Here is a 115,343-nt window from a genome sequence, read left to right as displayed (position 1 = left end):
AAGGATCGATATCTGTAGCTTCCGGCAGCAATGTATTCCCCGGTGGTGTATATGCAGGGTTCCTTGTAAGGGAAAACAGCAGCAACCCGCTGGCATTGGTAAACCTGCTGAAGATTATTACCATTAATACCTATAAAAGAGATGCGCAGGGTGTATCACAACTGGTGGAATCGAAGAGCGGTTCGCAGCTGCTGGGACTCACCGTATTGCTGAACTTGTTGGGCAACGACTATGGTGTGAAAAATATCGGGTTTATTACTTCGCAGCCATTTGATGAAATGCAGATCTCGATAGGTGGCTTGGCAAACGTGGGACTTACTGCTGCATCACTGGATGTATTCTCGGCAACCATCGATACCCGCTATGTAGCGCCAGGTACCCCGGGATTAAGCTGCCCGCTCTTTAAAACAAACCCGGACATTAACTTTACAACTGTTAATAAGCCAGTAACCGGCTCCGTAGCTACCAATGATAAGGTTCCTGCCGGAACTACCTATACCAATGCCGTGGCAGTAAATGGTGCCGATGGTGTACCCAATCCTTCCGGTGGAACACTTACACTGAATGCGGATGGCAGTGGTAACTACACCTTTGTGGCTACAGCCCTGGGCTCTTATAGCTACGATATTACGGTGAGCAACGGAACCGTTACAGAAGTGCAGAATCTTACGATTACGGTAACGGATCCTGCTATTTCCACCAACCTGCCGATTGTAAACACAGATATCGCATCCACCAACGCCGGTGCTCCGGTTACGGTAAATGTGCTGGTAAACGATCATGCCGGTAATCCGGGTGGTACCCTTGGTACACCGGAAATATTCAAGCAGGGGTCAAATGGTACGGCAACCATCAATGGCAGCCAGGTGGTATATACACCAGCTGCAGGTTTTGTAGGAAAAGATACCATTGTATATAAAGTTTGTGAAACGCCGGGTACCAACCTTTGTGGTTATGCCTACGTGTTTGTTGAGGTAAAACCTGCAGCAATCAATACCACCAGTGCAACAGATGATTTTGCTGTGACCAATGCGGGCACAGCGGTAACCGGTAATGTAAAAGACAATGACATCGATCCGGAAGGCGATCCGCAAACAGTTGCTACGCAAGGCTTTACCGATGACACTTACGGCACGTTTACACTGGGCTCAGATGGCGCCTATACATTTACACCTAAAGTTGGGTTCTCGGGCACTGCGCGGTTTACGTATGTAATCAGCGACAATAAGGGTGCCAGCGCAACCGGAACATTGTATGTGTATACGAAGGGTAGTGCCGCCGACCTCACCATTAGTTCAATGGCCCTGCCGGCACAGGTGAAAGGTTCTAAAACGGTAAGTGTACGTATTAGCGTATCAACAGTAAACAGTAGTCCAACGGATGGTACGGATGTATATGTATTGATACCAAAGACAGCGAACATCATGCTTGATACTTATGCTCCCGCTTTAACAACCATGTTTGGTTTGCCGGTACAGAATGCAGATTGGTCTTATGTAGGAATGGATGCATCAAACGTGAACTATATGTTTAAACTGGGTGGAACCAATCTGAAAACCGTCATTGCCGGTTCTTCAACCTCATCCTTCGGTGTAACGTTTACATTCAATGGCGGAAGCAACGCAGGGCTGGAGAACTTGATTACATACATTTTTGAAAACTCCGGAGGTGAAAGCAATAGCACCAACAATAATGATTCCGAAGCTATTCAATACAATCCTTAAACGGGTCTGGATCCGATAAAACTGTAGCAGACATATTAATTTTTAGATATCAACATAAAACAAAGTGAAATGAAAAAAATTTGCACCTTTATCCTGGCCCTGGCAACCTATACAGGCCTTTATGCCCAAAATCCCGCCGTTTACGGAGCCGCGGTCAGTCCGAGTCCGGGACTGGTAAACGGTCAGGGTACCTTTACGTTTAACTGGCAGAATACTTCAACAATAGCTATAAATTATGATGCAGCAAACCCCTCTTCGGTTACATTTACGTGCAATAAAGTAAAACCGGTATTGAACAGCGGTGTGCCTGTTGTAAGCGGTACGCTCGCCTCATACTTTAACTGGAGCTACGACCAGGCTTCCAACTCTGTTATTGGCCTGGCGAATAAAGTGATCCCAGGCGCTCAGGGTCCGGCGACTCCTTTTGCCGGATCAATCACGATCGATATTGTGTTTACCGAGGCTGCAACAACAGCGGACCGGGATGCGCAGAATGGTAATGGCGGAATTGTAAATATACAGCCGGGCAACGGAGGAAATACAACAACGACTGATGATAAGATTGCAGCCTACACTTATACCGATGGTGCGTTGCCTGTAGCCTTTGGGTTTACCAGTGCCAGTTTTGCCGGAGGTAAACTGAAAGTAGAGTGGGAAACCTTTTCCGAAAAGGATAATAAGTCGTTTATAGTAGAAGGATCCAAGGATGGTGAAAAGTTTGTAGAACTGGATCAGGTAGCCACCCAGGCACCTGATGGAAATTCCAATGAGCAGCTTAAATATACCTATATGAAGAGCTGGCAGGAAATTGCGGCTAAGTTTGGTTTTTCACCGCTACAACTGGCGATCATGGTGCTCCTGGTGATTTCCGTAGCTGTTTCCGCAAAACGTGCTAAAAAAGGAGCTATGCTGTTCTCCCTCGCGCTCCTGATTACTGTTGGAATTGGTTGCCGCAAAGATAAAAAGGACCTCGACAAGCCTGAGGAGTATCCCACCACGTTTGTAAGGGTTGGGCAGGTTAACAAAGACGGCACCATTACAAACTATTCAAAGGTAGTTAAAGTGGTTGCCGAATAAGCGTCTTGTAGCAGTTTAAGAAAAACGGAAGCGGCAGCTTGCTGATTCCGGAAATATGGGCAGGTCCGGGGTTCCTTCCGGACCTGCTTTTTTTATAGGTGGGCTTAAGAGTGGCTGGAGACCGACTGCTGCTGCGTATACCTTGGGGTATTGATGATCAATTATTTATATACCTATCGCCAGGTTTCATCGGGGATTTCGCGCAAAATTGCGACCTTTATTCCCGGGTCTTTTTCCAATAAATTTTCAGAAATGTCACTGTCTGGCAATATTCTTGTGAGAAGTTTTCTTCTTTTCAAAGTTTTCCTTAACTTTGCCTTCCTTTTATTTTGGCCAATAAAAATTTGATTAAACAAAATAGGTTCATGTAATTGAATTTCAATGGATTTCTTTTAGCAATAAAAGTAATCCTGATTTTATTTTGTATATAGTCGATTATTAAAAAACCGGGTTTATAACATATGTCATCTACAAAAGTGAATTCAAGAGTAAATTTCGGAAAGATCAAGCATTTAGCTGAAACACCCGATCTTCTGGAAGTTCAGATTCAATCCTTTAAGGAGTTTTTCCAATTAGAAACCACACCAGACAAACGCAATATTGAGGGCCTGTTCCGGGTATTTAAGGACAACTTCCCCATTACTGACACCCGCAATATCTTTGTGCTGGAGTTTCTGGATTACTTTATCGATCCGCCCCGCTACTCGATCGATGAATGTATGGAGCGTGGACTGACCTATGCGGTGCCTTTGAAAGCAAAGCTGCGGCTGAGCTGTAATGATGAGGAGCACGTAGACTTCCAGACCATTGTACAGGACGTATTTCTCGGAAATATCCCTTACATGACGCCCCGTGGTACCTTTGTGATCAACGGCGCTGAGCGTGTGGTGGTTTCACAACTGCACCGTTCACCCGGCGTATTCTTTGGCCAATCCGTACACCCGAACGGAACCAAGATCTATTCTGCGCGTGTGATCCCTTTTAAAGGGTCCTGGATGGAATTTGCGACAGACATCAATAACGTGATGTATGCGTATATCGACCGTAAGAAAAAATTCCCGGTGACCACATTGCTGCGTTCTATTGGGTATGAAACCGATAAGGACATCCTGGAGCTGTTTGGTATGGCGGACGAAGTTCCGGGCGACCGCAAGTCGCTGGAACAGCAGCTGGGTAAACGCCTGGCAGCCCGCGTACTGCGTACCTGGGTGGAAGATTTTGTAGATGAAGATACCGGTGAAGTGGTTTCTATCGAGCGGAATGAAATTGTGATGGAACGGGATGTGGTGCTGGATGAAGAAGCGATCGACATCATTGCAGACATGGATGTTAAGAGCATCTTTGTACAGCGTGAAGATGTAGGGGGCGATTATGCCATTATTTATAATACATTAAATAAAGATACCTCCAACAGTGAGCTGGAAGCTGTTCAGTTTATCTACCGTCAGTTAAGAGGCGCAGATGCACCGGATAACGAAACCGCCCGTGGTATCATTGATAAATTATTCTTTAGCGACAAACGCTATGACCTGGGTGAAGTAGGCCGTTACAAGATCAACCGCAAATTGAATATTGATGCGCCGGTTACCCAGAAAACGCTGACTAAAGAAGACATTATCGAAATCATTAAATACCTGGTACGTTTAACCAACGGTAAAGCAGAGATCGATGATATTGATCACCTGAGCAATCGTCGTGTACGTACGGTAGGGGAGCAGTTATATGCACAGTTCGGGGTTGGTTTGGCCCGTATGGCCCGTACCATCCGCGAGCGTATGAACGTAAGGGACAACGAGGTGTTTACACCGGTTGACCTCATCAATGCGCGTACGCTTTCTTCTGTAATCAACTCATTCTTCGGAACCTCCCAGTTATCACAGTTCCTGGATCAGACAAACCCCTTATCAGAGATTACCCACAAACGTCGTATCTCTGCCCTGGGGCCAGGCGGTTTGAGCCGTGAACGCGCCGGGTTTGAGGTGCGCGACGTACACTACTCACACTATGGCCGTCTTTGTACCATCGAAACGCCTGAAGGTCCGAACATTGGTCTGATCTCTACGCTTTGCGTACATGCGAAGATCAATGAAATGGGCTTTATTGAAACACCTTACCGCAAGGTTACCGATGGTAAGGTAAATATGAAGGAGCTGGAGCTGCTGAGCGCAGAAGAAGAAGATACCGCAAAGATCGCACAGGCAAGCGCCAAGCTGGATGAGCAGGGCAACTTTGTGAACGAGCGCGTGGAAAGCCGTGAAACCGGTGACTTCCCGATCCTTGATAAGAGCGAGGTTGAATATATGGACGTGGCGCCCAACCAGATCGTGGGTCTGAGTGCCTCGCTGATCCCGTTCCTGGAGCATGATGATGCCAACCGTGCGCTGATGGGATCAAACATGCAACGCCAGGCGGTTCCGCTGCTGCGTCCCGACGAGCCGATCGTTGGTACCGGCCTGGAAGGCAAGGCTGCAAGAGATTCACGGATCCAGATCCACGCGGAAGGAAACGGGGTGGTAGAGTTTGTAGATGCCAACGAGATTCATGTACGCTATGACCGCGATGTAAATGAAAAACTGGTGAGCTTTGAAGAAGACCTGAAGGTGTATAAACTGACCAAGTTCATCAAAACCAACCACGAAACCTGTATGAACCTGAACCCGGCCGTGAAGAAGGGGCAGAAGGTAAAAGCAGGCGACTTCCTCACCAACGGCTACGCTACCCGCAACGGTGAACTGGCCCTGGGTAAAAACCTGAAAGTGGCCTTCATGCCCTGGAAAGGTTATAACTTTGAGGATGCCATCGTGATCAGCGAGCGCGTGGTAAAAGAAGATATGTTTACTTCTATCCATATTTCCGAATATGAACTGGAAGTACGCGATACAAAACTGGGTGAGGAAGAACTGACCTCCGATATCCCGAACGTTTCAGAAGAAGCAACAAAGGACCTGGACGAGAACGGTATCATCCGGATTGGTGCCCAGGTAAAAGAAGGCGATATCCTGATCGGTAAGATCACTCCGAAAGGAGAAAGCGATCCGACTCCGGAAGAAAAACTGCTCCGTGCCATCTTTGGTGATAAAGCCGGAGATGCCAAAGACGCTTCTTTAAAAGCACCGAACGGAGTTGAAGGTGTGGTGATCGGCAAGAAACTGTTCCAGCGTGCCAAGAAAGACAAGAACGCCAAAGTACGTGAAAAGGCAGCGATCGAAAAGCTGGATAAGGCACACGAGAAAAACGAACAGGACCTGCTGAACGTACTGTTGGAGAAACTGGGTACCATCCTGGAAAACCAGGTTTCTGCCGGTGTAATGAACAGCTTTGACGAGATCGTAATCGGCAAGGGATCGAAATTCCATGCGAAAAACCTGGCTTCACTGGATTATGCCAACATCAATCCGCTGGGCTGGACCAACGATGAAAAGATCAACGATCAGATCAATACCCTGCTGCACAACTATAACATCAAGTATAACGAAGAGCTGGGAAGGTACAAACGCGAGAAATTCAATATCTCCATTGGGGATGAATTGCCTGCAGGTGTATTGAAACTGGCTAAAGTATACCTGGCGGTGAAGCGGAAGCTGAAAGTAGGGGATAAGATGGCGGGCCGCCACGGTAACAAAGGTATCGTAGCCAAGATCGTTCGCCAGGAGGATATGCCGTTCCTCGAAGATGGCTCACCGGTGGATATCGTGTTGAACCCGCTGGGGGTACCTAGCCGTATGAACCTGGGACAGATCTACGAAACCGTACTGGGATGGGCGGGTAAAGAACTGGGTGTGAAATTTGCCACTCCGATCTTTGACGGTGCCGAGCCGGAAGAGATTGAGAAATATTGTGCGGATGCTACCATTCCCAAATTCGGACACACGTACTTGTACGATGGTGAAACCGGGGAGCGCTTCCACCAGAAAGCAACCGTGGGTGTGATCTATATGATCAAACTGCACCACATGGTGGATGACAAGATGCACGCACGTTCTATCGGACCATACAGCTTGATCACACAACAACCGCTGGGTGGTAAAGCCCAGTTTGGGGGTCAGCGTTTTGGTGAGATGGAGGTATGGGCACTGGAAGCCTATGGCGCGTCCAGCATCCTGCAGGAATTGTTGACCATTAAATCGGATGATATCATAGGCCGTGCAAAAACCTATGAGAGCATTGTAAAAGGCGATAATATTCCAAGAGCAGGTGTACCGGAATCCTTCAATGTATTGATACACGAGTTAAGAGGTTTGGGATTAGACCTGACCTTTGAATAAAGACAGTGGATAGTGAAAAGTCAATGGTGAATCCACCGTTGGCTTTCACTATACATCATCAGATCGGAATCAGTAACAAAGCAAAAAACAGCATTAAAATAGAGAGCAGGATTTTGAGAGCCTTGGATCTCAAATCTCAAATCTCAAATCTTCAATAAGATTATGGCTACTAAAAAAGACAATCGCCCAAAGGCAGCGTTTTCAAAAATTACCATCGGTCTTGCTTCTCCGGATACTATTCTGGAAAAAAGTCATGGCGAGGTATTAAAGCCCGAAACTATTAACTACCGTACTTACAAACCAGAGCGTGATGGTTTGTTTTGCGAAAGAATATTTGGTCCCGTAAAGGACTATGAATGTGCCTGCGGTAAGTACAAGCGCATCCGTTATAAAGGTATCGTGTGTGATCGTTGCGGTGTAGAGGTTACGGAGAAAAAAGTACGCCGTGAGCGGATGGGCCATATCAAACTGGTAGTACCTGTGGTACACATCTGGTACTTCAAGTCACTGCCCAATAAAATTGGTTACCTGCTGGGAATGAGCTCCAAAAAACTGGAGACCATTATCTACTACGAAAGATATGTAGTGATCCAGGCGGGTGTGCGTGAAGATAAGGGTCAGAACTATGGAGACCTGTTAACTGAGGAAGAATACCTCGATATCCTGGATACACTTCCAAAAGATAACCAGTACCTGCCAGACGATGATCCGCAAAAGTTCATCGCTAAGATGGGGGCTGAAGCCGTACACGATCTGTTGCAGCGCATCGATCTGGACCAGTTGTCTTTCGACCTGAGAAACTCTGCCGCTACTGAAACATCGCAGCAGCGTAAAGCAGACGCTTTAAAAAGGCTGAGTGTAGTAGAAGCCTTCCGTGATGCCAACACAAGAATCACCAACCGTCCGGAATGGATGATCATGCAATACATCCCGGTGATTCCACCAGAACTGCGTCCGCTGGTGCCCCTGGATGGCGGCCGTTTTGCATCTTCGGATCTGAACGACCTGTACCGTCGGGTAATCATCCGGAACAACCGTTTGAAGCGTCTGATGGAGATCAAAGCCCCTGAAGTGATCCTGCGGAACGAAAAGCGGATGCTGCAGGAAGCGATCGACTCACTGTTTGATAACTCAAGAAAATCCAATGCCGTTAAAGCTGAAGGCGGACGGGCATTGAAATCACTGAGTGATGTATTGAAAGGAAAACAGGGACGTTTCCGTCAGAACCTGTTGGGTAAACGTGTAGACTACTCCGGCCGTTCGGTAATTGTGGTAGGACCTGAAATGAAAATGCATGAGTGCGGTCTGCCAAAAGATATGGCGGCGGAATTGTTTAAACCGTTCATCATTCGTAAACTGATTGAAAGAGGTATCGTAAAAACCGTAAAATCGGCCCGCAAGCTGGTGGATAAAAAAGAAGCGGTGGTTTGGGATATCCTTGAAAATATTTTAAAAGGGCACCCGGTCATGTTAAATCGTGCCCCAACGCTGCACCGTTTGTCGATCCAGGCCTTCCAGCCCAAACTGATCGAAGGTAAAGCGATCCAGCTGCACCCGCTGGTTACTGCGGCCTTCAACGCCGACTTTGATGGTGACCAGATGGCGGTACACGTGCCGTTGAGCAACGCAGCAATCCTGGAAGCTCAACTGCTGATGCTGGCTTCTCATAACATCCTGAATCCGCAGAACGGTACGCCCATCACCCTGCCTTCGCAGGACATGGTACTGGGACTGTACTATATTACCAAAGGAAAAAAATCGACCGAAACCGAGAAGGTGCGCGGAGAAGGAAAGGCCTTTTATTCTGCAGAAGAGGTAATCATTGCTTATAACGAAAAGCAGATCGACCTGCATGCGTGGATTAAAGTAAAAGGTGTTGTGCGGAATGAGAAGACCGGGACGCTGGAGAAAAAACTGATCGAAACCACGGTTGGCCGTGTGATCTTTAACCAGTTTGTACCTGAAGAAGTTGGTTTTGTAAACGCCTTACTGACTAAAAAGAACCTGCGGGAGATCATCGGTGATATCATTGAGATTACCGACGTTCCAAAAACAGCGAAGTTCCTGGATGATATTAAACAATTAGGATTCCGTACCGCCTTCCAGGGTGGTCTGTCTTTCAGCATTAATGACTTGATCATTCCGGACATTAAAGAAGAACTGCTGGAAAATGCGAAGAGTGAAGTAGACGAGGTGTGGGATAACTATAACATGGGATTGATCACCAATAACGAGCGTTACAACCAGATCGTAGATATCTGGAGCCGTGTGGATACACGTCTTACAGAAACACTGATCCGCGAACTGAGCGCCGATAAACAAGGGTTCAACTCTGTATACATGATGCTGGATTCCGGAGCCCGGGGTAGCAAGCAGCAGATCAAACAGCTGGCCGGTATCCGGGGATTGATGGCCAAGCCCAGAAAATCAGGCTCTACAGGGTCTGAGATCATTGAGAACCCGATCCTTTCCAACTTTAAAGGTGGACTGAATGTATTGGATTACTTTATCTCTACCCACGGTGCGCGTAAAGGTCTTGCGGATACGGCCCTGAAAACGGCCGATGCCGGTTACCTGACCCGTCGTTTGGTGGATGTAGCACAGGATGTGGTGATCACCGAAGAAGATTGTGGTACCTTAAGAGGCATTTCCATTGCGGCTCTGAAAGACAATGAGGACATCATTGAACCACTGGCAGACCGGATCGAGGGACGTACATCCCTGCATGATATTTATGATCCGCAAACCGATGAACTGTTGCTGGAAGCGGGTACCGAAATCTCCGCAGAAAAAGCACGTAATATTGAGGCAGCCGGTATTGAGTCGATCGAGATCCGTTCCGTACTGACCTGCGAAAGTAAGCGCGGCTGTTGCGTAAAATGCTATGGTAAGAACCTGGCATCCGGTATCCTGGCCCAGAAAGGAGATGCAGTGGGAATCATTGCTGCCCAGTCCATTGGTGAGCCGGGTACACAGCTGACACTGCGTACATTCCACGTGGGTGGTGTGGCCGGTTCTGCATCGGTAGATTCTACCCTGACTGCTAAGTTTGACGGTACCATCCAGTTTGACGGAGTACGCTCTGTAATCACAACCAATGCGGAAGGAGATGATGTACGTGTGGTAATCGGCCGTACCGGTGAAGCCCGTATCATCGATACAAAAAATGACCGCCTGTTAATTACCAATAACATTCCTTACGGATCTACCTTATTGGTAAAAGATGGTCAGAAGATTTCTAAAGGGGATGCGATCTGTTCATGGGATCCGTATAACAACGTAATCATTGCGGAAGCTGACGGAGTACTGAAGTTTGAAAATGTGATTGAAGGGGTAACCTACCGCGAAGAAGCCGACGAACAAACCGGCCACCGTGAGAAAGTGGTTATTGAAACCCGTGATAAGACAAAGATTCCTTCTATTGTAGTAGAGGGCAAAGAAAATAAATCGTACAACTTACCTACTGGTAGCCACCTGATGCTGGATGATGGTGATGAGGTAAAAGCAGGGCGTGTACTGGTTAAGATACCGCGTATCCTGGGTAAACTGAAAGATATCACCGGGGGTCTGCCGCGTGTAACCGAGCTGTTTGAAGCACGGAACCCCAGCAGCCCGGCTGTTGTATCGGAAATTGACGGGGTGGTTTCGATGGGTGCCGTTAAACGGGGTAACCGGGAAATCATCATTGAAGCAAAAGATGGTGTAACCCGTAAATACCTGGTGCCGCTTACAAGGCAGATCCTGGCCCAGGATGGCGACTTTGTAAAAGCAGGTAGTCCATTAAGCGACGGCCAGATCTCTCCGCAGGATATTCTATCCATCCAGGGACCGTTCGCTGTACAGCAGTACGTGGTGAATGAGATCCAGGAAGTATACCGCTTACAGGGTGTACGTATTAACGATAAGCACATCGAGGTGATCGTTCGCCAGATGATGCGTAAGGTAAGCATCGTGGATCCGGGTGATACCCGCTTCCTGGAAGATGACCTGGTAGATAAGTTCGAATTTGTGGATGAGAACGACTTTGTATACGAGAAAAAAGTAATCACAGATCCGGGTGATTCAACCAAGCTCCGTGCAGGTCAGATCATCAGCCTTCGGGAACTGCGCGAAGAAAACTCCGTACTGCGTCGTAACGACAAGAAAACGGTGGAATACCGCGATGCACAGCCGGCCACTTCGGCGCCTACCTTGCTGGGGATTACCAAAGCGTCTCTGGGTGTGCAAAGCTGGATTTCGGCGGCTTCCTTCCAGGAAACCACTAAGGTGCTGTCTTCTGCAGCCATCCATGGTAAGGCAGATGAAATGCTGGGTCTGAAAGAAAACGTGATCACAGGCCACCATATCCCTGCTGGTACCGGTCTGCGTGAGTTTGAGAACATGATCGTAGGAAGCAAGGAAGAATACGAACTGCTGCAGACAGCACGTGAGGCCATGTCTTTTGACGAAGAAGAATAAGTTTTTTTACCTTATAGATCAAAAGAGCGGCTTAAAAAACCGCTCTTTTTTTATAAAGACAATGAGGAACCGGGCAGGCCTTTTTATGCAATTTTTGATGGTAAAAGCATCTTATAATAGACGGCTATCTTTTTTTATTAAAAGCACCACGGGCAGTGTTCGCACTGACCGGGTATAAAGAATATTTTGGATACTGGGTCCTTATTAGACAAATCGGATCTCTACGCGTACCGGATGCTTTATGCTGTTATTGACCGGAGCCTTAGTCGAATGCCAGTCGAAACCTGTTAAAAATGCATTCCTTCAATTGCCGCGTAACCGGATGGAAATGGTTGCAGACAGTGTATACAGGCACGATACACGCAATCTGCACCGGTTTGCCGTTTTCTGCCAGGATGCTCGTTACTGGAGCGCCTTTGAAGTGAATCTGGATTTTTCAACGGATACGGCCTATCAATAGATGAACAGGAGTGAGGACCCCTTTCAAATCCCTTTAAGGAGAACGGCGATCGCTCCCTTCCGGCAAAACCTTCATCCAAAGTTGACCACTATATTACTGTACGGAACTATTTTGAAGGGGAGGATCATTATTTTCAAATAATATAGGGGCGAACAATAATCGCCAGGCGTATTTAAAAAACGATACCCTGGAAATTCGAATAGGCGTCTGGTACGGATTCGGCGGAAAAGGGTTTTCTATTTACCTGTGCGGGCGTAAATGCCTCGTTATGCCTTGCTATTATGACGATATAATGATGACGAGGAGATAGAACCACTAAATGTTCCGTTATGGCAAAAACTGGTATTGGACAAGGCAGGCTATTCCATAGGGGATAGCCTGTATGGCTATATTTCCTTCGAATCTGTCTTTTATAATGAATACGGGGATCCCCTCGGTAATAAGGTCGATAGTTTTTTCAGAGCAGTAATTAAAAAAAGAGACTGGTAATTTCGCACTATGGAACAGAACAAATACGACGATCCCTCATTTTTTGAGAGTTACAGCCGCATGCCCCGTTCACAAGAGGGGTTGAGTGCGGCAGGGGAGTGGCCGGTGTTACGCGCGATGCTGCCGGATCTGAAGGGCAAACGGGTGCTGGACCTTGGGTGTGGTTATGGGTGGCATTGCCGGTATGCGGCGGAACAAGGTGCTGCCGGGGTAGCTGGTGTGGATCTGTCGGAAAAAATGCTGGAGCAGGCCCGGAGCTATAAAGAGTTTATCCAAATTCAGTACTTCCAACAATCCATTGAGACCGTTGAATTTCCGCCGGATTCCTTTGATGTGGTCATCAGCTCCCTGGCGTTGCATTATGTTGCAGATTATAGAAGCATTTGCTCAAAAGTGCTGAGTATGCTCGCTGCCGGCGGTGCTTTTGTCTTTTCTGCAGAACATCCGGTGTTTACAGCGCGGGCAGCCCAGGATTGGTTTTGTGATGCAACAGGAAACCGGCTGCACTGGCCGGTAGACCATTACCAGGAAGAAGGCCAAAGAACAACCCGTTTCCTGGATCACGAAGTGGTTAAGTACCATCGCACTATGGCCACCTGGATCAATACCTTGCTGGACACAGGGTTCAGGATCCGGCAAATAGCAGAGCCGCAGCCAGGGCCGGAACTGTTGCACCTTCCCGGGATGCAGGATGAAACACGACGGCCGCTTTTTATTTTAATTGCAGCAGAAAAGCCTTCGTAAACAGCAAAAAAGGGCACCGGTTATCCGTTTTATTTTAGCAATAAAAAATTATAAAAAAATTGTGCAACAAAATTTATTGAATGATAAAAAAGCCTTACTTTTGCCTTCCCAATTTTTGGAGCTGTTCAGTACTGTGTTTCAGCCACTAACTACCAGAAATTAGTTCTTTTTATAAGCCGAAGTAGCTCAGTTGGTAGAGCAGCTGATTTGTAATCAGCAGGTCGCGGGTTCGACTCCCTTCTTCGGCTCATAAGCATTCCTCCGGGAATGGCTTTGGTTTGGGTAGATGGCCGAGTGGTTAAAGGCGACAGACTGTAAATCTGTTCTCTTCGGAGTACGGAGGTTCGAATCCTTCTCTGCCCACTGTTCAATTTGAAAATGTGTGAATTTGAAGATTTGAAAATGACACGTTTCAAATATGAAAGTTCTTTGAATTTGACGATTTTGGGATGACTGATGTTCAAATTAGTTCATCTTCAAATTTTCAAATTGATAAGCGGGAGTAGCTCATTTGGTAGAGCGATAGCCTTCCAAGCTATAGGTGGCGAGTTCGAGCCTCGTCTCCCGCTCTGTTTCGTTTGTAGTTGAGCCTGCCCCGTTGCAGGCGAAGGATTTGTGTTAAACAGATTCTGAGCTATCAACTGAGATCGCCGTTGTAGCTCAGGGGTAGAGCACTTCCTTGGTAAGGAAGAGGTCGTGAGTTCAAGTCTCATCAACGGCTCTAAAATAGAAGCAGTCATTCTGGGTAAAACCAGTACTAATGGCTCTTCTTTTGGTATTTTAGATGAGTTGCACCTCTGTAGAAGCGATTCATCGATGTATTACAATCCAGCCCCGGCTGGATTTGTGAATAAATAAAAATTTAGTAAAAACAATTAAAAAAGATAACAATGTCAAAAGAGACCTTTAAGCGGGAGAAACCCCACGTAAACATTGGTACCATTGGCCACGTTGACCATGGTAAAACCACTTTGACTGCCGCTATTACCGAGATTCTTTCTAAGAAAGGTTTAGCTCAGGCAAAAAAATATGACGATATCGATGGTGCACCAGAAGAGAAAGAGAGAGGTATTACAATTAATACAGCTCACGTAGAATATGAAACTGCTACTCGTCACTACGCACACGTAGATTGCCCCGGTCACGCTGACTACGTTAAAAATATGATCACTGGTGCTGCCCAGATGGATGGAGCCATCCTGGTGGTAGCGGCTACTGATGGTCCGATGCCTCAAACAAAAGAGCACATCCTTTTGGCTGCACAGGTTGGTGTACCTAAAATGGTGGTTTTCTTAAATAAAGTTGACCTGGTTGACGATCCTGAACTGTTGGATCTGGTTGAAATGGAAGTACGCGATGAGTTAACAAAGCGTGGTTTCGATGGTGACAACACTCCTATCATTAAAGGTTCTGCAACCGGCGCTCTGGCTGGCGAAGAAAAATGGGTTGGTGCGATCACTGAACTGATGGATGCTGTAGACAGCTATATTCCGCTGCCTCCCCGTCCGATCGATCTTCCGTTCCTGATGAGTGTTGAGGACGTGTTCTCTATCACTGGTCGTGGTACTGTTGCAACAGGTCGTATCGAAAGAGGTAAAATCAAAACCGGTGAGCCTGTAGAAATCGTAGGTCTGATGGAAAAACCTCTGACTTCTACTGTAACAGGTGTGGAAATGTTCCGTAAGATCCTGGATGAAGGTGAAGCTGGTGATAACGCAGGTCTGTTGTTACGTGGTATTGAGAAAACCCAGATCCGTCGTGGTATGGTAATCTGCAAACCCGGATCTATCACTCCGCACACTGAATTCAAAGCTGAGGTTTATGTACTGAGCAAAGATGAAGGTGGCCGTCACACTCCGTTCTTCAACAAATACCGTCCTCAGTTCTATTTCCGTACAACGGATGTAACCGGTGAGTGTACATTAGCTGAAGGTACTGAGATGATCATGCCTGGCGATAACACTTCTCTGACTGTAAAACTGATCACTCCGATCGCGATGGAAAAAGGTTTGAAGTTCGCGATTCGTGAAGGTGGCCGTACAGTAGGTGCAGGTCAGGTAACTGAGATTATCAAATAATTTTGATAAGATTCTTTGAAATATAACCAATTAGCTAATTGGCAGCCGCTGATTAGCTAATTAGTTTACAGGCATGGTTCTTCCGGTAACATGGAAGACAGGAATAGAAAAGATTACAATCCTATTTATTCAGTTGTTTGTAAAAAGTTCTTCAAGCCGGGTTCATCCCGGCTACACACGGGCATAGTTCAATGGTAGAATAGAGGTCTCCAAAACCTTTGATCAGGGTTCGAATCCTTGTGCCCGTGCTAAACACGTTCATTGTTTTTTCGTTAATAGTTCATAGTAATGCTACATAACCATGAACCGTAAACTATGAACCATAAATTATTAAGATGAGCAAGTTCGGAGATTATGTAAAAAACAGCTATAAGGAGCTGGCAGAAAAAGTAACCTGGCCTACCTGGGGCGAACTGCAACAGTCTACAATGATTGTGTTGGGCGCTACAGTGCTGATCACCGTGATGATCTGGCTGATGGATTTTATTGCCGGAGGCGGGCTTAATTTTTTATACAAAATCCTTTATAGTTAGAGCATGGAAGGTGTAAACACAACAGATAATACGACTCCGGCAGCACCCCAGCAGGATACCAAATGGTATGTATTGCGGGTGGTGAGCGGTAAAGAGCGGAAGGTTAAGGAGTATCTGGACAAGGAAATTTCGAGAAGCGAGTTTGAAAAGGTGGTAAAGCAGGTGTTCCTTCCCGTTGAAAAGGTATATAAAGTACAGAACGGGAAAAAGGTAATGCGGGAGCGGAACTATTACCCGGGGTATGTAATGATTGAGGTGCTGGATGGAAAAATGAGCGATGACCTGAGAGACCTGGTGGTTAATACAAACAGTGTCATTCATTTTCTGGGAAAGGATAACCCCATTGCACTCCGTAAAGCTGAAGTAAACAAGATGCTGGGCAGAATGGATGAAATGGCAGAGGCCGGCGGAGTAAGCATGGTAGAGCCCTTTATTGTTGGTGAAACCATCAAGATTGTGGAGGGACCGTTTAATGACTTTAACGGCGTAATTGAAGAAGTGAATGACGAAAAGAAAAAACTGAAAGTTACCGTAAAGATCTTTGGAAGATCAACACCGGTGGAACTGAACTATATGCAGGTTGAAAAAATTGTTTAAGACCCTGTAAGAATATTAAGCAAAGCCGCCCCGATACAGTTGGGGCGGCTTTTTCGTGGTGTTAAGGCTATCATAAGATACACATCCGGATATTTTTTTTGTTTAATTCATTGGTATATTGCAAGTTGTTTTATATTTATTGTAAAAATTGAGAAATGAAGAATGCGCTCCTTGTTGTAAATGCATTACTGGTGGTTGCCGTGGGTTTTTTGTTATACAAACAGTTTAGCGGAACCTCCGGTGCCAACGGGGCTTCGCATGCCGGCCCGTTGCTTTCCAAGGGCAAAGATTCCTTATTACATAAGAATGCGGTGTTTGCCTATATCGATATGGATTCCATCCAGGAGCATTATGAACTGGCAAGGAATGTAGAGCGGGAGGTGGAAAAGAAAAAAAGCGCCATTACCGGAGAACTCGATAAGATGGAGAAATCGTTTAAAGCAAAGGTGGGCGGCTATCAGCAACAAAGTAATGCGATGACGGAAGAACAGGCATTAGCTGCGCGCCAGGATGTGGAAACCACCCAAAACCAGATGATGGAAAAGCGGCAAAGCCTGATGGATGAATTCAATAACTTTGTAGCCAGTAAAAATATGAGTGTGAAAAAGAAGATTGAAGAATACCTGAAAGTATTTAATGCCGACGGCACTTTCTCCTTTATTTTCGCTTATGAACCGGGGTTGTTTTATTATAAAGATAGCACTTATGACATTACGAGGGAGGTGATCAAGGGTTTGAATGAGCAATACAAGAGCGAAAAGAAATAATCCTTCAGCCGGATTTTAGTCATCACCTTGCTTTTTAGCAGGGTATTTTTTTGCCTTTTATTTCCAATAAAATCTTATTTTGAGCTAATAAATTAAAACAATGGCTGAGAAAGTTACGTTTAAACAATCGCTCAATTTGTTCGACGGTACCATGATCGTAGCCGGATCCATGATTGGTTCCGGTATTTTTATTGTAACCGCTGATATGACCCGGCAGGTAGGATCTGCAGGCTGGCTGGTGGCCCTATGGGTGATCACGGGATTAATGACCGTTTTTGCAGCAGTAACTTATGGCGAACTTTCTTCCATGTTTCCCAAGGCGGGTGGGCAGTATGTGTACCTGAAGGAAGCGTATAGCCCGATGCTGGGCTTTTTATACGGCTGGAGTTTTTTCTCGGTCATTCAAACCGGAACCATTGCCGCAGTGGGCGTTGCGTTCAGCAAGTTTGCCGGCTATTTTATTCCTGCACTGACCATGGATGAACGGAACCTGCTTTTTGAATTCGGCTGGATCCGCATCTTTCCTGCACAGCTGGTTTCCATCGCGCTTATTATTTTTCTAACATACGTAAACACACGTGGTGTAAAGGATGGAAAGATCATTCAGACGGTTTTTACTATTGTTAAACTTTTTTCATTGTTCGGTCTGATCATATTCGGATTGCTGATGGCTGCAAAAGCAGATATCTGGAATGCAAACTGGGCTACGGGATTTGATATGAAATTTACCGCTCCGGTTCATGACGCCGCTGGTGTGAAGCAGGGCTGGTCTGTATTCCAAACCCCGGGCAGCATGATGGTAGCCCTGGGATTGATCAGTGCGGCGATGGTGGGGTCTGTTTTTAGTAGTGTAGCCTGGGAAAATGTAACATTTATTGCAGGGGAAATTAAGAATCCCAAACGCAATGTAGGATTGAGCCTTTTTCTGGGCACCCTGGTGGTAACGGTGGTGTACCTGCTGGCCAACCTGATGTATCTGGCCGTTTTGCCCATGATACCACCCGCTACGGGCTCAATGGTCGCCTATGCTCCGGAAGTAGCTGACCCAAATATCGCATTTGCGGTCCAGGATCGTGTGGCCACAGCCGCTGCGTCTTCCATTTTCGGACATTACGGTGCTGCTATTATCGCGGTGATGATCATGATATCAACTTTCGGCTGTAACAACGGGCTCATCCTTTCGGGGGCCCGGGTGTATTATACCATGGCCAAAGATAAATTATTCCTTCCCCAGGCTGGCACGCTCAATAAAAATGCCGTACCCCAGTGGGCACTTTGGGCTCAATGTATCTGGGCGAGTGCGTTATGTCTTAGCGGACAGTATGGGGTACTGCTGGATTATGTGGTGTTCATTACGGTTGTGTTTTACATCCTGACCATTGTAGGGGTTTTTCGCCTGCGCCGGAGCCGTCCGGATGCGGAACGGCCCTACAAAGCGTTTGGTTACCCGGTAATTCCTATCATTTACCTCCTGATGGCGGGCACCCTTGGGATTGGGTTGCTATATGAAAAAACCTTTACTTCATTATTAGGCCTGGTTATTGTTATAATTGGAGTGCCTATTTATTATTATTATGCCCGGAAAGCCGGTAATACCCCGAACGGAAACACCGGTGCCTGATGGCCTTAAAGCGATAAGCGGTTGTTAGCAGTAAGGTCGGGGTTGCAATAACAGGACCGGCGGTTAACAGCAGTTCACCATGCGGGCAGGGAAACCAGGCCAGGAGTAAGGCTTTTGGGCCGCTCATTGGATACAAAATAAATACATCAATGCGATTGAGATTGAACACAGTATTATGTACGTTGGGATTCTTTCTTTTAACAGCCTGCAAGGAAAAAGTGACCATGTCTGCGAAACAGTATAGTGACGAGGTAGCAACACTGGAACAAAGTCTTGCAGAGCCGATACGTCAGACCGAAAATACGATTAAGCGATGTGCGGACAGTGCGGATTATAAATGCGTTTCGGCGGCTGCAGAAAAAATGGAAACAATCATCCAGGAAAAAATCGACAAGATTGAAAAAATAGATGTCTCAAAATTTACGGGAGGCGAAGATTTTAAAACTGTAGCCATCCGCTATTTTGAATATTTTAAGAGCTTGTATACGGCCTACAGGGCGATTGGTGATGCACCGGATGAGCCCGCCCGAATGGAAGCCAGCAACCGGATGAACCAGATCCTGGTGGCCCAGGAAGAGGTGATGCTCCGCTTGCAGGACACACAGGTTCGCTTTGCTGCCGAAAACGGATTTATGCTTGAAAAGGCGCCTGCGGCTGCACCCGGCGCTAATCCATGATCCGGAAAACCGGGTAACGCATATAGTCGGGGTCTTTATACGGCGATTGATTGAAGATGAACGTTAGCTGTGCGACAGCGCTGTTAGCAAAAGCAGTATCCGATTTACGTCGTTCTTCAAGGGCGGCCCGGAGTGAAGGCTGTTCTTTCAGATAAGCGGCTGCAATGTCTTCATAATTGTATGCCGAATACCATTCCTTGTTGTTTAAGATCCCGTCAAAAAAGTTCCAGGCAAAATAGCTGTCTTCATAATACGGTTCCAGTGTTTCAAACAGGAACCGGTTTGCCGGCTGGTTCATGGGGACCCACCAATCTCCTTTCCTGAAGGAGAGCCGCTGTACTTTGGTTTCCACTTCCACATCGGTGTTGGCGTGGTGCATTTGGTAAGGAACTGCAGAAGAACGGTATTTGCTGATATAATAAGCCTGAACAGTCAGGGCGGTATCACGGGTCAGTTGCTGCATCTTTATCTTGTTCGCCTTTAACCGGTCCACAACCTTCCACCATCCCTGGGGAATAATATAGGCGCGTGGTTTGGCTACAAAACGCTGAGGACGGTATTCATTATAAAAAGGAATCTTCCTGGTAAACGGCTTTGTCCGGTCGTAATAGAGTCGGGGCAAACCCGATACTTCACTTTTCTTCATAGTGGCCTCGTATCCTTTAAAGAGAATGGTGGAAACGGCTGCCGAATCCAGTTTGTAGGCTGCTGGAAATGATGAAGCCTGTATGACTTCTGCCCGGGCTTCCCGCCTCAGTTCCTGTATCTGACGGCCATGATCGGCTGCAAAACCAATAAAACTTTTCATCAGCGCATAAGTGGCTTTTACACGCTGCGGATAAGGCTTCAGCATATGTGTTTCGGGCACAAATGCAAACGAATGGAACAGGGTGGCGTAACCGCTGGCATACCGGGGGCTGTCCCAGAATGCCGGCCAGCCATTGGTAACAGCATCCCCAAAGTCATTTACATAGGGAATCAGGTCAAAGCCTTCTTTTTTCATGCGCAGGTAGAGCTCCGGTTCAAATTGCCGGTTCATAAATACGCCCATTTTTCCTCCCAGTTTATTATGCTGGGAAGACAGCAGCGTCATCACATGTTGATAGTCGGCACCATTGCTTACATGATTGTCAACAAATATATCCGGATCTACGAGGTGGAATATTTCGGTAAAGGCCAGGGCGTCCTTTGTATCACATTTAATAAAATCCCGGTTCAGATCCAGGTTCTGTGAATTGCCTCTCGATCCAAATGCTTCGGGACCGTCCTGGTCTACCCGGTAATAGGCGCTGCGGTTCAGGCATCCACCAATATTGTAAACCGGTATAAGGGCCAGTACTACGTTATCCGGAAGCCGGAGTTTGTTTTCCGCAATATCGCGCGCCAGCAACATTGAAGCATCAATGCCATCCGGCTCTCCCGGATGGATGCCGTTATTAATGAGGATCACTGTTTTTTGCAGCTCGTGTGCTTTTGCAAAGCTGGTAACCGGCCGGTTGCTGATGGTAACCAGGTGTAATGGGAACCCGGCATCCGTCATGCCCATGGGACGCATCGACACCTTGTCCGATAGTTTATCCAGTTGTTGCCACCATTGGATAAGGGCGGCATATTCGGGCGTTTGCTGTCCATCACTTGTTTCAAAAACAGTTGTAAGCGTTTGCGCAGAAGCTGCCGCAGCAAGCAGGCAGTTGACCAGAAAAAGAGAAAGCATCCGGATCATTGTCAATAGAAATAAAAAAGTTGAAGAAGTTACAGGCCGCTTCTCATAGCCAGCTGTCGTTTGTACAATTGAATCGTATTCTCAAAACCCAGGTAAAGCGCATCACAGATCAGCGCATGCCCGATGCTTACTTCATCGAGCCAGGGAATTTGCTGGCTGAAATAATTCAGGTTATTCAGGTCCAGGTCATGCCCGGCATTCAGCCCCAGCCCTAACTCCCGTGCCTTTTCAGCTGCGGCTACATAGGGTGCAATGGCGGCTTCCCGGTTTTCCGGAAAGTTTCTTGCATACCCTTCTGTATAAAGCTCTATCCGGTCGGTTCCTGCTGCTGCCGCACCCTCAACCATCCTGGTATCAGGATCTACAAAAATGGATACCCGGATCCCTGCATCCTTAAAAAGACGGATGGTGGTCTTAAGATATTCCTGGTGTTGAATGGTGTTCCACCCGTGGTCGGATGTTAATTGCCCCGTAGCATCCGGAACCAGGGTTACCTGGTGAGGGCGTACTTCCAAAACCAGGTCGGTGAACTTTTGTTCACGGCTGTTGCCTTCTATATTGAACTCAGTAGTAAGCAGCGGTTTCAGATCATATACATCTTTATAACGGATATGCCGTTCATCCGGCCGGGGATGAACTGTAATACCATCGGCCCCGAAATTTTCCGCATCCAGCGCCATTTTAATAAGATCGGGATTATTGCCGCCACGGGAATTGCGTAGTGTGGCAATTTTATTAATATTGACCGACAATTTTGTCATATTTGGTAGATTTTGCGGAAGAACAGGGTCTCCGGTCTGATAAATGGGTGGTTTCGGAACATTTCGTAACCTGTCTTGTTGCAATGTACACTATTTTGTGGTTTTCCTGATGGCGAATGCGGCTGTAAGGTTGCGGTCCTGTCGATTGGAATAAAAGTACTAATAACCGGTGAGGTTGGCCCTGATGGCGGAATCTTTTTGAGCAGGGGAAAGGCTGTGCCGGTTGCCGTAAAGCGCATCTTCCCATCCGCCATAGGTAAGGTTCGGAAGCAGGATAAACCGGGTACCAAAAGCTGCAGCCGTATCGGTTACCTGCTGCAATCGTTCTTTTGTTGTTTTTTTATCCCAGAGCGAACTGAAATCTGCAAGATTATCGCCCAGCAGCAACAGAATACTATAGCGGGTGGCTACCGATTGGCGGCGTTTTTCTTTTGAAGATTCGTCCTGCATCATTACCAGGTGCTCCTGATCGGCAAAAGGATAATTGTATTTTTTAAGGTTGGCCATAGTGCCGGCACGTTCCTGTTCGTTCCGGTTAGTAATATAAAACACCGTAACACCCTTTGAAGCCGCATAATTAAAGAAATCAACACTTCCCGGAAGCGGCAGGGCTGCACCTTTTACTGTCCATTGCTGCCAGGTTTTGCTGTCGTAATCCTCGCCGTGTAAAGCTTGTTGAACCGCATAAGGACTGTTATCCAGGAAGGTTTCATCAATATCGGTAATAATGGCAGGCGGTTTCCCAGGCGACGCCGCTTCCAGGGATCGGTCGAGGCTCATACGCGCCGCATTATAAGCCTGGTAACAAAGTGCTGCATATTCTGCTGCTTTTTGCTGGTACACAGAACTCCAGAGCTTACCGTTTATGGGTATTATTGAAGCCGCAGTTGATGACCGGGCCGAATGGCGGGGTGAAGTGCAGGAGAAAAGCAGCGCCAATAGTAAGACTATCAGCGGTTTCGTGATATTTGCTTTTTTATTTTTCACGAGAAGAGTAGAAACAACCCATGTGTAAATTTTTTTTGTCGGAAATGAGGTTGAAAATTTACACATGGCTGTAAAACGGAATGCCGGAGGATTAATTGTTTAGTACGCCTTCCTCCAGTTCGGCGATCAATAACTCCCGGTTATCGGTGATCCATTCCGGCATCGACATTTTGGAGGTGAGCTGCCACTCGTTATCCTCTTTCAGCAATCTGAAAAATAAACGGTTGCCGCGGTCGTCCGCTGTGTCTACGTCAAATACATAGCTGCCGGCATTGTTGTTTTTCCGGTAATTAAATTCTCGTAATCTGCCGTTGATTTTTATCAGGCGGGTAAAGTGTACAATTTTATTAAATGAAGTATGCATAAGTTATATCTATCAATTTTTGTGCTAACTTATCGTATGTACATCTCAACCACCGTTTTCATAAAGTACAATACGGATGTCAGCGCCATCAGGCCGTCTAAAATAAAATAAAAAAGGTAATCATTTTTAGATTTTATCGCGAAGGGGTAAAGCAGGTAGGTGAACACTGCTGGCAGGGCCAGGAAGATGAAATATATAAGGTCTTGAGTATAAGTATATAGTATGTAAGAGCCTGTAATGTTTATGAGGATAAATACCGTGAAAATTATTTTTATTTTTTCGAGCGGCAGTATGGTTACAAGGCTTTTTACTCCGGTTTGCTTGTCAAATTGTTTATCTCTTAAGTCAAAGAGAATACAGATGGCAAAGATCACGGCAAACCGGTCTGCCACATAGATAAAATGCCGGGTTTGCCAGGTGATGTGCTGAACAAAAAAAGTCAGCGCGGTGGTTACATAGGTCCACATGGCCGCCAGCAGAAAGGTTTTGCCGAGAATGTACCGTTGCAGTGACCGGAAAACGGGATGCGGAAATTTTGGAGCGGTATACATCAGCGTCAACCCCACGGCCGGCAGGATGTACAGCCAGTACGCTTTTAAGCGGATTAGGAAAAAAGCGGTGCCAATGGCACTGATGATAAAGAAAACAGCGTGCACCCATTTATGTTGCCGGAGCCAATCGGTGCGGCTGGCAGTAATCTCTACATCGGCATTGGTAAGATACCAGTGAATGCTGTAGCTGGAAAGGGTAGAAAAGAATACAAATGCCGCATAGTCGGCAGGCAGTTTTCCGATATCGAAAACAGCAACAGTGCAAAGACACATGGCTACCGCGCAGCACGCGATGAACAGGTTGCTGAAAATAATAAAATCAAAAAAAACTTTGCCCTTTGCCGTCATGAAGACCCGGTTTCTGCTGCAAACTTAATCCTTTATTTATCTGTGCCCTATTTGTATTTTTGCAGCTTATTCTTATGGAATTGGAAACATTAAAAGAGTCGCTATTTTCCGTGGATCCGGCTGGGTTCGAAGCCCTTGCAAAAGAGGTGTTTCTGTTTCAATATCAGCATAACGAAATTTACCGTAGTTATGTCAACGCTATCGGTTGCAGCGTACCGTCGGTGTCCCGGCTGCAGGATATCCCGTTCCTGCCGATCCGTTTTTTTAAAACACATGCGGTGACCGCTACCTCTTTTGAGCCGGAATTGTACTTTGAAAGCAGTGGCACTACCGGCACGGTCAACAGCAGGCACCTGGTAAAAGAGGCGGCCTTGTATACCAGAAGTTTTACAAGAGCCTTTGAGTTGTTTTACGGACCGGCTGCGGACTTCTGTATCCTGGGTTTACTGCCTTCTTACCTGGAACGGGGGCATTCTTCACTGGTGTTTATGGTAGACCGGTTGATACGGGATAGTAAACATCCGCAAAGTGGTTTTTACCTTCATGATTTTGAATCCCTGGCTCAAACGTTGCAGCAGCTGGAGGAGCAGGGGCAAAAGACCCTGCTCATTGGGGTAACGTATGCGCTGCTTGATTTTGCAGAACAGTTTCCCCGGGCACTGCAACATACGATCGTTATGGAAACAGGTGGCATGAAAGGACGGAGGCGTGAGCTGATCCGCGCCGAAGTGCACGACCGGTTAAACCAACATCTTGGTACGACAGCCATTCATTCCGAATACGGGATGACGGAGTTGCTGTCGCAAGCCTATTCGAAAGGAGCAGGGATCTTTGATACGCCTGCTTGGATGCGAATGGCGCTGAGAGAAGAAGAAGATCCGCTTTCGGTGATTACCGGGCCCGGCCGCGGGGTACTAAATGTGATTGACCTTGCCAATATATATTCCTGCAGCTTTATTGCTACAGACGATCTGGGCATTGTACATGCAAACGGAACCTTTGAAGTATTGGGCAGGCGGGATAACAGCGATATCCGTGGCTGTAGCCTGTTGGCACTTTAACGTTTTAAAAGAGCCTGCTTCTTTTTCAATGATGAAACTAAAAATCTTTTTTCTTTTATTACTGCAGGGCATCTGTCAATGGCTGGGCGCGCAGGTAAACGAAGCTGTACAGGACTCATTGGAAAATGAGCACCTGGCACAGATGGTAACGCTTTCGGAAGTGGTGGTCAATAATAAACTGAACGTACCCAGCTTTATCGACCGGGTTAAAAAAGATACCACCTTTTATAAAGCCTTTAAGAATTTAAGGATGCTTAGTTTTTCTTCGTTAAACAATATTGTGATGAAGGATAAGCAGGGACGGCAGATCGCTTCGCTCAACAGCAAAACACATCAGACTTATCGGGGCGGTTGCCGCACCATGACGAGGGAATATGAAAATACAACGGGAGATATGGCGGATAAGAATGGCGGGTATAACTATTATACAGCGGAGTTGTATGCAGGGCTTTTTTTTACCGTTGGTAAAGTATGCGGAGAAACAAATATTGTGGGCAGTACCGGCCTGAATCCAAAAGATAAATCGGGCATCGAAAAACGAAAGGAGCAGCTGAAAATGCTTTTTTTCAACCCCGGGAAAAAGATACCCGGTATTCCGTTAATGGGTGAAAAGAGCAATATCTTCGATCCCCGCATCGCGGATCTGTACGATTATATCATTGACTATGTTTCGTACAATGGAAGGAACGCCTATAAATTTGAAATCAAAGCAAAGGAAGGATTGAGCGGGTCTGACCGGAACCGGATTGTATATGATAAAATGACCACCTGGTTTAACGATCGTACTTTTGAAATAATGGGTCGTACCTATGATCTGAGCTATAATACCGGGGCCTATGATTTTGATGTGCACATGGAAGTGGAGTTAACAAAAGTGGGGCGACTGTTGGTGCCTTCGGTACTTCGTTATATCGGTAACTGGGATGTGATTTTTAAAAAAAGAGAACGGGGTATGTTTACTGCTACCTTGTTTAATTTCAGATAGATGCTGTTGCCGGCAACTTGCTTATTTAACTGCGTTGCTGGTAGGTACGGAATGAATACCGTTTTCCTGAGTTTTCAGGATTATCGCAGGTGTGTTGATTGCGCCTGCTCTAACCATTAACACCGGTACGCTTCCGGGGCGTTAATAAAACGACAGTGGATGTACAATCAAAAATGTCCGATGCCTGCAGCGTTCTTCTGAATAATGTTGTATTTTTCCTTTCTTAATGAGAGGATTATGCAACGTTTACTTTTTCTAGGAATACTGCTGGGATGGACCACGGTGCAGGGGCAGGTAGCTCAGAAACTTGCAACGGCAATGGACGCCTTTAACGCGGATGCGCAGTTGAAGTATGCATTAAGTTCGCTATATGTGGTTGATGCTGCAACGGGAGATATCGTTTATGATCAGAATAGTAAGGTGGGCATGGCAACGGCGTCTACGGAGAAGATTGTAACAGCGGCTACAGCGTTTGATGTACTGGGCGCCGGTTACCGGTACGAAACCCGGTTTGGAATTGTAAAAACGCCCGGCGGCAAAAGTCTGTACATTGAGCCATCCGGTGATCCCAGTTTGGCCAGCTGGCGATGGCCGGAAACAAAGGACAGTGCTTTCCTGGCAAGGCTTAAAGCCGCATTGCAGGCGGAGGGCATCCGGGAACTCAGGAATGTGGTGATTTATACCGGGAAATGGGGCGATGAAACCATTCCTGAAGGATGGATCTGGCAGGACCTGGGAAATTATTATGGTGCCGGCGCACAGGCGCTCAACTGGCGGGAGAACCAGTTTGACCTGGTGTTGAAATCGGGGGCTGCGTTGGGCAGCGCGGTTTCGGTAGTAAAAACAGTACCGTATCTCTACGATTACCGGATCACTTCACTGGCCACAGCTGCTGAAAAGAATTCAGGAGACAACAGCACGTTGTTTTACCCTTCAATGGGCCGTCAAACGGGTGTGCTCAGGGGAACGATCCCTGCCGGGCAGAACGGGTTTGTGGTATCCGGATCGATTTATGATCCTGCTAACCAATTTGTAAAAACGGTGATTAATAGTTTAAAAAGTACCGTTCGCTTTTCCGGAAATGTTGTAACGACAACAAATAAGGAGGCAAAGGAGGTGCATTGGTTTTACACAAACAGTTCGCCGGAACTCTCAAAGATCATTTACTGGTTTTTGCGCAAAAGCATTAATCTTTACGGTGAAGCGTTATTACGAACGGTAGGGCTAAACCGTAAGGGAATGGCTACTACCGATAATGGAATAGCGGCCGTGCAGGAACACTGGAAAACAAGGGGGGTGGATGTGGATGAACTGCATTTGTATGACGGATCGGGCCTGTCGCCTCAAAACAGGATCACCACAAGGGCACAGGTTGCTATTTTAAAATACGCCCGGGAACAGTCCTGGTTTGCGGACTATTACGAAGGCTTCCCACTATATAACGATATGAAGATGAAAAGCGGCACCATTAACCGGGTGAAAGGCTTTTCAGGCTATCAAAAGTCAAAAGATGGGAAGGACTACATTTTCTCGTTTCTTGTAAATAACTATAACGGAAGCCAGCTGGCCCTGGTCCGGAAAATGTACAAAGTGCTGGATGAGCTGAAGTAGTGAATAGCGAATTAGTGAATGTGCATCGTTAATAGTCAATGGTGGATCGTCAATGGCGAACCAATACCTGTCCCTAAGGTATGTTGCTGGAAAGTAGACCATAAGCCACAGCCGTTCTGTGAAAATCTGAGGAATCTGTGCGCATATATTGGACGTCCGTGTGCTAAAAAACGGCATTGAATAGTGAACGGAAAATCAAGTAATCATTTTTATATAAAATAGTTTATACCATGAAATTTAATCCATCGCGTTATACTGAAATGCAATACCGCAGATGCGGGGTGTCTGGCTTAAAACTACCGGCAATTTCGCTGGGGCTATGGCATAACTTTGGTGATGTGGATGACGAAAAAGTGTATCGTAAAACCCTGCATAGTGCGTTTGATGCTGGTATCACCCATTTCGACCTGGCAAACAATTATGGTCCGCCTCCGGGATCTGCAGAAACCAATTTTGGGAAGATCCTGCATACGGATTTCAAACACCACCGGGATGAATTGATCATTTCTACAAAGGCAGGGTATACTATGTGGGAGGGGCCTTACGGGGACTGGGGATCTAAAAAATACCTGGTATCGAGCCTGGATCAAAGCCTGAAACGCATGAAGCTGGACTATGTGGATATATTTTATCACCACCGGCCGGATCCGGAAACGCCGCTGGAAGAAACAATGGGTGCGCTGGACCTGATCGTACGGCAAGGCAAGGCCCTGTATGCCGGCATTTCCAATTACCGGAAGGAAGAAGCAGCGAAAGCGTTTAAGATACTGAAAAAACTGGGAACCCCCTGTATCATCCATCAACCCAAGTACTCCATGTTCGAGCGCTGGGTAGAAGACGGACTGCTGGACCTGCTGGAAAAAGAGGGGGTTGGCTGCATTCCTTTTTCGCCCCTCGCCCAGGGATTGCTCACCAACCGCTATCTGAAGGGCATTCCCAAAAACTCTAGAGCCGCAAAAAAACATGGCTTTCTTCAAAAGGACCAGATCACAAGCGAACGGCTGCAACAGATCCTGGAGCTGAATGCGCTGGCAATGGAAAGGGGACAAAGCCTGGCCCAAATGGCACTGGCCTGGTTGCTGAAAGACCCCAGGGTTACCTCGGTATTGGTAGGGGCCAGCAGCAGCGCGCAACTCCTGGACTCTGTAAGTTGTTTGAAAAATAGTACCTTTAACCAAGAAGAGCTGAATCAGATATCCCGTATTTTGAGCGGGGCACAGTAGCCGACGATCCTTCCAAGCCTTAAAAAGCATTGCCTATGCATTTATATTGTAAGCTCCGTCTATTGAACCTGTTTTGCCTGATCCTGTTTACCGGTTTTTCGCAGCCGGCAGTAAAAACCTCGGTTACCGGAAGCTGGAAGTATACGAAAGGTAATGAATCGTGGATATTCATGGCTGCAGACCAGTATTGCATGGTTACTCATTATGATGCCAGCGGCAAAAAATTTTTTAAAACATTTGGTGGGTTTCAGCATGTGGAGCAGGGCGTATTACGGTTGCATTACCGGTTTCATTCAGACGACAAGAGTAAGACGGGTTCCACCGGTACTTTTGTATGGAATGCAAAAAATGGTTATATAGAAAGTGATTTGTCAGGGGAGCTTGGTAAATGGATGCCGGCAGGTAAAGCGGGCAGTGCGATGGCCGGTGTTTGGCGGATCACAAAGCGGAAGGAAGGAAACGACCTCCGGGCAATTCAGCTGGCGCCAAGACGTACCCTGAAGCTTCTTACGGACGACCGGTTTCAGTGGGCGGCTATCAATACAGAAACCGGCGAGTTTTCCGGCACCGGGGGAGGAACCTATGCCTTCAGAAACGGGGTCTACACGGAGACCATTACTTTTTTTTCGAGGGACAGTTCCCGGGTTGGAATGACCCTGCAGTTTAAAGATCATCTGGAAGAAGGGCACTGGATCCATACAGGATTGAGTTCCAAGGGCGATCCGATCTACGAGGTATGGTCCAAGACCACACCAGACGAACGGTAAAAGCAGGCATTGAAAACCGACAAAAAGCACGTATATTTGTGACAAAAGTCGAAATATGAAAAAAGTCGTAAAAAAATATTCACTCATTGAGGATCCGCCCCTTTCGGTGGTGTCTGATTTCGAAGCGGTGTACCAGGTGCGTCACCGGCCGGTAAAAAAGGAGCCCGTGGAGCCGGCAATTAAGGATTTTACCTACGCACATTTTAAAAAGATTGCAGATAAGGGACCGTTCACTTTAAACGAATGGGCTGATCTTCTTTATATCAGCGAGCGATCCTTGCACCGGTATGCAAAAGAGGGTAGCGGTTTCAACGGGTTGCAAATAGAGCGGATCCTGCTATTGTCAGCACTTATTGATGCCGGCAATGACTTTTTTGGCAAAGAAGGATTCCGGCTTTGGCTGCATAGCCGGCCATTTTCTTTAAACGGGTCGGTGGTTAAAGAATATTTAACCACTCACAATGGCATACAAACCATCATCGATCTGCTTCATCGTATGGAACAAGGAATTTCTGCCTGATGTTTGTTTATCGCCTGGTGCATGCACCTTATAAAGAAGATGTTTCCGGTTATGGAGCCTTTTTATATGGAGGACGCTGGAACTCCAAGGGTTTGTATGCGCTTTATACTGCTGAACATATTTCCCTGGCGGCCTTGGAAATTGTGGTGAATTATGACCGGACGATGTATAAGATGCTGCCGGATTATTACCTGCTTACACTTGAGCTGCCGGATAGTCCGGTGGTACAGATCCATCCAAATGTATTAAAAAATAAATGGGTTGAAGATACCGAGTATACACGTTTTATGGGTGACCAGTTCCTGGTTCAAAAAGAACACCTCACTTTAAGAATGCCGTCGGCAGTGATCCCTGAGGAGTTTAATCTCCTATTAAATCCGCTGCATGCTGATTTCAAAAAAGTAAAGATCCTCGAATCCCGCTCTTACGGATTGGACAACCGGTTATTTGGATAGGAAGATCCCGGTGTTCGTTTGAGGTCTAAAAATTAGTGTCTGGCCACTAAGGACGGTTCCAGGCTTAATGTTTAAAATCCCAGGTTGGATTCCGGTTTTACACTTGACGTGGTTCCTGTTTTTAAATCTTCTTCTAAAGACTCGAAACCCAGATCTGAAGGCTGAAATCTGATCGCTGATTTTAAAAAGCAGCGGGTTTCAGATTTAAACCGGCCCGCTCATCGATGCCAAACAATAGATTCATGTTTTGTACGGCCTGTCCGCTGGCGCCTTTTAGCAGGTTATCCGCTGCTGAGTGCACCACCAGCTTGGAGCCCACTTTTTCAAGCTGGATCACAGCTTTATTGGTATTTACGATCTGTTTCAGGAAGATGGGAGCGCGGCTTACCACGGTAAAAGGATGGCCGTTGTAAAAGTTTTCAAACAACACATAGAGCTCTTCCAGGGAAAGATCGGTGGTAATGGTGGAGCTGATGAAAATGCCTCTTGTAAAATCACCCCTCCAGGGCACAAAGCTTAAATCGATCTCTGTTCCGGGTTGTAATTGGTCCAGTGATTCGCCGATTTCGCCCAGGTGTTGATGTGTGAGCGTTTTATAAGCCTGTATATTATTGGCCCTCCAACTGAAATGTGATGTGGCGGCCAGCTTCTGGCCGGCGCCGGTAGAACCGGTAATACCGGTAGTATAGATATCTTTAAGGATACCGGTATGCGCCAATGGCAATAATCCCAGCTGGATGGTGGTGGCAAAGCAGCCCGGGTTGGCAATATTTTGTGCGTTTTTGATCGCTTCCCGGTTCAGTTCGGGAAGCCCGTAAACAAAGCTGCGGTTTAGTTGCGACTGGTTACTGTCTTTCCTTAACCGGAAATCATTGGCCAGATCGATGATCCTGACAGACGCATCAATGGGCGTCTCTTTCAAAAATTTCGTGGATTCGCCATGTCCCAGGCAAAGGAACAGCACATCAATATCCTGTGAGATGGCATCTGTAAACCGCAGGTCGGTATCTCCTACCAGATCTGCATGTACATCCGTTACCGGCTTTCCTGCGTTACTTCGGCTGTGAATAAATGCAACGGTTACAAACGGGTGATGAATTAACAAACGGATCAGTTCACCACCGGTATATCCTGCCCCACCAATAATTCCAGCTTTTATATTCATGCCTTCTGTTTTGTTATTTGATTTTCAGCTTTGCAAATTTAAGCGATCTTGTTCGGTTAGCGGGTGTGAACAAACAAGAAATTCCAGCCAATCGGTTTCATTGTTGAAAATCCGATGCGGTTGCCCCGGATAAATTTCTACTCCCTGCCCTTCATGTACTGTAAAAATCAACTGGTCGATTTCAAAAGAACCAGTTCCTTTCAGTATATAAAAAAACTGGGTAGCCTTATTGTGCAAATGCAACTGTTCTCCCTTACCGGGTGGTATCCGTTCTTTTTTTATAGAGAAGTGATCATTACCGGTCAGTACAAACGCTTCGCATCCTGCTCCCCATTGGTAGGAAGCTATGGGCGTGTGGCCGCTGACTACTTTATTTTTCTGCCCGGGCACTTTCTTTTATGAGGTGATAGATGGACGTTTGGTTACCAAATATTCTTGTAAAGCCTTTTACATCTTCTCCGGTAAAGCTTCTGTTGGCTTCGCCATAGCTGCCGAATGCATTGTTCATCAGATCATACGGACTTTCGATGCCCAACACCTGATAGCGGTAGGGATGCAGCTGAAGAAATACATCGCCGGTTACATTGCGCTGGCTGCTTTGCAGGTAGGCTTCAATATCCCGCATTACGGGATCGAGGATCTGACCTTCGTGCAACCAGGTGCCGTAAAATTGGGAGATCTGGTCTTTCCACTGTAATTGCCATTTGCTTAATACATGTTTCTCCAATGCATGGTGTGCTTTAATGATCAAAATGGGCGCGGCGGCCTCAAAGCCTACACGACCTTTAATGCCAATAATGGTATCGCCCACATGAATATCGCGCCCAATGCCGTAAGGGCCTGCAATTTGCTGGAGGTGTTGTATGGCTTCTGTTGGATGCGCAAAATTCTGATCGTTTACGCTTTTCAGTTCGCCCTCTTCAAACGAGAGTTTTACAGCCTCGGTGCCGGTTTGGGTCACCTGCGTAGGCCATGCTTCATCGGGCAGATAGCCGTTTGAGGTAAGTGTTTCCTTGCCGCCAACACTGGTGCCCCAGAGCCCTTTATTGATGGAATAAACCGATTTCTCAAAATTCATTTCCACACCCTTACTTTTCAGGTATTCTACCTCTGCCGCACGACTGAGGTTCATATCCCGGATAGGAGTGATGATTTCCAGTTCCGGTGCCATAATATGAAACACCATGTCGAACCGTACCTGGTCATTTCCTGCACCGGTGCTGCCATGCGCAATGGCGTCTGCATTCAGTTCCCGTGCGTAGTTGGCAATATGCAGGGCCTGGCTCAAACGTTCTGCAGATACACTGAGCGGATAGGTGTTGTTTTTGAGTACATTTCCGTATATCAGGTATCGGATAATAGAATCATAATAATTTTTGACAGCATCTACCGTCTTATGCGATTTTACGCCCAGGTTTTTTGCGTGCTCTTCAATCTTTTTCAACTCATCTTCGCTAAAGCCCCCGGTGTTTACGATTATGCTGTGTACCTCGTATCCTTTTTCTTCGGTGAGGTATTTTACGCAAAACGATGTATCTAAACCGCCACTAAAACCCAGTACAACTTTTTTAGCCATAGTATTCTTAACTTATGATTTGATTTAAATGATGTAGCAAATGACGAATATAGTCCTGTGCAATATATTCTATTGTACAAAGTTCTTTATTCATATACGCCTTTAATGTCTTTTTTTCTTCCGGGAAATGTTTCAGAATAAAGCCAATCTGTTTATTTGATAATTGCCACAAATCAAGCAGCTCTCCCCGGTTCCAGCTATTGTAGGACTGTGTCTTTACCCATTCGTCCTGATTGTAAACGATATTGGGCTCGGATTCATATTGAACCCTGACGAACCGCTGAATATTGTTTTGAGCCGAATCCACCAGGTGTCCGAGTATTTCTTTCTTACTCCATTTGTCGTTGCCTGGTTTTACTGAAAACGAAGGGTCGTCTATATGCTGAATTTTTTCAGTATATAGATGTATGATCTGTGCTAATTGTTCCGCAATTGCCCGCATCAGCATTTCAGTTATAAATGAAACACGCTTTTGAAGAACGATTTTAATGATCCGCCTCCGCTGCCACCTCCGGCTTTATCTTTTTTACGAAAGGCCTTTAAAAATTTCCATTGTTTAAAACGCTGTAACCGCTCCAGCCCGGTTTTGTTTTCTTCAAAGAAGGCCTTGGTTTCCTCCGGCTCATAGTGGTCTTTAGGATCATACAGCATGGCGGTGCACATGCAGTTCTTCCGGTCCTTGCTCATAAGGATCTCGTAATTGACACAGCTTTTGCAGCCGGCCCAGAACTGCTCATCCTGTGTGAGCTCCGAATAGGTAACCGGTTCGTATCCCAGTTCACTATTGATCTTCATTACCGCAAGGCCGGTGGTTAATCCAAATATTTTGGCCTCCGGAAACAATTTACGGCTGAGCTTAAAAATGGTTTGTTTGATCTTTTTGGCAACACCGCTTTTACGGAAATGCGGTGCTACGATTAAGCCTGAGTTGGCCACATATTCTCCATGGCTCCAGGTTTCGATATAGCAAAAACCTACCCATTCTCCACTGTCTGTAAGGGCGATAACAGCCTTGCCTTCGTCGATCTTTTTTTCAATGTATTCCGGACTTCTTTTGGCAATGCCGGTACCACGGGCTTTTGCCGATGATTCCATTTCGTCCGTAATGATCTTTGAATATTTTTTATCAGCAGCTTCAGCTACTCTTACGATAATTTCCTGATTGAGATTGTCCACGATGTGTAGTTAAAATGAATTTGCGGGAGACCAGTCCTGATAGCTTTTTTTTCGGAGCGTTTTCACTGACAGGGCCCAGGTCAAGGGGTTGTCCTGTCAGCAATCAGGACAGCGCATTGGTCGTGGAAAACATACAGCTACGTCAAATCCCACGGCGTAAATCCCCGTGGTTATATTTGCATGAAATGCAACGTGTTTTGTATGTTTTAAAAAGTTATTCATTTAAAAACAAATTGTACTTTCGAAGTACAAAAATAATGCAATATTGAATATTGTGCCATTAATTTTTTTTAATTAAACCATTTTTTATGGAAACCTTACCAATTGAGAACCAAAAGAAAGCAAACAAACGTTCGGGTTGTCGCCGGTATTTTTTTATGGGCCTCCTGGTGTTTATAATTTTAGCTGGCGGATATATCTACTGGAACTATTACAATGTATTTGGCGATGGGGTAAAATCGGGTATCCTGAAAAATGTAGTACGGAAAGGACAGGTTTTTAAAACATTTGAAGGGGAGCTGATCCAGGCTGGTATCAAAGGCGCTGTAGGAGGCGGTGCACAGTCGAACAATTTTGTTTTTTCTATCGAGAATAAACGCATTTATGATACGCTGGCCATACACAGCGGCAAACGCTTTGATCTCCATTATAAAGAATACAGAGGCGTATTGCCCTGGAGGGGCAATACAGTGTATATTGTAGACAGCATCATTTCTATGACGGATGGTGGTGTATCACCTTTTTAATAAAAAAATAGTGGGCCGTTTGTGCAGGTCAATGGTTTCTTTTTGCCACTGCTGAATGGTTCTTGTTTTAATAAACTCTTGCCCGCCCGTGATATCTGCTGCAATACATAGCTTGGTTTGCGGCTGGCATTGTTTAAGTAATGTTTCCAGTAATTGATTATTCCGGTAAGGTGTTTCAATAAAGATCTGGGTGCTGTTTTTACGTTGCGATTCGTTTTCCAGCTCTTTAATGGCTTTGATCCGCTGCCCGTTATCGATGGGAAGATAGCCGATAAAGCTGAATTGCTGCCCGTTTAAGCCACTGGCCATCAGTGACAATAAAATGGAACTGGGGCCCACCAGCGGTACCACCTGCGCCCCGGCCTCCTGTGCTGCCGCAACCAGGAGCTGACCCGGGTCTGCCACACCCGGGCATCCGGCCTCACTGATGATACCGATCGTTTTTCCCGCTTTTAGTTGTTGCCTGAATTGCTGCAATAGATTTGCTTCATCTTTCTGGATGCCGAACCACTCAAAATGGTCGATAACGATCTCTTTCTTTAATTGCTTCAAATAGCGCCGGGCAGTGCGCTCGTTTTCTACAAAAAGCACCGTACATTTTTCAATAGCTTCCAGCAGGTAGGCGGGCAACACCGCCAGGTTGCTTTCGTGCAAGTAGGTAGGGATCAGGTAAATTGTAGCTGTCATACAGCAATGTTACGATAAATCGCAATTATACAACTCCCTGCGAAAGCATGGCTTCTGCCACTTTCACAAATCCTCCGATATTAGCGCCCTTTTCGTAGTTGATATGCCCATCCTTTTCATGCCCGTATTTCATGCAACGGTGATGGATATCACTCATGATCTCTTTTAATTTGTTGTCTACCTTGGTTCTTCCCCAGGAATAGCGCTGTGAGTTTTGCGACATTTCAAGACCGGAAACGGCCACGCCGCCGGCATTTGCTGCTTTGCCCGGGGCGTACAATACCTTTGCCTGGTGAAACGCTGCGACGGCTTCCGGCGTGCAAGGCATGTTAGCGCCTTCTGCTACACAGATACAACCGTTTTTGATCAGCATTTCTGCGTCGGATAAATCCAGTTCATTTTGGGTGGCATTGGGGAGCGCAATATCACATTTAATGCTCCAGGGTTTTTTGCCGGGGTAAAATTCGCAGGGGTAATGCTGCGCATACTCTTTGATACGTCCACGCTGATGATCTTTCAGATGCTTAATATATTCCAGTTTCTCCTGGTCGATGCCCACCGGGTCGTAGATAAAGCCTTCGGAGTCGGACATGGTTAGTACCTTGGCGCCTTTTTCGATGCATTTTTCCGCGGCAAACTGTGCCACATTGCCTGATCCGGAAATAAGTACTTTTTTTCCTAATAAGGACGCTTCCCGTACTTTCAGCATTTCGTCCACAAAATAGATCAGTCCATAACCGGTAGCCTCGGGCCGTATCAGGCTGCCGCCCCATTCAAAAGCCTTACCGGTGAGAACACCGTTAAAGGTACCGGTAATGCGTTTATACTGGCCAAACAGGTAGCCGATTTCGCGTTTGCCCACTCCAATATCCCCGGCCGGGATATCTATATCATCTCCAACGTGCCGGTATAGTTCGGTCATAAAACTCTGGCAGAATTTCATGATCTCATTATCGGATTTTCCCTTTGGGTCAAAATCGGCCCCTCCTTTTCCACCACCCATCGGAAGGCCGGTGAGGCTGTTCTTGAATACCTGCTCAAATGCAAGAAATTTTAAAACGCTCAGTGTTACCGTTGGGTGGAACCTTAGTCCGCCTTTGTAAGGTCCGATGGAACTATTCATCTGAACCCGAAAACCGCGGTTTACCTGTACCGCTCCCTTATCATCAAGCCAGGGAACCCTGAAAATAACTACCCGTTCCGGCTCCACGATCCGTTCCAGGATTTTGCCGTCCCTGTATTTGGGCTGTGTTTCAATGTAGGGAATAATCGATTCTGCTACTTCGGTAACCGCCTGTAAGAATTCCGGTTCTCCGGCATTTCTTGCGCTTACCTTTTCGATAAAAGGTTTGATGAATGCATTCATATTTAAAAAAACTAAGATGGATTAGTGCGGGAAAGTACTAAAATATTTTTTGAACAGGTATTAGTTTTTTTGAAATATTTATACAGAATTGAAGAAAAGTTTAATGGTTTTTCAGTCTTTGGGGTTTAGAGCGCGGTTTTATTATAAACGGGTAAGCTGCCAGGGCAGCCGGGTGGATGGCCAGCTCATAAGGATACGCACTTTATAGCGAGAGCCGGTTTTTGCCAGCAGTAGTAATTAAGGAAAACAGGATGATACCCGCAGCGTATGTTGTTAGTATTGCGCTTTTCCGCCGAAGGCGAGATCGCCGGCATCGCCTAAACCCGGTACGATATATCCTTTTGCAGTGATTTCATCATCGATATCGCCGCACCAGAGTTTCAGTGATGGTTCTTCGCGCAGGATATATTCGATTCCTTCCGTGCAGGCAATGGCAGCAGCTACATAAATGAGCTTTGGACGGCCTACTTCCCGCAGGTACTGGACGGTTTTTACCAGGGATGCTCCGGTGGCCAGCATCGGGTCCGAAATGATCACAATCCGGTCTTCCAGCTCCGGGCTGCTGAGGTATTCGACATTGATCGTAAAACTGCCGTCTTTATGATGCTTGCGGTAGGCCGATACAAACGCATTGTCGGCCTTGTCGAAATAATTCAGCAGTCCCTGATGCAGGGGAAGCCCGGCCCGCAGAATGGTGGCCAGCACGGGCTGCTCCTCCAGCACAAGGGAGTTGGAGATGCCAAGCGGGGTTTGTGTTTCTACTGTTTTATAAGGCAGCTCCCGGCTGATTTCATAAGCGATCACTTCCCCGATACGCTCCAGGTTTCTGCGAAAACGCATACGATCCTGTTGTACCTCAATATCTCTGAGTTCGCTTACCCAATTGCTTACCAGGCTGTGTTGCGCGCTTAAATTTATGACCATGTTGGAACTGTTTATTGCTGTTTCCGGCGGAATAAAAATAAGATAATATTTGAGAATAAAGTGATCAGCTTTCAGTCTTCGGCAACGGGCTGGAGATGTGGGGTTTTAAGGTTTTGCCCGTTGGTGTTTAGCATTTAGCCTTCAGTTTTCAGCCTACAGCATTCAGCGTTTAGCGTTTAGCATTCAGCAATCTGTTATTTTTGGCGAATCTAAAATTTTATTATGATCTACAGGGCTATAGGATTGATGAGCGGCAGCTCGCTTGACGGACTGGATATTGCGTTTGTTGAGTTTCATGAAAATGGGGGGAAATGGCAGTTTGAGATTCAGCAAGCGGATTGTTTGCCCTATTCCCCGGAGTGGAAATCAAGACTGGAAAATGCGGTTTCATTGAATGCACTGGAATATCAGTTGCTGCATGCAGATTATGGTCATTATATCGGGGAACGGGTAAATGAATTTATCGACCGGTATGATTTGCACTATAAGGTAGCGGTAATCGGCTCCCACGGGCATACGACGTTTCATATGCCGGAGCGCAGAATGACCGGCCAGATCGGAGATGGGGCCGCCATTGCAGCGGAAACCGGGCTTACGGTTGTATCCGATCTCAGGGCCCTGGATATAGCTCTTGGAGGCCAGGGCGCGCCCATTGTGCCGGCAGGAGAGCAGCTGTTGCTGGGTCAATACCGCTACTTATTAAACCTTGGGGGGATTGCGAACCTGACGATAAAGGGAGCACGTTACAAAGCCTTCGATATTTGTGCGGCCAACCGGGTGCTGAACCTGCTGGCCGGTGAATTGGGGAAGGCCTATGATGAAAACGGCGCCCTGGCTGCAAGCGGTTTGGTAGATGAAGCGCTGCTCCTTGAGCTGAATGCTTTAAACTATTACCAGTTGCCGGCGCCCAAATCGCTGGCTAATGATTTTGGAACGGACACGGTTTACCCGATCATAAAACGCAGGGGAGGCCGGTTGAAGGATCAGTTGCGTACTTATGTGGAGCACATCATACAGCAGGTGTTGCAGGCGCTTGAAACCGATGCGGATTATGGGCTGGAAGGAGCGCAATTGCTGGTAACCGGAGGCGGGGCCTTGAATGGGTTTTTGATCAGCCGGTTAAAAGCGGTACTGAAAATACCGGTCATCGTTCCGGACGAAAAGCTGGTGTTATATAAGGAAGCCCTGATCATGGCGCTGATGGCCGTGCTGCGCTGGCGGGAAGAAGTCAATGTGCTTAGCTCGGTAACCGGAGCCAGTCGCGACAGTGCCGGCGGAGCCATGTGGCTGGGAGCGGGAGCTTGAATTGTTTCATGTTCATTCAGGTTAGATCGGTTGATAGGCAGGCAAATCACTGATCCTGGGACGTAACCGACCGATTGAGAAAGTGGTTCAGGTTTAAAGTTTCGGGTCAGATGCATTTTTAAGTATATCAAACTTCGCACGCTACCAGGCATTTCCTGGGATATTGAGCCGGGGCAGATCATGGAGCAGCAACGGCATCTTCACTTAAACATTTAATATTTCTGATTTAGTATTTGATTTTTGCTATTTGTTATGTAGTATTTAAAATTTCTACGCTTTATCTTTGACAAATGGAAGTAAATGAGTCTTTAATCAATAAACTGGCGCATCTGTCCAAACTTAGCTTTTCGCAGGAAGAGCAGCTTGAATTCCGGGGTGATCTTGAAAAAATGATCGGTTTTGTAGAAAAGTTAAATGAACTGGATCTGAAAGATGTGGAACCATTGATGCATATGAGCGAGGAGATCAATGTGCTGCGGGATGACGAGGTAAAGGGATCGATTACCCGGGAGGAAGCGTTATTAAATGCTCCCGCTACAGATGGTGTTTTCTTTAAAGTACCCAAAGTGATCCGCAAATAAGGTGCAATCCTCCATCATTCATATCGCCGATCTGCGCAAAAGCTATTTTATGGGGCCGCAGGAATTGCAGGTGCTGAAAGGCGTATCGTTGAACATTAATAAGAATGAATATGTGGCGCTTATGGGCCCCTCGGGAAGTGGAAAAAGCACGCTGATGAATATCCTGGGTTGCCTGGATACACCTACTTCCGGCAGTTATGTACTCAACGGAAAAGATGTAAGCAAGATGGAGGACAATGCGCTGGCTGAAGTTCGGAATAAAGAAATCGGCTTCGTATTTCAGCAATTTAACTTGTTGCCCCGGCTTACTGCGTTGGAAAATGTAGCGTTACCCCTAATCTACGCCGGAATACGCAAGACCGAACGCAACGAAAAGGCCATGCAGATGCTGGAACTGGTAAATCTTACAGACCGGTTTAACCACAAGCCCAATGAGCTAAGCGGTGGTCAGTGCCAGCGTGTAGCCATTGCACGGGCACTGGTGAATGATCCTTCACTGATCCTTGCGGATGAGCCCACCGGGAATCTGGACACTAAAACTTCCTATGAGATCATGGATATCTTTAACCGGATCCATCACAATGGAAATACGGTGATATTGGTAACACATGAAGAGGATATTGCCAATCATGCCCACCGCATCGTAAGGCTTCGCGACGGGGTTATTGAAAGCGACCAGGCGGTGACAAAGGCCGGTTCGCATGTATAAGGTTCCTGGTTCAATATCCGGATGAAACCTGTTCATTTTCACGCTTACACTTCCGATAGTCATCGGGATTCACATTTTCAAATTAAGCAAATGACATTTCGCATTTATACAAAAACCGGGGATCAGGGAAAAACCGCGCTTATCGGTGGTACAAAGGTTTCCAAAGCACATTTGCGGATAGAAGCATATGGAAACATTGACGAGCTCAACTCCTGGATCGGGCTATGCAGGGATGTACAGGGTGATGTGGCGGCAACAGACCTGCTTCGGGAGATACAGGACCGCCTTTTTACCATTGGAGCCCTATTAGCCCGGGATCCGGCGAAAAACACCAAAATGATATTGCCCGACCTGCATGAAGCAGATATTTCCGTACTTGAAAAAGAAATCGATGCCATGACAGCCCGGTTACCGGAAATGAAATCGTTTATTTTGCCGGGAGGCAGTGTTGCGATTTCTTATCTGCATATCGCCCGCTGTACCTGCCGGAGAGCAGAGCGTTCCTGTGTACGGCTGAAGGAAGAAGCGCCTGTTGAGGCCCTTGTTATCAAATATTTAAACCGGCTGAGCGACTACCTGTTTGTTTTGGCACGCTACACCGGCCATCTTACCGGAATCGCCGATATTCCCTGGAGGCCGCGCAGCTCCTGATCCAGCAACGGGAAAACTGCAACTGCTTTAACAAAAATTTAAAAAACGTCCTGTTTCTACGGAATTGATGCTGAACACCTGTTCTTTGCGGAACGGGATTGCCTACCCGCCTTGGCACAAATCTTGGGTTACTAAATGCACGCCAACTTTTAAACCGTAAAAACAGATATATGAAAACAATCTCGAAAGTGATGCTGGGTGTTATGGTAATGAGTGTATTTTTCCTGGGTGCCTGTTCGCGTACCCGCGATGCAATCGGAACAGACACCATCGAAAACATGGTTACCGTCGGTAACTGGAAAAGTGTGATTACCGCAGCGGGCAATGACCTGGTTCCTGCCGGCGGCCGCGCCGAATTCTCAAAACAGGACCATTTGATTCATTACTACAACGTAAGCGGAGACCAGATCCGGACCGATCAGTTTGCCTTTAACAACGGAACCAAAAGGATGACCTGGAACAATGTTGAATATGAAATACAGGAGAATTTTGTGTCTTCCTCAAAAACATTAACGCTGCTGGACCCTACAACGAAAAAGATGGTGGTGGCCTTTTTCAGGGAACGTCAGTAACATAACATCGTTAAAGAAATCGGGAACGGCTCACTGAGCCGTTTTTTTATACGATCAGGCCGTCTTTCATATGCAGCGCCCGGTCGCTCAGCTGTGCCAGTTCTTCGTTGTGGGTAACGATCAAAAAGGTCTGCTGAAATCGTTCACGCAGGTCAAAAAACAGGCGATGCAGCTCACGGGCATTTGTGGTGTCCAGGTTTCCGGTGGGTTCATCTGCAAAAATGATTCCGGGCCGGTTAATAAGTGCGCGTGCCACTGCTACACGCTGCTGCTCACCCCCGCTGAGTTCATTGGGTTTATTTTCCAGGCGATGATCTACCCCAAGTATGGTTAACAATGCTCTGGCGTTTTCCTCCACTTCCTTTTTGCGGCCTCCGCCTAACCAGGCAGGGATGCAAACATTTTCGAGCGCAGAAAATTCCGGCAATAAATGATGAAACTGAAACACAAAACCGATGTTCTTGTTGCGAAAAGCCGCCAGCTGTTTTCCGTTCAGTGTGCTGATGGGCGTCTGGTTCATGGTTACAGAGCCCGTGTCTGGTTTATCGAGTGTGCCCAGTATATGCAACAGCGTACTCTTTCCGCTGCCTGAAGGGCCCACAATGGATACCACTTCTCCTTTGGCAATTTCAATGTCTACTCCTTTCAGAACCTGAACCGTACCATAGGCTTTGTGTATATTTTTCCCCGAAATCATTGTATGGATATATAACTGTAAATATAGGCATTGTGCGATAGACGCGGGTATTAAAAAAAGTAATAGCGAATGCCCAGGCTGGCCTCAATCCTGCTCAGGCTTTCTCTTTTTTCCGCTTCCAGTTTTACAGGTGTTCCGTTAATATGCATGGTAGAGATACTGCCGCCATATACACTGACAGCGGCACCGGCAAACAGGTTGCGCACAATGCGCAGATCGCTTCCCAGTTCTGCCATGGCACCCAGTGTGCCGCCTTTTAACGTGGCGCTTCCCTGATCAAATGCGGCATTATCCCGGAAGCTCATATACCCGAGTGAGACGGCTGATAAAAAATGAAACCTGCCAGATTGACTAATCAGCCGGCTTTGGTAAACCGGACCGATATAGCGGATTTTTACATTGCTGCGTACAAACTGCCCGGTAATAATGTTTCCAGAGCCAAAACTGCTGAATTCGGAATATTTGATTCCCGTTCCAGACTGATGATTGAAGAAGTAATAAAGACCTACATCAAATACAGGGCCACGGGCAATATCTTTATAATAGTCGTTCGCTAATGGTTTTTTTCCCAGGCGGTATGCGTATCCTCCGGAAGCAGCAATCCGGAACCGGGTAGCCAGGTCCTGCTCTGATTGTGCATGAAGTGTAAAAACGGCGATGGTCATTAGCAAGGCAGCAGTGATTTTTTTCAGCATTTTTGGATATTGTTTAGCGTAGATGGGGGTAAAAAGCAGCTGTTTTTTGAAGTTTTAGAAATAAAAATAAGTATTTTTTAAATTACCGAATACAGTTACTTTTGCAAAAAATTGAGAATACCCTGAACCTTGTTTCAGGTATCCTGTTAATAATAAAAAACCGAATATAGTATGTTTTGGACACTTGAGTTAGCCTCTTATTTAGAAGATGCCCCTTGGCCAGCCACAAAAGACGAACTGATTGATTTTGCTATCAGGAGTGGAGCGCCCATCGAAGTGGTTGAAAATTTACAGGAACTGGAAGATGAAGGCGATGTATATGAAACTATTGAAGACATCTGGCCCGACTACCCAACCCAGGAAGATTTCCTGTTCAACGAAGACGAATACTAATATCCCCCGGGAAGCTAAAAATGTTGTAAGCTGCTCCATAAAGGAGTGGCTTTTTTTATGGAGCGGTATTGAAGAAAAAGATTCAAAAAAAGGCGCGGCAGCCGGTGCCACGCCTCATTACATTTATATCTGGGGAGCTTAGCTGCAATGGCCATCCGGGGTACAGGAAGGTCCTTCCGTTATTTCCAAAGAAGGCAACGGGTGCTCCTGGCGCCATTCTGCAAAAGCTTTATCCAGCGTTTGTGTGAATGCTTCCGGGGGCTGGGCTCCTGAAACTGCATATTTGCGGTTAAATACAAAAAAGGGTACACCTCTTACGCCGATCTGCTGCGCTTCATAAAGATCGCGGTTCACCTTGCCGGCATATGCTTCATTGGTAAGTGCTTCGTTTATGTCTTCTTCGGTAAGGCCAATCTCTTTGCCCAGCCGGGTAAGGGTAGGCCGGTCTGCAATGTCAAGGCCTTCTGTAAAATAGGCTTTGAAAAACCGCTCTTCGGCGGCATCACCCCATCCCTTTGTTTTAGCCATCTGAATAACACGATGCGCGTTGAAGGAATTGACCGTGATCACTTTGTCAAAACGATAATCGAGCCCGGCCTGTCTGGCGGATTGTGTAACATGGTCCAGCAGGGACTTCACCTGGTCTTTAGGCAATCCCTTACGCTCGACCAGATATTGTTCATGATCGATTTCTTCCTTTTCGGGAAGCGCGGGGTCCAGCTGGAAGCTTTTCCAGATGATCTCCACTTCCCGGTTATTTGCAAACTGTTCCAGTGCTGTTTCAAAATGCCGCTTGCCGATATAGCAGAAAGGGCACATTACGTCACTCCAGATCTCCACTTGCATTTTATTTGTGTTCATAATTTCCATACTTTAAGTAACAATTTCCCAGGGATAAGGTTGCTGCAATTTTTATGCTCGGTTGCGAAAGCAGGGCTTTTACTGCCATTCCACTGCAAACTGGGTATGATGCGCCGGTGTGACAGCCGCCGATCGCCCCGGGGAAACTCTTTAACGGACCAGGAAAACATTCAGGATGAAGGCATATAAATCAGCCTGATTATTTATAACCCGTGTTTGCGTATGCCTAAAAAGCCGATTTTTGCTGAATTAAATCAGCCTGCATTGCATCTATTGAGAAGCATACTATTGTTCTTTTTTCTTCTTTGTTTGGCGGCACGTTTGAGCGCGCAGGAGGAAACCTCCTCCCGGGTGTTATCGAACCTGCGTACAAAACAGGTGCCCGTGCTGGCGGATAAAGTGCTGCTGGATAGCGTTAGCATTATTCCCGGGAGCTTCCATATGGAGGGCATCGATAGCAGCAGTTATCGTTTAGATTTTGTAAATGCAATGCTGTACTGGATGCATAAGCCGGCAGCAGCCTTCGTAACCGTGCATTATCGCGTGTTTACGGTAAAGTTGAATCCTGTGGTTCAGCGGATGAATTTCGACAGTCTTGTTATGAATTCCGCGGCGCCCATAACTCCCCCCGAAACCGGTGTACGGCCGCGCAGCCAGCTGTTTAATTTTGGTAATATGAATGCACAGGGAAGCTTTGGCCGGCAAATGGGATTTGGCAATAACCAAAGCCTGGTGCTAAATTCGAATCTGAATGTACAACTGAGCGGCATGCTGGCAGATAGCATCGAGTTGCAGGCCGCCATTACCGACAATAATATTCCCATCCAGCCGGATGGCAACACCCAGCAATTAAATGAATTTGATGAAGTGTATATCCGGTTCAAGAAAAAACAATGGCAGCTCAATATCGGGGACATGGACCTCCGGGAAAACCGCAGTTACTTTCTCAATTTTTATAAACGCCTGCAGGGACTGTCGTTTCAAACGACCAACGCACTTTCCAGAAAAACAACATCCGGCACCCTGATCAGCGGTTCAATCGCTAAAGGAAAATTTACGCGTAATGTATTTCAGGGGCTGGAGGGCAACCAGGGACCCTACAAATTACAGGGAGCCAATAACGAACTGTTCTTTATTGTACTGGCCAATACCGAGCGCGTTTTTATCGATGGCGAACTGCTGCAAAGAGGAGAAGACCAGGATTATGTGATCAATTACAACACCGCAGAAGTAAGTTTTACACCGCGCCGCATGATCACCAAGGACAGCCGGATACAGATCGAGTTTGAATATGCCGACCGGAATTTTCTGAATACGAACCTCTATGGGATGCAGGAGCTTAACTTCAATAATAAAGTAAAACTGCGGGTTGGGTTCTTTAACAACAGTGATGCAAAAAATTCTTCCATTAATCAGGTACTGGATAATCGGCAAAAACAGTTTCTGTCGCAGATTGGCGACAGTATTCAAAATGCGTTGTATCCCTCGGCGGTGCTGGATACTTTTGCTGCGGGGAAAGTGCTTTATGCCCGGAGTTATATCATGGAAGGAACCGAGGTGGTTGACTCATTTTATCGATATACCATCAACCGGGATTCGGCGCAGTATAATGTATCCTTTATGGATGTAGGATTTGGCAAGGGCGATTATGTACCGGACAATACCAATGCCAATGGAAAAGTGTTCCGGTATGTGGCGCCGGAAGATGGCCGTAAACAAGGAAATTACGCACCTGTGATGGCGCTGATCACACCCAAAAAGCAACAGGTGCTAACCCTGGGGGTGGACTATGCGCTAACACCGGGCACATTATTAAAGACGGAGGTGGCTGCCAGCAGTTATGATGTAAATACTTTTTCCAGGTTGGATAACGGGGATGACAAGGGTTTTGCGGCTAAAGTAAACCTGTCGAATACTACTACTATCCGCGAAAAGGACAAGTTGCAGCTGGTTTCTTCACTCGATTATGAAATGGTACAGGCCCGGTTTCAGCCGGTGGAGCGCTTACGCGGCGTGGAGTTTACCAGAGACTGGGGCCTGCCCCTGGTAACAGTCCGGGTAGATGAGCACATCATCCGGGCAGCCGCTGGGTTGCAAAGCGGGAGCGGCAACCGCCTGCAATACCAGTTTACCAACTATAACCGCAGCGACCGTTACAACGGCTTCCAGAATGCATTAACGCAGTTTACACAATGGCGGAACTGGACATTCAACAACGAGGTAACAATGACGCAGTACAGCGGTATGCTGGACAAGGGTAATTTCCTGCGTCCTGTGCTGGATGTCAGTAAAAAAATACCAGCCCTGGATAACTGGAGCATCGGCGCCCGCTATACGCTGGAGCATAACGAGAGCCGGAATAAAGGAACAGATACTTTAAATGCAACGGCATTTTCATTTGATACCTACACGTTTTTCATAAAATCGGATGAAGCCAGACAAAACCATTACGGGATCAGCTTTTTTACAAGAGAAGACCAGTACCCGGTATTTAAAGATTTTGTAAAAGGTGATCGCAGTTATAACCTGAATTTTAAGGCCGAGTTGTTATCGAATGCACACCGGCAGTTATACTTCAATACAACGCTTCGGAAATTAAAGATACTCAATGCCGCAGTGAGCAAGCAGCAGGAGGAGAACACATTGCTTTCCCGGATCGAATATAATATGAATGAGTTTAAGGGATTCCTTACCGGCAATATCCTGTATGAAGCAGGTTCGGGGCAGGAGCAAAAAAGGGAATATGCCTACCTTGAAGTTCCGGCCGGTACGGGTCAGTATACCTGGATCGATCTGAACCAGGACAGTATACAACAACTGAATGAATTTGAACTGGCCGCCTTTCCTGACCAGGCCCGGTTTATACGAATCAATACACCTACCAACCAGTATATAAAAGCCAACTATAACACGTTTAACTACAGCCTGGGACTGAACCCGAAGCTGTTGTGGAATCATAAAGCGGCCAGCCGGTTTCAGCAGTTTCTGGCACGGTTTAACTGGACCAGCACTTTGCAGATCTCCCGGAAGGCGCAGGCTACCGGGCTTGTGGAGCTGAATCCGTTCCGTTATGCATTAAATGATACCAGCCTGATTGCGATGAGTTCGGTACTGGTCAATACCCTTTCGTTTAACCGGTTCAGTACGGTTTGGGGGGTGGATATCAGCAATCTTCAAAATACCGGGAAAACCTTGCTGACCTATGGCTATGAAAGCCGTAAAACCAAAGAATGGTCTTTAAAATACCGGCAGTTTTTGGGCAGTAGTTTTACATTTAATTTGGAAGGCAGGAATGGGATACAGGCCCTGTATTCGGACAATGCTCAATTTGATAACCGTAATTATGAAATTACAAAAAACAGCGCGGAACCTTCGCTTTCATTTATCAGCGGAACCACCTTCCGGGTGATGGCGGGTTATAAATATGAAGTACGCAAAAATAAACCGGTCTATGGCGGAGAGAAAGCTGTATCCAATGCGCTTACCGCTGAAACAAAATACAATATTCTGCAAAGTGCTGCGTTGACAGCCCGTTTTACGCTGGATCAGCTGAAGTATACGTCGGCTGCTGCCAACACCACTACCGTAAGTTATATCATGCTGGATGGATTATTGCCCGGAAAAAATTATTTATGGAATGTTATGCTTACCAAACGGCTGATGAGCAACCTGGAACTGAATTTTCAGTACGATGGCCGCAAACCCGGAGCGACAAAAACCGTACATACCGGCAAGGCATCACTGACCGCGATCTTTTGACCGGCTTAAATAGGGCGGGATGGGACCTCTGCATCAGCAGCGGGCGCACCGGACTTGCTGCCGCTCACAGGCGTGATCTGTGCTGAGGTAAGCAGGAAAAACAGGTCTGCGATACAAAACCCCAGCCAGTATAAATAGATGCCCAGGTGAAACCGTTCTCCGAGCCATCGGTGCGAAAGTGAATTGCGGAAATCGGAATAGGTGCTGTAAAGTCCGCCCAGGAAGATCAGGAGAAAAGCGGCAAGCAGGAGCACCCGTTTATGCCCTTTGAATTTTTTATCGATGGCATACAGCAAAAGGGTTGCAAGCAGCAGCACCAAAAGGCAAACAAGCGCAGCCTGCCACCATATTTTAAAAAAACGATAGCTCTTGTAAAAGGTGTTCACTCCAACACGGCCCACCAGGGAGATACCGGATGTTAATATGCCTGACAAGAGTGCTGTGAATAAGAGGAGCACCAAAAGGACGTAATAATTTCTTTTCATGAGTGTCTGAAATTTTAGCGATAGGCTGTTTGCTGCACCAGCTTCCCGAGCAGCACGATCTGTCCCAGGTGATAGTATACATGCTCGATCATGGCGTCAATATTCCGTTGCCAGGTGCCATATTTTTCGTCTGTAAATGCTGCATCCAGTTGTGCCGGAGTCAGCTGCGCTACATATGCCGAAAACCTTTCGGCATCGGCCCATAGCTTGGTTAATAATTGTTCCCAGTCTTCCTGCGACCGGATCGGAGGCGCATCAAAACTAAACCGGTCGTGGATATCGAACGTCCCTCCTTCAAATACGTTCAGGATGCCGGCGATATAATAATTGATATGAAACGCAAGTGCTGCAATGGTATTAAGCGTTCCGATACGGGTAGTAGCCTGCTGCCAGTCAAGGCCAGACAGGGTGGCTTTGAGATTGGTGGCGGCAACCCAATCGCCATTGAGATGTACTTCCCGGAATCGTTTTGCCAGTTGTACGGACTGCTCCATAATGGGTTGATTTTATTGTAATCCTTTTGAAATTGTTTTTGGAACCGGCTGTTCCGCTGGTTCAGGATATAAAGATACTTCCGCTTATTCAAAAACGGGAGTAACGGCATACCCGTTCTGCTTTAGAAGGCGGATCATCCCGTTTTCTCCTCCCAGATGTCCTGCACCAACGGCGAACAGCGTGGGCGCTTTTTTCATTTTCCCAGGCAGCAGCTTCATCCAGTTATGATTGCGCTCTTTGAGCAATCGCGTTTGTTGTACGGTACTCATAAAGGCCGGGTCATTCATCAGACCGGTGAGGCGAGGCAGGTCTTCTGTTTTGTAAACCTGTACCAGGTCTTTGATAAAGTGAGGAGCTTCTTTCATTCCTTGCAGGGTATTCAACAACTCGTCGATCGTGTTCATCGACCGGATCATCTGTATCTGGAAGGCTACTGATTCCAGGTGATCGATCTGTAGCGAATCATCCTGGGCCAGGGTATAGAGCTCCTTTTCCATCATTTTTACCGCGGAAGGATCAGTACAATTGAAGGTTTTCAGGGTCAGCACCGAAGTGATTCCAAAGGGAGACATATAATTCAATGCTTCGGGCGTTAACTGGTATGCTTTCAGCAGGCTGTCCAGGGCCTCGCGCTGTTCCTTTGGCACTTTTTCCAAAATGCCGGGCACGGGTTTCATCAGATCCATCAATTGATCGGCTCCATCCATGGCGTCGATATCTGCCTCAAATGTTACGGTGCGTACCTTTTTGAGTACGCTTTTTAATTTCGGCGGAACCTCAAAATCTTCTCCACAAACCAGGTGCATGGTGCCTAATAGATAGGAGGGCGCCGGCAAATGATTGCCGCTGATCTTCCAGAGCAAAGAACGGGCTTCCTGGGCCTTTAACGAAAGGCCGGAAATAATACCGGTAAACAAAAGGAGCAGCGTCCTTCTCTTTAAATAGTTAAACCTGTTGGTGTGTTGCCGCCTCATATTTAAAATTAAAGATAGCTGATGCACATTAAAAAAAGCGGCCGGCTTAGGGCCACTTTTTTTCCGATATATTTTACCCATTCTTTATTTTGAGGGAACCACTTCATATACGGTCTTGCCATCAGCCGTAACCTCTTTATAGTAAGTGCCTGCAGGTGAGCGGAACCGGGTTTTACCGTCTATGGTGACCCGGGTTGAATTTTTGGGCAGCTGGTCAAACTGGTCTCCAACCTGGGGGCGGGTATCATAAACCGCATCGTTTCTTTCCGTATCGTTATTGGCGGCTGGTTCAATGCTGGTCGGCTCGTCATCAGCATCCATCCTATCGTCGTTGGAACGCTGCGTTCTTGCTTCTTCCGTATCCAGTGTTCCATTGGCTCCTGCCACCACATATATCCGCTCTCCATCTTCATTCATATCGGGGCGGTAATAAGTGCCGTTGTATTCATAATAGGTATCTCCGTCAATTTTACGCATCCGGGCGCCGTTGGGCAGGCGCATGGTAACGGATCCAAGTGGGGGTGCAACCACCTCATAACCGCCTCTATCCCGCTCCATGAAATAGGTGTTGTTGCGGTAGTAATAAGGAACGCCGCCATAATAAACCCTGCGTGCTCCCGGTGGCAATGCATAAATAGTGGCGCCGATTGGCGGAAGGACAATGCCTACTGAAACCCCAACATTCGGTCCGTAACCATACCGGTAATATGGAGCCGGCCATCCAAAAACACCGCCAATACCAATAGACATTCTTGGTGCCCGGTAATAGGAATGGCTTCTGTATACCCGGTGCGGATAACGCCGGTACTGTGCAAAACTGTCTATGGCCAGGAAAAGGCTGGCGCCCAGCAGGAACATTCCCAGTTTTATAACGTTTTTACTCATTGTTTTTTTATTATATTTATTGGACGATAAAAAACAGCAAAACGGTGGCAGTCCCGGGCTGCGATGTGTAAAAAAAATGCTAAAAATAAATTTCATATAGTATGCAATCCAAGGCAAAAACGGTGTCGGATTATTTAAAAGAAATACCGGAAGAGCGATTGTCAGCGATTGAAAAGTTGCGGAACCTGATTCGAAGGCATTTACCTGAAGGCTACGAGGAAGTTATGAACTACGGAATGATCGGTTATGTGGTGCCTCATCAAATTTACCCTGCCGGTTATCACTGCGCCCCTGATCAACCCCTCCCGTTTATAAATATGGCCTCCCAAAAGAACGGAATTGTATTGTATCACATGGGATTATACGCGGACCAGGACCTAATGAGCTGGTTCTTAAAAGAATATAAGCAAATTTCCGACAAAAAACCGGACATGGGAAAAAGCTGTATCCGGTTCAGCAAGCCGGATCAGATCCCTTTTGATTTGATAGCGAAACTCTGCGAGCAGGTTACAGTAGCCGACTGGATCGCTTTATATGAAAAGAGCTTTGTTAAAAACAAAAACCGCAGGTCTTCCGAAAAATGACCTGCGGCAGTAGATAATTTCCTGTTTTACGTTTTTTACCTCCTTGATGAACGGCTGTTGTTGCTGTTTGACCGTCCCTGGTTACCTCGGCCGGAAGACGGAGGCGCCTGTTGTATGCTCCTGGATGGGGGCGGGGGGCTGTAAGAACGTTGAGGTGTTACAGCCCTTGACCGCACATCAGAAGACCGATTGCCGGAGTTGCTTCGTTCATTGATCCGGTTATTGTTTTGCTGACGATAATATTCCGCATTGCTGCGATTTGTATTCACCCGGTACCGATCCCGGCTATTATTACTATATACCCTTCTCCGGCTATCATACCTGTTGCGGTCCTCATAACGGCGGTAATGCCGGTTGTTACGGTAATACCGGTTATTGTAATAATAGCCGCCATTACCATAGTAGCCATAGTACCCCGGAGAATAGTAATAATAGGGGTTGTAGCCATAATACCCGTCGTAGTACCCCCCCGAGGGATAGTAGGTATCCGCACAGGAACTAAGGCCTGCTACTAACGCGATCAGAGCTCCGGTAACCAGCAGACGGGTTTTATTGAATAATTGTATTTTCATTGCCTGCTATTGTTTTTGTTAAAGAAAGATTTAGTATCAATAACGGCGCTTATTATGCCCGGGGGCAAAGTCTCTTGCTGATTGTGCACCGTAGTATTTTTTTGCCTGGCCCGGAGGCATCTGCTTGTAATACCGCTGTCCGTGCCCATAATAACCATTGGACGGATAATAAACATCAGCACAGGAGCTGAATATAATCGATAAAAACAATATGATCAGCAGGCTTGCTGCTCCGGATTTAGCGACGCTTGTTGTTTTCATGTTGGGGATTTTAACGGCCTATGAATCAAAATTTGTACCAACAGTCGAGCCACCCGGTAGGGGTGGCGACTATTGGACCATTTTAAAGCTTATGAATCATACGCTTATCCTTTAATAATAATGTACCCGTTTGTGCTGCCGGTGATAACGGTAATATTTTTTTGCGTGCCCGGGCGGCATATGCCGGTGATGCCGGTAACGATAGTGATGCCGGTACACGGGGTATGATCTGCCTTCATAATACCGGCTCCGGTGCGCTACGGGATAATAAGCCACCACTACAGGGCGGCCGTGCCGGTAACTTTTTCTGTAATGTTTTGTATAATTTTTTTCATACCGGTAGTGCTGGGCTTCCGATTTCGAGATGCCCACTACCAGCAGTACAAATGCCAACAGGGCTAGTTTCACTTTCATAACATTTTTTAATTGGGTTGCTTGATTAAAAAGTCGTCACTTATATGACGTTTACAAAGCGCTAACGGCTGTTAATGAAAATTAAATATTCTGATATCGGGGTAGGTTTCAAAATCCAGCGGCAATCTCCGGAGGGATTATTCGATATGCCGCGTTACACGCAGATGGATCACCGGGGGAAGCAACAGCAGCCTGTTGTAATGCGCATGCAATGGGCTTCCATAGATGCGAAGGTGTTCTAGCTATATGATTGTGCGATCCGGGCTATATTCAGGCTGCGTGCGGACGCATTAAATATTTCGCGATAGGTTCCGTTAAGTGCCACAAGTTGTTCATGCGTGCCCCGTTCTACCACACGACCCTGTTTTAATACGTAAATAATATCAGCATCAACGATCTGTGAAATCGAATGCGAGATGATGACCACTGTCCTGTTTTGTTTGATCGCATCCAGGCTGTTTTTGATTTGTTCGGTGGCGATCGCGTCCAGGCTGGCAGTGGGTTCATCTAAAAAAATGATTGGAGGATCCTTCAGGAACAGCCGGGCAATAGCAATGCGTTGTTGCTGGCCGCCACTCAGCGCTTGTGCGTCACTTTCATATTGTAGCGGCAACTCTATGATCTGGTCGTGCAGGCTGGCTTTTTGTGCAGCGGCAATGATCGCTTCCTTTGTGGCATCCATTTTCCCATAACGGATATTGTCTTCAATAGAGCCTTTAAAAATATGGTTCTTTTGCAGCACCAGCCCGATTTCAGTCCTCAATGCCTGGTTATTGTATGCATCCAGGTTCACGCCGTCTAACATGATGGCGCCACTGTCCGGTTCATAAAATTTGTTGAGAAGGTTGAGGATGGTACTTTTTCCGGCGCCGCTCAACCCGACCAGCGCAGTGGTTTTTCCGCCGTCTATTGTTAAGGTTACATCGTGCAGGGCCCTGGTGCCATTGGGGTAAGTGAAATTTACCTGCTGCATCGCAAAGTTGCCCTTTGTCACTTCTTCTTTATAAGTACCGGATTTTTCGGTAGCGTCTTCGGCATCCAGTATCTGAAAATAGGCTTCGGCATAAATAAAGGCATCGTTTACCTCATCGTAAATACGGTGCAGCTGGCGGATGGGGGCCGATACGTTATTGAAGAGCATGATATGCAGCATGATGGCGCCGATGCTGATCTGGTGCCCCAGTACGAGGTAGGTAGTCAGGATAATGATGAGCACCACCCCGATCTGTTCAATAAAGGATTTGATCCCGTCGTAACGGAAATTGGTCTTGCGGGTGTACAGTTGATCCCGGGTGAGCTGATCCTGAATTTCGAGCTGTTTTTTTTCTTCATAAGGCTCGCGCACAAAACTTTTGATCACCGTTACGGATTCAATAAGGTTCAGCAGTCCGTTATTCTTGTTTTCCCGCCCCCTGCGCAGTTGCCGCCGTACGCCCTGCAGCTTTTGCGCCTGCCGGCTGCTTACATAAAAGTATGCGGGGAGGATGACCGTTGCTACCAGTCCTACTTTTACATTGGCCACGTACATAATCACCAGGGCGAGGATGGCGTTGGAGAACAGGGGCAGGATATCGATAAAAAAGTTTTGTACCAGCCGGGTCAAACTTTCCACACCCCGGTCGATCCTGGTTTGCAGGCGGCCGGACTGATTTTCCGGTGCTGCATAAAAGGCCATGCCATAGGTGAGTATCTTTCTGATGGCAGCTTCTGAAAGAAGATTGCTGACATTGATCCGGATCTTTTCACCATAGAATTTCTGCCCGAACTGAATAAAGATATTTATCAGTTCCTTGGTAAAGAGAATAATGGAAATATACAACAGGAGGCGTAATCCTTCCTGCATGGGATCAGGTTGCTGCAAAAGTGCGTCTACATGATCTACGGTATATTTCAGGATGAGTGGGTTTACCTGCGCTGCAAGTGATCCGATCAACGTAAGTGCCAGTGTTCCGAAGATCATGGTGCGGTAGGGTCTCACGAAGGGCCAGAGCTGTGTTACAATATGGGCGAGATTGAGCGTTTTTGTAAAGGGTTTGGACATGGACGTTTTGAATGGGGAATGGTGAATGCTATGATTTGGGCACAGCAGCTGAATGGAGCGTCGCAAGATCGCTGCCCTATGCACTGTCGGCCGGTAAAAAAAAGTCCGGTTTACCGTTATGCACAGTGAACCGGATTTTTAGACGCCGAAAAAATTAAAAACGTTCGATGATACCTGCAATACCCTGTCCGCCTCCCACACAGGCCGTTACCATACCATACTTTTTGTGCAAACGCTTCAGGTCACCAAGTACCTGGATGGTGAGTTTGCAGCCGGTGCAACCCAGGGGATGTCCCAGGGCGATGGCTCCTCCGTTGATGTTGACAATATCAGGATTCAGGCCGGCCTCCCGGATCACTGCCAGGGATTGTGCTCCAAAGGCTTCATTTAATTCGATGAGGTCGATATCGTTTAGCGCAAGGCCGGCACGGCTTAAGGCTTTAGGGATAGCCGCTACCGGTCCGATGCCCATAATACGCGGATGTACCCCGGCCACGGCGCTGGCTACCAGCCGGCCAATGGGTTGCAGCTGTAGCTCCTGCATCATTTTTTCACTCATCACCACCACGAAGGCTGCGCCATCGCTGGTTTGTGAAGAATTGCCCGCTGTAACCACCCCGTTAGCAGCAAAAACCGGCTTTAGCTTTTGCAAGGCTTCCATGGAAGTATCTGCACGGGGGCCTTCGTCTGTATCTACCACAAATTTCTTTACCTGCCGTTTCCCCTTAGGATCTACATATACCTCTTCCACTTCTACAGGAAGGATGCCTTCTTTAAAATATCCGTTCCGGATGGCGTTAATGGCTTTCTGGTGCGATTGATAGCTGAACGCATCTGCATCTTCACGGCTGATATGAAACTCCTTGGAAACGGCTTCTGCAGTTAAACCCATGTTGAGGTAATAGTCCGGTTCATCACTGGCAATAGAATAAGAGGGCACGGTTTTCCATCCGGATGCCGGTACCAGGCTCATGCTTTCGGTACCGCCGGCAATAATGCAATCGGCCTGGCCGGTGCGGATCTTGGCCGTGGCCATGGCAATGGTTTCGAGTCCTGAGGCGCAATACCGGTTGATGGTGGCCCCCGGTACTTCGATGCCCAGGGCGCGGGCGGAGATAATGCGTCCTACCTGTAACCCCTGTTCTGCTTCGGGCACGGCATTCCCTACCAGCACATCGTCAACCCGGTTGGCCTCCAGCTGCGGCAGGGAAGCCATCAGGCCTTTGATAACGGTGATGGCAAGGTCGTCCGGACGGTAAAAGCGGAACCCGCCTTTTTTAGCTTTACCAACTGCAGTGCGGTAGCCGGCAACAATATATGCTTCTTGCATGGCATGTGTTTTTAATGATAACAAAAAATAGTTGTTTATGCAACTTATTTAATCAAATATACTCATTTTTTCAAACATGCCAGTACGCATTTACATGACTGCGGTATTTTATTTTTTTCTGCAATTTTTTTTGACATTTTGCGACTTTTTGCTGTTTTCCTGTTTATCTTTAGGAATAAATTAACGGTTGTGTTAAAGAAAGAACGACAAGCATATATTCTCCACCGCCTGGATCTGCACAACAAGGTGCTGAGTGCCAAGCTTTGTGTAGACATGAATGTGTCTGAAGACACGGTTCGAAGGGATTTGCAGGAGCTGGCGGAAGCGGGCCGGCTCATAAAAGTGCATGGCGGTGCACTGTCGCTGGCCTTTAATGAAGTTCATTTTAACAGCAGTCCGGTGTACTCGCAAACGCAGAAGGCGGTGATAGCGCAGAAAGTGATCGGGTTGATCAAGGACAATATGTATGTGCTTACGAGTGGGGGAACAACCATCATCGAGATGGCCAAACGGCTTCCGCCGCAACTGCGGGCTACATTTATTACAGGGAGCATCCCGGTATTGAACGCTTATATCGCGCATCCCAATATCAATGTGGTGGTGGTGGGCGATAAGGTAAATAAAGAGTCCAAGATCACGGTAGGAGCCAGTGCCATCGCCAAGATTAAAGAAGTAAACGCCGATCTGTGCATCCTGGGTACGAATGCCATTGATTTGCGCCGGGGTATAACAGACAGCGACTGGGAGGTGGTAGAATTGAAAAGAGCAATGGTGGCCACTGCCGCCAAAACGGTTTGTTTAACCATTGCAGAAAAATTGAACTCATTTGAGGCACTGCAGGTGTGTGAACTGAAACAGATCGATTACCTGGTTACTGAACTGGATCCGGATCATGAGTTGCTGCAGCCTTACGTAAGGGCCGGGATAACGGTATTGTAAATTCATAATGTAAAAAATCCATAATGAGAAATTATTATTTTAACAGGTGCGTCCTGCTTGTTATGTTGCTTTGTTTTTCCCTGCTGGGCAGCGCTCAGACGAAAACCATAACGGGAACGGTAAGTTCTGCCGAAGGCACGCCATTGCAGGGTGTGACGGTGAACGCCGGAGGAACGGCTGTGATGACAGACGAATCGGGGGGGTATAAGATTCAGGCCCGGGAAGGATCGAGCCTTGTTTTTTCTTTTGTAGGGTATCTCAGCCAGACTGTTACAGTGGGTAAGGAAAATACCATTTCGGTTGTGCTGCAGGCCGGGCAATCCAGTCTGGATGAGGTCGTTGTAGTAGGGTATGGCACTCAAAAGAAAGGAAACCTGACAGGAGCCGTATCAACTGTAGACCTGAATAAATCGCTTTCTAGCAGACCCATCGCAGATGTAGGGAGGGCATTGCAGGGCGCTGCATCGGGTCTTAGTATAATTGTTCCCAGCGGCGAAGTGGGTTCTGATCCGCTCATTAAAATAAGGGGGCAAATCGGGTCTTTGAATGGAGGCAGTGCACCATTGATCCTTTTGGATAATGTCGAAATTCCAAGTATTCAGGTAGTGAACCCCACGGATATAGAATCCATTACGGTATTAAAAGACGCAGCTTCTGCATCCATTTATGGAGCAAAGGCTGCCTTTGGCGTAATACTTATTACTACCAAGAAAGGATCCGGCACCGGAAAGCCTATTGTTTATTATACCAATAATTTCAGCTGGCAAAATGTGTGGAAAGATCTGAAAATGGCTGATGTGGATGGCTTGCGGTATACGGTAGATGCCGCAGAACGTATCGGAACTTTTACGCCCGTAGGTGCTTTTTATTATGTAGATAGAGCTAGTTATGAAAAAGCGGTGGAATGGAAAAATAAGTACGGCGGAAGTATTGGTCCGGATGATCCTACGGTTTTTGGCCGCGACTGGTATGTACAGGGAGCGAATAATCAAAAAATGGGTGTCAGAACATATGATCCCTATGATTATATGGTAAGAGAATGGGCTCCGACATCGCAGCATAATTTATCTATTGGTGCAAGAACAGAGAAGATTTCGTACAACATAGGACTTGGTACTTTAAATCAAAGTGGTATGCTGAAACCAGCTAAGCTGGATGATTTCAAACGGGATAATGCATCCCTGCGGATATCAGGAAAAATCAATGATTATGTAACCGTTCGTGCCGGGGCAATTTACTCTGCAAGGAATAAGCAATATGCTTATGCCACCAACTCTACCACTGCAGATCCCTGGCTCTACCTGTACCGGTGGAGCTCTTTATATCCGCTTGGCAAAGATGAGAATGGAGATCCCATTCGCAGTCCCGAAAGTGAAATAGCTGCAGCCAACACAGCGAACATAATGACTAAGTACATGAATTTTAATCTGGGCGCAACGGTGCATCTTATGAAAAACTGGAGGTTTGACTTTGACTACACATATACCGACCAGAATGAAACCTGGAAAAGACCCGGTACCCGGTTTACGGCCCGTAACTCGTGGGTAGCGCCAAGGGCAAGGCTGGATGCCGGAGGCAACCCTGTATATGTGAACAGCGAAGGAAAAGTGGTGGCCGCCAGTGATCCGGGGGCCATTAAGGCCTTTGATCTTTCGCTGGAAACCTATACCGCTCCGGGTTCCAATCCGGATCATTTCGCCCGCACTGTAACCAATTTTTACAGCAGCACGATTAACGCCTATACAACCTATAACTGGAAACCACAGGCTGATCATAATTTTAAATTTATACTGGGGGTGAACCGGGTAGCAGGTACAACGGAATGGCAGTCTTCACAAATAAATAACCTGTCCAATATTCAAAATCCCCAATTTCCCTTCGGTACGGGTACAGAAACAGTTGCCGGGGATAAAACCTGGGAAGCACAGCTGGGTTATTTTGGTCGCATCAACTATGCATTCAGAAATAAATATTTACTGGAAGGAAACCTGCGCTACGACGGATCTTCAAAATTTCCTTCTGATCTGTGGTGGCGGTGGTACCCTTCATTTTCCGCAGGTTGGGTAGCCACTGAGGAATCCTTTATGGATTGGGCAAAACCTGTGCTGAGCTTCTTAAAAATCAGGGGTTCATGGGGTACTATCGGGGATCAGACCGTACCGAATAATTTATACCTTCCCATTATGCCCAGTGGAAAGTCAACCTGGGTAAATGCCGTTGGGGCCAGGGTTCCCTATGTGGGATCTCCTGTAGCAATCGACCCCAATATCTACTGGCAGAATATTGTAAGTTCAAATATTGGGTTTGATATGGGATTCCTGGAAAATAAGGTCAATGTTTCTTTTGACCTGTTTAAAAGAAATACGGAAGATATGATTGTGCCGCTGGAAGGCATCCCGTTCACTTTTGGTGCTACTCCGCCGCTAGGTAATTATGGTTCATTGAGTACAAAAGGCTGGGAACTGACAGTAGATTTCAATCACCGGTTTAAGAACGGGCTCGGTCTTAACCTGAGAGGAAATATTTCAGATGCCCGGACGGTCCTTACGGGAATCGGAACAGGACAGCAGGTAAACGGCAATTACAATGGAAAAGATATTGGAGAAATTTGGGGCTACCGTACCGACAGGCTTTACCAAAACGAAGATTTTGAACTGGATGGCAATGGTAAACCGATATTGATCACACTTACTTCGAACGAAAGCTCGCTGTATGCAGGAAAAAAAGCATATAAGCTAAAGCCTGGACCTAATGGAGAAAAGCCGGTGTATCAACCCTACTTGCAAAATTCAGATAACTTCTTTTTTGGACCTGGCGATGTGAAATTCCGGGACGTCAATGGTGATGGTGAAATAAATGATGGTAAAGGATCATTGAAAGATCACGGTGATTTGCAGGTGATCGGAAACTCCACTCCGCGTTACGAATGGGGTGCGTGGGTAGGGCTGGATTATAAAGGTGTTGACATCAGTGCTTTCTTCCAGGGTGTTGGTAAGCGCGAGATATGGGGGGTAGGCTTCCTGACCACTCCCGGATTCAACGCCAGCGACGGCGCCATGCCCCAGGCTATTGCGGGTAATTACTGGAGACCTGATAATACAGGGGCCTTTTATCCTGCTGCTTATAATAATGCCGGCAGCAATAACGCAAATAACATGCAGGTGCAGGACCGGTACCTGTTGAATATGGCGTACACCAGGCTGAAAAATCTTACCCTGGGGTATACCATACCGGAAAGAGTGACAAAACGGGTTTGGGTGACCTCACTGAGGGTATATGGAGCCCTGGAGAACTTCTTTACATGGGATCACCTGGGCGATCTGCCTATCGATCCAGAAAGTATCAGCGGTTACTCCATGTGGAACTCAAGCAACTATAACTCAGGCCGTACCGGAACCGGTGTTCCGGCATTTAAATCTGTTTCATTCGGACTTCAACTGATTTTTTAAATATTGCAATTATGAAATACTTATATAGTATCGCCATCTGTTTAGCTTTTTTGTCTTGTAATAAAGAGGTGCTGAACAGGCCGCCCCTTACCAATTATATGGATGATAAATACTGGCGCAGTGAAGATGATGTTCGCATGTATGTAAACACCTATTATCCCAACTATTTTAACGGGTATAATACTTCGTTTACAGTTGACTATACCCCTGTAAGGGGATATACATTCAACGATGACCTGACAAAAAAGAACGTACAGACCAACTTCGAAAGTACCATTCCCAATTCAAGAGGTTCGTATTCGGAAGGAGCTGAATGGCTGCAAAACTATGGTGGGCCAACATGGGATTTTGCCTGGGTACGGAAATCAAATGTGTTGCTTGACCGGCTGGATAATGTTGTGAAACCAAAGATCTCTGATGAGGCATACAAACACTGGGCCGCGGTAGGCCGGTTCTTTAGAGGATTTGAGTACAGTCGTCTGGTAAGTGTATTTGGGAAAGTGCCTTATTATGATAAGGTGATTGCGCAAAGTGACATGGATGCGCTTTATAAAGACCGGGATGACCGTGGTATGGTCATGGACAAAGTGTATGATGATTTTAAATATGCGCTGGCCAACATGCGTGAGAATGATGGTGCCCAGCTTTTAAATAAGTATGTTGCAGCGGCCTTTATTTCGAGGCTGATGCTTTTTGAAGGTACATTTGAGCATTACCATGGAATTGATGAAGCCAGGGCAAAAAAATACCTGGAATTTGCTGTGGAGGCTGCCGGAATAGTAATGGGTAACCCCGCATACAAGTTCACCAGTGATTTCAAAGCATTGTTTTCATCGGATAACCTTGCCGGAAATCCAGAAGTGATCCTCTACCGGTCTTATGATGCAGCACAGAATATTACCCATGCTATCGGCTCTTATCAAAACGGAACAGAAGTGGTGGGGGTAGATGCCAACCTTGTGCTTATAAAGTCGTTTATTCTGAATGATGGCCAGGTGTGGCAAAATTCCCTTTTGCCAAATGCCAATAGCTTTTCCATTGCTGATTTGATAAAGACCCGTGATCCGCGTTTTGAAGCCTCATTCTTTGACAAGCCATTGGGTAGTTCGGCTACACTTTTATATGGCTTTAAGTTCGCATCCCGCGAAGCGCTCACTTATTTGGGTAAACCTTATCCACCAGCCTGGGGTAGCAATACCAATACCAGCGACGCTCCTGTTATACGGTTGGCTGAAGTGGTGCTGAACTGGGTAGAAGCAAAAGCCGAGTTGGCGGAGCATTTTGGAGGCCCGGCCGTAACCCAGGATGATATTGACAAATCCATCAATGCGATCCGTGACCGTCCGCTGGACGGCGCCGCTATTGCCAAGGGTATTCAAAAAACAAAGCACCTGATGTTGTCGTCGCTGCCTGCTGACCCGGCAAGAGATGCCGATGTGTCGCCCTTGCTTTGGGAAATACGCCGTGAAAGAAGGATGGAGTTTGTGTTCGAATTTGCAAGGTTGATGGATTTGAAAAGATGGAAGAAAATTCAGTATATGGATTTCAGCAGGAACCCGGATTATTTCCTTGGACCATGGGTAAACGTAAAAGCGGAGATTCCTTCAGCGCTTAGCGCCACAACGGTTAATAAAGCAAGGGTTAAGAAGGCCGATGGAACTGTTGTTACATATAATGGAAACAATGCTGCAGATATGATCGGATATTGGATGGTTGAAAATGCATCAAACAGGAACGCTTTTACGGACAAAGTATATATGTCGCCTTTAGGTACATCGCAGATCCAGGAATATGAGTCCAGAGGGTATAAATTATCACAAACAACAGGATGGTAAGATAGAAAAGTAAACTTAAAACTTTCATACTTACCGCCGCTTCTTCGCGAGCAGAATTGCATGAATTTGCAGGTTTTTTATAGAAGCTGCTTGTTTTAATGGTTTTTTTTACATATCTTTAACAGGGTTTATAGAAAATTGACAAAATACCAGAATTATTGACATTGGGAGGACATTAGTCAGCTGCTTGATTTGTGTGCAGGGAGCCATTTTTATGTAAGTTTTCCGGAAAGTATCCGGAGAAGTAAACCTTTACAATTGTGCTGATATTCTTTTGAGCCTCCTGCAGAAGATCTGATTTACGATAAAAATTAAAATAGACGGACAATTATGAGAAAGTGCGCTTTACCGGGGATGGTATTGTTCATCCTTTTCTTTACGCTTCCTTATTGGGTTGTCGGGCAAACAAAAGCCGTTATTGGAAAAGTATCCGATGAAGAGGGAAAGCCGATGCCTGGAGTTACGATTGCGATAAAAGGAACTGCAAGAGCAACGGTTACTAAGGAGGATGGAACATTTTCAATAGACGCAGCACCTGGGCAGGATCTTGTGGTGAGTTATGTTGGATTTACATCACAAACGATCAAGGCCGGCAGCAGTGCAGTTGCAAATATTCAATTAGTAAAGGGCAAAAGTGATTTGGATGAGGTGATTGTAACTGCATACGGAAATAGGCAGAATAAAAGGGGATTGTCCTACCAGGCTCAACAGTTAAACGGGGATGAAATTGCCGGAACCCAGCGTGATAATTGGATTAATGGTTTAATTGGCCGTGTGGCAGGAGCTAATATCACCCCCTCTTCTGGTGCTCCTGGTGCTTCAACGACCATTGTGTTGAGAGGCCCCGTTTCGCTGGGAGGCAATAACCAACCGCTGTTTGTGGTTGATGGTGTGCCTTATGATAATCAGACCGTGAACCAGGATAACCTGATCGGAAATGCGAATGCCGCTAACCGTAATAATGATTACGGAAACAGGGCGGCGGATATTAACCCCAGCGATATCGAGACCATTACTGTATTAAAAGGGCCCGAAGCCTCTGCGTTATATGGCTCGGAGGGGGCATCTGGTGCAATTGTTATTACAACAAAAAAGGGAAAAGCGGGCCGTGCGGTTGTAAGTTATGACAATAGCTTCCGGATTGAAAAAATTTACAGACTTCCTGAAATTCAGCAGGTGTATACGAGAGGTTTGAATGGTATTTCCGATGATGCCGCAACAGGGAATCCTTTTAGCAGCGGAACGGTTTACGCCTATTTTGGAGATAAATTTCCTGTTGGAACAAAATTATATGATAATGTTAGGGCATTTTTCAGAACCGGACGGTCTCAACGCCACAACATCAATATGGATGGGGGAACAAACGTAGCTACTTACCGGTTGTCCTTAAGTTATAGAGATCAGGACGGAGTGATTCCAATGACCGGAGAGGATCAGATTTCGGCGAAACTTACCGGAGGTTTAACCATATCGCCCAAAATGAAACTTGTAACTTCCATTGCATATACCAAACTAACTACTGATAAGGCTACAAAAGGCGCTGGGGGATATTTGTACAACCTTATAAACTTTCCCTCTGATATTGATGTAACAGACTGGATCAATCCCGACGGTACCAGAAAATTATATAGAACCGGAAACGCCAGTCTGACTGCGGAGTTTGATAATCCGTTTTGGGATGTGAATAAAAATAAATCGCAGGATAAGCTGGACAGGACTTCGCTCACAGCAAATTATACCTATAATATTGCAAAATGGCTAACGTTGTTAAATAACTTTGGTGTGGATTATTATGGGCAGACGGGCTATAGTGCTGTGCATCCCTTGTCGCGTTTTGGATTCTCCCTGAATGGTACGTATTCTTTATATGAGCAAACAACAAGAAACGTTAGTAATAATACCACATTAAATGCAACTAAAACATTCGGAAAGATCAGTAGCGGTTTTCTCGCCGGGATGGCATTTGATGATCGCAGGACGAGAATCGAATCGCAAAAAGGAGAGCGTTTCTATGAAAGGGATTTTTATTCAATTCTGAATACTGATCCAGTCAGTAGAGATGCGAAAACGGTATACAATGTGGAACGGTTAGTGCGATGGTTTGGTAATTTTTCTATTGATTATGCTAAACTCTTTTATGTGTCCCTGGCAGGTTCCAGGGAGGGGAATTCAAAACTGGTATCCAGAGCTGTGGATAAGGATCCGTATTATAATTTTGGATCGGCTTCTTCGAGTCTTATCTTTTCTGATATTGGAAATGTTAAGGCAAAGCTCCCCTGGCTCACTTTTGGAAAATTAAGGGTCTCATACGGTACCACGGGTAAGGGGCCATACCGCCCCTATGTTATTGACAATAGCTTTGATGGACAAATCAGTACTGGTGGAGGATTTGCCTATAAACTCGACGCTGGTAACAATTATGCGTTGCGTCCGGAGTTTACCAAGAACTTTGAGTTTGGCGGGGAGATCAGGTTATTCAAGGATCGCGTGTCGCTAGATGTGACCCGGTACGATTTAAGAAGCAAAGATCAGATTATTCCGGCACGCTACTCTTATGGAAGCGGGTTTGCAATACGTTTTATAAATGGAGGTTTGGTGTCTAATAAAGGATTTGAAGCCATTCTTGATGTAAAGGCAATCCGGGCAAAAGATTTTAACTGGAATATAACTGCCAATTTTGACAGGAACCGTGGCAAGGTACTGGAAATGCCCGGAGACCTACCTACCTATTATGACTCGGATACCTGGGTGTTTGGCGATCTTCGTTCTCAAATGTTTGTGGGAGCCAGCCCATACAATTTAGCCGGCCGTACCGTGGTAAAAAATAATAATGGAGATGTGGTGGTAAGCGCATCAACGGGATTGCCAACCCGCACCGCCGATTTTCAGCAGGTAGGAGACCGGCAGGTCGATTTTAAAGTAGGACTTATCAATAACTTTAATTATAAAAACTTTAACCTGTCGTTTAATATTGAGTTTAGAAGAGGGGGAGATGTTTGGAACGGTATGGAGTACTATTTATATCTGACCGGGCTGAGCAAAAGAACGCTGAGCCGCGAGCAACCGATTATTATTAAAGGTGTACTGAATGATGGATTGCAGAACAGTACCACACCGACGCCTAATACTATTGTAATCGTGCCATTTAACAGGGATGATTATTATACATCAGCGAATGCTTCATCGGAAGCTGATTTTATCGAAAATGTAAACTGGATGCGTTTGCGTGATGCGACATTAGCCTATAATCTTCCGGGTCACGTGTTAGCGCGAACTAAGTTTATATCCTCTGCTTCCCTTTTTGTAACAGGAACGGAATTGTTTATGATTACCAATTATACGGGGATGGATCCAAGTGTCAACGCAAATAATGCTTCCAGTAGAGGTGCTGGAGGCGTAGGAATTGATTTTGGCGCACTCAGCATGCCAAGAGGCGTTAATTTCGGACTAAGAGTTAGATTTTAATGAATTAAAAAAGGAACAATGAAAAAGAGTTTTTTATACATATTCTTATTTACAGTTCTTGCAGGGGTGTTTGGATGTAAAAAGTTTCTGGATGTAAATACAAACCCGGTTGTGCCACAGTTTCCTAATGTATCGGCCGTTTTTCCTACACAGATAGCTGCCTATCCCAGAGGACTGCAATGGGACGGAAGATATGCAAGCCGGTATATACAGAACTTCGGTTCATACACAACAAACGCTACAAATGTCAATTGGGATCGTATGGGTTATGTGGGAGCAAGTGATGCGAATGGTGATATCTGGCGTCAGGCTTATATTGGTTTCGGACGGAACCTTAAATATATTATAGAAACAGGCATAAAAAATCAGCAATGGGATTATGTAGGCGCCGCTTTGGCTATGCAGGCGGCGATTTATCAATATACTACAGATTATCATGGCGATATTATATTTTCGGAAGCGTTTAGGGACAATCAAACAGCCTTTAGATTTGATGATCAGGAAACAGTTTACAAGGGAATTGATTCGATCTGCAGATTGGCGATTATATATCTTAACAACACTAATTATAGCCCTACACAGGATCGGCTGGCTAAGGGCGACTATGTATACAATGGTAATGTAAGCAAGTGGCTGAAATATACTTATGGTATTTTGGCGCGTAATTTTCATCGGATTTCCAACAAAGCATCTTATAACCCGGATTCTGTGATTTATTACTGTGATAAGTCGCTTGCAACTACGGATGATGATTTTCTTGTAGCCTTTGACGCAACCCGGAATGATGATGCCAATTTTTTTGGAACCTACCGCAATAATCTTGCAGATCACCGGCAATCCAATTTTATTGTACGGCTTTTGGATGGAACTACCCTGGCAAATACCCCGGCAAGCGCGGTAACTGCCTATAACAGAGATCCCCGGATGCGCCATATGCTGTCGGCCAGTCATGACACAACGAATGGGAATGGAGGTTACAGGGGTGTCGATCCGGGAATTGGGGATCCCTATAACGGATTATCAAATTGGTGGACTTATGCGGTGGGCTCTACAAGCTACAATAATGCGCGGAAAAAAGTGGCTTCCGTTTGGGGTGACACTACATATGCCAACCCTTCTGCTAGTGTATTTTCCACAAGCTATCAAAAATATTTATTCGGCAATAAGGCTGTAATGCCAGTGATGACTGCATCAGAGATTCAATTTATGAAATCTGAAGCAGCTTATAAGAAGGGTGATAAAGCAACCGCATACACGGCCTATTTGAATGGAATCAATCTTCACTTTGATTTTATCAACCGGCCCAGCTTTCCCCGGGGGAATACATCGTTATTTACCAATAACCCGATAACCCAGGCGGAGCGAACCGCTTATATAACGGGGAACAATGTAAGACAAAACCCCGCCACCCTCAGGCTGTCTGATATAATGCTGCAAAAGTATATTGCTCTCTGGGGCTGGGGATTTTTTGAAACCTGGGTGGATCTTAGAAGGTATCATTATACCGATATCGATCCGGAAACGGGACTTCAGGTTTATACAGGTTTTGCGTTGCCGTCCACATTGGCATCCACAAACAATGGCAAACCCGTTTACCGCGTTCGCCCCAGATACAATTCGGAATATATATGGAATATGGAAGAACTAAGAAGATTAGGTGGGTTAAATGATGACTATCATACGTATGAATGCTGGTTCAGTCAACCGTAGTTTTGAACCTATTAAATGTGTTTATAATGAAATATTTTAAATTTTTTGGGATATCTCTGGCTGTTTTTTTAGGGGCGCTGGCTTCTTGTAAAAAAAATACGTTTAGTGAAACTGAACGGTCAAGCCCCGAAGGAAAAGCACTGGTTAAATTTGGTTTCTTCAGCATGTACCCAACAAGTACTCCACTTACTGTATACCAAAATAATACAAAACTAAGTGTGTCGGCCGCCAGTCCCTACGGCTACCCCGGCGGAGGATTTAATACGGGAGGTAATAGCTATGCTGATTATCTGGCAATTGATCCCGGCAATGTTAAATTTGATGTAGCAATCGTATATCCTAATATCAACTTCGTGCAACGCTGGATTTATGATACTACGATGCTGCTCGGCGCAAATAAAAAATACACGATATTAATGGCAGATACTGCAGTATCAACTACATCGCTCTTGTTGGAAGACGACTTTCCTGCTGTGTTGGATTCGGGGTACGCGCTATTCAGAATTGGTAACTTAATTCCCAATTCCGGCAGTTTGGATTTTTATAAAAACGATAGCCTGATAGCCTCAAACGTCGCATATAAGTCTACTACACCGCTTATCAAACTGCCGGCGTCTCTTGCCGACACATTTGCCATACGCCCGGCGGGTGCTCCTAGTGGTCCGGCAATAACGGCAACTGCTTATTACAGACTTGCTACAAATACGAATAAAAGAATCTATACGATGGTGTCAAGAGGATACCTAGGCAGTACTACTCCCAGAAATCCTACAATATCACTGATCATAAACAAATAAAGATTTTATGATGAAAAATAGTATCGCAAAAATATTTTGTACTGGCATTGTAGTCATGATCCTATTGTTGTCTTCCTGCAAAAAAGAGGACACTGTTCCTGCAACTGTACATAATATGGATGAAGTGATCAATACAAATCCTGAGTTTTCCATGTTCGCGTATGCGGTCAAGAAAGCGAATCTTGATATATTTACAAAAGGCGGAGGGCCTTTTACTTTTTTCATTCCGGACAATAATGCATTTTCGGAAATTGGTCTTAAAACCACAGCTGATATAGATAAGCTAGATCCTTTATTTCTTGCCTTACTAACAACGTATCATTTTCAGGGAACAAAAAGAACATTTTATGAAATACCTGAAGGTCCTAACGCTACTATGAGTACGCAAACAGGCGTAGTACAATATGGTACTCGTAATGTGAAAAGCGATAAAGCTTATATTAATGGAATTGAGTTGTTGGATAAAGGAACGCAGACTTCAAATGGATTGTATTACAATGTTGGTGAGGTTATTCAGCCGCCATACTTCAGCTCTGCTCTTGTAATGATGGAGGCCCTGGGCAATTATAGCTTAATGTTGCAAGCTATCGCTAAAACGTCGACTACTACCAGTTTTACAACTACGCCGTCTACTGTATTCGCTATTCCAAATTCAGTGATGCTGGCAAATGGATATGATTCTACTGCTATTGCCAATATTACCGGGGCAGCGGCTACTGTCTTAACCAATACATTGAGATATCATGTGATACCACAGCGGATATTCAAAAGTGATTTTAAACCAGGAAGTGTACTGACCCGCTATTCATCTAATAGTGTCGTAATCGAGGGAGCCGTTGGTAGTTTTACTATTAAAGGGAAAAACAACGCATCCGGCGTGCCAGTTGGAAATGGCATAGCCACAGGTAGCGGCGTATTTTACGCTATCTCACAGATGTTGAAGCCTTGATCCGATTGCCGGCGATTGGTCATGCTTTTATTAGGCTGTGCTTCCTGTTAATAAGCATCTACGTTTGTCATCAATGGCTGGGGTTAGAATCTCACTTAGTGGGAGAAATGATCTGAGTGCTGTTGATAATCGTTTATATCCTATCCAAACAACCATTCCACATCTTCCTGCGCCAGGTTTTTGATAAAGCCCTCATCGGTAGAAATAAGGTCGGCAGAAAGTTGCTTTTTACGTTGTTGCAATTGCAGGATCTTTTCTTCAATGGTATCCTTGCAGATGAGCTTGTAAGCAAATACGTTTTTGGTTTGTCCGATCCGGTGGGTGCGGTCGATGGCCTGCTGTTGTACGGCTTCATTCCACCAGGGGTCGAATAGAAATACATAGTCGGCGGCAGTTAAGGTAATACCTGCATTCCCTGCCTTCAAACTGATCAGGAACAGTCCGGTGGTATTGCCTTCTTCCTGGAATGCCTTTACCATTTCCATGCGCTGGGCAGCCGGCGTTTGGCCATCAAAATGGTAGTAGCTGATGTACCGTCGTTTGCAGACGTCGGCAATCAGGTTCAATACCCCGGTGAACTGTGAAAAGATCAGTACTTTGTGCCGGGGAAGCACCAATTCCAGTTCCTCAAAAAGCCGCTCCATTTTTACCGATGCATCTTTATCACCGGCGGCTTCCGGCAGCAGCTGCGGCGCGTTGCAAACCTGGCGTAGCTTTAAAATACCCTGAAGTACATCCAACTTGGCTTTGGCCATTCCCTTTTTCTCAATATCCAGGAAAAGGCTGCTGCGGATCTGTTCCTTAATATTGTCATACAGGGCGCGTTGTGCGTCATCCATTTCGCACCACAATGTGATCTCTGTTTTTTCAGGAAGATCGGGCGCTACCTGTTCCTTGGTTCGCCGCAATACGAAAGGGGCAATAAGTTTTTGCAGCAGTTGTTTCTTTGCCTCATCCCCGTTGCGGTCGATCGGGTCTGCATATTCCCGTTTAAAGAATTCCCTGGTGCCCAGCAAGCCCGGAAGGGCCGTGTGGAGCTGTGCATAAAGATCAAAGGTGTTATTTACAACGGGTGTACCACTAAGCGTGAAACAATAAACAGACCGGATGTCTCCAACAGCCCGGGTGATTTTGGCAACGGGGTTTTTTATGTTCTGGCTTTCGTCAATGAAAACGCAGAGATAGGATTGCGTACAAAGTTGTGCTGCTTCGGTGCGGAAGGTGCCATAGCTGGTGATCAGCACCTGTTGAGCCGGGTTGCCGATCACCGAGGCATCACGCTGCGGACCATGAAACACCGTAACGGACAAACCCGGCGCAAATTTTTTTAATTCCTGCTCCCAATTATAAATCAATGATGCGGGGCATACGACCAGGTTCTGCATGCCCGGTCTGTTCTCAATAGCACGGGCTAAAAAGGAGATGGACTGTAAGGTTTTTCCCAATCCCATATCGTCTGCCAGGCAGCCACCGGCACCGGCATCCGCCATCAGGCACATCCATTCGTAACCTTTTTGCTGATAAGGACGGAGCGTGGCCTGCAAAGCGGAAGGCAGGGGGTACACCTGTGCGTCGCCCTGCCATTGCTGCCATTGCCGCCACCAGGTTTCCGCATTCTTATTCACAAATACGGAAGTATCATCACCGGGTTCCTGCATGGAAAAACAAAGCCATCGGGCAATGGTTAGTTCCTGCTTATGAATCTTTGCATGCTTTACTAGGGTGGCATATTGTTTCATCCATCCTTCATTCAATAATCCCAGCGTACCGCCTTTGAGCAGCACGGTGCTCTGGCCTGCCCATAATATTTTCTGCAGTTCCTGCAGCGGAACATTTTCCTTTCCAAAACGTACCGTAAAACGGCAGGTGAGCTGGTTGTCTTTTTCCTGTAGCCATTCAATATCAGTTTCCGGAAGGTGCGAAGCGTACCGGAAATGCCGCAGCATGTCCATACCCTTCAGGTCTACGCCCGATAATAGCAACTGGTGGTATATTTTGGGAAACCACTGCCGCTTTTGTGCTTCGGCAAAGGGTAGGTAATAATAGCCTTTATGCTGATCCGGAAAGCGCGGGTGAAGCGACTCCAGCAAGGCTTTTAGCTCCTGCTCCTGTGCCTGGTTACGGCGGATAATGATGCGCACTCCGTTTTGGCGAATCTCGGTTTCCGGCTCCCATGGGTTCTCTACGGTATAACCATCATAGGTCCACTGAGGCGTTAACATTAAAAAAGTATCGCTCAGTTCGCTCAGCAGCACGGAGGGGATGGGAGGCATCTCGATGGTCTGGCATTCCTGGAGTACATCGGATTTTACAGGATACCGTTCTTCAATTTTTAAAAGGACGGGTCGAAGCACGTCAGCAGCAGCCGGGTGAAAGGCAGCCTCCTTTTCGAGCTCATCAAGGATTTGCTGATCTGCAAGCGGCATCAGGAAGTATTCCTCGTTCCTTCTTAAAAAAAAATGCTGGCGTTCCAGGCTTTTCAGCGGATGATCGGTTCCGTCAATTTCCGCAATGGCATGGAGGCAATAGCCACCTGCAGATTCAATGACTTCAAATTTTAAATAAGGACGCCGGTCGCTGATGCGACAGGGACCGGTGATCCAGCGTTCGCCAGGTCCTTTATAGCTATGATACCATTTAAGCGTATCAAACCAGGGCTTTACCTGCCGGAAAAGATCATAGTGATGTTTGACCAGCGCTTTCTCCTGGAAATCGCGATAGGCAAGCGGACTGTTCTGAACTTCAAAGTACTGTTTGATGGCAGCTACGGTCTTCGATAAATGGCTTTCGCCAAAGGCCGATAACGCCTTGATAAGTGGGTCCGGCAAACGGCCAAAATGCCCCACAACCGACCGGGAGTCGATCGTAGCTTTTTCGTAAGCGGGTGGTTTACTGCTTTTATCTACCGAAAGGATCTGCAGCAGTCCCTGCCTTTCTCCCGCTTTATGTGCAGTGAGTAATATTGCTGTAGTGCGTTGCGCCGTCATAGTTGTTGATATAGGGCCGCGCAAGATAGGTAAAACCCTTCGTTTTTTCTTTTAAAGTTTGCGGCCTTATGTCCCGGTCTGCAACAGGCGGAAGCGGTAACCCTAGTTTATTTTTGCATCTACAACCCCTCCAGAAAACTTTCGCTGATATACCTGCCCACGTCGGTAAGATTTTTCGTTTGCTCAAACAGGGCCAGCTGGCGATCAGCCCCGGTGCCGCGCTCCAGGATCTTATGCACATGTTCAATACGGTGCCGGCTGCCCAGATGATCGATTACGGGGTCAAGGAAATCCAGCAACTCGTAGATCAGGGCACGGGTATTTACTTCCTCTTCTTTTCCAAAATCGATCAGGTATCCGTCGATACCATAGCGGCTGGCCCGCCATTTATTTTCATTAATAAGGGGGCGCGAGTATTGAATGAAATTCAGATTTTTGCTGCGCAGCATATAGATCCTGGCGCAAACTGCCTGGAACAGGGCCGCAATGGTAATGGTTTCGTCTACTGTCATGGGGATATCACAAATGCGGAATTCCACGGTGTTGAAAAAGGGATGAACCCGCAGATCCCACCATATTTTCTTTGCATTATCGATGCAATTGGTTTTGATCAGCATTTTCACATAGTTGTCGTAGGCCTCAATGCTTTCAAAGGCATCCGGGATGCCGGTACGGGGAAACTTGTCAAACACCTTGGTGCGATACGATTTATAGCCGGTGGTCCTTCCCTCCCAGAAAGGTGAGTTCGTGCTCAAGGCAAAAATGTGAGGCAGGAAGTACCTTGTGGAGTTGGCAATATGATTGGCCAGTTCCCGGCTTTCCATACCTACATGTACATGCAGTCCAAAGATGAGATTACTGCGCGCCGCTTCCTGTAATTCGGCAACGATTTCGTTGTACCGGATGTGATCGGTGATCAGCTGTTTTTCCCAGTGACTGAAAGGGTGGGTGCCCGATGCACCAAGGGTAAGATCAAGGGTGCCGGCGATATCCGATATGGTCTTACGCAGGAGCGCCACGTCGTTATAAGCTTCGTCAATGTCCTGGCATATATCCGTGCCAACCTCTACCACCGCCTGGTGCATCTCTGCTTTTACCTTATCCTTAATGATCTTTTGGCCCTCCTGTACGATCTTTTGCTCATGACTTTTTAATTCAAAGGTCTGGTTGTCTAAAACCATGTATTCCTCTTCCACGCCGAGCGTGAATGTTTTATAATTGATGCTCATTTTTATTAATGTGAAATGTGATGATCTGAAGACTTGGAAATGAATGAAGCGCTTGTAATTGTAGCATACCGCCGGCAAGTACCCCTATTGATGATCTTCAGATTTTCAAATTCATTTCCCTGCACTTCTCTTTACATATTCTCCCCAGGTCAGGTTATCGCCTCCGTTGTTACCCAACGCTTTCTCGATAGCATAGTTCGCTGCGGTTTCCACCACCCATTCAAAATTTTCAGCGCCCACGCTCTTTATGTCCGCGTCCGGGGCGGGGTTACAGAAATCGATCGCATAGGGCACGCCATTCCGCAATGCCAGTTCTACGGTGTTAAAATCGTAGCCCAGGTGCCTGTTTATTTTCAGCACAATATCTGTCATCTCCTGCAGCTTTTCTGCGGTTGGCGTAAAATCGGCTACATAACGCAGGTGGTGCGGGTTGCGGGGCTCATAGGGCATAATGCGCACGTGTTTTCCTCCGATGCAATAACAACGGTAATATTCTTCAAAAACAATTTCTTCCTGCAACAGCATTACCAACTGACCCGTTTCCCGGTGCTTTTCAAAAAACTCCTCCTTGTCATGTAGTTTGTACACATTTTTCCAGCCGCCTCCGGCAAAAGGTTTCATATAGGCGGGAAAACCTACTTCCCGGAAAATCCCTTCCCAATCGAGTGGATAGGCAAGGTTGCTGAACGATTCGTCGGAGGTATCATCCGGCCGGTCATGCGAAGGGAGGATCGCCGTTTTGGGCACGGGAATGCCGATCTGCGTCATCAGGCAATTGTTGAAATATTTATCATCAGCGCTCCACCAGAAAGGATTGTTGATCACCGCCGTACCCGTTACCGCGGCATTCTTCAGCCAGGTACGATAAAACGGTACATCCTGGCTGATGCGGTCAATAATAACTGCGTAGCCTGAGGGCTGGCCTTGCAGCGCCTTGTCAATACGCACAGGTTCTGCCACGATTCCGTCGATACCTTTGCTATTAACCCGCTGCACAAATGCTTCAGGGAAAGAGCGTTCCTTTCCAAATAGAATTCCGATTTTTTTCATTTTCTTATTGTTTATTGCTCTGCATCGCAGAACCGGTTTGATGATCAATGGCCTTGCTGTAGCCGGGCCGTATCTGTAAATGGTGATAGGGAACAGGGTGGAAGATCCACGGTATTTTATGGTTATCGCATACTTTTTTGATTTTACATGATATCAAAGCCCGGCAAAGGACAAAAGCAGTTCCCGGTGAACCTGGTTTTGTACCGCTTTTTTTCAGGCTCCATATTTGTTTTGTTTAATTTAAGACTGAATTTAAGTTATTCTCTAATTCCTCACAAAAAATTATTGGACGGCTTAATATTTCGGCACTGGATTAGGGTATTTTACTACTTTTGGGCGAATGAATATGGTAAAGGAACTGGACTATTTAACAGAGCGGGCAACCGTTTTATCTGCGTTTCTGAAGAGAGGAGTAACTGTCGATTTTTACCTCCCAACCGGGGTAGATGACCTGTCTGGCCTTAGCCTGTTGATGATCAATGATGGTCAGGACCTGCCCGTGATGGGGCTGCAGCAATTACTGAGCGGGTTATATGCTAATGGTTTGATTTCTCCGGTTCTTTGTGTGGGCATTACCGCCGGGCCAGATCGGAAACGGGAATATGGGGTAGCGGCGGAAGCAGATTATCTGGGCCGGGGCGACCTGGCTACAGCATATACCCGTTTTGTTCTTGAAGAACTGATTCCCTATATCCTGGATAAATACCATGTGCGGGACTTTAAAGAGCGGGCGTTCGCCGGCTTCTCGTTGGGCGGGCTGAGCGCGCTGGACATAGTATGGAACCACCCGGAAGTGTTTTCAAAAACGGGGATTTTTTCCGGATCACTCTGGTGGCGGAGCAAAGATCAGGAAGATGCGACCTATGACGATGACCGGGATCGCATCATGCAGCAGCAGATTCGCCACGGGATCTACAAACCGGGATTAAAGTTCTTTTTGCAATGCGGCCTGATGGATGAAGCGCATGACCGCAATAACAATGGCGTCATTGATGCAGTGGACGATACCCGTGATATTGTAAAAGAATTAATGAAAAAAGGCTACAGACCGGAAGACGTGTCCTACCTGGAGCTGGACGATGGCAGGCATGATGTGGCCACCTGGGGAAAAGCCATGCCGGTATTTCTAAAATGGGGATGGGGAAGATAAGAATGTAAAATGAGGAATATTAAATTTAAAATGTAAAAGTGAGGAATTCCGTTACTGTTCAATAATCGCACTTCCGTAAAAGATCATAAGATCCGGGAATAGAGCAACTCACGTCAGGCAGAAACGAAAATCAACCTGAAACCTGAAACTTTAAACAGCATTCAGCCTTCAATCTTAAACTTCAAACCTGAAACAGTTCCCATGTCCAATCATCTCATAAACGAAACGAGTCCCTATTTACTGCAACATGCGCATAACCCGGTAGATTGGTACCCCTGGGGCGCGGAAGCGTTGCAAAAGGCAATAGCAGAAGATAAACCGATATTAGTAAGTATTGGCTACGCCGCCTGTCATTGGTGCCATGTAATGGAGCGCGAGAGTTTTGAAGATTCGGCAACAGCCGCATTGATGAACGCACATTTTATCAATATAAAGATCGATCGGGAGGAGCGGCCAGACCTGGATCATATTTATATGGACGCTGTTCAAACGATGACGGGCAGCGGCGGCTGGCCGCTGAATGTATTTTTAACACCCGGTAAAAAACCTTTTTACGGAGGTACTTATTATCCTCCTCAGGCCTATGCAAACCGTCCTTCCTGGAAAGACGTATTGGAGGCCGTGGCAACGGCCTTTAAGCAAAAAAGACCCGAGATCGAAAAACAGGCGGAAAATCTGACCCGGTATTTGGTGGAGGCCAATGCCTTGGGGATCCAGGATGCGGGAGCCATAAGGTTTACGACTGACGATGTGGATGCCGCCTGCTCCAATATCCTGAAACAGGCGGACACCAACTGGGGCGGTTTTGGGCGGGCACCTAAATTTCCGCAAACGCAAACCATCCGCTACCTGTTGTATTACGCAACCCAGGAAGCCACACGCCCCGAAAGTTTTGCAGCAAGGGCGAGGGCGCAGGCCCTGCTGAGCCTGGATAAGATGATGGAAGGCGGGATCTACGACCAGGTAGGAGGCGGCTTTGCCCGGTATGCAACCGATACCGAATGGCTGGTACCGCATTTTGAAAAAATGCTGTATGACAATGCGCTGCTGGTAACCACGCTTTGCGAAGCTTACCAGGTAACCGGTGCAGAGCGATATAAAATCTGTGTGGAGCAAACGCTTGCCTTTGTTGAACGGGAACTGGAGCACCCGCTGGGCGGTTTTTATGCCGCCCTGGATGCCGATAGTGAAGGTGTTGAAGGAAAGTTCTATGTATGGAACAAGCGTGAAATTGAGCAAACGCTTGGAGACGAAGCGCTGCCATTTGCCGTTTACTATGATATCACCGAAGGAGGAAACTGGGAAGGAAAAAATATACCCCGGATATTGCAACCGAAGGAACAGGTAGCGGAGGCACAGGGAATAACGGTGCAGGAGCTGGATATCCTATTGGAGCATGGGCGCTCTTTGCTGTTGCAGGAACGTTCTAAAAGGGTGGGTCCGGGCCTGGATGATAAAGTAATACTGGGTTGGAACGCATTGATGAATATCGCGTATAGCAAGGCCTTTGAGATAACCGGAAATGAAGCGTACAGGGTAAAGGCTGTTGAGGGTATGCAATTTCTCCTGGACGCTTTTGAAGCGGAGGACGGACGCTTTTTACACGTATGGAAGGAGGGAGTTGCCAAATACCCGGCATTCCTGGATGATTATGCTTTTTTAATAGAAGCTTTGCTGCAACTCTATCGCATTACAACAGACCCGAACTGGCTGCTGCAAGCAAATGCGATCTGTGAAATTGTTCAGACTGATTTTGCCGAAGAAGATACCGGCTATTTTTATTATACGCCCCGTGATCAGGAAGATGTGATCCTCCGCAAGAAAGAAGTGTACGATGGGGCAACACCCTCTGGCAATGCGGTAATGGCCAGGAACCTGCTGACATTGGCCCTTTTGTTTAATAAGCCGGAATGGCAGTTGCAGGGCGAACGGATGATCGCCCAACTGAGCAATGCCATACTTAAGTATCCCACCTCCTTTGGTGCCTGGATGCTTGACTTTTATCTTGTGCACAAAGGGTTCAAAGAAATCGTGCTGCTGGGCGATTATGAAAAAGCCCACCAGGTATTGTTGAGCCGGTTGCTGCCGAACAGCATCATTATGGCAGCCACTGAAGCGGATGACCGTTTTCCGATGCTGTCCGGTAAAGAAGCCGGAAACCCGCTGCTGATCTATCTTTGCGAAAACTACGCCTGCCAAAGACCGGTTCAGACCTTAAACGAATTATCGCCACTGATCAATGTAAATGACCATGGACTCATATAAACTGTTTTACCTGCTGCTGGGTTGTACACCTCCGGGGAGGCATACAGAGCAGCATGATATTTTTTTTGGTATCGGAAAAGAACTTGCTGAACTTATTCCGGATATACAGGCATTTTGGCCGGAGGCCAGGGGGAAAATCCATATCGATGCCTGGCGCGAGGTAACCGCTGTTGATGGGTACCGGATCCGTGTAGAGGAGCGCGCGCCAAGGGGGGCACAACCCGAACAATTATTTTTTATTAATCTCGGGGGATACCTGCCGGGAAACTTTGAGGAGCATCACCATAAACTGATAACAGTAGCGGCTAACATGGGCGCTGCCGTTCAGCGGGCAAAGCAAACGGCTTTTTATAAAGATTACAATGCAGCAGCAAAGGCGGTTAGTCATATAGACAACAAGTACGGTGTCGATATTGATGATGTATTCAATGTGGAAGACATCTTATCCACGCATCAGAAAGAGCAGTTTATGCTCACGATTACAAAAGAAGAAGGATTGAGCGAAGATCCGGTAGATATAGGCTACCTGAAGCTGGATCAACTGCGCGATGAGTTGATTTAAAATGGATTGAGGCATTGATGCGCAGTTAATCGATGCCCGGCCATCGCCCTGGTTGCCTGCCGCTCTGAAAATAAGCCGGCAAGCTCCCTGCTTTGGTTGGCGCTCAAGGCAAATGGCCGCCGCTCCTTGCATTGAGCCCTTCAAATCATTTTTATCCACAACTGTGCATATTTAGCACTGGGAAAGCCCGTTTTGTAAAAGTAAATTCGTTATTCACGCTTCAGTGTTTTTAACCTTAACCAAACTTTTATAAAATGGCGCCAACGAAAAAGCAAAACCGGAAAGGCCTGAGTTTTACCCGGAAATTCACTCAGGATGGAATCAGTCCCTTCGACATGTTTCAATACGACTACCGCAGTTCGGTGATCAAAAATCCCAATGGTGAAATCGTATTTCAATTGGAGGATGTGGAAGTGCCCCGTCAATGGAGCCAGATCGCCACCGATATATTAGCCCAGAAATATTTCCGGAAAGCAGGTGTTCCCCAGCCGGATGGCAGCCTGGGGCGTGAAACAAGTGTAAAACAGGTGGCGCACCGCCTGGCCCATTGCTGGCGGATGTGGGGAGAGCGGTACAACTATTTTGCTTCAACGGAGGACGCACAGGTCTTTTATGATGAATTGGTATATTCCATTCTGAACCAGTCCTGCGCACCCAATAGTCCCCAATGGTTCAATACCGGGTTACATGAAGTATATGGAATTACGGGTAAACCCCAGGGGCATTACTACGTAGATCAGAAGGACGGACAATTAAAAAAATCTACATCAGCTTATGAGCGGCCCCAGCCGCACGCCTGCTTTATATTGAGTGTGGAGGATGACCTGGTGAATGACGGAGGATTGATGGATCTTTGGGTGCGCGAGGCCCGTATCTTTAAATATGGCAGCGGTGTGGGTACCAATTTTAGCAGCATTCGCGGGGAAGGGGAAAAGCTCAGCGGCGGCGGTACATCCAGCGGACTGATGAGTTTCTTAAAGATCGGCGACCGTGCTGCTGGTGCCATTAAAAGCGGTGGAACAACACGGCGTGCCGCAAAAATGGTTTGCCTGGACCTGGATCATCCTGAGATCGTGGAATTTGTAAACTGGAAGGTGGAAGAAGAAAATAAAGTAGCTGCGTTAATCGCCGCAGGCTATTCCAGCGACTATGAAGGCGAAGCGTACCGGACGGTAAGCGGACAGAACAGTAATAACTCGGTACGCATTCCCAATGCATTTTTTAAAGCCCTGGCCGAAGATGGCGATTGGGAATTGAAAGCAAGAAGCACCGGTAAAACCATGCGCACGGTGAAAGCAAAAGACCTCTGGGACCAGATTAATTATGCCGCCTGGCGTTGCGCGGACCCCGGAACGCAATTTGATACAACGATTAACGAATGGCATACCTGTCCGGAAGGCGGACCTATACGTGCCAGCAATCCCTGCAGCGAATACATGTTCCTGGATAATACGGCCTGCAACCTGGCCAGTGTAAACCTGCGTAAGTTTTTTAACGAGCAGCAAAATCTGTTTGATGTCTCGGGGTTTGAATATACCTGTCGTTTATGGACGGTAGTGCTGGAGATATCGGTGTTGATGGCACAATTTCCTTCGAAAGAAGTAGCACAGCTAAGCTATGATTACCGTACACTTGGACTGGGCTATGCCAATATCGGATCGATGCTGATGGTAAGCGGCATCCCGTATGACAGCGACGCTGCACGCGGAATTGCCGGCGCTATTACGGCAATCATGACGGGTGTGGCTTATGCTACGTCGGCAGAAATGGCGGCCAACCTGGGCGCGTTTCCCCGGTATGCAGAAAATAAAGAACCTATGTTGCGGGTGATGCGGAATCATCGTGCGGCGGCTTATGATGCCGAGGATGCCTATGATGGATTGCAGATCAAACCCCAGGGTATCCGTGCCGCGCATTGTCCGGAGTATCTTTTGAAGGCGGCCACCAGGGCCTGGGATACAGCCGTGCAGCTGGGAGAACAGCATGGTTACCGTAACGCACAAACAACGGTGATTGCTCCCACAGGCACCATTGGGTTGGTAATGGATTGTGATACCACCGGCGTGGAACCGGATTTTGCGCTGGTTAAATTTAAAAAGCTCAGTGGGGGCGGTTATTTCAAGATCATTAATCAAAGCGTGCCCCAGGCCTTGCGTACGCTAAAATATACAGAACATGAGATACAGGAAATTGTGAATTATGCCAAAGGCCATGCTACATTAAAAGGGGCTCCTTATATTAACAACGAAACCTTAGCGGCAAAAGGATTCACTGCTGCGGAAATACAACAGCTGGATGCTGCAATGGTTACAGCCTTCGAGATCAGGTTTGCATTCAACGTATTCTCACTGGGGGAAGCCTGCCTGCAACGCCTGGGCTTTAAGCCGGAGGAGTACAATAACTTTGACTGGAATATGCTGGAAGCACTTGGCTTTACAGAAAAGGAAATCGAAGCGGCCAATATTTATGTATGTGGTACCATGACGGTGGAAGGAGCACCTTATTTGCAGGAAGCACATCTGCCTGTTTTTGACTGTGCCAATAAATGTGGCCCTACCGGGCAACGGTATATTCATGCGCACGGACATATCCGTATGATGGCTGCGGCACAACCCTTCCTGAGTGGTGCCATCAGTAAAACCATCAACCTGCCGAATGAAGCCTCCATTGAAGAAATTGCAGATGCGTATAAATTGAGCTGGGAACTGGGGTTAAAGGCCTGTGCCCTGTATCGTGATGGTTCCAAACTGAGCCAGCCATTGAGCAATAAGGCGGATACCAAATCAAAAACAGAAACAGATAAAGACGCCATCGAAGAAACACCGCAGGAAGCAGCGATCATCGACCTGGGAAAATTAACTATCGACGAGTTGCTTGAAGAAGTGAACCGCCGGGTACAGGACAGCGCCGATACGTCGCTGAAGCGCCAGCTGGCCATGATTGTGGAACGCCGATCGCTTCCCGCAAAACGGAGAGGGTTTACTCAGAAAGCAAAGATCAACGGGCAAACCCTGTTTTTGCGTACTGGTGAATATGGTGATGGCACCCTGGGTGAAATTTTTATTGATATGGCAAAAGAAGGCGCCACAATGCGAAGTATGCTCAACTGTTTTGCTATTGCAGTTTCTATCGGGTTGCAATACGGGGTGCCCCTGGAAGAATTTGTAGAAAAATTTGTATTTACAAGGTTTGAACCATCAGGCATGGTACAGCACCCGAACATTAAATCAACCACGTCCATTATCGACTTCATGTTCCGGGCGCTTGCCTACGAATACCTGGGACGGGCTGATCTTGTACATGTGCTGGACGGAACAACCAGAGCCGTTGAAGAGGATGATTGGGCGCCGGACACGCCCACTATCGGAGACCGGAAGCCGGAGCTAAGCGAAGTACGGGTAGTTGGAAAAGCTGTCGCTAAACCCGTGACGGGTGTGGCCGGCTCTAAATACGAGGCAGGACTTGATGCGGTGAATGCCGCTGCAAAAAATATGCAGGGCGATGCGCCCGCATGTAATGTTTGCGGGCATATTACCATTCGCAGCGGTACCTGTTATAAATGCCTGAACTGTGGCAACAGCCTTGGATGCAGTTAGAAACCAGTAAGCAATAGATAAGGGATGCTCTGTAAAGGAGCATCCTTTTTTAGTACATACACCACAACGGTCTGGGGTATTTAAGATATATAAACTGCTATATATGCCTTTTGCTTTTTTGAATGAAGATTGTCACAGTGCAGGGTAAAAGTTTCAATTGGCCGGTTCCGGGACGGTTATTCTATATGTACACGATCCCTGTGCATCAAAAGTTATTGCCGGCAGTCAGCAGTTTCCGGCCCGGGCTGCCGGGCGGGCAGATTGATGTGTAAAATTGTATATTTTTGTCAGTAATGCAGATTCAAGATAAATCCCGAAGGCCGCTATGAGGAAGGCTAAAAATGATAACCATTATGTTGGGCTCCTGTTTTCTTTAATGCTGATTTGCCTGGTTGCAACAACTGCGGCATCCCAGAATCTCAGACTGGCGAAAGCGTTTACCGTAAACGAAGGATTGGCGAGCAATCTTGTGTATTCCTGTACCGAGGACGACAAGGGTTTTTTATGGGTGGCTACTGATAATGGTGTTTGCCGGTTCGATGGCAAGTACTTTAAACGGTATGCCATGGCAGAAGGAGTGCCGGATATGGATGTGCTGGAAGTGCTCAAGGAAAAGGACGGAACCATCTGGATCAACACCTTTAAACAAGGCCCCTGCTATTATGATGAAGCAAGCGACCGGTTTATTGACCCGTTGAAAAATGTAAACATTCGAAGAGATTTTGTACGGCTTGTGTTATGGACCCGGCGCCTGGAAGAAGGAGGCGTTGTTTTTTTTAATACCGGGGGTGAGCTGGTATTTAAAAATAAAAAACTGGTACCCTCAGAAAGCCGGACAGCATACCGGTTTTTTGAGAATGGCAAACCAAATTGGATGTATGCAGGCAATATAAACGGACTTAAGTATTATGCGTATCTCAAAAGCCAGAACCGCCTGGATAGTGTACTGTTATTTGAAAAGAAAGAGAAGATGCGGCTTTATGAAATCAATATCCAACTCAAAAGTAAGTTGTATGTGCTAAGGGGAATCGAAAAGATCTATATCATACAAAAATCCAGCCACGGGAATCCGATTCATGTAGTAGAGAAAGAGATTGATGAAAACCCACTCATGATCCGGGAAAATGGCAATGAAATCAATGTGTCCACCGCTAAAGGTTCCATATACGTGTTTGATTACAGAACCGATTCGCTAAAGTTTAAAATATCCGGTAACTTTTTTGCCAATTCGTCATTCAGAGACAAGAACGGTGATATCTGGGTGTCTACCATGGATAAAGGCCTCCTCCTTTTTAGAAAAAGCACGCTGAATATCATCCGGCCATTGCCGCCGCCTCCCACAAGGAATAACTTCAGGTCTGTTTGTGTAGATTCGGATGGAACCATATATGGGGGTAACAACTACGGCGAAATTATTGAAAAACCCCGGAACGGCCCGGTGCGCATTCGCAGCATCAATGCAAAAGGAAATACCACCCGTGTTGTAGGACTCCTGAAGTCTCAAAATAAAGTATTTGTTTTATCTGAATGGGGATGTTTTGTAGATTATAACCGACTGGTCCGGCTGGAAACTTCAGAGACGATCCGCCAATTAAAAAAGGGTGTGATTTACAATGACAGCATTATCATCGTTTCGGGAGTGGATCCTAAGGGAGGGCTATATAAGATCAATACCAGAACCGAACGCGCCACCCGGCTGAAAGTGCCGTTGCTTCGGGTATCAACCCTGGCGGTACAGGGTAAATACATTTATCTCGGAACTACAGAAGGCCTTTTGCGGTATGATTACATGTTAAATACATTGTCGGAGGTAGGTGCCAGCACGCCGCTGAAAAGTGCCCGCATTCTATCTACAACAGCCACTCCCGACGGGCTGATCTGGGTGGCAACCTTGAACAATGGCGTCTTTGTTTTGAAAGATACGCAGGTCGTATATCAGGTATCGGATCCCCGGTTCTTGAATTTTTCAGTAGTAAAGCTTCAGGAAACCGATAAGCCGGGGTTATTATGGACCACCACCCGGCGTGGAGCGGCGTATATCAATTACAGTATGGACCAGGGACGGTTCAATTATACCATCACCAATCTGAATCATGAAGATGGGGTTTCCAATAATGTGATTACGGATATCGCCTACCGGAATGATTCCATTTACCTGGCCGCGGAAAGCGGAATCGCCATCATTCCGGCAAATATCAGTATTCCCCGGTTTGATATAAAAACATACCTTACTGATATTAGGGTTAACCAGAAGCAATTGCCGGTTGCTACATCCTATGATCTTCCGAGCAGCGACCGGACCATTACGCTCACCTTTTCCGGGGTGAATCTTTCGGGTTATTTTGATCATTTTGTGTACTCGCTTAACCAGGATTCGTCGATGCCGGAAATTGTAGGAAATACCCTGAACCTGAGCCTGGACCCGGGCCGGCACGTGCTTAAGGTAAGGGCGGTAAATATTAACGGATTAATAAGCCATCATGTACTTACCCTGTATTTTAATATCCGGGCGCCCTATTACAGGAGTGCCTGGTTTATAGTAGTAATAGCTTCCCTGGTAACCGGAATCATTTTCTTGCTTTTAAACAGGTTGAAAACATTGGGGCAAAAAAGAAAATATGCACAAAAAAAGCGGATCGACATGGAGCGCAACCGGATCACGGAAGATCTGCATGATGATATCGGGTCTACACTCAGCAGCCTCAAAGTATACAGTGATGTAGCGGTTAACATGATGGAGCGGGACGCGCATAAAACCAAGTACCTGCTGGAACAGATCTCGATCAACTCTTCAAAGATCCTGGAAGATATCGGCGACATTATCTGGAGTATGCGTACAGACAGGCAGAATATGCTTACAGTAGATAGTCGTATCAAAAATTTTGTAAGTGAGGTATTAGGGAGCAGGGAAATTCATTACGAGATCAATATCGATCCCGAAATCAATGATATCGTACAGCATATCACAGCCCGGAAAAACGTGGTCCTTATTGTAAAAGAAGCCGTAAATAACATTGTAAAATACAGCAAGGCCAGCCTGGTATCCATCCGGCTTTATGCCAAAAACGATCTGCTCCGGATCGAAATTGTAGACAATGGGATCGGGTTCCAGGAAGACGCAAAATCAAGCGGAAATGGGTTGCGGAATATGAAAAAAAGGGCCGAAGAACTGGGAGGCGTTTTTCAGATTGCCAGTTTCCTTCAAAAAGGGACTAAAATTAGTGTCGAAATTCCTGTCACGAATATTCGTGACAAAGGCATATAACGAACTCTTCTATCTTTGCCTGAACAATGCCGATCAGGGTTTTTATATATGATGACAATATAGCCAGGAGAGACAGTCTCAAGAACCTGATTCAACTGACAGACGATCTGGAGTATGTTGGTGAGGCAGAGAATTGTAAAGATGCCGTTGCGGACATGGACAACACCCAGCCTGATGTAGTACTGATGGACATCAATATGCCAGAGGTAAATGGACTTGAGGGCTTAAAAACAATCAAAACTACACGCCCAGGGATCAAAGTACTGATGCAGACGGTCTTTGACGACAGTGAGAAGATTTTTACCAGTATCCGCAATGGCGCCAGCGGGTATGTATTGAAAAACGATTCTTCTCAAAAATTACTGCAGGCCATCCATGATGTTCATGAAGGCGGTGCAGTAATGAACCCTGGCATTGCGTTAAAGGTGCTGGATTATTTTAAACCGCCGGTGGTTGCTTCCTCACTAAGCGAACGGGAAGCAGAGGTATTGCAGCTGCTGGCAGACGGGCTGAGCTATAAGATGATTGCAGAAAAGCTGCAGATCACGTTTAACACCGTTGGAACCTATACCAGAAGAATTTACGAAAAACTGCACGTAGCTTCATTGGGAGAAGCAATATCATTTTACTATAAACATCTTAAATAAATGAGAATAACCGGACAATGGAAAATGCCTTTTTAACTTTTACTACACCCCAGGGCCATCATTTAATGGCCTTTTTTCTTGCCTTTCACTGCCCGGCACTATTTAAGCTGGATCTTGCCGAATTCACTCCTGATAGAAATCCTGCGGTTAGCCCGGGAAGACGGATTTGTATACCGGGTTTCTGTTAGCCCTCCGCCATCCCTGTCGGTCAGCTTCAAATCGCTGTTATTGGTTAAGCGGCCAAAATTTGTAACAATGTCAACCTGTGCATCAAAGGTTTTCGGCAGGATAAGGGTAAGATCTGAATATTTGGTTTCAATTTTCACATGCTGCACTGTAGGCGTAAGCCCAATGGAAGGCTTGGTACAGAACTGGAAATTACCATCAAAATTGCCCGATAACCGGTTGATATCTACCTGCGAGAACTTTACAAATACCTTTGTATTTTCCAGTTCCTTAGCCATCAGTTTTCCAAATTCAACAGACAACCGGTCTGTATTGGCCAGGCTACCCGTGGTCAGGTTCCCATAGGACTGGGAAAGTTCAGTATTGCCGGTACGGTCGGGGACATGCGTATTTCCAAACGAATTAACAACCTTCAGGTTGGTTGCTGAGGGCAGGTAAACGGTATAGTCAATCTGCATCGATGAGCTTTTTCCACGCCTGTTGTTATTTTTGGATTCGATACTGGTTTCAAAAGAAATATTGGTGCCGGCACTTTCTTTAATGGTGATCGCATCCAGGAGAGCCGTTGCGATTTCTTCGTTCGTCGCCTTTACGGTGATGGTTACATCTACCTTTACCTCGTTTTTGTTCCAGTTGGACACGTTTACATTGCCGAACGAATTTTTAATAGAAACCCTCGAACGGTCTGTTAACGGGTACGATTTTGAAAAGGATTTTCTTTTTTCCGCGTCCCATCCGGCAATAGCCGGATGGTTGCTTGCTGCCCGGGCATTGCTGTAAACCGCCAAAAGCAAGAAAAACAGGCTAAATATTTTTATAAGTGGGTTCATTTTTTTGTTGTTTAAGTTTCTTGGTGATCTCCAGTTGGCGGTTCAGCAATTCTGTTTGCAACTTCAGGTTCTCAATCATCGCACTAAGCAACTGTTCGCTGTTTAAACCTTCATCATACTTATGCTTCAATGCCGCAAAAGAATTGTCGAGTGTGGTAAGATCTTTTGAAAACTGTTCAAATAATTCAGGGTAGTTGTTTTTTAACGTGGCAATTTCTTTTTGTTTAATTTCTATCAGCCGGGCATAGTGAAAAAGCTCTTCCTTTACTTCGTTACCAGCCTTTTGATCTGCCTGGTATGGCGTATCCTTCGGCAAGTCATTACTGCCGGGATGGCGTGCCTGTCTATCTTCATATGAACCTGCGCTGTCATTGGCAGTATTTTCGCTGCCGCTTCTGGGATCATCGTTATGACGGCTTCCGGAGTCATTGTAGGCATAGGATCCGGGTGTTGGGCCGGAAGTAGCAGGCTTCCAGTAGGGTTTGCTTAGAACGCCGGCGGTAATCAAAATCATGGCTGCGGCGGCCCATTTCCACCAGTTGACTTTAACCAATTTGGAATCGGTGGATCCCCCGGCCAGCGCCGGTTGATGCTCCCGTTCATGTATTTTTTTTTCCAGACGCTTCCAGAGAGCCGCAGAGGGCTCCTGGTCGTCAAAGGCCTTTTTGTTCTTTTGAATAAAATCTTCTAACCGATTATCCATGATCATTCGCATTTAATATGTCCAGCACTTTTTTCTTTGCACGATGGTAAATCGTCCGGACATTATTATGAGAAATATTAAGAAGAGCAGCAATTTCATCCTGCTTCAGCTCATCGATAACAAACAAATTAAAAATGACCCTATAATTTTCGGGGAGCGTACGGATTGCTGCTTTTACCCTTTCTATATCAAATTCAAATTGCTCCTCATTTGTTCTCTCCGGTTCGTCGGTAGCTGCTGCTCCTGAAAGATCAATGTCGGTCCAGGTGATCTTCCGTTTCCGGAGCAGGCTGATGGATTTGTTAATAACAATTCGCCGCAACCAGGCCTCAAATGAGCTCTTGTAAGTAAAAGACTCCAGGTTGCTGAACGCATCAATAAACGCTTCCTGTACCATGTCCTCAGCATCTGCAATATTATTCAGGATCCGCATACTGCTGTTTAACATGGGTTTGGCATACCGTTCGTAGATGCTGAAATAGGCACTGTTGTCTCCCTTTTTGCAAAGTTCAACCTGCTCATCTCTCGCTATTTCTACAGTTTGGTCCAACGAAGTAATTTACCCTTTATCTAATAATAGCAAAAAGTTTTAAAATGTTACACATAGATCTGGCAATTTTTTGAAAATGTGCGTAATTTTATGATAGTCACTTGATTATATCAATTATTTTTGGACCGGTTGCTGTAGTTAGGCATCGGCCCCATTCCGGTGCGTATACAACAGCTATGCACCTGGCAAATGAGCAGATAGGTCCCATTGGTTTATCTTTGTCCTTATGGCCCTGAATGCGAAACAATTATTGCTGAAGTATGTAAACCTGGTTTGGAATCGTATCGTTAATGTTGGCATTTTGCCGGCTATGCCCTATGTAGAGTCCCGGCGAACCAAATTGTTAAATCTGCTGGCACTGCCCTGTATTCCTTTTATGTTTTGCTATGCAGTGGTCAATTTTACCCAGGAGCGTTATGTGCTGGCCGGACTTAACCTGGCAAATGCCCTGTCGGCCGTAATGGTGTTTATCATGCACCGTTGGCGTATGTACCTGGGTGCAAGGTTTGTGCTGATTGGCGTTAATCTGCTGATTTATACATTCAGTGGTCTGTATTTTCACAATGGAGCCCAGTATTTTTTACTCAATATTCTCATTGTTGCCATTTTAACAAACGATAACCGGCGGGTAATCGTAGGACTAAGCCTGCTGATTATAGCGGCGCACCTGTTGATCCAGTTTTTCCCCCAACCTCCTGTTTTTGGTCCTCCGGTTCCCAGGGAGCGCGTTTGGAGCAATGTGACTACGGCCTTATTTTTTGTAGTGCTGGCCCTGTTCTTTTTTAAATCTATACAGTCCGATTATGAACACGAAATTGACGGACAGCGGCAGGCCCTGGCCGCAATGAACCGGGATAAGGAGCGGCTGTTTTCCGTAGTGGCGCATGATATACGCAGTCCGATTGCCACCCTGGACGCATTGCTGGAGCAGTTCCGGAACGGTTTGCTTAACGGAGAGGAGATGGAAGCAGCTACCATGTTGCTGCATGAACGGGTTTCCCAGTTAAGCGGCACATTGGATAATTTGCTGCGCTGGAGTGCCCGGGGAATGCAGGGTGTACAAATCGCTCCCGGAAATTTCCCGTTGTTACCGCTGGTAGGAGAAGTAGCGCGTTTCTTTGACCCGGTTCTGCAACAAAAAAAAATCCAAGCAACAATCCGGGTTGCTGCGGAAATAACTTTATACGCCGACCGGGATCAGATCTCCGTGGTGTTGCGCAATCTGCTGAGCAATGCAGTTAAATTCAGCTTTTCCGGTGCAGCAGTAGAAATTGCAGCTGCAGCGCAGGACAACCAGGTGGTTATTACTATCGCCGATCATGGTATGGGGATAGACGGAGAGCGGCTAAAAAAAATGTTCTATAGCCCTCAGGATCCGGCCTATGGCACTGTTGGGGAACGGGGCACAGGGGTAGGGCTGCTGCTTTGCAGCGAATTTGTGCGCCAGAATAAAGGGCGGATAGAGGTGGAAAGTGCTCCCGGAGAAGGAACCTGCTTTACGGTATGGCTGCCTAAAGGAAGCATGATACAAGCGGACGGGTGACCCCACAAATTCCGCCCGTACCTACAAATAATACCAGGGATTTCTTTTCGAAGAATGAATATAATTTTTGACATTCTTGAAGAACGCCAGGATCATATAGATCAGGATCGGTGAACCCATCGTCAAAACAGAAGTATAAATAAAGTATTGCCGGATACGGCTGGGAGAAATATTCATCCGGTTCCCGATGGAAGAACAAACGCCAAATGCGTTCCATTCAACAAAACTTTTCAGACGGTTCATAGTTAGTGCGATCAAAATAGACAATGCAAAAATATTTATTCTTTTCGAATTCTGCATATTTTGAACGCGGATATTGGAATTTAACCGCATTTTTGTAAGAACAGGTTGGTAATGATTTAATTATAAGGATATTTTGAGTCAATGCCCCCGCCGTTTTTCAACTACCGGTAAACTAGCAGATCCATTCGCATCATCTCCATAATCAAATGATTTTAATCGGAAAAACCGTCAGAATTTTGTAAATTCGCCGCAATTCATTCACATCCAATTAAATGATTTTTTTATGGCATTTGATATTGACCTGATAAAGAAGGTTTACGCCGAATTTGAAGGGAAGGTAGCTGAGGCGCGTAAACTCGTGAACAAGCCTTTAACCTTTACCGAAAAAGTACTGTATGCACACCTGACCGCACCTGCTCAAAGGGCTTACCAGCGGGGAGTGGATTATGTGGATTTTGCTCCGGACAGGGTGGCCATGCAAGATGCAACCGCGCAAATGGCGCTGCTGCAGTTTATGCAGGCTGGTCGTGATAAAGTGGCGGTTCCCTCCACAGTACATTGCGATCACCTGATTATGGCACAAACAGGTGCGGCCCAGGATCTGGCAGTGGCTAAACAAGACAGTAGTGAAGTGTTTGATTTCCTGGCTTCGGTTTCCAATAAATACGGGATCGGGTTCTGGAAACCAGGTGCCGGTATCATTCACCAGGTAGTATTGGAAAATTATGCGTTCCCGGGCGGGATGATGATCGGAACAGATAGCCATACGGTAAATGCCGGAGGATTGGGAATGATTGCGATTGGTGTAGGCGGAGCTGATGCCTGTGATGTAATGTCGGGCCTTCCCTGGGAATTAAAAATGCCCAAACTGATCGGCGTAAAACTCACCGGGAAATTAAACGGGTGGGCGGCGCCAAAGGATGTGATTCTGAAAGTAGCCGGGATCCTGACCGTAAAGGGTGGTACCGGTTGTATCGTGGAATATTTTGGTGAGGGTGCACAGGCGCTGAGCTGTACAGGAAAGGGGACCATTTGTAATATGGGCGCTGAAATCGGTGCTACAACCTCTACTTTCGCATATGACGACAGCATGAGCCGTTATCTGAAAGCTACCGGGCGTGCAGATGTAGCTGCTGCTGCGGATGCCATCAAAGATCAGCTGACTGCCGATCCGGAGGTTTATGCCAATCCGGAACAGTATTTCGACCAGGTGATTGAGATTAACCTGGATGAACTGGAACCGCATCTGAACGGGCCCTTTACCCCGGACCTGGCTACCCCGATTTCAAAAATGAAGGAAGCCGCAGCCGCAAACGACTGGCCGACAAAAGTAGAAGTAGGATTGATCGGAAGCTGTACAAACTCTTCTTATGAAGATATCAGCCGTGCCGTATCGCTGGCAAAACAGGTGAATGAAAAAGGGTTAAAGACAAAAGCGGAATTCACCATTACGCCGGGTTCCGAGCAGGTACGCTATACCATCGAGCGGGATGGTTTCCTGGATACATTCGCCAGTATCGGCGCTACCGTATTTGCAAATGCCTGCGGTCCTTGCATTGGTATGTGGAACCGTTTGGGTGCTGACAAACAGGAAAAGAATACCATCGTGCATTCCTTCAACCGGAACTTTGCCAAACGGGCAGATGGTAACCCCAATACCTATGCATTTGTGGCGTCCCCTGAGCTGGTAACAGCATTGGCTATTGCCGGAGATCTTACATTTAACCCCATTACAGACACTCTTGTAAATGAAAAAGGGGAGACCGTAAAACTGGATCCCCCGAGCGGAGAAGAATTGCCGGCTAAAGGATTTGCTGTAGATGATCCGGGTTACCAGGCACCTGCTGCAGATGGTTCCGGTGTTGAGGTAAAAGTGGCACCGGATAGCAAACGCCTCCAGCTGCTGGACCCATTTCCTGAATGGGAAGGCACCGATCTGAAAGGGCTGAGACTGCTGATTAAGGCAAAAGGTAAATGTACTACCGACCATATTTCCATGGCGGGCCCCTGGTTGAAATTCCGCGGTCACCTGGATAATATTTCCAACAACCTCTTGATCGGGGCGGTGAATTACTTTAATGATAAAACCGATAACGTAAAGAATCAGTTGACCGGCGAATACGGCCCCGTACCAGCCACGCAACGGGCTTATAAAGCAAACAATATCGGCACCCTGATCGTAGGCGATGAGAACTACGGAGAAGGCAGCAGTCGCGAACATGCGGCTATGGAGCCCCGCCACCTGGGAGCTCGCGCTGTATTGGTAAAATCTTTTGCGCGGATCCATGAAACCAACCTGAAAAAACAAGGTATGCTGGCGCTCACTTTTGCCAATAAAGATGATTATGAAAAGATCCAGGAGGACGATACGATCGATATCATCGGGCTTACGGAGTTTGCTCCCAATACGCCGTTATCCCTCGTATTGCATCATAAAGATGGCACTTCTGAAGCCATTACCGTAAATCATTCTTATAATGCCCAGCAAATCGAATGGTTTAAAGCCGGCGCAGCGCTGAATATCATCCGGAGGGAATTTGCTGCAAAACAAAATAAATAATTTTAATGCATCGGAATAAAAGGAGGCTGTTCCCAAAGTGGGGGACAGCCTCTTTTGGTAAGGGGGTGGGGTGATGCATGAAATATTCCGATTATTCGCAACGCTTTATCCCTCTTTTTATGTGTCACCAAAAATAACCACAATGAAGAAAAACCGGTTACTTCCTGTACTGTCCGTTTGTTTAATGGCCTGCATCGCCTGTAAAAACATCATACGATAAAGAGGGCTGGTATCAGTTCGTTACAGCGTATAAAAATACCTTGAAGATGCCGGTCGTGCTGGCGTTTGGCCATTGCATCTCCGACAAAGACGGAACGCTAACGGTTGGCACGGTAACGATTACACTTAACGCCGGCCAAACCGATGAGTTCGGGTGCCGGGACAATTGCCCTTTTACGCCCCTGGCGGAAGAAGTATTGCCTTCTAATATTGTACGGATGATCATGGATGACAGCGTAAAAAGCGACACAAATTGCGTGGATGTTTTTAACGAAAATGATAAAGAAAGAGTGCGCTGCGAAAAGGACAGCACTAATTTCTTTAACAGCAGGCAATGGATAGATGCCAGGGATTGAAGGGAAATATCATCCGCAGGCAATATGTGATTGATGCGGCCGATCTTGCTGAAGCAAACACGATGGCAGAACGGTTCGATTGAGATTGCTGCTTATGTTTTTGTTATAAAAGCCTGTAAGATCTCAGCATTAAACGGGCTTTTTTTATGATCAAAACCATCCTGTTTTTTATCATTTTGGCTGATTGTAATTTTTATACTTGTCCAAAATGCATCTATTTTATATATTTTGGCTGAACATAATTTTTATACTTGTCCAAAATAGTCGTATTTTCTGTTATTTTGGCTGATTATAGTTCTGAATTTTGTCCATATTTTATACCTTCGGAACAACGAAAACAGATCGATCATGGAGCTCATAATAGGAAGACAAGCAGAGCAGGCGCTGTTGAACCGGCTGTTGCGCACGCCCAGGCCGGAATTGATTGCGGTTTATGGCCGCCGGAGAGTGGGAAAGACCTATCTGGTCCGAACATTGTTCAGGAAGGAGATGGTGTTTGAAATGTCGGGAATCCATGACGCCGCATTGTCTGACCAGCTGAAAAATTTCAGCACAGCCCTGGGGAAAGCCATTGCAAGCCCGGCTCCGCTGGCTTCCCCGGATGGCTGGATGCAGGCGTTTACATACCTGGATCAATACCTGCTGGATCCGCTTGGCCAGGGCGGGGCCGCAGTACTTTTTTTTGATGAGTTTCCGTGGATCCATACACCCCGGTCGAATTTTCTGCAGGCCTTCGATCACTGGTGGAACAGCAGTGCTACAAAACGACCGAACCTGAAAGTAGTCATCTGCGGATCTGCTGCTTCCTGGATGATCGATAAGATCATTAACAACAGGGGCGGACTGCATAACCGGGTCACCCAAAAGATCCGGCTGCTTCCTTTTACCCTGGGAGAAACAAGGGCTTACCTGAAGCATTTGGGAGCTGTGCTGGATGCTTACCAGCTGCTTCAGCTTTATATGGCTGTGGGAGGCATTCCGTATTATCTTCAAACGGTGCAACCAGGAGAAAGTGCTGCCCAGATCATCGACCGGCTTTGCTTTAGCAAGGATGGGGTACTGCGCAAAGAATTTGAAAACCTGTATCAATCCCTGTTTGTAAATGCGCAGCAGCATGAAAAAGTGGTGCGTGCATTGGCAAAGAAAGGGAAGGGGCTTACCCGGGATGAGATCCTTACGGCATGCGGGTTTACGAGCGGCGGTACTACGAGCAAGCTGCTGCGGGAGTTGGAGGAATCAGGTTTTATCACACCGTATGTGGCTTTTGGGAAAAGTGCCAATGAAAGCATCTATAAGCTTTCGGATGAATACACGATGTTTTACCTGAAATTTATTGAGGGTGCAAAAGCTGCCGGCACCGGCTCCTGGTTAAGAAGAGGGCAAACGCCCGCTTATAAAAGCTGGTGCGGGTTTGCCTTTGAAGCGGTTTGTCTGAAGCATATTAGGCAGGTTAAAAAAGCACTGGGAATCGAAGGGGTGTTTACAGAAGAATCCGGGTGGAGATATCAGCCGCCAAAAGGAAATGCGGAAAAAGGCACGCAGATCGACCTGGTCGTCGACCGCCAGGATCATTGTATGAACATCTGCGAGATGAAATTTTCAGAAGATGCATTTGTGATTGACAAAACCTATGCCGGGGACCTGGATCATAAATTGAATACATTCCGGCGCATCACCCGCACGAGGAAAACATTGTTCCTTACCTTGCTTACGACTTACGGTGTCCAAAGCAATATGCATGCCACCGGCCGTGTGACGGCTGAAGTAACCATGGATGCCTTGTTTTTATAGGCAATAAAAAGCCCTCCGTTAAAAGCGGAGGGCTCAATAAGGATGGGAGATGCTTTATTGTAGGTTCTCGTATACGTAAATCGGGTCTACCGGGTTGCTGCCGGGTGCAATGGTGTGCAGGGAATGCAACTGCCCGTCGGCCAGCCCATAAACCCAGCCATGCAGCATCGGCGCCTGCCGCTCCTGCCATGCTTTTTGAATGATAGAGGTTTTTGCCAGTTTCTCTACCTGTTCTTTTACGTTCAGCTCTACCAGCCGGTTGGCCCTTGCCGTTTCATCAGCGATCCCGTTGAGCTCATCTTTGTGTTTATAATATACATCTTTAATGACGCGGAGCCACATATTCAGCACCTGATGAAAGTCACCATTGCTCATAGCTGCCTTAACCCCCCCGCAGCCATAATGTCCGCATACGATAACATGCTTTACTTTCAGGTGTGCCACCGCGTATTCTAAAACACTGATCAGGTTAATATCGGTATGTACGACCAGGTTGGCAATATTGCGATGCACAAAGATCTCGCCGGACGTAGTACCGGTTACTTCATTGGCCGGAACCCGGCTGTCGCTGCAGCCGATCCAAAGAAATTCCGGTTTCTGCGTCTCCGCCAGGCTATCAAAAAAATGAGGATCAATTTTCAGTTTTGCCGCAGCCCATTCTTTGTTATTCTGTAATAGTTTCTCGTATGAATTCATAATTATTTGTCTTTTGAATATCTTTTTGTTTAAAATTATTGAGGTTGAGATGCTAAATTAGTCAATTCCGGCTTTGTTTCCGGCATGGCATCTTGTTTTGTACTGGTGATCGCTTTGGTATATGTTCTTCTTAAATGTCCATCCTTATTGTCGTTCGCCAGTATTTTATAGGAAAAACCATGATCAATAAAACCGCTGGTTTCCAGTTGTACACTAATGTTTTTTAAAGGTGCATGAATGATAAAGTCTTCGATCACTTCTACAATGTCCTTATCGATATAATCAGCGCGCATGGCGTCAATGATTACCTGCGCTCCATCGGGTACTTTTTCCAGGTTTTGTTTGATGATGGCCTTGTTCAAAAATGAAACATCTTTCCGCAGGCGGAACAGGTACCGGGTGTCATCCTTTACCACAAACACCGCCTTCCTGAAATTGGAACGAAACGCAAAGAACAGACCCACCCCGATTCCAACAATTACCCCCTTCAGCAGATCGGTGGCCAGGATGGCGATAATGGTGATTACAAAAGGCAAAAACTGATCCCAGCCTTTTTTGTAATACAACTTAAACAGCGCTGGTTTTGCCAGTTTATATCCGGTAAAGATCAGGATAGCTGCCAATGCTGTCTTGGGAATCATATTGAGCAGAAAGGGAATGAAGGCCACCGAACTCAATAGCAGCAGGCCGTGTAAAATAGTAGACATTTTTGTTTTGGCACCCGAGTTTACATTTGCTGAAGAACGTACGATAACGCTGGTAACGGGGATACCACCGAGCAGTCCTGAAACAATGTTGCCAACACCCTGGGCTTTCAATTCCCGGTTGGTAGGACTAGCGCGTTGGTACGGGTCCATATCATCGATGGCTTCCAGGCTCAGCAAGCTTTCCAGGCTGGCAACCAGTGCAATGGTAAGCGCCAGGATCCACACCTGTGAATTCCAGATCGAGTTCCAGTCGGGGCTGGTAAAAAACGATACAAACTCACTGGCTGAATTGGCCATAGGAATCTTTACCAGGTAGCTTTCTGTTAATGCCGGCAACAGTCCGGTGCTGGTAAATAAGGTATTTAACCCTACACCGATAAAAACGATAAGCAATGGTGCGGGGATCAGCTTAGCAAATCCCTTTTTGCCGGCCACCAGTTTCTCCCATATAAAATGGAAGGCCAGGCAGATGGCGCCAATCAGCAAGGCCGCCGGAGTAATATGCGCAAAAGCTTTGAAGAAGTTGGTGAAAATATTTCCTGTAGAAGCAATGGACTCCTCATCGTTGGTGGGTAATGCTGATTTGTCGCCAAGCAGCTGCGGAACCTGGTTGATGATGAGGATGAGACCAATCGCTGCCAGCATCCCTTTGATGACGCTGTTTGGAATATAATCGCCGATGATACCTGCTTTTGCAAAACCAAGGATCACCTGCATCACACCTGCCAGCACCACTACTACCAGGAATGCTTCAAATGATTGAAGCGTTATGATGGCAGATGCAACAATAGCAGTGAGTCCGGCTGCAGGCCCGCTCACACTGAGCTGTGAGCCGCTCAGGATACCTACCACAATACCGCCGCAAACGCCTGCAATAATTCCACTGAACAGGGGCGCATTCGAGGCCAGCGCAACACCCAGGCATAAGGGCAGCGCTACCAGGAATACAACCACAGACGATGGGATATCAGAAGCCAGGCTGGAAAATATATTCTTTGTTTTTGAATGAGTATTCATAAAATTGATATTAAGGAATAACCCGGCATGCTATTGCGATAGCAGGCAACAGGGATCGGAATGATAAAGTATAAAAGGACCTGCCGGAATCAGCTGGTGATTGCAGCACAAATCAGCCCCTGGTAAGGAATACCAGAGCCCGGATACTTAAAGTTGTACGTTGGGAGGGGGAGCGTGTAATTCCGCATGGAACGCAATATAAGTGCCTTCATGCGCGTGGAGGTAAGCAATGTCTTTTTGAAATTCAGCCAGGGAAAAATCGTATGCCCCGTGATGCAGGTACTCTTCCGTAATGGTTACAGTAGGGTTGCCGGGTACTTTTTCCTCTGTGGTGCCAGCCATCGGGTTTCCTTGATTTTTACTCTTGGCATCGGTTTGCTCGGTTAAGTGAAGCTTGGCTTCATATACAAATGGAAGACTTACCGTAAGCCACAATAAGGCAATGCCCAGCAGCACTGCCAGTGCTTTGGATATTGTTTTATTGTATAGTAAGCCCGATACCATGTAATGCAAAAGTAGTTGATTGCCTTTTTTCAGACAAGAAAACCGGGGAATATTACAATTCTTTAACGAAAAAAAATAACTAACATGCTGAATGTTAATAACGTAAACCGGTTTGTACAAATGGTGCCGCAGCGCCGGAGGCGGATACAGCTAATGCATACCGCTTTCCGGATACGGTTGCCTGTTTTTAGCTGTGGCGCTTAATGTCCGCCTGTGGTCTGTGTGTCCGGCTTACAGATCTGAAGCATTTCTGGAGTATTCGCCTTTAAGCGCATACCAGCCAAAGATCATTAACCCGATGGCAATCGGTAAAAAGATCGTAATGATGATTACCCAGATCACCGGGTTATTAATGTCTTTTTTCCCGTCCGGGTCAATATTGTGTATGGCTCCGGTAAACAGGAAATAGATAACTACAGGTCCCAGTAATAACCAAACGATGCCTAATATTTTTCTTATTGAGTTCATCATAAAACTTTTAATAAAAGAATAGTCATTGAATTGTGATGTTAAGTTGTCTGTTTTTTTATACGTTTTGTACCACTCGATTTGATAAAGTTCAAGGTCTCTTCGAGCCAGTCTTTTGATGTTAAAATGACGTCGGGAGGAACACCTGTCGCCTCAATGGATTTTCCGGTTCTTGTTTTTATCTGGCAGGTGGGGATAAAAATAAAGAACCCGATATCAGAACCGCCCCGCATAAAAGCGGTACCCTGCCCCGGGTTCCCGGCTCCCGCAGTTGTATCGCCGAGGATAACAGCCCTGCCCGTTTCTTTGGCAATAAAAGCGAAATACTCTGCAGCCGAGAACGTGTTTTTTGAAGTAATGATATATAGCGGTGTTTCATAAAACCGGGGGCCTTCCGTGTTGTTGTAGGGCACTTCACTTAAATGCCATTCGGTTTCACCATTGCATTTTTTTAAAAGCAATTGCTGATACTCTTTCGACTTATAAAGATGATCATTCATAAAACCTCCGGCTTCGCCATTGCCGCCAGAATTACTGCTGATGTCGATAATTATAGCACTGCTTCCCTTTAACCGGTCTAAAGCCTGTACTATTTTTTTAAAGGCATTGGGCCCTGTTATAAACGCGGTCCATTTTAAATAGCCGATGTTGTTTTTAAGTTTCCGTACTTCTGCAATCCCGCCATTATCGGCTGCCTGATTTTGCTGTTGACCTCCGGTTGCCTTTGTACTAAAATACGTTAGATTGAAATGCTTATCGTTGGTTTCTTTTCGAAGCAGTTGTGTTATCTTTTCAGTGGTAGTTTCAGGGCTGAGATTTTTAAAATCGCCATTGGCAAATTTTTCTGCCAGGATTTTATTTAGAACTGCGGCTTTTTCTTTGTCGAAATAGCTTTTTTCTATGATTGTTTTTAATTGGAAAATAAGATTGGAAAGGTCCCAGGGTTTTATAAACAGGGAATCTGCCTGGGCGTTCTGGGCATGTAGCAAACCTGCGGCGGGCAGCATTGCTGTAAAGAATAATGCAAATGCAAGAATGCGGATATTCATGGTGAGTAATTGAAACAAACAGCTGGTTACTCTAGCACGGCGGACCTACTGTTGGACAGATATGCCATCCCGATGACGAAGCTCAATGCAGCGATCCCGATAGGATACCACAATCCTACCAGCGGGTCGGTAGTGAACGTGGTTTGAAGCAAAACCCCGATAAAGGGAACCAGTCCTCCAAATACTCCGTTTCCGATATGGTATGGGAGCGACATAGAAGTATACCGGATATGCACGGGGAATAATTCCACCAGGAAAGCAGCAATAGGCCCGTACACCATGGTTACATATAAGATCAACAGGAATACCAGGCCTACAAATTTCCAGTAAACAGGTCTTGGCAATACTTTATCCTTGATCAATGACTTTCCTGCTGTAATCATTCCGGTAGCCACACGCAGTGTATCTGTTTGTTCAGTTGCATATTTGGCCCCATTAGACAATTCAATATGGGTAGTGGTTTGCACCAGCGAGTCTGAACTATTGGCCAGCAGCTTCGATTCCTTTTTGACCTGGCTATTGCTGATCTCGGTGTTCCATTGATCCGGACCAGCATCCTTCAGCAAGGTGCTAAAGATCGGGCGATAGGTAAGGATCCCCAGCAACATACCGGCCAGCATGATCCATTTCCGGCCAATCTTGTCACTCAGCCACCCGAAAACAATAAAGAAGGGCGTTGCCAGCAATATGGCCCAGAGCAAAATGGAACGGCTTTGCTCAAAGTTAAGCGCCACTTTGGTTTCTAAAAAGCTCTGCGCGTAAAACTGCCCGGTATACCAGATAACCCCCTGGCCCATTGCTGCGCCAAACAATGCCAGCAGTACCATTTTAAAATTGGCTTTTTTCCGGAAACTTTCCTTTAGCGGATTCTTGGCAACTTTTCCTTCGCTTTTTAAACGGGCAAACAAGGGTGACTCTTCCATTTTCAAACGGATATAAACCGATACCACTACCAGTATAATGGAGAACCAGAACGGATAACGCCATCCGCCCCATTCGGCATTAAAACGCTGATCGCTCATGTTCATCTTTACAACCATAATGACACCCAGTGCCAGAAATAATCCCAGTGTGGCGGTAGTTTGAATCCAGCTGGTATAAAAACCGCGTTTGCCGGGAGGTGCATGTTCTGCTACATAGGTAGCGGCACCGCCATATTCGCCGCCAAGGGCCAGGCCCTGCAGCAAACGCAGCAACAGTACGATCAGCGGCGCGGCAATGCCAATGGTCTGATAGCCGGGCACCAATCCGATAAGGAATGTAGAGCCTCCCATTAAAACAAGTGTCAGCAGGAAGGTAGACTTCCTTCCCAGCAGATCACCCAGCCGCCCGAAAAACAGGGCGCCGAAGGGACGCACAATAAATCCCGCGGCAAAAATGGCCAGGGTGCTTAGCAGGGCTGCGGTACTATTGCCTTCGGGGAAAAATTCAGTAGAAATGGTTTTGGCCAGCATGCCGAAAATGTAAAAGTCATACCATTCGATCATAGTGCCCAATGACGAGGCGCCAATGACTTTACGAAGCACGCCTGCTTCACTCATTTGTTTCATGTAATTTTTGTTTTGTGCAATGAAATAAATACAATCGTTCGGTAACGCTACCGGTAACAGCTGTCAAGATAATATTTCTTTCAATAAAATATTAATAATTTTGAATAATTTTTATTGCCTATTTTTATTGCCCGAAAAAAAAACGTTTTAGTTATGTCATATTCATTTCAGATAAAGACGATTGAACAGTACCAGGAAGCGTATAAGAGAAGTGTGGAGGATCCCGAAGGATTTTGGTCCGAAGTGGCCGATACGTTTGAATGGAAAAAGAAGCAGCCTTTCAGTAGCCGTGTATTAGACTGGAACTTCGTAGAACCAAAAATTAAGTGGTTTGAAGGCGCGAAGCTGAACATTACTGAAAATTGTCTCGACCGCCATCTGAAAACATCAGGAGACACGCCTGCCATCATCTGGGAGCCCAACGACCCGAATGAAAAAGTAAGAACCCTTACCTATAAAGTATTGCATCGCAAAGTATGCGAATTTGCCCAGGTGTTGCGCAACAATGGTGTAAAGAAGGGCGACCGTGTTTGTATCTATATGGGAATGATCCCCGAGCTGGTGATTGCAGTGTTGGCCTGCGCACGGATCGGCGCCATTCACTCGGTGATCTTTGGAGGTTTTTCGGCGCAGAGTATTGCAGACCGTTTAGATGATGCGGGAGCGGAATATATTATCACCTGCGATGGGGCCTACAGGGGCGCAAAAGACATCCCGTTAAAATCGATCATTGACGATGCCCTTATCGGCAATAAAGTGGTTAAAAGAGTAATCGTACATACCCGTACCCGTACTCCGGTAAGTATGATCAAGGGCCGCGATGTATGGTGGCGCGACGAAGTGGAAGACGTTATCGAAACCATGCATGATGAAGTGCTGGCGATACCGGCAGAAGAAATGGATGCGGAAGATCCGTTATTCATCCTGTATACCTCCGGAAGTACCGGTAAGCCCAAGGGGGTGGTGCATACCTGCGCCGGTTATATGCTTTGGACTACCTATACGTTTGTGAACGTGTTCCAGTATCAGCCAAAAGATGTTTTCTTTTGCACGGCCGATATCGGCTGGATCACGGGGCATAGCTACATTGCATACGGTCCTTTATTATCCGGTGCCACCTGCCTGATGTTTGAAGGCGTGCCCACCTGGCCGGATGCAGGCCGGTTCTGGGAGATTGTAGACAAGCACAAGGTGAATATTTTATATACGGCACCTACTGCCATCCGGTCGCTGATGAGCTATGGATTGGATCCGCTGAAGGACAAGGACCTTTCTTCCCTTAAAGTGCTGGGCACCGTTGGAGAACCGATCAATGAAGAAGCCTGGCATTGGTATGATGAACACATCGGTAAAAAGAAATGTCCGATTGTAGATACCTGGTGGCAAACTGAAACCGGTGGCATCCTGATCTCTAACCTGGCAGGTGTTACGCCTGCGCGACCCAGCTGGGCCACTTTGCCGCTTCCGGGTGTGCAACCCTTGCTGGTGGATGAAAAAGGAACAGAAATTACCGAATTTACCGATGAGATAATGAGCGGTAACTTATGTATGCGCGCTCCCTGGCCCGGTATTTTAAGAACCACTTACGGAGATCATGAACGTTGCCGGCAAACGTATTTCAGTACCTACAAGGATCTTTATTTCACCGGCGATGGTGCCTGGAAAGATGAACAGGGGAATTATAAAATCACCGGTCGTGTGGATGATGTATTAAATGTGAGTGGTCACCGGCTGGGTACTGCAGAGGTAGAAAACGCAATCAATATGCATGCGAGTGTGATTGAAAGTGCTGTAGTGGGCTATCCGCATGAGGTAAAAGGACAGGGTGTGTACGCCTATGTAGTACTGGACGAGAAACGCCATAAGGACGAAGATGATCTTACAAGAAAGGATATTTTGGCTACCGTGAGCCGTATCATCGGACCGATTGCCAAACCGGATAAGATCCAGTTTGTAAGCGGACTGCCGAAAACAAGAAGCGGGAAAATTATGCGGAGGATATTGCGCAAAGTTGCAGAAGGAGAACTTTCTAACCTGGGAGATACAACCACATTGCTGGATCCGGCCATCGTAGACGAGATCCGGGATGGACGGCTTTAATGCCGGGGTGTTGATTTTTTTGCGGGGTTGTTTTGTAACTATACAAACAACCCCGTTTTTATTTAGGTATTGCTATCTGTAATACTACATGGATATCTATTTTATTAAAACGGCAGCTCTTTTAAATGGTTTGTGAAGACACAAGCCCTTTACCCGCGCCTCAGGCAGTGTCTTCACTGCCCGACCAACAGCAATACTAGGCCAGGATGATCTTGATTCCTTTTTCCTGCAGGGCAAACAGTGTTTTTTCAGAAATTTTCTTGTCGGTTACGATCGCCTCTACCTGGTCCAGGTTACAGATCTTGCCCAATCCCCGCCGGTTAAACTTAGAGCTATCGGCAAGCAGGATCAGCCGCTGCGAAACTTCGATCATTTTCCGGTTCAGCGAGGCTTCCGAAATATTAGAAATGGAAACACCATGCTCCAGGTCGATGCCATCCACACCCAGGAATAAAAGATCGCAGGAAATTTCATCCAGTACCTGCAGCGCCTGGGTGCCCGCTACAGATGAAGAATTGGGGCGGATCAGTCCACCCAGTTGCAACACCTCAATATTCGGCCGGTTATTCAGTTCCAATCCCACTTTCAGCGCTGGAGTAATAGCGGTCATTTTATGATCGGGGTAAAGCACACGGGCCAGTTCAAAAACGGTGGATCCGGAGCCGATCATAATGGAATCGGTCTGTCCGATCAGCGGCAGGGCCGCCTTGGCGATCTTCCTTTTGGCATCGGCATTGATTTGCTCCTTTTCATTGATCGGCTTATCGATCGCATAAGGATTGGAAAGCGATCCTCCGCCCTTGGTGCGGAACAGGAGGTTTTTGTCTTCCAGCATCTTCAAGTCCTTCCGGATTGTTACACTGGATATATGGATCTCTTCTGCCAGGTCTAAAATACTTACTTTGCCCTCTTTTTTGAGCTTATTTAAGATAAACTCATGTCTTTCCGTAATATTCTTCATATCCAAGGATTCTGTAATGCAAAGAAATGAAAAAGAACTGTATATAAAACGTTTTCGTTGTTATTTTATTTAACTTTTTAATTTTTTTTGATTTAATTTGGTTTAATTATGTTTTGTTTTATTTAAATTTGTTTCAAATGATTGCCATATGAATCAACTGAATGATCAAAAGAACTTCATCGGAAAAATAGGTCTTCCGCCCAATCTTGTATGGGGATACCTGGGTATCCTGATCTTTATGATGGGAGACGGTGTAGAGCAGGGCTGGTTAAGCCCTTATCTTATTCATGACCGTGGACTCACTATCGAACAATCGGCAACACTTTTTAGTGTCTATGGGCTTACGGTGGCTATTTCCTCCTTTCTCTCCGGAATCCTTGCCGAAGGGATGGGGGTGCGCAAAGCCATGTGGGTTGGCTTTTTGCTTTTTGTGGCCGGTACCTTCGGGTTTGTAGGCCTGGGCCTGAAGAATCAGGATTTTAGCATCATGCTGCTGACCTATGCCATCCGCGGGTTTGGTTATCCCCTGTTTGCATACACCTTTCTGGTATGGATTACGTATCGCACGCCACAGAACAAGCTGGGGACTGCTGTAGGATGGTTCTGGTTTGTATTCACCGGGGGCTGAATGTTTTTGGAGCCTATTACTCCAGCTGGGCCATCGACCGGCTCGGGCATATTAATACATTGTGGACCTCCCTTTTCTGGGTAGCCCTGGGAGCTTTATTTGCGTTGCTGATCAACCGCGACCGCATAAAAAAGACAGGGGCAAAAGACAAACTCCGGGAGCTGGCCGACGGTATTAAAATTGCCGTCAACGAGCCGAAGGTTTTTTTAGGAGGCATTGTGCGCACCATTAATACAACGGCCCAGTTTGCATTTCCTGTGTTTATGCCCATCTATTTTGAAAAATATGGTTTCACCACGGCCGACTGGTTAAAGATCTGGGGGACCATTTTTACGGCCAATATTATTTTTAACCTCATATTCGGATTTGTGGGCGACCGGTTTGGATGGCGCCGGACCATTTCGCTTTTTGGAGGCATTGGTTGTGGCATAACAACCTTGTTGTTTTATTATTCCCCGCAATTATTTAATGGAAGTTTCGCTATGGTATTACTCAGTGGAGTGCTTTGGGGAGCATTGCTGGCGGGTTATGTGCCGCTGTCGGCCCTGGTGCCTTCGCTGGTACCGAAAGGGAAAGGCGCGGCCATGGCATTTCTGAACCTTGGAGCAGGTCTTTCTGTGTTTGCCGGTCCCTTGATCGTACGGCTTTTTATCGGGCCGGCTGGAAATGCAGGGGTGATCTGGATCCTCGCGATCCTGTACTTTATCAGCGCGATCCTTACAAAATTTATAACCCTGCCGAAAAAGGAAATATCGCAGAACCCGGATCCGGTATTAGAAACGGAATGGTCTAAGTTTTAGCCCGGAGGCAGGGTAGGGATAAGAGCTGTGGCAGACAGCCGCTCATCAACTATTTAACAAGTACTAAATTGATATATGAATATTTTAATTACAGCGCCGTATAACGAGGCCGGACGCCGGGAACTGGAATCCTGCCTCGGAACGGTTATTTACAGGGTTTGGAAAGAAAACGGGCGCGCGTTTAACGCGGAAGAACTAAACCGGTTACTGGATGAAACGCAGGCTGATGCATTGATCACCGAACATGATGAGGTAACGGAAGATGTAATCCGCAGGCATCCGCAGCTGAAGTTTATTGGAGTATGCCGGGGAACCCCTTCAAATGTGGCCGTAAAAACAGCCGCTGAGCTGGGGATTGAAGTATTTCACACACCGGCCCGGAATGCACAGGCCGTGGCAGAATTGTTTATTGCCAACGTGATCACTTTTTTGCGGATGACCCTTCCTGCGATGGAATGGCTGAAACAACGCAACTGGCAAAAAGGGGCGCATGCTTCCTATTTACAGTTTAAAGGAAATGAGCTGGCTGGTAAAACCATCGGTATGGTAGGCTTTGGTGCGGTAGGACAGCGGATCGCGGCATTGGTGCAGGCGTTTCCCTGCGCGATAAAGTTTTATGACCCTTACCAGCAATCACCGGACCCGGCTTATGAGCGCACCAGTCTTGAAGGGATTTTTGAAACCTGCGATATCGTTTCGATACATCTTCCGGTAAATCCCTCAACCATTGGCATGATCGATAAAACGCTCGTCGCTAAAATGAAACCGGGTGCCCTCTTTGTAAATACGGCCCGGGCCAGCGTGGTAGATCGCAATGCGTTGCTGGAGGCCATTGAAAACAACAGGATCCGGGGGGCCATCCTGGATGTGTTTGATCATGAACCTCCGGATGCGATCGACTACCGGCTGATTGATCATCCCAACGTGCTGGCTACGCCGCATACCGCCGGAGCCACCGATGAAGTAGAAGATCATCATGTGGCCATCCTTAATGAAAAATTATTGAACTGGGCAAAGAATCCATCTGCCAAATCATTACATTTATCCAATCACTGACCATGCCTTTAACAAACGCACATCTCATCATCGACTTTGGTACGGGGAATCTCCGGGCGGCGGTAATCTCCGTTAACGGCGCCGTTTTAGGAGTAGCCCGGGAAGACATTCCGTATATCAGGGACAACCGGTATGAAGATTCCATTTATTTTGACCCGCAGGTATTATGGGACCAGATACTGGAACTGACCACAACCGCACTGAAACAGGCCGGCTCTGTACGGATCCTGGCCATTACGGCAACCAGCCAGCGGGAGGGGATCGTGGTATTGGATCCTGCGGGTGAGCCGGTTGTAGGCATGCCCAATATTGACCATCGCGGAAGGGCATGGGAGCACCTTATAGATGATAAGGACCGGGTGTACCGGTTAATGGGGCGCTATCCCACTTCTTTGTTTTCGGCCTTCAAGCTGGTTGGTTTACGGGAGGGCAGCAGCGAATGGTGGCAACGGCTGGATACCTTCCTCAGTATCAGCGACTGGATCGAGTATATGTTCTGCGGTGTGGAGCATTATGAGCACTCGCAGGCTTCGGAAACCTTGCTCTATGATGTGAAGCAAAAGACCTGGTCGGAAACATTGTGTGAAGTATTCTCGTTCCCGTTTTCCTTATTGCCGCCACTAACCGGTTCGGGCACTGTGCTGGGAAAAATCCGGCCAACACTGGCAGAAGCGCTCTCCATCGATCCGGAAGCAAAAGTGATCGTGGGCGGTGCCGATACGCAGTTAGCGGTATTAAGCACCCGTGCGCATAAAGGGGATATGGTCATTGTTTCCGGTACCACAACACCGATCATTAAGCTGTCCGGGTCCTATGATCTGGATGAACAACAGCGGACCTGGACCGGAAGATATATTGATGCGGATAGCTACATGGTAGAGGCCAATGCTGGGGTGACCGGATTGAATTACCAGCGGCTGAAAAAAATATTTTATCCCAATGAAGGATATGAGGTGATTGAAGAAGAGTTGCGGTCCGTTTCGGATTTTCAATGTGTAGCGTCATTGGGATCGCTGGTGGCCGATGAAAAAAAGCCCCTGGTTAAAGGCGGGTTTATTTTCAACACGCCTGTGAATCATGAGCTCTCCAGGGCGGGAATGGTTTGGGCTACCTTGTGGGATATTGCCTGCAGTATTTTTGAAAATTACAAGACATTGGTTTCGGTTACGCCCAATGCTCAATCGTATGTATGGACCTGTGGCGGAGGCATGGAGAGCAAAATGCTCCGGCAGTTTATTGCGGATCTTACAGGTAAAGAAATCCGCATCCGCGATCATTATCGTCATGCATCGGTGATAGGAGGTGTGATGATCTGTAATAAGGCGCTGGGGATAGAAGCCGGACAATCGGAGCTTTATGAAGCGGTGCTTCCGGCAGCGGAGGCAAAGCATGCGCCGTTTTATGACCGCTGGAAAGAGCACCGGGAATTACTAAAGAAGATCTTTTAAATGAGTGAAGCATATGTTATAGGGATTGATCTGGGTACACAGGGACTGCGTGTGGTAGTGTTGGATACAAAGGGCGCCATTGCGGCCAGTGCCGAACAGGGATTCCCGTTATCGCCGCAGATGCGGATGGAACAGGACCCCGATGAATGGTGGACCATCTGCCGGGCTTGTCTGGATAAAGCCATCGGCCAGCTGTCGGCGCCGCAGCGGGCCCGGGTAACAGCGATTGCTGTGGATTCCACTTCAGGCACCGTGATTCCTATGAACGAGGCATATCGGCCGCTGCACCCGGCCATCATGTACAGTGATCAGCGTTCAGGCATTCAGGCAAAAAAATGTACGGCCGCAGCAAGGCAATACCATTCGCAGGGGTTTAACGGCTTCAGTACTTCCACCGGACTGGCCAAAATGGTATGGTTCGCCGAAACCTTCCCGGAGAAAGCCGCGGATATTTTTCAATGGATTCATGCGGCGGATTATATTACCGGGAAGTTATGCGGCGTATGGAATGTTACCGATTATACCAATGTGCTCAAATCCGGGTATGATCTTTCACTGCTCCGGTGGCCGGAATATATCAGTGAGACACTGGGTATAAAAAAAGAATGGTTGCAGGAGGTGCGGCCTTCGGGAACGGTGATCGGAACCTTGAACGCGGATCTGGCGCGCGGGTTGCGGCTTCCTGCTGATGTGTCGGTTACTACAGGTGTTACGGACGGGTGCGCCTCGCAGGTAGCATCCGGCGCCATGCAGCCGGGACAATGGAATACCACCATCGGTACCACACTTGTTATTAAAGGTGTATCTGTAAAGGAAATAAAGGATCCGCTAAACCGGTTATATAACCACCGGCACCCGGCCGGCTACTGGATGCCGGGCGGCGCAGGAAACATAGGCGCCGACTGGGTTTCAGCGGGTTTTAAAGAAGATCTGGCACATTATAATGCGGCCGCAGCTTCTTTAACACCTACAGGAAAGATTGCCTATCCGCTGATCCAGAAGGGAGAGCGGTTCCCGTTTGTGGCACCGGAGGCACAGGGTTTTGGACCGGATGATGTGTCGAAGGAACTGTTATACACCGCCAATATGGAGGGGGTGGCCTTTGCGGAACGGTACGCCTATGAGCTGATTCAATCACTTTCGGAAGAACCGGTTGAGGCCATCTATACCGCCGGGGGGGGCAGCAATAGCGATACCTGGCTGCAGATCCGCAGTGATATCTTACAGAAACCGGTTTGTAAAATGAAACATGTGTCTGGAGCGGTGGGGGCAGCCATTGTTGCGGCATCTACTACCTGTTTTAATGATATTACCGAAGCAACGACAGCCCTTACACAGGCAGCGAAATGGGTAATACCGCGGGTTGTTTCAAGGCAGCAGTATAGTGATCAGTATGATCGGTTCCTGAAAACAATGAAAGCGTATGGATTTATAAATAACACTGCTCAATAATGCCTGGGAATGTTGCTGCGGCTGTTTCGGGCCGGAAAATATATGGTTCCATTTGACCGGGTTTGGTCAAAAAAAACATTGAACGCCTGTCAAACCGCTGAATGTTGCTTATGGTATTAATGATTTGACGATGGATTTCAGAAAAAGAAAAAATGAACTTTGAATAAATAATAGAAAGGATGTTAAAAGTGATTTTATTGCGGCATGGTGAAACGGCGTATAACGCAGATGGCAACCGGTATTGCGGCAGAACAGATATAGGACTTACAGAAAAAGGCGTGGCACAGGCAACAAAGGTGTTTGAGGCGCTGAAAGGAGTAACGGTGGATGCAGTCTATGCATCGCCCTTGCAACGCGCCCGTACAACGGCGGCCATCGCTTCCGGTAACCAGGAGGTGATCACCGACGAACGGCTGATAGAAGCCGATTTTGGTTTGTGGGAGGGGAAAACAAAAGAAGAGTTCAATGCAGCGGATCCTTCGCTCTGGGCACAGTGGATGAGCGATCCCGGGGTGGCCAGGGCCGGTGGTATCGGTGAGACCGGCGGTGAAATTGTTAACCGGGTCAATGATTTTTTTGAGGACCTGCACCGCAAACATAGTGGGCAGTTGGTAATGGTAGTGGCGCATAATGGCATCAACCGGTTATACCTGGCGTACAAGTTGGGAATGCCATTGTCCAACTACCGGCGTTTTGATATGGAAAACTCTGCTGTATCTTATTTTGAACTGGATGATCAAAATGTGCTTACACTAAAAAAATTAAATGCAACGGCGTTATAAGTGTTGATGCTTTATAACGCCGTTCCCGCGGTTTGTGTCCCCACAAACCAGGTTAAGTTCAAACCCCTAATCATTTACAACGATGAATATACGTCATGCCTGGTTGCTTTCCTGCGCTATTCTTTCTTTATGGAGTTGTGCTGGCGTTCAGAAAAATCAGTCTGCCGGTAATGAAGAACCGCTGCCTTCATTAAGTGCGCTCCCGCGTAAGATTTACCTGGAAGACGGCAATTTTCATGTACAGGGCGTTGTGGTAGATGTTAAACGGGGCTATGCCTATTTTTCATTTACCACAAAGCTAGTGAAGACCGATTTGAAGGGCAGGGTTATAGGAAGTGTAGACGGGTTCATTGGTCACCTGGGCTGCCTGGATGTGAATCCCGATGACGGACGGGTCTACGCTTCACTGGAGTATAAAAATGATAATATCGGCAAAGGGATCTTAAAGGGTCTTGGTTCCGGTGTAAACCCGGATGAAGCGAAGGATCATGAAAGCTCTTTTTATATTGCCATTTTTGATGGAGATAAGATCACCCGGCCAGGTATGAGCGCAGAAAAAGAGCACGTCATTCATACGGTTTATTTAAAAGAAGTGGCCGATGATTATAAGGCGATGGTTACAAACAAGGGAAAGCAGGTAGAACATCGTTATGGTTGCAGTGGAATTGACGGAATTGCTTTTGGTCCTCAATTTGGAAAAAAAGGGGGAAGGAATTTTTTAAACCTGGCTTATGGGATATACGGCGATACGGGCCGTACCGATAACGATTACCAGGTGATCCTGCAATACGACGCCAACAGTCTCCGGCAGTACGAGCGCCCGTTATCGCAAAATGGTTTTAATAAAACGGGGCCGGAGAAACCGCTGAACAAGTATTTTGTTTACACAGGGAACACTTCTTATGGAATTCAAAACCTGGAATATGATCCTAACACCGGCTATTGGCTGGCCGCCGTTTACAAAGGGAAGAAAGCGTGGTTTCCCAATTATAGCCTGTTTGCTATCGACGGTTCCAGAGGGCCGGAATCACAGGTTTTGAAGGGATTTGATAACGCGGAAAAGGGCCATGTACTGCAATTGGCTGCAGCCGGTATGTATGATCAAAATAGTGGTGTGTACGGGTGGTTATTTCCCTGGGGCGCTACCGGTATGCATGCGTTGGGCCACGGCTATTTTTACATTTCTCAGAATGGGATAACGAAGGATAAAAAGCAATATTGTGATCTCCGGTTGTATCGCTGGGCAGGACAGGGCGGTGCGCCGTTTGAAGAAGTGAAGTAGCTGGGCCATTGCGTAATTTCGCTATGTTGCGGCTGACTTTCCCGTCGGTTTCAAGCAGATTGAATACGCCGCAGCGATTCGCAGATTGATTTTCGCTATAATCAGCGCAGACAAATCGGCCCAGACCTTCGGGAAGTGCTGCGCATCCGAATGTTGAAACAACTTCCATTGGCAATTTCAATACAAAACCGTTATGCGTTTAAAACGAAGAAGTTTTTTAAAGATCAGCGGGCTGGCAGGCTTTTACACCGTGTTGGCACCTCAACTGCCGCTGACGGCTCCGGCCGGTACTGATGCACTGTTCAGTGGTTTTGTGGCGCCGCCTGAAACGGCCCGTTCTTCCTGCTACTGGTGGTGGTTTAACGGCCTGGTAGACGAGGAAGGCATCCGCCGCGACCTGGAAGCCTTTAAGGAAAAGGGAATGGGGGGCGTACTGATGGTGAATTCGTCAGATGGACTGGGCGGCGCCCGTATTCCGCAGGGTGCAAAATTCCTTTCAGAAGAGTGGAAAGCACTTTATCGCTTTGCTATGAAAGAGGCCAAACGGCTTAATATTGAAGTGGGCATCAATCTCAGTTCCGGCTGGTGTATGGGCGGTCCGTGGATCGAACCGGAAAATGCCAGTCGTTGGTACCTGCAATCGACTCTGGAGCTAAAAGGCCCGCAACAGTTTAACGATGCATTACCGCTCCCCGGCAATCGTGTCGGATACGATAAGGTATTTAACCCTCCGGGCTACAAAGAGTACATCGATCTCCCCCTGTCGAAGCTGGATTACAGGGATACCGCTGTGGTGGCCATCCGCACTTCAGGAAAGGAACACAAGATCGCGGGTACGCAGGCTGCATTGCTGGAAGCAAAGGCCAATCGTAAAGATGCCAGCAATTTTGCGAAATCATTCGAGATTACGGGACCGGTTCAAACGCCCTGGATCGATAATGCTGACAATGCGGCCATTCCCCTAAAAGATGTAATCAATCTTACAGGAAAAATGGATGCAACAGGGCGGCTACGCTGGGATGTGCCGCCGGGCACCTGGACGATCGTGCGCACAGGACACCGGATGACGGGATCAAAACTGATGATTGCGCAACCGGAAGCAGACGGATTGTCCATCGACTGGTTTGATAAAAAAGGCGTGGAACTTCAGTTTGAGCACCTGGGAAAAGTGTTTATTGAAGAAGCCGCAAAAGTGGGCGCAAAGCCGGCTTATTTTTGTGACGATAGTTTTGAAGACGGGTTCCCGAACTGGACGGGACAGCTCCTTGATAAGTTCCGGCATTACCGGGGTTATGATGCTACACCGTACCTGCCGGTTTTATCCGGGTACGTGGTTGGCAGTGCCGATATATCCGATCGCTTTTTAAATGATTACCGCCGTACCATTGCCGATTGTATGGCCGATGAACATTACAGGCATTTTGCGGCGCTTTGTCACCGGCACGGCATGCTTGTGCAAAATGAAGCGGCCGGTCCCAGCCGTTCCGGAACCATTTGCATCGACGGGTTAAAGAACCTGGGGCGCAGTGATCTGCCGGCAGGTGAGTTCTGGCTGGCGCCGAAACATGAAGATCAGGAAAATTTAACGGATGATAAATCCTATGGCGTATCCCGGCTGGATTTCGGACAGAATAAAGTAACCAAGATGGTGGCGTCCGCGGCGCATATCTATGGCCGAAAGCTGGTGTCTGCAGAGGCTTTCACCAGTTTCAGGCATTGGACGGATTACCCGGGATCGCTGAAACAGGCGCTGGATCGTGCTTTTTGCGAAGGGATCAATCGTATCGTGATCCATACCTCCACTGCTACAAGACCTAAAGATGGATTGCCGGGTTATGAATATGGTGCCGGTACGCATTTCAATCCCAATGTGACCTGGTGGGAATTTTCGGCACCTTTCTTTTCCTACGTGGCACGTTGTCAGCATTTGCTGCGCATGGGGCATTTTGTGGCCGATGTATTGTTTTATAATGGAGATATTGCTCCGAATCTTGTGGCACAAAAACACATTGACCCTCGTTTGGGAAAAGGGTATGATTATGATGTATGTAATGCTGAAGTATTGCTGGAGCGCGTACAGGTTCGCAACGGGAAACTGGTCTTGCCGGATGGTATGCAATACCGCATGCTCGTATTGCCGGAGAGCACCCGCATGCCGGTAGCCATTTTAAAAAAGATAAAAACGCTTCTGGAGCAGGGTGCGCTCGTAATGGGAGCGCCCCCGCAAACCGACTCCGGCCTGGCGCACTACCCGCAATGTGATGCCGAAATTCAGCAACTGGCAAAAGCATTATGGAAGGAACCAGCAGGTGATGAGGGTATGGCCGTTGGTAAAGGGCGGCTGTTCTATCCCGGTTCCATACGCGCAGTGTTAAAAGACACCGGCTGTGTACCCGATTTTGAAGCTATAAACGACAACGTCTGGATCGATTTTATCCACCGTACTACGGAAGATGCGGAGCTCTATTTTATCACCAACCGGAAAAAAGAACCGACGCAAAGCGATTGCCTGTTCCGTGTAAGCGGCCGCCGGCCGGAGCTTTGGGACCCCGTTAGCGGAAAGCGGTCCGTTCCGTTATATCAGCAGGAAGAGGGGCGTACTAAAATGGCACTAAGGCTGGATGTATTCCAGTCGGTGTTTGTTGTGTTTCCAAAAACACCGGCCAAAGGACTTTTGCTGCCATCGCTCCAATGGCAACCAACTGGCGTGTTTCGTAAACTGCAGGAGCTTACCGGTCCCTGGGAATTGCAATTTGATCCTAAATGGGGCGGACCGGCCATGATCCGCTTTGAAACCCTGCAGGATTGGAGTACACACCCGGATCCCGGCATCCGTTATTACTCGGGGAAGGCGGTTTATCGCAAACAATTCTCATTTAATGAGGTCTTGCCCGCCGGCTCCGTATTCATTGAACTGGGCGTGGTAAAGAACATCTGCAGGGTATGGCTGAATGGTATGGATCTGGGTATTGTATGGACAGCGCCCTGGCGGGTGGAAGTGACCGGTAAATTGAAACGCAGCGTCAATGATCTCCGGATCGAAGTGATCAATCTCTGGCCCAACCGGTTGATCGGGGATGCAGCGTTGCCACCCGGAGAGCGAAGCACAAATACCAATATCCTGTTTAAAAAAGATGATCCGTTGCTGCCCTCCGGGTTGCTGGGGCCGGTAATGATTACCTGTTTCTCCTGAGCGGCTTATCCGGCGCCGCCGCCA

At 46.8% G+C, this 115,343-nt stretch carries 96 protein-coding genes and 5 tRNA genes (2 of these 101 cut by a window edge); 61 read left to right on the top strand and 40 right to left on the bottom strand.

Annotated elements, in window-relative coordinates; translation table 11 throughout:
• From LL912_RS11195 to LL912_RS11115, 17 genes are all read left to right on the top strand, one after another.
• Positions 1-1,724: the end of an Ig-like domain-containing protein gene (locus LL912_RS11195; RefSeq protein ID WP_235553658.1), read on the top strand. The gene continues 1,843 nt to the left of window position 1, outside the view; the window shows 1,724 of its 3,567 coding nt (coding positions 1,844-3,567); the start codon falls outside the window, past its left edge; the stop codon is at positions 1,722-1,724.
• Positions 1,725-1,793: 69 nt separating this feature from the next.
• Positions 1,794-2,801: a hypothetical protein gene (locus LL912_RS11190; RefSeq protein ID WP_235553657.1), complete on the top strand. Its 1,008-nt coding sequence runs from the start codon at positions 1,794-1,796 to the stop codon at positions 2,799-2,801.
• A 461-nt stretch (positions 2,802-3,262) separates the two neighbouring features.
• Positions 3,263-7,066, top strand: coding sequence for a DNA-directed RNA polymerase subunit beta (rpoB, locus tag LL912_RS11185; RefSeq protein WP_235553656.1), 3,804 nt, complete (start codon positions 3,263-3,265; stop codon positions 7,064-7,066).
• 162 nt (positions 7,067-7,228) lie between these two features.
• Entirely contained in the window at positions 7,229-11,524 is a 4,296-nt protein-coding gene (gene rpoC, locus LL912_RS11180; protein ID WP_235553655.1) for a DNA-directed RNA polymerase subunit beta', read from the top strand.
• Positions 11,525-11,765: 241 nt separating this feature from the next.
• Positions 11,766-11,984, top strand: coding sequence for a hypothetical protein (locus tag LL912_RS11175; RefSeq protein ID WP_235553654.1), 219 nt, complete (start codon positions 11,766-11,768; stop codon positions 11,982-11,984).
• A 498-nt stretch (positions 11,985-12,482) separates the two neighbouring features.
• Positions 12,483-13,217, top strand: coding sequence for a class I SAM-dependent methyltransferase (locus LL912_RS11170; RefSeq protein ID WP_235553653.1), 735 nt, complete (start codon positions 12,483-12,485; stop codon positions 13,215-13,217).
• A gap of 175 nt (positions 13,218-13,392) precedes the next feature.
• A tRNA-Thr gene (locus LL912_RS11165) sits at positions 13,393-13,465 on the top strand.
• A gap of 32 nt (positions 13,466-13,497) precedes the next feature.
• Positions 13,498-13,580: transfer RNA gene (locus tag LL912_RS11160), tRNA-Tyr, on the top strand.
• Between the two features lie 133 nt (positions 13,581-13,713).
• A tRNA-Gly gene (locus LL912_RS11155) sits at positions 13,714-13,786 on the top strand.
• A gap of 80 nt (positions 13,787-13,866) precedes the next feature.
• A tRNA-Thr gene (locus LL912_RS11150) sits at positions 13,867-13,938 on the top strand.
• A 169-nt stretch (positions 13,939-14,107) separates the two neighbouring features.
• Positions 14,108-15,295 (top strand): elongation factor Tu, encoded by a 1,188-nt coding sequence (gene tuf / locus LL912_RS11145; RefSeq protein WP_235553652.1) that lies wholly within the window; start codon positions 14,108-14,110, stop codon positions 15,293-15,295.
• Between the two features lie 177 nt (positions 15,296-15,472).
• A tRNA-Trp gene (locus tag LL912_RS11140) sits at positions 15,473-15,543 on the top strand.
• Between the two features lie 87 nt (positions 15,544-15,630).
• On the top strand, positions 15,631-15,828 hold the full coding sequence (gene secE / locus LL912_RS11135; RefSeq protein WP_235553651.1) for a preprotein translocase subunit SecE: 198 nt from the start codon (positions 15,631-15,633) through the stop codon (positions 15,826-15,828).
• Between the two features lie 3 nt (positions 15,829-15,831).
• Complete coding sequence (nusG, locus tag LL912_RS11130) at positions 15,832-16,425, top strand: transcription termination/antitermination protein NusG (RefSeq protein WP_235553650.1); 594 nt, start codon at positions 15,832-15,834, stop codon at positions 16,423-16,425.
• Between the two features lie 155 nt (positions 16,426-16,580).
• Positions 16,581-17,192, top strand: a complete 612-nt coding sequence (locus LL912_RS11125; RefSeq protein WP_235553649.1) for an OmpH family outer membrane protein — start codon at positions 16,581-16,583, stop codon at positions 17,190-17,192.
• A 100-nt stretch (positions 17,193-17,292) separates the two neighbouring features.
• A complete protein-coding gene (locus LL912_RS11120) occupies positions 17,293-18,813 on the top strand; it encodes an APC family permease (RefSeq protein ID WP_235553648.1) in 1,521 nt (506 codons plus the stop codon).
• 224 nt (positions 18,814-19,037) lie between these two features.
• Entirely contained in the window at positions 19,038-19,490 is a 453-nt protein-coding gene (locus LL912_RS11115; RefSeq protein ID WP_235553647.1) for a hypothetical protein, read from the top strand.
• Here LL912_RS11115 and LL912_RS11110 read toward each other — a convergent pair.
• The 5 genes from LL912_RS11110 to LL912_RS11090 all read right to left on the bottom strand — a co-directional run bounded on the left by LL912_RS11110 (position 19,480) and on the right by LL912_RS11090 (position 24,224).
• Positions 19,480-21,213, bottom strand: a complete 1,734-nt coding sequence (locus LL912_RS11110) for a M14 family zinc carboxypeptidase (RefSeq protein ID WP_235553646.1) — start codon at positions 21,211-21,213, stop codon at positions 19,480-19,482. The two genes, LL912_RS11115 and LL912_RS11110, sit on opposite strands and share 11 nt — an antisense overlap.
• 29 nt (positions 21,214-21,242) lie before the next feature.
• Positions 21,243-21,974: a pyridoxine 5'-phosphate synthase gene (locus LL912_RS11105; protein WP_235553645.1), complete on the bottom strand. Its 732-nt coding sequence runs from the start codon at positions 21,972-21,974 to the stop codon at positions 21,243-21,245.
• A gap of 159 nt (positions 21,975-22,133) precedes the next feature.
• Positions 22,134-23,027, bottom strand: a complete 894-nt coding sequence (locus tag LL912_RS11100) for a 5'-nucleotidase, lipoprotein e(P4) family (protein ID WP_235553644.1) — start codon at positions 23,025-23,027, stop codon at positions 22,134-22,136.
• 25 nt (positions 23,028-23,052) lie between these two features.
• Positions 23,053-23,325, bottom strand: a complete 273-nt coding sequence (locus LL912_RS11095) for a hypothetical protein (RefSeq protein ID WP_235553643.1) — start codon at positions 23,323-23,325, stop codon at positions 23,053-23,055.
• A 29-nt stretch (positions 23,326-23,354) separates the two neighbouring features.
• Positions 23,355-24,224, bottom strand: coding sequence for a UbiA prenyltransferase family protein (locus LL912_RS11090; protein WP_235553642.1), 870 nt, complete (start codon positions 24,222-24,224; stop codon positions 23,355-23,357).
• 74 nt (positions 24,225-24,298) lie between these two features.
• Here LL912_RS11090 and LL912_RS11085 point away from each other — a divergent pair, with 74 nt between their 5' ends.
• The 7 genes from LL912_RS11085 (at position 24,299) to LL912_RS11055 (ending at position 30,846) form a co-directional block, all read left to right on the top strand.
• The gene (locus tag LL912_RS11085) at positions 24,299-25,285 is read left to right on the top strand and encodes a LuxE/PaaK family acyltransferase (protein WP_235553641.1); all 987 of its coding nucleotides are present in this window, start codon (positions 24,299-24,301) and stop codon (positions 25,283-25,285) included.
• Between the two features lie 28 nt (positions 25,286-25,313).
• Positions 25,314-26,270 carry a hypothetical protein gene (locus tag LL912_RS11080; protein ID WP_235553640.1) on the top strand — a complete coding sequence of 319 codons (957 nt, stop codon included), beginning with the start codon at positions 25,314-25,316 and terminating at the stop codon, positions 26,268-26,270.
• 237 nt (positions 26,271-26,507) lie between these two features.
• Positions 26,508-27,881, top strand: coding sequence for a D-alanyl-D-alanine carboxypeptidase/D-alanyl-D-alanine endopeptidase (gene dacB / locus LL912_RS11075; RefSeq protein WP_235553639.1), 1,374 nt, complete (start codon positions 26,508-26,510; stop codon positions 27,879-27,881).
• A 230-nt stretch (positions 27,882-28,111) separates the two neighbouring features.
• The gene (gene mgrA / locus LL912_RS11070) at positions 28,112-29,104 is read left to right on the top strand and encodes an L-glyceraldehyde 3-phosphate reductase (protein WP_235553638.1); all 993 of its coding nucleotides are present in this window, start codon (positions 28,112-28,114) and stop codon (positions 29,102-29,104) included.
• Positions 29,105-29,139: 35 nt separating this feature from the next.
• On the top strand, positions 29,140-29,871 hold the full coding sequence (locus tag LL912_RS11065; protein ID WP_235553637.1) for a hypothetical protein: 732 nt from the start codon (positions 29,140-29,142) through the stop codon (positions 29,869-29,871).
• Between the two features lie 55 nt (positions 29,872-29,926).
• The gene (locus LL912_RS11060; protein ID WP_235553636.1) at positions 29,927-30,391 is read left to right on the top strand and encodes an antitoxin Xre-like helix-turn-helix domain-containing protein; all 465 of its coding nucleotides are present in this window, start codon (positions 29,927-29,929) and stop codon (positions 30,389-30,391) included.
• Positions 30,391-30,846, top strand: coding sequence for an RES family NAD+ phosphorylase (locus tag LL912_RS11055; protein WP_235553635.1), 456 nt, complete (start codon positions 30,391-30,393; stop codon positions 30,844-30,846). The genes LL912_RS11060 and LL912_RS11055 overlap by 1 nt, the downstream gene beginning before the upstream one ends.
• Before the next feature lie 181 nt (positions 30,847-31,027).
• Here the strand turns inward: LL912_RS11055 and argC are convergent, their stop codons facing one another.
• On the bottom strand, positions 31,028-32,011 hold the full coding sequence (argC, locus tag LL912_RS11050; protein WP_235553634.1) for an N-acetyl-gamma-glutamyl-phosphate reductase: 984 nt from the start codon (positions 32,009-32,011) through the stop codon (positions 31,028-31,030).
• A 24-nt stretch (positions 32,012-32,035) separates the two neighbouring features.
• Positions 32,036-32,248 carry a cupin domain-containing protein gene (locus LL912_RS11045; RefSeq protein ID WP_235556523.1) on the bottom strand — a complete coding sequence of 71 codons (213 nt, stop codon included), beginning with the start codon at positions 32,246-32,248 and terminating at the stop codon, positions 32,036-32,038.
• Here LL912_RS11045 and LL912_RS11040 point away from each other — a divergent pair.
• Complete coding sequence (locus LL912_RS11040; protein ID WP_235556549.1) at positions 32,165-32,413, top strand: hypothetical protein; 249 nt, start codon at positions 32,165-32,167, stop codon at positions 32,411-32,413. The genes LL912_RS11045 and LL912_RS11040 overlap by 84 nt on opposite strands.
• On the opposite strand, the gene argG is transcribed toward LL912_RS11040, so the two are convergent.
• From argG to LL912_RS11025, 3 genes are read right to left on the bottom strand one after another with little or no spacing between them, the layout of a single operon-like run.
• On the bottom strand, positions 32,382-33,587 hold the full coding sequence (gene argG / locus LL912_RS11035) for an argininosuccinate synthase (RefSeq protein WP_235553633.1): 1,206 nt from the start codon (positions 33,585-33,587) through the stop codon (positions 32,382-32,384). The two genes, LL912_RS11040 and argG, sit on opposite strands and share 32 nt — an antisense overlap.
• 7 nt (positions 33,588-33,594) lie before the next feature.
• A complete protein-coding gene (locus LL912_RS11030) occupies positions 33,595-34,029 on the bottom strand; it encodes a DinB family protein (protein ID WP_235553632.1) in 435 nt (144 codons plus the stop codon).
• An 11-nt stretch (positions 34,030-34,040) separates the two neighbouring features.
• Entirely contained in the window at positions 34,041-34,763 is a 723-nt protein-coding gene (locus tag LL912_RS11025; RefSeq protein ID WP_235553631.1) for a GNAT family N-acetyltransferase, read from the bottom strand.
• A gap of 308 nt (positions 34,764-35,071) precedes the next feature.
• Here LL912_RS11025 and LL912_RS11020 point away from each other — a divergent pair, with 308 nt between their 5' ends.
• Positions 35,072-35,509 (top strand): hypothetical protein, encoded by a 438-nt coding sequence (locus tag LL912_RS11020; protein ID WP_235553630.1) that lies wholly within the window; start codon positions 35,072-35,074, stop codon positions 35,507-35,509.
• Here LL912_RS11020 and LL912_RS11015 read toward each other — a convergent pair.
• From LL912_RS11015 to upp, 3 genes are all read right to left on the bottom strand, one after another.
• On the bottom strand, positions 35,498-36,196 hold the full coding sequence (locus tag LL912_RS11015; RefSeq protein ID WP_235553629.1) for an SAM-dependent methyltransferase: 699 nt from the start codon (positions 36,194-36,196) through the stop codon (positions 35,498-35,500). The two genes, LL912_RS11020 and LL912_RS11015, sit on opposite strands and share 12 nt — an antisense overlap.
• 25 nt (positions 36,197-36,221) lie before the next feature.
• The gene (gene gdhA, locus LL912_RS11010; RefSeq protein WP_235553628.1) at positions 36,222-37,562 is read right to left on the bottom strand and encodes an NADP-specific glutamate dehydrogenase; all 1,341 of its coding nucleotides are present in this window, start codon (positions 37,560-37,562) and stop codon (positions 36,222-36,224) included.
• 273 nt (positions 37,563-37,835) lie between these two features.
• Entirely contained in the window at positions 37,836-38,486 is a 651-nt protein-coding gene (gene upp / locus LL912_RS11005) for a uracil phosphoribosyltransferase (protein WP_235553627.1), read from the bottom strand.
• Between the two features lie 222 nt (positions 38,487-38,708).
• Here upp and LL912_RS11000 point away from each other — a divergent pair, with 222 nt between their 5' ends.
• From LL912_RS11000 to LL912_RS10980, 5 genes are all read left to right on the top strand, one after another.
• Complete coding sequence (locus LL912_RS11000; protein ID WP_235553626.1) at positions 38,709-39,791, top strand: anhydro-N-acetylmuramic acid kinase; 1,083 nt, start codon at positions 38,709-38,711, stop codon at positions 39,789-39,791.
• A gap of 290 nt (positions 39,792-40,081) precedes the next feature.
• Positions 40,082-40,372 (top strand): Asp-tRNA(Asn)/Glu-tRNA(Gln) amidotransferase subunit GatC, encoded by a 291-nt coding sequence (gatC, locus tag LL912_RS10995; RefSeq protein WP_235553625.1) that lies wholly within the window; start codon positions 40,082-40,084, stop codon positions 40,370-40,372.
• Between the two features lies 1 nt (position 40,373).
• Positions 40,374-41,081, top strand: a complete 708-nt coding sequence (locus LL912_RS10990) for an ABC transporter ATP-binding protein (RefSeq protein WP_406603606.1) — start codon at positions 40,374-40,376, stop codon at positions 41,079-41,081.
• Positions 41,082-41,171: 90 nt separating this feature from the next.
• Positions 41,172-41,732 carry a cob(I)yrinic acid a,c-diamide adenosyltransferase gene (locus LL912_RS10985; protein ID WP_235553624.1) on the top strand — a complete coding sequence of 187 codons (561 nt, stop codon included), beginning with the start codon at positions 41,172-41,174 and terminating at the stop codon, positions 41,730-41,732.
• Between the two features lie 170 nt (positions 41,733-41,902).
• Complete coding sequence (locus LL912_RS10980; RefSeq protein WP_235553623.1) at positions 41,903-42,304, top strand: hypothetical protein; 402 nt, start codon at positions 41,903-41,905, stop codon at positions 42,302-42,304.
• A gap of 46 nt (positions 42,305-42,350) precedes the next feature.
• On the opposite strand, the gene LL912_RS10975 is transcribed toward LL912_RS10980, so the two are convergent.
• Positions 42,351-43,001 (bottom strand): ABC transporter ATP-binding protein, encoded by a 651-nt coding sequence (locus LL912_RS10975; RefSeq protein ID WP_235553622.1) that lies wholly within the window; start codon positions 42,999-43,001, stop codon positions 42,351-42,353.
• 50 nt (positions 43,002-43,051) lie between these two features.
• The gene (locus LL912_RS10970; protein WP_235553621.1) at positions 43,052-43,696 is read right to left on the bottom strand and encodes a hypothetical protein; all 645 of its coding nucleotides are present in this window, start codon (positions 43,694-43,696) and stop codon (positions 43,052-43,054) included.
• A gap of 171 nt (positions 43,697-43,867) precedes the next feature.
• Between LL912_RS10970 and LL912_RS10965 the strand changes: the two genes are divergently transcribed.
• A complete protein-coding gene (locus LL912_RS10965) occupies positions 43,868-44,089 on the top strand; it encodes a DUF2795 domain-containing protein (protein ID WP_018627833.1) in 222 nt (73 codons plus the stop codon).
• A 138-nt stretch (positions 44,090-44,227) separates the two neighbouring features.
• Here LL912_RS10965 and LL912_RS10960 read toward each other — a convergent pair whose 3' ends face one another.
• Positions 44,228-44,950, bottom strand: coding sequence for a DsbA family oxidoreductase (locus LL912_RS10960; protein WP_235553620.1), 723 nt, complete (start codon positions 44,948-44,950; stop codon positions 44,228-44,230).
• A gap of 264 nt (positions 44,951-45,214) precedes the next feature.
• Here LL912_RS10960 and LL912_RS10955 point away from each other — a divergent pair, with 264 nt between their 5' ends.
• On the top strand, positions 45,215-48,709 hold the full coding sequence (locus LL912_RS10955) for a hypothetical protein (protein ID WP_235553619.1): 3,495 nt from the start codon (positions 45,215-45,217) through the stop codon (positions 48,707-48,709).
• 5 nt (positions 48,710-48,714) lie between these two features.
• On the opposite strand, the gene LL912_RS10950 is transcribed toward LL912_RS10955, so the two are convergent.
• From LL912_RS10950 to LL912_RS10935, 4 genes are all read right to left on the bottom strand, one after another.
• Entirely contained in the window at positions 48,715-49,194 is a 480-nt protein-coding gene (locus LL912_RS10950; RefSeq protein ID WP_235553618.1) for a cytochrome d ubiquinol oxidase subunit II, read from the bottom strand.
• A 14-nt stretch (positions 49,195-49,208) separates the two neighbouring features.
• Entirely contained in the window at positions 49,209-49,688 is a 480-nt protein-coding gene (locus LL912_RS10945) for a DinB family protein (RefSeq protein ID WP_235553617.1), read from the bottom strand.
• 84 nt (positions 49,689-49,772) lie between these two features.
• On the bottom strand, positions 49,773-50,663 hold the full coding sequence (locus tag LL912_RS10940) for a TraB/GumN family protein (RefSeq protein WP_235553616.1): 891 nt from the start codon (positions 50,661-50,663) through the stop codon (positions 49,773-49,775).
• A gap of 84 nt (positions 50,664-50,747) precedes the next feature.
• The gene (locus LL912_RS10935; protein ID WP_235553615.1) at positions 50,748-51,548 is read right to left on the bottom strand and encodes a DUF6515 family protein; all 801 of its coding nucleotides are present in this window, start codon (positions 51,546-51,548) and stop codon (positions 50,748-50,750) included.
• Positions 51,549-51,649: 101 nt separating this feature from the next.
• Here LL912_RS10935 and LL912_RS10930 point away from each other — a divergent pair, with 101 nt between their 5' ends.
• Positions 51,650-52,132: a DUF1801 domain-containing protein gene (locus LL912_RS10930; RefSeq protein WP_235553614.1), complete on the top strand. Its 483-nt coding sequence runs from the start codon at positions 51,650-51,652 to the stop codon at positions 52,130-52,132.
• A 35-nt stretch (positions 52,133-52,167) separates the two neighbouring features.
• Here LL912_RS10930 and LL912_RS10925 read toward each other — a convergent pair whose 3' ends face one another.
• The 3 genes from LL912_RS10925 to LL912_RS10915 all read right to left on the bottom strand — a co-directional run bounded on the left by LL912_RS10925 (position 52,168) and on the right by LL912_RS10915 (position 53,379).
• Entirely contained in the window at positions 52,168-52,704 is a 537-nt protein-coding gene (locus LL912_RS10925) for a hypothetical protein (RefSeq protein WP_235553613.1), read from the bottom strand.
• A gap of 36 nt (positions 52,705-52,740) precedes the next feature.
• Entirely contained in the window at positions 52,741-52,965 is a 225-nt protein-coding gene (locus LL912_RS10920) for a hypothetical protein (RefSeq protein ID WP_235553612.1), read from the bottom strand.
• Between the two features lie 111 nt (positions 52,966-53,076).
• Positions 53,077-53,379: a hypothetical protein gene (locus tag LL912_RS10915; protein WP_235553611.1), complete on the bottom strand. Its 303-nt coding sequence runs from the start codon at positions 53,377-53,379 to the stop codon at positions 53,077-53,079.
• 74 nt (positions 53,380-53,453) lie between these two features.
• Here LL912_RS10915 and LL912_RS10910 point away from each other — a divergent pair, with 74 nt between their 5' ends.
• Positions 53,454-53,621 (top strand): hypothetical protein, encoded by a 168-nt coding sequence (locus LL912_RS10910; RefSeq protein WP_235553610.1) that lies wholly within the window; start codon positions 53,454-53,456, stop codon positions 53,619-53,621.
• On the opposite strand, the gene LL912_RS10905 is transcribed toward LL912_RS10910, so the two are convergent.
• Both LL912_RS10905 and LL912_RS10900 read right to left on the bottom strand, forming a co-directional pair.
• A complete protein-coding gene (locus tag LL912_RS10905) occupies positions 53,618-55,420 on the bottom strand; it encodes an ABC transporter ATP-binding protein (protein WP_235553609.1) in 1,803 nt (600 codons plus the stop codon). The two genes, LL912_RS10910 and LL912_RS10905, sit on opposite strands and share 4 nt — an antisense overlap.
• A gap of 154 nt (positions 55,421-55,574) precedes the next feature.
• The gene (locus LL912_RS10900) at positions 55,575-56,750 is read right to left on the bottom strand and encodes an acetyl-CoA C-acyltransferase (RefSeq protein WP_235553608.1); all 1,176 of its coding nucleotides are present in this window, start codon (positions 56,748-56,750) and stop codon (positions 55,575-55,577) included.
• Positions 56,751-56,939: 189 nt separating this feature from the next.
• Between LL912_RS10900 and LL912_RS10895 the strand changes: the two genes are divergently transcribed.
• The 7 genes from LL912_RS10895 (at position 56,940) to LL912_RS10865 (ending at position 69,894) form a co-directional block, all read left to right on the top strand.
• Positions 56,940-57,689, top strand: coding sequence for a DeoR/GlpR family DNA-binding transcription regulator (locus tag LL912_RS10895; protein WP_235553607.1), 750 nt, complete (start codon positions 56,940-56,942; stop codon positions 57,687-57,689).
• A gap of 23 nt (positions 57,690-57,712) precedes the next feature.
• Positions 57,713-61,138 carry a SusC/RagA family TonB-linked outer membrane protein gene (locus LL912_RS10890; RefSeq protein WP_235553606.1) on the top strand — a complete coding sequence of 1,142 codons (3,426 nt, stop codon included), beginning with the start codon at positions 57,713-57,715 and terminating at the stop codon, positions 61,136-61,138.
• An 11-nt stretch (positions 61,139-61,149) separates the two neighbouring features.
• Positions 61,150-62,973 carry a RagB/SusD family nutrient uptake outer membrane protein gene (locus LL912_RS10885; protein WP_235553605.1) on the top strand — a complete coding sequence of 608 codons (1,824 nt, stop codon included), beginning with the start codon at positions 61,150-61,152 and terminating at the stop codon, positions 62,971-62,973.
• 330 nt (positions 62,974-63,303) lie between these two features.
• Positions 63,304-66,438 (top strand): SusC/RagA family TonB-linked outer membrane protein, encoded by a 3,135-nt coding sequence (locus tag LL912_RS10880; RefSeq protein ID WP_235553604.1) that lies wholly within the window; start codon positions 63,304-63,306, stop codon positions 66,436-66,438.
• A gap of 18 nt (positions 66,439-66,456) precedes the next feature.
• Positions 66,457-68,148 carry a SusD/RagB family nutrient-binding outer membrane lipoprotein gene (locus LL912_RS10875; protein ID WP_235553603.1) on the top strand — a complete coding sequence of 564 codons (1,692 nt, stop codon included), beginning with the start codon at positions 66,457-66,459 and terminating at the stop codon, positions 68,146-68,148.
• 26 nt (positions 68,149-68,174) lie between these two features.
• Positions 68,175-68,945: a DUF4397 domain-containing protein gene (locus LL912_RS10870; RefSeq protein WP_235553602.1), complete on the top strand. Its 771-nt coding sequence runs from the start codon at positions 68,175-68,177 to the stop codon at positions 68,943-68,945.
• Between the two features lie 7 nt (positions 68,946-68,952).
• Positions 68,953-69,894: a fasciclin domain-containing protein gene (locus LL912_RS10865; protein ID WP_235553601.1), complete on the top strand. Its 942-nt coding sequence runs from the start codon at positions 68,953-68,955 to the stop codon at positions 69,892-69,894.
• 140 nt (positions 69,895-70,034) lie between these two features.
• On the opposite strand, the gene LL912_RS10860 is transcribed toward LL912_RS10865, so the two are convergent.
• The 3 genes from LL912_RS10860 to LL912_RS10850 all read right to left on the bottom strand — a co-directional run bounded on the left by LL912_RS10860 (position 70,035) and on the right by LL912_RS10850 (position 75,160).
• Entirely contained in the window at positions 70,035-72,881 is a 2,847-nt protein-coding gene (locus LL912_RS10860; protein WP_235553600.1) for a DEAD/DEAH box helicase, read from the bottom strand.
• Positions 72,882-73,000: 119 nt separating this feature from the next.
• Positions 73,001-74,110, bottom strand: coding sequence for a carboxylate-amine ligase (locus LL912_RS10855; RefSeq protein WP_235553599.1), 1,110 nt, complete (start codon positions 74,108-74,110; stop codon positions 73,001-73,003).
• Positions 74,111-74,221: 111 nt separating this feature from the next.
• Entirely contained in the window at positions 74,222-75,160 is a 939-nt protein-coding gene (locus LL912_RS10850) for an ATP-grasp domain-containing protein (RefSeq protein WP_235553598.1), read from the bottom strand.
• A 340-nt stretch (positions 75,161-75,500) separates the two neighbouring features.
• Here LL912_RS10850 and LL912_RS10845 point away from each other — a divergent pair, with 340 nt between their 5' ends.
• The 6 genes from LL912_RS10845 to LL912_RS10820 all read left to right on the top strand — a co-directional run bounded on the left by LL912_RS10845 (position 75,501) and on the right by LL912_RS10820 (position 86,645).
• Positions 75,501-76,310: an alpha/beta hydrolase gene (locus tag LL912_RS10845; RefSeq protein WP_235553597.1), complete on the top strand. Its 810-nt coding sequence runs from the start codon at positions 75,501-75,503 to the stop codon at positions 76,308-76,310.
• Positions 76,311-76,511: 201 nt separating this feature from the next.
• Positions 76,512-78,575: a thioredoxin domain-containing protein gene (locus LL912_RS10840; RefSeq protein WP_235553596.1), complete on the top strand. Its 2,064-nt coding sequence runs from the start codon at positions 76,512-76,514 to the stop codon at positions 78,573-78,575.
• Positions 78,562-79,137, top strand: a complete 576-nt coding sequence (locus LL912_RS10835; RefSeq protein WP_235553595.1) for a DUF1543 domain-containing protein — start codon at positions 78,562-78,564, stop codon at positions 79,135-79,137. The genes LL912_RS10840 and LL912_RS10835 overlap by 14 nt, the downstream gene beginning before the upstream one ends.
• A 254-nt stretch (positions 79,138-79,391) precedes the next feature.
• Complete coding sequence (locus LL912_RS10830; protein WP_235553594.1) at positions 79,392-82,733, top strand: vitamin B12-dependent ribonucleotide reductase; 3,342 nt, start codon at positions 79,392-79,394, stop codon at positions 82,731-82,733.
• A 325-nt stretch (positions 82,734-83,058) separates the two neighbouring features.
• Positions 83,059-85,998, top strand: a complete 2,940-nt coding sequence (locus tag LL912_RS10825) for a sensor histidine kinase (RefSeq protein WP_235553593.1) — start codon at positions 83,059-83,061, stop codon at positions 85,996-85,998.
• 26 nt (positions 85,999-86,024) lie between these two features.
• The gene (locus LL912_RS10820) at positions 86,025-86,645 is read left to right on the top strand and encodes a response regulator (protein ID WP_235553592.1); all 621 of its coding nucleotides are present in this window, start codon (positions 86,025-86,027) and stop codon (positions 86,643-86,645) included.
• Between the two features lie 98 nt (positions 86,646-86,743).
• Here the strand turns inward: LL912_RS10820 and LL912_RS10815 are convergent, their stop codons facing one another.
• Genes LL912_RS10815 through LL912_RS10805 form a run of 3 tightly spaced genes read right to left on the bottom strand, consistent with a single transcriptional unit; the run spans position 86,744 to position 88,914 of the window.
• Positions 86,744-87,661 (bottom strand): DUF4097 domain-containing protein, encoded by a 918-nt coding sequence (locus LL912_RS10815; protein WP_235553591.1) that lies wholly within the window; start codon positions 87,659-87,661, stop codon positions 86,744-86,746.
• A complete protein-coding gene (locus LL912_RS10810) occupies positions 87,636-88,364 on the bottom strand; it encodes an anti-sigma factor (protein ID WP_235553590.1) in 729 nt (242 codons plus the stop codon). Before LL912_RS10810 ends, LL912_RS10815 begins: the two co-directional genes overlap by 26 nt.
• Positions 88,357-88,914 (bottom strand): RNA polymerase sigma factor, encoded by a 558-nt coding sequence (locus LL912_RS10805; protein ID WP_235553589.1) that lies wholly within the window; start codon positions 88,912-88,914, stop codon positions 88,357-88,359. Before LL912_RS10805 ends, LL912_RS10810 begins: the two co-directional genes overlap by 8 nt.
• 226 nt (positions 88,915-89,140) lie before the next feature.
• Between LL912_RS10805 and LL912_RS10800 the strand changes: the two genes are divergently transcribed.
• Positions 89,141-90,457: a sensor histidine kinase gene (locus LL912_RS10800; protein ID WP_235553588.1), complete on the top strand. Its 1,317-nt coding sequence runs from the start codon at positions 89,141-89,143 to the stop codon at positions 90,455-90,457.
• Between the two features lie 21 nt (positions 90,458-90,478).
• On the opposite strand, the gene LL912_RS10795 is transcribed toward LL912_RS10800, so the two are convergent.
• Complete coding sequence (locus LL912_RS10795) at positions 90,479-90,700, bottom strand: PspC domain-containing protein (protein WP_090393376.1); 222 nt, start codon at positions 90,698-90,700, stop codon at positions 90,479-90,481.
• 283 nt (positions 90,701-90,983) lie between these two features.
• Here LL912_RS10795 and LL912_RS10790 point away from each other — a divergent pair, with 283 nt between their 5' ends.
• The 3 genes from LL912_RS10790 to LL912_RS10780 all read left to right on the top strand — a co-directional run bounded on the left by LL912_RS10790 (position 90,984) and on the right by LL912_RS10780 (position 95,626).
• Positions 90,984-93,260, top strand: coding sequence for an aconitate hydratase (locus LL912_RS10790; protein ID WP_235553587.1), 2,277 nt, complete (start codon positions 90,984-90,986; stop codon positions 93,258-93,260).
• Positions 93,261-93,526: 266 nt separating this feature from the next.
• Positions 93,527-93,835: a hypothetical protein gene (locus tag LL912_RS10785; RefSeq protein WP_235553586.1), complete on the top strand. Its 309-nt coding sequence runs from the start codon at positions 93,527-93,529 to the stop codon at positions 93,833-93,835.
• A 348-nt stretch (positions 93,836-94,183) separates the two neighbouring features.
• On the top strand, positions 94,184-95,626 hold the full coding sequence (locus LL912_RS10780) for an AAA family ATPase (protein ID WP_235553585.1): 1,443 nt from the start codon (positions 94,184-94,186) through the stop codon (positions 95,624-95,626).
• A gap of 54 nt (positions 95,627-95,680) precedes the next feature.
• Here LL912_RS10780 and LL912_RS10775 read toward each other — a convergent pair whose 3' ends face one another.
• The 6 genes from LL912_RS10775 to LL912_RS10750 all read right to left on the bottom strand — a co-directional run bounded on the left by LL912_RS10775 (position 95,681) and on the right by LL912_RS10750 (position 101,617).
• The gene (locus LL912_RS10775) at positions 95,681-96,322 is read right to left on the bottom strand and encodes a carbonic anhydrase (protein WP_235553584.1); all 642 of its coding nucleotides are present in this window, start codon (positions 96,320-96,322) and stop codon (positions 95,681-95,683) included.
• Between the two features lie 35 nt (positions 96,323-96,357).
• A complete protein-coding gene (locus LL912_RS10770; RefSeq protein WP_235553583.1) occupies positions 96,358-98,046 on the bottom strand; it encodes a SulP family inorganic anion transporter in 1,689 nt (562 codons plus the stop codon).
• 147 nt (positions 98,047-98,193) lie between these two features.
• The gene (locus LL912_RS10765) at positions 98,194-98,550 is read right to left on the bottom strand and encodes a hypothetical protein (RefSeq protein WP_235556521.1); all 357 of its coding nucleotides are present in this window, start codon (positions 98,548-98,550) and stop codon (positions 98,194-98,196) included.
• A 231-nt stretch (positions 98,551-98,781) separates the two neighbouring features.
• Complete coding sequence (locus tag LL912_RS10760) at positions 98,782-99,018, bottom strand: DUF6814 family protein (RefSeq protein ID WP_235553582.1); 237 nt, start codon at positions 99,016-99,018, stop codon at positions 98,782-98,784.
• 41 nt (positions 99,019-99,059) lie between these two features.
• Positions 99,060-100,067, bottom strand: coding sequence for a S41 family peptidase (locus LL912_RS10755; RefSeq protein WP_235553581.1), 1,008 nt, complete (start codon positions 100,065-100,067; stop codon positions 99,060-99,062).
• A gap of 26 nt (positions 100,068-100,093) precedes the next feature.
• Positions 100,094-101,617, bottom strand: a complete 1,524-nt coding sequence (locus LL912_RS10750) for an MFS transporter (protein WP_235553580.1) — start codon at positions 101,615-101,617, stop codon at positions 100,094-100,096.
• 153 nt (positions 101,618-101,770) lie between these two features.
• On the opposite strand from LL912_RS10750, the gene acs reads away from it, so the two are divergent.
• Positions 101,771-103,717, top strand: coding sequence for an acetate--CoA ligase (gene acs, locus LL912_RS10745; RefSeq protein ID WP_235553579.1), 1,947 nt, complete (start codon positions 101,771-101,773; stop codon positions 103,715-103,717).
• 196 nt (positions 103,718-103,913) lie between these two features.
• Here the strand turns inward: acs and LL912_RS10740 are convergent, their stop codons facing one another.
• Positions 103,914-104,678, bottom strand: coding sequence for a DeoR/GlpR family DNA-binding transcription regulator (locus tag LL912_RS10740; protein WP_235553578.1), 765 nt, complete (start codon positions 104,676-104,678; stop codon positions 103,914-103,916).
• 148 nt (positions 104,679-104,826) lie between these two features.
• Here LL912_RS10740 and LL912_RS10735 point away from each other — a divergent pair, with 148 nt between their 5' ends.
• The 8 genes from LL912_RS10735 to LL912_RS10700 all read left to right on the top strand — a co-directional run bounded on the left by LL912_RS10735 (position 104,827) and on the right by LL912_RS10700 (position 115,319).
• A complete protein-coding gene (locus tag LL912_RS10735) occupies positions 104,827-105,306 on the top strand; it encodes an MFS transporter (protein WP_235553577.1) in 480 nt (159 codons plus the stop codon).
• A complete protein-coding gene (locus LL912_RS10730; RefSeq protein WP_235553576.1) occupies positions 105,276-106,106 on the top strand; it encodes an MFS transporter in 831 nt (276 codons plus the stop codon). Before LL912_RS10735 ends, LL912_RS10730 begins: the two co-directional genes overlap by 31 nt.
• Before the next feature lie 75 nt (positions 106,107-106,181).
• Positions 106,182-107,162 carry an NAD(P)-dependent oxidoreductase gene (locus tag LL912_RS10725; protein ID WP_235553575.1) on the top strand — a complete coding sequence of 327 codons (981 nt, stop codon included), beginning with the start codon at positions 106,182-106,184 and terminating at the stop codon, positions 107,160-107,162.
• Between the two features lie 2 nt (positions 107,163-107,164).
• Positions 107,165-108,610 carry an FGGY-family carbohydrate kinase gene (locus LL912_RS10720; RefSeq protein WP_235553574.1) on the top strand — a complete coding sequence of 482 codons (1,446 nt, stop codon included), beginning with the start codon at positions 107,165-107,167 and terminating at the stop codon, positions 108,608-108,610.
• Positions 108,611-110,062 (top strand): FGGY-family carbohydrate kinase, encoded by a 1,452-nt coding sequence (locus tag LL912_RS10715; RefSeq protein WP_235553573.1) that lies wholly within the window; start codon positions 108,611-108,613, stop codon positions 110,060-110,062. It abuts the gene before it with no gap.
• Positions 110,063-110,241: 179 nt separating this feature from the next.
• The gene (locus LL912_RS10710) at positions 110,242-110,844 is read left to right on the top strand and encodes a histidine phosphatase family protein (RefSeq protein WP_235553572.1); all 603 of its coding nucleotides are present in this window, start codon (positions 110,242-110,244) and stop codon (positions 110,842-110,844) included.
• 82 nt (positions 110,845-110,926) lie between these two features.
• Positions 110,927-112,126 carry a hypothetical protein gene (locus LL912_RS10705; protein WP_235553571.1) on the top strand — a complete coding sequence of 400 codons (1,200 nt, stop codon included), beginning with the start codon at positions 110,927-110,929 and terminating at the stop codon, positions 112,124-112,126.
• A gap of 193 nt (positions 112,127-112,319) precedes the next feature.
• Positions 112,320-115,319 carry a glycosyl hydrolase gene (locus tag LL912_RS10700; protein WP_235553570.1) on the top strand — a complete coding sequence of 1,000 codons (3,000 nt, stop codon included), beginning with the start codon at positions 112,320-112,322 and terminating at the stop codon, positions 115,317-115,319.
• A 5-nt stretch (positions 115,320-115,324) separates the two neighbouring features.
• Here LL912_RS10700 and LL912_RS10695 read toward each other — a convergent pair whose 3' ends face one another.
• Positions 115,325-115,343: the 3' portion of a TolC family protein gene (locus LL912_RS10695; RefSeq protein ID WP_235553569.1), read on the bottom strand. It continues 1,430 nt past the right edge of the window; only the last 19 of its 1,449 coding nucleotides appear in the window; the start codon falls outside the window, past its right edge — the gene reads right to left on this strand; it ends in the stop codon at positions 115,325-115,327.

The sequence above is a fragment of the Niabella agricola genome, from assembly GCF_021538615.1.
GTDB classification, from domain to species: domain Bacteria; phylum Bacteroidota; class Bacteroidia; order Chitinophagales; family Chitinophagaceae; genus Niabella; species Niabella agricola.
Note: the sequence above shows the minus strand (reverse complement) of the source record. Positions and strands in the feature narration are given on the sequence as shown.

What these genes read in the sequence shown, in the direction of transcription:
- LL912_RS11060 (WP_235553636.1), top strand. Translation starts at nt 29,927, where the DNA reads ATGAAAAAAGTCGTAAAAAAATATTCACTCATTGAGGATCCGCCCCTT.
- argC (WP_235553634.1), bottom strand. Translation starts at nt 32,011, where the DNA reads ATGAATATAAAAGCTGGAATTATTGGTGGGGCAGGATATACCGGTGGT.
- LL912_RS10750 (WP_235553580.1), bottom strand. Translation starts at nt 101,617, where the DNA reads ATGAAACAAATGAGTGAAGCAGGCGTGCTTCGTAAAGTCATTGGCGCC.
- LL912_RS10850 (WP_235553598.1), bottom strand. Translation starts at nt 75,160, where the DNA reads ATGAAAAAAATCGGAATTCTATTTGGAAAGGAACGCTCTTTCCCTGAA.
- LL912_RS10960 (WP_235553620.1), bottom strand. Translation starts at nt 44,950, where the DNA reads ATGAACACAAATAAAATGCAAGTGGAGATCTGGAGTGACGTAATGTGC.
- rpoB (WP_235553656.1), top strand. Translation starts at nt 3,263, where the DNA reads ATGTCATCTACAAAAGTGAATTCAAGAGTAAATTTCGGAAAGATCAAG.
- upp (WP_235553627.1), bottom strand. Translation starts at nt 38,486, where the DNA reads ATGGTCATAAATTTAAGCGCGCAACACAGCCTGGTAAGCAATTGGGTA.
- LL912_RS10775 (WP_235553584.1), bottom strand. Translation starts at nt 96,322, where the DNA reads ATGAATTCATACGAGAAACTATTACAGAATAACAAAGAATGGGCTGCG.
- LL912_RS10980 (WP_235553623.1), top strand. Translation starts at nt 41,903, where the DNA reads ATGAAAACAATCTCGAAAGTGATGCTGGGTGTTATGGTAATGAGTGTA.
- LL912_RS11055 (WP_235553635.1), top strand. Translation starts at nt 30,391, where the DNA reads ATGTTTGTTTATCGCCTGGTGCATGCACCTTATAAAGAAGATGTTTCC.
- LL912_RS10860 (WP_235553600.1), bottom strand. Translation starts at nt 72,881, where the DNA reads ATGACGGCGCAACGCACTACAGCAATATTACTCACTGCACATAAAGCG.
- LL912_RS10985 (WP_235553624.1), top strand. Translation starts at nt 41,172, where the DNA reads ATGACATTTCGCATTTATACAAAAACCGGGGATCAGGGAAAAACCGCG.
- gdhA (WP_235553628.1), bottom strand. Translation starts at nt 37,562, where the DNA reads ATGAATGCATTCATCAAACCTTTTATCGAAAAGGTAAGCGCAAGAAAT.
- LL912_RS10730 (WP_235553576.1), top strand. Translation starts at nt 105,276, where the DNA reads ATGGTTCTGGTTTGTATTCACCGGGGGCTGAATGTTTTTGGAGCCTAT.
- LL912_RS10970 (WP_235553621.1), bottom strand. Translation starts at nt 43,696, where the DNA reads ATGCTGAAAAAAATCACTGCTGCCTTGCTAATGACCATCGCCGTTTTT.
- LL912_RS10785 (WP_235553586.1), top strand. Translation starts at nt 93,527, where the DNA reads ATGCCGGTCGTGCTGGCGTTTGGCCATTGCATCTCCGACAAAGACGGA.
- LL912_RS10935 (WP_235553615.1), bottom strand. Translation starts at nt 51,548, where the DNA reads ATGAGTAAAAACGTTATAAAACTGGGAATGTTCCTGCTGGGCGCCAGC.
- LL912_RS10950 (WP_235553618.1), bottom strand. Translation starts at nt 49,194, where the DNA reads ATGAAAAGAAATTATTACGTCCTTTTGGTGCTCCTCTTATTCACAGCA.
- tuf (WP_235553652.1), top strand. Translation starts at nt 14,108, where the DNA reads ATGTCAAAAGAGACCTTTAAGCGGGAGAAACCCCACGTAAACATTGGT.
- LL912_RS10800 (WP_235553588.1), top strand. Translation starts at nt 89,141, where the DNA reads ATGGCCCTGAATGCGAAACAATTATTGCTGAAGTATGTAAACCTGGTT.
- LL912_RS11085 (WP_235553641.1), top strand. Translation starts at nt 24,299, where the DNA reads ATGGAATTGGAAACATTAAAAGAGTCGCTATTTTCCGTGGATCCGGCT.
- LL912_RS10820 (WP_235553592.1), top strand. Translation starts at nt 86,025, where the DNA reads ATGCCGATCAGGGTTTTTATATATGATGACAATATAGCCAGGAGAGAC.
- LL912_RS10830 (WP_235553594.1), top strand. Translation starts at nt 79,392, where the DNA reads ATGGCGCCAACGAAAAAGCAAAACCGGAAAGGCCTGAGTTTTACCCGG.
- nusG (WP_235553650.1), top strand. Translation starts at nt 15,832, where the DNA reads ATGGAAGGTGTAAACACAACAGATAATACGACTCCGGCAGCACCCCAG.
- LL912_RS11120 (WP_235553648.1), top strand. Translation starts at nt 17,293, where the DNA reads ATGGCTGAGAAAGTTACGTTTAAACAATCGCTCAATTTGTTCGACGGT.
- LL912_RS11040 (WP_235556549.1), top strand. Translation starts at nt 32,165, where the DNA reads ATGTACTGTAAAAATCAACTGGTCGATTTCAAAAGAACCAGTTCCTTT.
- LL912_RS11105 (WP_235553645.1), bottom strand. Translation starts at nt 21,974, where the DNA reads ATGACAAAATTGTCGGTCAATATTAATAAAATTGCCACACTACGCAAT.
- LL912_RS10975 (WP_235553622.1), bottom strand. Translation starts at nt 43,001, where the DNA reads ATGATTTCGGGGAAAAATATACACAAAGCCTATGGTACGGTTCAGGTT.
- LL912_RS10885 (WP_235553605.1), top strand. Translation starts at nt 61,150, where the DNA reads ATGAAATACTTATATAGTATCGCCATCTGTTTAGCTTTTTTGTCTTGT.
- LL912_RS10765 (WP_235556521.1), bottom strand. Translation starts at nt 98,550, where the DNA reads ATGGTATCGGGCTTACTATACAATAAAACAATATCCAAAGCACTGGCA.
- LL912_RS11110 (WP_235553646.1), bottom strand. Translation starts at nt 21,213, where the DNA reads ATGATCCGGATGCTTTCTCTTTTTCTGGTCAACTGCCTGCTTGCTGCG.
- LL912_RS11175 (WP_235553654.1), top strand. Translation starts at nt 11,766, where the DNA reads ATGCTGTTATTGACCGGAGCCTTAGTCGAATGCCAGTCGAAACCTGTT.
- LL912_RS10920 (WP_235553612.1), bottom strand. Translation starts at nt 52,965, where the DNA reads ATGAAAACAACAAGCGTCGCTAAATCCGGAGCAGCAAGCCTGCTGATC.
- LL912_RS10810 (WP_235553590.1), bottom strand. Translation starts at nt 88,364, where the DNA reads ATGGATAATCGGTTAGAAGATTTTATTCAAAAGAACAAAAAGGCCTTT.
- LL912_RS10760 (WP_235553582.1), bottom strand. Translation starts at nt 99,018, where the DNA reads ATGAACTCAATAAGAAAAATATTAGGCATCGTTTGGTTATTACTGGGA.
- LL912_RS11065 (WP_235553637.1), top strand. Translation starts at nt 29,140, where the DNA reads ATGCATTTATATTGTAAGCTCCGTCTATTGAACCTGTTTTGCCTGATC.
- LL912_RS10965 (WP_018627833.1), top strand. Translation starts at nt 43,868, where the DNA reads ATGTTTTGGACACTTGAGTTAGCCTCTTATTTAGAAGATGCCCCTTGG.
- secE (WP_235553651.1), top strand. Translation starts at nt 15,631, where the DNA reads ATGAGCAAGTTCGGAGATTATGTAAAAAACAGCTATAAGGAGCTGGCA.
- LL912_RS10735 (WP_235553577.1), top strand. Translation starts at nt 104,827, where the DNA reads ATGAATCAACTGAATGATCAAAAGAACTTCATCGGAAAAATAGGTCTT.
- LL912_RS10925 (WP_235553613.1), bottom strand. Translation starts at nt 52,704, where the DNA reads ATGAAAATACAATTATTCAATAAAACCCGTCTGCTGGTTACCGGAGCT.
- LL912_RS10905 (WP_235553609.1), bottom strand. Translation starts at nt 55,420, where the DNA reads ATGTCCAAACCCTTTACAAAAACGCTCAATCTCGCCCATATTGTAACA.
- LL912_RS10880 (WP_235553604.1), top strand. Translation starts at nt 63,304, where the DNA reads ATGAGAAAGTGCGCTTTACCGGGGATGGTATTGTTCATCCTTTTCTTT.
- LL912_RS10700 (WP_235553570.1), top strand. Translation starts at nt 112,320, where the DNA reads ATGCGTTTAAAACGAAGAAGTTTTTTAAAGATCAGCGGGCTGGCAGGC.
- LL912_RS10795 (WP_090393376.1), bottom strand. Translation starts at nt 90,700, where the DNA reads ATGAACCGTCTGAAAAGTTTTGTTGAATGGAACGCATTTGGCGTTTGT.
- LL912_RS10845 (WP_235553597.1), top strand. Translation starts at nt 75,501, where the DNA reads ATGAATATGGTAAAGGAACTGGACTATTTAACAGAGCGGGCAACCGTT.
- LL912_RS10720 (WP_235553574.1), top strand. Translation starts at nt 107,165, where the DNA reads ATGCCTTTAACAAACGCACATCTCATCATCGACTTTGGTACGGGGAAT.
- LL912_RS11100 (WP_235553644.1), bottom strand. Translation starts at nt 23,027, where the DNA reads ATGTGTAAATTTTCAACCTCATTTCCGACAAAAAAAATTTACACATGG.
- LL912_RS10740 (WP_235553578.1), bottom strand. Translation starts at nt 104,678, where the DNA reads ATGAAGAATATTACGGAAAGACATGAGTTTATCTTAAATAAGCTCAAA.
- LL912_RS10840 (WP_235553596.1), top strand. Translation starts at nt 76,512, where the DNA reads ATGTCCAATCATCTCATAAACGAAACGAGTCCCTATTTACTGCAACAT.
- LL912_RS10940 (WP_235553616.1), bottom strand. Translation starts at nt 50,663, where the DNA reads ATGAGGCGGCAACACACCAACAGGTTTAACTATTTAAAGAGAAGGACG.
- LL912_RS10715 (WP_235553573.1), top strand. Translation starts at nt 108,611, where the DNA reads ATGAGTGAAGCATATGTTATAGGGATTGATCTGGGTACACAGGGACTG.
- LL912_RS11030 (WP_235553632.1), bottom strand. Translation starts at nt 34,029, where the DNA reads ATGCGGGCAATTGCGGAACAATTAGCACAGATCATACATCTATATACT.
- LL912_RS10865 (WP_235553601.1), top strand. Translation starts at nt 68,953, where the DNA reads ATGATGAAAAATAGTATCGCAAAAATATTTTGTACTGGCATTGTAGTC.
- dacB (WP_235553639.1), top strand. Translation starts at nt 26,508, where the DNA reads ATGCAACGTTTACTTTTTCTAGGAATACTGCTGGGATGGACCACGGTG.
- LL912_RS10710 (WP_235553572.1), top strand. Translation starts at nt 110,242, where the DNA reads ATGTTAAAAGTGATTTTATTGCGGCATGGTGAAACGGCGTATAACGCA.
- LL912_RS10780 (WP_235553585.1), top strand. Translation starts at nt 94,184, where the DNA reads ATGGAGCTCATAATAGGAAGACAAGCAGAGCAGGCGCTGTTGAACCGG.
- gatC (WP_235553625.1), top strand. Translation starts at nt 40,082, where the DNA reads ATGGAAGTAAATGAGTCTTTAATCAATAAACTGGCGCATCTGTCCAAA.
- LL912_RS10855 (WP_235553599.1), bottom strand. Translation starts at nt 74,110, where the DNA reads ATGAGCATCAATTATAAAACATTCACGCTCGGCGTGGAAGAGGAATAC.
- LL912_RS11020 (WP_235553630.1), top strand. Translation starts at nt 35,072, where the DNA reads ATGGAAACCTTACCAATTGAGAACCAAAAGAAAGCAAACAAACGTTCG.
- rpoC (WP_235553655.1), top strand. Translation starts at nt 7,229, where the DNA reads ATGGCTACTAAAAAAGACAATCGCCCAAAGGCAGCGTTTTCAAAAATT.
- LL912_RS11190 (WP_235553657.1), top strand. Translation starts at nt 1,794, where the DNA reads ATGAAAAAAATTTGCACCTTTATCCTGGCCCTGGCAACCTATACAGGC.
- LL912_RS10815 (WP_235553591.1), bottom strand. Translation starts at nt 87,661, where the DNA reads ATGAACCCACTTATAAAAATATTTAGCCTGTTTTTCTTGCTTTTGGCG.
- LL912_RS10835 (WP_235553595.1), top strand. Translation starts at nt 78,562, where the DNA reads ATGGACTCATATAAACTGTTTTACCTGCTGCTGGGTTGTACACCTCCG.
- LL912_RS10875 (WP_235553603.1), top strand. Translation starts at nt 66,457, where the DNA reads ATGAAAAAGAGTTTTTTATACATATTCTTATTTACAGTTCTTGCAGGG.
- LL912_RS10825 (WP_235553593.1), top strand. Translation starts at nt 83,059, where the DNA reads ATGAGGAAGGCTAAAAATGATAACCATTATGTTGGGCTCCTGTTTTCT.
- LL912_RS10930 (WP_235553614.1), top strand. Translation starts at nt 51,650, where the DNA reads ATGCAATCCAAGGCAAAAACGGTGTCGGATTATTTAAAAGAAATACCG.
- LL912_RS10870 (WP_235553602.1), top strand. Translation starts at nt 68,175, where the DNA reads ATGAAATATTTTAAATTTTTTGGGATATCTCTGGCTGTTTTTTTAGGG.
- LL912_RS10900 (WP_235553608.1), bottom strand. Translation starts at nt 56,750, where the DNA reads ATGCAAGAAGCATATATTGTTGCCGGCTACCGCACTGCAGTTGGTAAA.
- LL912_RS10890 (WP_235553606.1), top strand. Translation starts at nt 57,713, where the DNA reads ATGAGAAATTATTATTTTAACAGGTGCGTCCTGCTTGTTATGTTGCTT.
- LL912_RS11170 (WP_235553653.1), top strand. Translation starts at nt 12,483, where the DNA reads ATGGAACAGAACAAATACGACGATCCCTCATTTTTTGAGAGTTACAGC.
- LL912_RS11000 (WP_235553626.1), top strand. Translation starts at nt 38,709, where the DNA reads ATGATCTACAGGGCTATAGGATTGATGAGCGGCAGCTCGCTTGACGGA.
- LL912_RS10910 (WP_235553610.1), top strand. Translation starts at nt 53,454, where the DNA reads ATGAAAATTAAATATTCTGATATCGGGGTAGGTTTCAAAATCCAGCGG.
- argG (WP_235553633.1), bottom strand. Translation starts at nt 33,587, where the DNA reads ATGGCTAAAAAAGTTGTACTGGGTTTTAGTGGCGGTTTAGATACATCG.
- LL912_RS10945 (WP_235553617.1), bottom strand. Translation starts at nt 49,688, where the DNA reads ATGGAGCAGTCCGTACAACTGGCAAAACGATTCCGGGAAGTACATCTC.
- acs (WP_235553579.1), top strand. Translation starts at nt 101,771, where the DNA reads ATGTCATATTCATTTCAGATAAAGACGATTGAACAGTACCAGGAAGCG.
- LL912_RS10755 (WP_235553581.1), bottom strand. Translation starts at nt 100,067, where the DNA reads ATGAATATCCGCATTCTTGCATTTGCATTATTCTTTACAGCAATGCTG.
- LL912_RS10915 (WP_235553611.1), bottom strand. Translation starts at nt 53,379, where the DNA reads ATGAAAGTGAAACTAGCCCTGTTGGCATTTGTACTGCTGGTAGTGGGC.
- LL912_RS10790 (WP_235553587.1), top strand. Translation starts at nt 90,984, where the DNA reads ATGGCATTTGATATTGACCTGATAAAGAAGGTTTACGCCGAATTTGAA.
- LL912_RS10725 (WP_235553575.1), top strand. Translation starts at nt 106,182, where the DNA reads ATGAATATTTTAATTACAGCGCCGTATAACGAGGCCGGACGCCGGGAA.
- LL912_RS10705 (WP_235553571.1), top strand. Translation starts at nt 110,927, where the DNA reads ATGAATATACGTCATGCCTGGTTGCTTTCCTGCGCTATTCTTTCTTTA.
- LL912_RS11115 (WP_235553647.1), top strand. Translation starts at nt 19,038, where the DNA reads ATGTCTGCGAAACAGTATAGTGACGAGGTAGCAACACTGGAACAAAGT.
- LL912_RS11015 (WP_235553629.1), bottom strand. Translation starts at nt 36,196, where the DNA reads ATGACAGCTACAATTTACCTGATCCCTACCTACTTGCACGAAAGCAAC.
- LL912_RS10770 (WP_235553583.1), bottom strand. Translation starts at nt 98,046, where the DNA reads ATGAATACTCATTCAAAAACAAAGAATATATTTTCCAGCCTGGCTTCT.
- LL912_RS11080 (WP_235553640.1), top strand. Translation starts at nt 25,314, where the DNA reads ATGATGAAACTAAAAATCTTTTTTCTTTTATTACTGCAGGGCATCTGT.
- LL912_RS11095 (WP_235553643.1), bottom strand. Translation starts at nt 23,325, where the DNA reads ATGCATACTTCATTTAATAAAATTGTACACTTTACCCGCCTGATAAAA.
- LL912_RS11090 (WP_235553642.1), bottom strand. Translation starts at nt 24,224, where the DNA reads ATGACGGCAAAGGGCAAAGTTTTTTTTGATTTTATTATTTTCAGCAAC.
- LL912_RS11125 (WP_235553649.1), top strand. Translation starts at nt 16,581, where the DNA reads ATGAAGAATGCGCTCCTTGTTGTAAATGCATTACTGGTGGTTGCCGTG.
- mgrA (WP_235553638.1), top strand. Translation starts at nt 28,112, where the DNA reads ATGAAATTTAATCCATCGCGTTATACTGAAATGCAATACCGCAGATGC.